Annotated in this window: 102 protein-coding genes, 1 tRNA gene and 1 pseudogene (1 of these 104 cut by a window edge); 43 read left to right on the top strand and 61 right to left on the bottom strand. The window is 72.4% G+C overall.

What is annotated here, in order from left to right; all coding sequences use genetic code 11:
* The 7 genes from ACQP2P_RS06195 to ACQP2P_RS06165 form a co-directional block, all read right to left on the bottom strand.
* On the bottom strand, positions 1 to 340 hold the 5' end (the start) of the coding sequence (locus tag ACQP2P_RS06195; protein WP_433613970.1) for a F0F1 ATP synthase subunit gamma. Its footprint begins 587 nt before the window's first position; only the first 340 of its 927 coding nucleotides appear in the window; it begins with the start codon at positions 338 to 340; its stop codon lies off the left edge, out of view.
* A 3-nt stretch (positions 341 to 343) separates the two neighbouring features.
* Positions 344 to 1,981 (bottom strand): F0F1 ATP synthase subunit alpha, encoded by a 1,638-nt coding sequence (gene atpA, locus ACQP2P_RS06190; RefSeq protein WP_433613969.1) that lies wholly within the window; start codon positions 1,979 to 1,981, stop codon positions 344 to 346.
* Between the two features lie 38 nt (positions 1,982 to 2,019).
* Positions 2,020 to 2,853: a F0F1 ATP synthase subunit delta gene (locus ACQP2P_RS06185; RefSeq protein WP_433613968.1), complete on the bottom strand. Its 834-nt coding sequence runs from the start codon at positions 2,851 to 2,853 to the stop codon at positions 2,020 to 2,022.
* Positions 2,853 to 3,398 carry a F0F1 ATP synthase subunit B gene (locus ACQP2P_RS06180; protein ID WP_433619005.1) on the bottom strand — a complete coding sequence of 182 codons (546 nt, stop codon included), beginning with the start codon at positions 3,396 to 3,398 and terminating at the stop codon, positions 2,853 to 2,855. Before ACQP2P_RS06180 ends, ACQP2P_RS06185 begins: the two co-directional genes overlap by 1 nt.
* A gap of 35 nt (positions 3,399 to 3,433) precedes the next feature.
* Positions 3,434 to 3,658 carry an ATP synthase F0 subunit C gene (gene atpE, locus ACQP2P_RS06175; protein WP_223101581.1) on the bottom strand — a complete coding sequence of 75 codons (225 nt, stop codon included), beginning with the start codon at positions 3,656 to 3,658 and terminating at the stop codon, positions 3,434 to 3,436.
* 121 nt (positions 3,659 to 3,779) lie between these two features.
* Entirely contained in the window at positions 3,780 to 4,556 is a 777-nt protein-coding gene (atpB, locus tag ACQP2P_RS06170) for a F0F1 ATP synthase subunit A (protein WP_433613967.1), read from the bottom strand.
* Between the two features lie 36 nt (positions 4,557 to 4,592).
* Entirely contained in the window at positions 4,593 to 4,808 is a 216-nt protein-coding gene (locus tag ACQP2P_RS06165; RefSeq protein ID WP_433613966.1) for an AtpZ/AtpI family protein, read from the bottom strand.
* A gap of 234 nt (positions 4,809 to 5,042) precedes the next feature.
* Between ACQP2P_RS06165 and ACQP2P_RS06160 the strand changes: the two genes are divergently transcribed.
* Entirely contained in the window at positions 5,043 to 5,477 is a 435-nt protein-coding gene (locus ACQP2P_RS06160; protein WP_433613965.1) for a hypothetical protein, read from the top strand.
* A gap of 27 nt (positions 5,478 to 5,504) precedes the next feature.
* Here the strand turns inward: ACQP2P_RS06160 and ACQP2P_RS06155 are convergent, their stop codons facing one another.
* Both ACQP2P_RS06155 and ACQP2P_RS06150 read right to left on the bottom strand, forming a co-directional pair.
* On the bottom strand, positions 5,505 to 5,894 hold the full coding sequence (locus ACQP2P_RS06155) for a hypothetical protein (protein ID WP_433613964.1): 390 nt from the start codon (positions 5,892 to 5,894) through the stop codon (positions 5,505 to 5,507).
* Positions 5,891 to 6,600, bottom strand: a pseudogene (locus ACQP2P_RS06150) (hypothetical protein). Before ACQP2P_RS06150 ends, ACQP2P_RS06155 begins: the two are co-directional and overlap by 4 nt.
* Positions 6,601 to 6,643: 43 nt before the next feature.
* Between ACQP2P_RS06150 and ACQP2P_RS06145 the strand changes: the two are divergent.
* Positions 6,644 to 8,137 carry an SDR family oxidoreductase gene (locus tag ACQP2P_RS06145; protein WP_433613963.1) on the top strand — a complete coding sequence of 498 codons (1,494 nt, stop codon included), beginning with the start codon at positions 6,644 to 6,646 and terminating at the stop codon, positions 8,135 to 8,137.
* Here ACQP2P_RS06145 and ACQP2P_RS06140 read toward each other — a convergent pair.
* Together ACQP2P_RS06140 and ACQP2P_RS06135 are read right to left on the bottom strand one after the other, a co-directional pair.
* Positions 8,097 to 8,666: a phosphotyrosine protein phosphatase gene (locus ACQP2P_RS06140; protein WP_433613962.1), complete on the bottom strand. Its 570-nt coding sequence runs from the start codon at positions 8,664 to 8,666 to the stop codon at positions 8,097 to 8,099. The two genes, ACQP2P_RS06145 and ACQP2P_RS06140, sit on opposite strands and share 41 nt — an antisense overlap.
* Before the next feature lie 11 nt (positions 8,667 to 8,677).
* Complete coding sequence (locus ACQP2P_RS06135) at positions 8,678 to 9,316, bottom strand: L-threonylcarbamoyladenylate synthase (protein ID WP_433084006.1); 639 nt, start codon at positions 9,314 to 9,316, stop codon at positions 8,678 to 8,680.
* A 159-nt stretch (positions 9,317 to 9,475) separates the two neighbouring features.
* Between ACQP2P_RS06135 and ACQP2P_RS06130 the strand changes: the two genes are divergently transcribed.
* Entirely contained in the window at positions 9,476 to 10,552 is a 1,077-nt protein-coding gene (locus ACQP2P_RS06130; RefSeq protein ID WP_433613961.1) for a GNAT family N-acetyltransferase, read from the top strand.
* Complete coding sequence (locus ACQP2P_RS06125) at positions 10,549 to 11,520, top strand: glycosyltransferase family 2 protein (protein WP_433613960.1); 972 nt, start codon at positions 10,549 to 10,551, stop codon at positions 11,518 to 11,520. Before ACQP2P_RS06130 ends, ACQP2P_RS06125 begins: the two co-directional genes overlap by 4 nt.
* A 3-nt stretch (positions 11,521 to 11,523) precedes the next feature.
* Here ACQP2P_RS06125 and ACQP2P_RS06120 read toward each other — a convergent pair whose 3' ends face one another.
* Both ACQP2P_RS06120 and ACQP2P_RS06115 read right to left on the bottom strand, forming a co-directional pair.
* Positions 11,524 to 12,216, bottom strand: a complete 693-nt coding sequence (locus ACQP2P_RS06120) for a polysaccharide deacetylase family protein (RefSeq protein WP_433613959.1) — start codon at positions 12,214 to 12,216, stop codon at positions 11,524 to 11,526.
* Positions 12,213 to 13,424, bottom strand: coding sequence for a glycosyltransferase family 4 protein (locus tag ACQP2P_RS06115; RefSeq protein ID WP_433613958.1), 1,212 nt, complete (start codon positions 13,422 to 13,424; stop codon positions 12,213 to 12,215). Before ACQP2P_RS06115 ends, ACQP2P_RS06120 begins: the two co-directional genes overlap by 4 nt.
* Before the next feature lie 151 nt (positions 13,425 to 13,575).
* Between ACQP2P_RS06115 and ACQP2P_RS06110 the strand changes: the two genes are divergently transcribed.
* Positions 13,576 to 14,190 carry an acyltransferase gene (locus tag ACQP2P_RS06110; RefSeq protein ID WP_433613957.1) on the top strand — a complete coding sequence of 205 codons (615 nt, stop codon included), beginning with the start codon at positions 13,576 to 13,578 and terminating at the stop codon, positions 14,188 to 14,190.
* Positions 14,191 to 14,197: 7 nt separating this feature from the next.
* On the opposite strand, the gene ACQP2P_RS06105 is transcribed toward ACQP2P_RS06110, so the two are convergent.
* Positions 14,198 to 14,872, bottom strand: a complete 675-nt coding sequence (locus ACQP2P_RS06105) for a hypothetical protein (protein ID WP_433613956.1) — start codon at positions 14,870 to 14,872, stop codon at positions 14,198 to 14,200.
* Positions 14,873 to 15,113: 241 nt separating this feature from the next.
* Between ACQP2P_RS06105 and ACQP2P_RS06100 the strand changes: the two genes are divergently transcribed.
* The 4 genes from ACQP2P_RS06100 to ACQP2P_RS06085 are packed head-to-tail and all read left to right on the top strand — an operon-like array spanning position 15,114 to position 19,780.
* A complete protein-coding gene (locus ACQP2P_RS06100) occupies positions 15,114 to 16,064 on the top strand; it encodes a Wzz/FepE/Etk N-terminal domain-containing protein (protein ID WP_433613955.1) in 951 nt (316 codons plus the stop codon).
* 58 nt (positions 16,065 to 16,122) lie between these two features.
* Complete coding sequence (locus ACQP2P_RS06095) at positions 16,123 to 17,484, top strand: O-antigen ligase family protein (protein WP_433613954.1); 1,362 nt, start codon at positions 16,123 to 16,125, stop codon at positions 17,482 to 17,484.
* Entirely contained in the window at positions 17,481 to 18,962 is a 1,482-nt protein-coding gene (locus ACQP2P_RS06090; RefSeq protein WP_433613953.1) for a lipopolysaccharide biosynthesis protein, read from the top strand. The genes ACQP2P_RS06095 and ACQP2P_RS06090 overlap by 4 nt, the downstream gene beginning before the upstream one ends.
* 8 nt (positions 18,963 to 18,970) lie before the next feature.
* Positions 18,971 to 19,780: a glycosyltransferase family 2 protein gene (locus ACQP2P_RS06085; RefSeq protein WP_433613952.1), complete on the top strand. Its 810-nt coding sequence runs from the start codon at positions 18,971 to 18,973 to the stop codon at positions 19,778 to 19,780.
* Positions 19,781 to 19,831: 51 nt separating this feature from the next.
* Here ACQP2P_RS06085 and ACQP2P_RS06080 read toward each other — a convergent pair whose 3' ends face one another.
* From ACQP2P_RS06080 to ACQP2P_RS06055, 6 genes are all read right to left on the bottom strand, one after another.
* The gene (locus ACQP2P_RS06080; protein WP_433083984.1) at positions 19,832 to 20,875 is read right to left on the bottom strand and encodes a glycosyltransferase family 2 protein; all 1,044 of its coding nucleotides are present in this window, start codon (positions 20,873 to 20,875) and stop codon (positions 19,832 to 19,834) included.
* A 133-nt stretch (positions 20,876 to 21,008) separates the two neighbouring features.
* Positions 21,009 to 24,170 (bottom strand): DUF4082 domain-containing protein, encoded by a 3,162-nt coding sequence (locus ACQP2P_RS06075; RefSeq protein WP_433613951.1) that lies wholly within the window; start codon positions 24,168 to 24,170, stop codon positions 21,009 to 21,011.
* 376 nt (positions 24,171 to 24,546) lie between these two features.
* Positions 24,547 to 25,680: a biotin/lipoyl-containing protein gene (locus ACQP2P_RS06070; RefSeq protein WP_433613950.1), complete on the bottom strand. Its 1,134-nt coding sequence runs from the start codon at positions 25,678 to 25,680 to the stop codon at positions 24,547 to 24,549.
* A gap of 31 nt (positions 25,681 to 25,711) precedes the next feature.
* Entirely contained in the window at positions 25,712 to 26,719 is a 1,008-nt protein-coding gene (locus tag ACQP2P_RS06065; RefSeq protein WP_433613949.1) for an alpha-ketoacid dehydrogenase subunit beta, read from the bottom strand.
* A complete protein-coding gene (locus ACQP2P_RS06060) occupies positions 26,716 to 27,678 on the bottom strand; it encodes a thiamine pyrophosphate-dependent dehydrogenase E1 component subunit alpha (protein ID WP_433613948.1) in 963 nt (320 codons plus the stop codon). The genes ACQP2P_RS06065 and ACQP2P_RS06060 overlap by 4 nt, the downstream gene beginning before the upstream one ends.
* 187 nt (positions 27,679 to 27,865) lie before the next feature.
* On the bottom strand, positions 27,866 to 29,143 hold the full coding sequence (locus ACQP2P_RS06055) for a hypothetical protein (protein WP_433613947.1): 1,278 nt from the start codon (positions 29,141 to 29,143) through the stop codon (positions 27,866 to 27,868).
* Positions 29,144 to 29,496: 353 nt separating this feature from the next.
* Between ACQP2P_RS06055 and ACQP2P_RS06050 the strand changes: the two genes are divergently transcribed.
* From ACQP2P_RS06050 to ACQP2P_RS06025, 6 genes are read left to right on the top strand one after another with little or no spacing between them, the layout of a single operon-like run.
* A complete protein-coding gene (locus ACQP2P_RS06050) occupies positions 29,497 to 30,567 on the top strand; it encodes a Gfo/Idh/MocA family protein (protein WP_433613946.1) in 1,071 nt (356 codons plus the stop codon).
* Positions 30,567 to 31,571, top strand: coding sequence for an NAD-dependent epimerase/dehydratase family protein (locus ACQP2P_RS06045; RefSeq protein ID WP_433613945.1), 1,005 nt, complete (start codon positions 30,567 to 30,569; stop codon positions 31,569 to 31,571). The genes ACQP2P_RS06050 and ACQP2P_RS06045 overlap by 1 nt, the downstream gene beginning before the upstream one ends.
* On the top strand, positions 31,568 to 32,716 hold the full coding sequence (locus tag ACQP2P_RS06040) for a DegT/DnrJ/EryC1/StrS family aminotransferase (protein WP_433613944.1): 1,149 nt from the start codon (positions 31,568 to 31,570) through the stop codon (positions 32,714 to 32,716). Before ACQP2P_RS06045 ends, ACQP2P_RS06040 begins: the two co-directional genes overlap by 4 nt.
* Entirely contained in the window at positions 32,713 to 33,828 is a 1,116-nt protein-coding gene (locus tag ACQP2P_RS06035) for a DegT/DnrJ/EryC1/StrS family aminotransferase (protein ID WP_433613943.1), read from the top strand. The genes ACQP2P_RS06040 and ACQP2P_RS06035 overlap by 4 nt, the downstream gene beginning before the upstream one ends.
* 10 nt (positions 33,829 to 33,838) lie before the next feature.
* Positions 33,839 to 35,098 carry an MFS transporter gene (locus ACQP2P_RS06030; RefSeq protein ID WP_433613942.1) on the top strand — a complete coding sequence of 420 codons (1,260 nt, stop codon included), beginning with the start codon at positions 33,839 to 33,841 and terminating at the stop codon, positions 35,096 to 35,098.
* Positions 35,095 to 36,111 carry a TolB family protein gene (locus tag ACQP2P_RS06025; RefSeq protein ID WP_433613941.1) on the top strand — a complete coding sequence of 339 codons (1,017 nt, stop codon included), beginning with the start codon at positions 35,095 to 35,097 and terminating at the stop codon, positions 36,109 to 36,111. Before ACQP2P_RS06030 ends, ACQP2P_RS06025 begins: the two co-directional genes overlap by 4 nt.
* On the opposite strand, the gene ACQP2P_RS06020 is transcribed toward ACQP2P_RS06025, so the two are convergent.
* A complete protein-coding gene (locus ACQP2P_RS06020; RefSeq protein WP_433613940.1) occupies positions 36,112 to 37,329 on the bottom strand; it encodes an acyltransferase family protein in 1,218 nt (405 codons plus the stop codon). It abuts the gene before it with no gap.
* 182 nt (positions 37,330 to 37,511) lie between these two features.
* Between ACQP2P_RS06020 and ACQP2P_RS06015 the strand changes: the two genes are divergently transcribed.
* Positions 37,512 to 39,275, top strand: coding sequence for a hypothetical protein (locus ACQP2P_RS06015; RefSeq protein ID WP_433613939.1), 1,764 nt, complete (start codon positions 37,512 to 37,514; stop codon positions 39,273 to 39,275).
* On the opposite strand, the gene prmC is transcribed toward ACQP2P_RS06015, so the two are convergent.
* Positions 39,272 to 40,153, bottom strand: a complete 882-nt coding sequence (gene prmC, locus ACQP2P_RS06010) for a peptide chain release factor N(5)-glutamine methyltransferase (protein ID WP_433613938.1) — start codon at positions 40,151 to 40,153, stop codon at positions 39,272 to 39,274. The genes ACQP2P_RS06015 and prmC overlap by 4 nt on opposite strands.
* A gap of 34 nt (positions 40,154 to 40,187) precedes the next feature.
* On the opposite strand from prmC, the gene ACQP2P_RS06005 reads away from it, so the two are divergent.
* On the top strand, positions 40,188 to 41,720 hold the full coding sequence (locus tag ACQP2P_RS06005) for a diguanylate cyclase domain-containing protein (protein WP_433613937.1): 1,533 nt from the start codon (positions 40,188 to 40,190) through the stop codon (positions 41,718 to 41,720).
* Between the two features lie 56 nt (positions 41,721 to 41,776).
* On the opposite strand, the gene ACQP2P_RS06000 is transcribed toward ACQP2P_RS06005, so the two are convergent.
* From ACQP2P_RS06000 to rpmE, 3 genes are all read right to left on the bottom strand, one after another.
* Positions 41,777 to 41,986, bottom strand: coding sequence for a hypothetical protein (locus tag ACQP2P_RS06000; RefSeq protein WP_433613936.1), 210 nt, complete (start codon positions 41,984 to 41,986; stop codon positions 41,777 to 41,779).
* Positions 41,987 to 42,107: 121 nt separating this feature from the next.
* A complete protein-coding gene (gene prfA / locus ACQP2P_RS05995) occupies positions 42,108 to 43,202 on the bottom strand; it encodes a peptide chain release factor 1 (RefSeq protein ID WP_433613935.1) in 1,095 nt (364 codons plus the stop codon).
* Between the two features lie 98 nt (positions 43,203 to 43,300).
* The gene (rpmE, locus tag ACQP2P_RS05990; RefSeq protein WP_433083948.1) at positions 43,301 to 43,528 is read right to left on the bottom strand and encodes a 50S ribosomal protein L31; all 228 of its coding nucleotides are present in this window, start codon (positions 43,526 to 43,528) and stop codon (positions 43,301 to 43,303) included.
* 186 nt (positions 43,529 to 43,714) lie between these two features.
* Here rpmE and ACQP2P_RS05985 point away from each other — a divergent pair, with 186 nt between their 5' ends.
* From ACQP2P_RS05985 to ACQP2P_RS05970, 4 genes are all read left to right on the top strand, one after another.
* A complete protein-coding gene (locus ACQP2P_RS05985) occupies positions 43,715 to 44,788 on the top strand; it encodes an RNA ligase (protein ID WP_433613934.1) in 1,074 nt (357 codons plus the stop codon).
* Positions 44,789 to 45,691: an AAA family ATPase gene (locus ACQP2P_RS05980; RefSeq protein WP_433613933.1), complete on the top strand. Its 903-nt coding sequence runs from the start codon at positions 44,789 to 44,791 to the stop codon at positions 45,689 to 45,691.
* 216 nt (positions 45,692 to 45,907) lie between these two features.
* The gene (gene fxsA / locus ACQP2P_RS05975) at positions 45,908 to 46,183 is read left to right on the top strand and encodes an FxSxx-COOH cyclophane-containing RiPP peptide (protein ID WP_433613932.1); all 276 of its coding nucleotides are present in this window, start codon (positions 45,908 to 45,910) and stop codon (positions 46,181 to 46,183) included.
* 447 nt (positions 46,184 to 46,630) lie between these two features.
* Complete coding sequence (locus ACQP2P_RS05970; protein ID WP_433613931.1) at positions 46,631 to 47,404, top strand: aKG-HExxH-type peptide beta-hydroxylase; 774 nt, start codon at positions 46,631 to 46,633, stop codon at positions 47,402 to 47,404.
* 476 nt (positions 47,405 to 47,880) lie between these two features.
* Here the strand turns inward: ACQP2P_RS05970 and fxsT are convergent, their stop codons facing one another.
* Positions 47,881 to 51,567 carry an FxSxx-COOH system tetratricopeptide repeat protein gene (fxsT, locus tag ACQP2P_RS05965; protein WP_433613930.1) on the bottom strand — a complete coding sequence of 1,229 codons (3,687 nt, stop codon included), beginning with the start codon at positions 51,565 to 51,567 and terminating at the stop codon, positions 47,881 to 47,883.
* A complete protein-coding gene (locus ACQP2P_RS05960) occupies positions 51,564 to 52,952 on the bottom strand; it encodes a hypothetical protein (protein ID WP_433613929.1) in 1,389 nt (462 codons plus the stop codon). The genes fxsT and ACQP2P_RS05960 overlap by 4 nt, the downstream gene beginning before the upstream one ends.
* A 222-nt stretch (positions 52,953 to 53,174) precedes the next feature.
* Between ACQP2P_RS05960 and ACQP2P_RS05955 the strand changes: the two genes are divergently transcribed.
* Positions 53,175 to 53,522 carry an STAS domain-containing protein gene (locus tag ACQP2P_RS05955; RefSeq protein ID WP_433613928.1) on the top strand — a complete coding sequence of 116 codons (348 nt, stop codon included), beginning with the start codon at positions 53,175 to 53,177 and terminating at the stop codon, positions 53,520 to 53,522.
* 141 nt (positions 53,523 to 53,663) lie between these two features.
* On the opposite strand, the gene rho is transcribed toward ACQP2P_RS05955, so the two are convergent.
* The 9 genes from rho to argS form a co-directional block, all read right to left on the bottom strand.
* Positions 53,664 to 55,826 (bottom strand): transcription termination factor Rho, encoded by a 2,163-nt coding sequence (rho, locus tag ACQP2P_RS05950; protein WP_433613927.1) that lies wholly within the window; start codon positions 55,824 to 55,826, stop codon positions 53,664 to 53,666.
* Positions 55,827 to 56,623: 797 nt separating this feature from the next.
* Complete coding sequence (gene thrB, locus ACQP2P_RS05945; protein ID WP_433619003.1) at positions 56,624 to 57,520, bottom strand: homoserine kinase; 897 nt, start codon at positions 57,518 to 57,520, stop codon at positions 56,624 to 56,626.
* A 338-nt stretch (positions 57,521 to 57,858) separates the two neighbouring features.
* Positions 57,859 to 58,089 carry a hypothetical protein gene (locus ACQP2P_RS05940; protein WP_433613926.1) on the bottom strand — a complete coding sequence of 77 codons (231 nt, stop codon included), beginning with the start codon at positions 58,087 to 58,089 and terminating at the stop codon, positions 57,859 to 57,861.
* A 9-nt stretch (positions 58,090 to 58,098) separates the two neighbouring features.
* Positions 58,099 to 58,950, bottom strand: a complete 852-nt coding sequence (locus ACQP2P_RS05935; RefSeq protein ID WP_433613925.1) for an SPFH domain-containing protein — start codon at positions 58,948 to 58,950, stop codon at positions 58,099 to 58,101.
* Positions 58,951 to 59,177: 227 nt separating this feature from the next.
* Positions 59,178 to 60,389 carry an MFS transporter gene (locus tag ACQP2P_RS05930; protein ID WP_433613924.1) on the bottom strand — a complete coding sequence of 404 codons (1,212 nt, stop codon included), beginning with the start codon at positions 60,387 to 60,389 and terminating at the stop codon, positions 59,178 to 59,180.
* A 95-nt stretch (positions 60,390 to 60,484) separates the two neighbouring features.
* Positions 60,485 to 61,534: a threonine synthase gene (thrC, locus tag ACQP2P_RS05925; RefSeq protein WP_350616250.1), complete on the bottom strand. Its 1,050-nt coding sequence runs from the start codon at positions 61,532 to 61,534 to the stop codon at positions 60,485 to 60,487.
* A gap of 6 nt (positions 61,535 to 61,540) precedes the next feature.
* Entirely contained in the window at positions 61,541 to 62,812 is a 1,272-nt protein-coding gene (locus ACQP2P_RS05920; RefSeq protein ID WP_433619002.1) for a homoserine dehydrogenase, read from the bottom strand.
* Between the two features lie 15 nt (positions 62,813 to 62,827).
* Positions 62,828 to 64,213 carry a diaminopimelate decarboxylase gene (gene lysA, locus ACQP2P_RS05915; protein WP_433613923.1) on the bottom strand — a complete coding sequence of 462 codons (1,386 nt, stop codon included), beginning with the start codon at positions 64,211 to 64,213 and terminating at the stop codon, positions 62,828 to 62,830.
* 8 nt (positions 64,214 to 64,221) lie between these two features.
* Complete coding sequence (gene argS / locus ACQP2P_RS05910) at positions 64,222 to 65,880, bottom strand: arginine--tRNA ligase (RefSeq protein ID WP_433613922.1); 1,659 nt, start codon at positions 65,878 to 65,880, stop codon at positions 64,222 to 64,224.
* A 194-nt stretch (positions 65,881 to 66,074) separates the two neighbouring features.
* Here argS and ACQP2P_RS05905 point away from each other — a divergent pair, with 194 nt between their 5' ends.
* The 4 genes from ACQP2P_RS05905 (at position 66,075) to ACQP2P_RS05890 (ending at position 69,400) form a co-directional block, all read left to right on the top strand.
* Positions 66,075 to 66,995: a DUF3105 domain-containing protein gene (locus ACQP2P_RS05905; RefSeq protein ID WP_433613921.1), complete on the top strand. Its 921-nt coding sequence runs from the start codon at positions 66,075 to 66,077 to the stop codon at positions 66,993 to 66,995.
* Between the two features lie 3 nt (positions 66,996 to 66,998).
* Entirely contained in the window at positions 66,999 to 67,628 is a 630-nt protein-coding gene (locus ACQP2P_RS05900; protein WP_433613920.1) for a DUF305 domain-containing protein, read from the top strand.
* 89 nt (positions 67,629 to 67,717) lie between these two features.
* A tRNA-Arg gene (locus ACQP2P_RS05895) sits at positions 67,718 to 67,789 on the top strand.
* A gap of 276 nt (positions 67,790 to 68,065) precedes the next feature.
* On the top strand, positions 68,066 to 69,400 hold the full coding sequence (locus ACQP2P_RS05890; RefSeq protein WP_433613919.1) for an aminotransferase class I/II-fold pyridoxal phosphate-dependent enzyme: 1,335 nt from the start codon (positions 68,066 to 68,068) through the stop codon (positions 69,398 to 69,400).
* Here ACQP2P_RS05890 and ACQP2P_RS05885 read toward each other — a convergent pair.
* The 3 genes from ACQP2P_RS05885 to ACQP2P_RS05875 form a co-directional block, all read right to left on the bottom strand.
* Positions 69,397 to 69,804, bottom strand: coding sequence for an ASCH domain-containing protein (locus ACQP2P_RS05885; RefSeq protein WP_433613918.1), 408 nt, complete (start codon positions 69,802 to 69,804; stop codon positions 69,397 to 69,399). The two genes, ACQP2P_RS05890 and ACQP2P_RS05885, sit on opposite strands and share 4 nt — an antisense overlap.
* A gap of 64 nt (positions 69,805 to 69,868) precedes the next feature.
* The gene (locus tag ACQP2P_RS05880) at positions 69,869 to 70,534 is read right to left on the bottom strand and encodes a response regulator (protein WP_433613917.1); all 666 of its coding nucleotides are present in this window, start codon (positions 70,532 to 70,534) and stop codon (positions 69,869 to 69,871) included.
* Positions 70,531 to 71,340 (bottom strand): sensor histidine kinase, encoded by an 810-nt coding sequence (locus ACQP2P_RS05875; protein ID WP_433613916.1) that lies wholly within the window; start codon positions 71,338 to 71,340, stop codon positions 70,531 to 70,533. The genes ACQP2P_RS05880 and ACQP2P_RS05875 overlap by 4 nt, the downstream gene beginning before the upstream one ends.
* 140 nt (positions 71,341 to 71,480) lie before the next feature.
* Between ACQP2P_RS05875 and ACQP2P_RS05870 the strand changes: the two genes are divergently transcribed.
* A complete protein-coding gene (locus tag ACQP2P_RS05870; protein ID WP_433613915.1) occupies positions 71,481 to 72,143 on the top strand; it encodes an ABC transporter ATP-binding protein in 663 nt (220 codons plus the stop codon).
* Positions 72,140 to 74,470, top strand: a complete 2,331-nt coding sequence (locus ACQP2P_RS05865; protein ID WP_433613914.1) for an FtsX-like permease family protein — start codon at positions 72,140 to 72,142, stop codon at positions 74,468 to 74,470. Before ACQP2P_RS05870 ends, ACQP2P_RS05865 begins: the two co-directional genes overlap by 4 nt.
* Here ACQP2P_RS05865 and surE read toward each other — a convergent pair.
* Positions 74,420 to 75,241, bottom strand: coding sequence for a 5'/3'-nucleotidase SurE (gene surE / locus ACQP2P_RS05860; protein WP_433613913.1), 822 nt, complete (start codon positions 75,239 to 75,241; stop codon positions 74,420 to 74,422). The genes ACQP2P_RS05865 and surE overlap by 51 nt on opposite strands.
* Positions 75,242 to 75,266: 25 nt before the next feature.
* Here surE and ACQP2P_RS05855 point away from each other — a divergent pair, with 25 nt between their 5' ends.
* Entirely contained in the window at positions 75,267 to 75,572 is a 306-nt protein-coding gene (locus ACQP2P_RS05855; protein ID WP_433613912.1) for a thiamine-binding protein, read from the top strand.
* Positions 75,573 to 75,617: 45 nt separating this feature from the next.
* Here the strand turns inward: ACQP2P_RS05855 and ACQP2P_RS05850 are convergent, their stop codons facing one another.
* Positions 75,618 to 76,013, bottom strand: a complete 396-nt coding sequence (locus ACQP2P_RS05850; RefSeq protein ID WP_433613911.1) for a cupin domain-containing protein — start codon at positions 76,011 to 76,013, stop codon at positions 75,618 to 75,620.
* A 50-nt stretch (positions 76,014 to 76,063) separates the two neighbouring features.
* Between ACQP2P_RS05850 and ACQP2P_RS05845 the strand changes: the two genes are divergently transcribed.
* The gene (locus ACQP2P_RS05845; protein ID WP_433613910.1) at positions 76,064 to 76,867 is read left to right on the top strand and encodes an alpha/beta hydrolase family protein; all 804 of its coding nucleotides are present in this window, start codon (positions 76,064 to 76,066) and stop codon (positions 76,865 to 76,867) included.
* Here the strand turns inward: ACQP2P_RS05845 and ACQP2P_RS05840 are convergent.
* From ACQP2P_RS05840 to ACQP2P_RS05830, 3 genes are read right to left on the bottom strand one after another with little or no spacing between them, the layout of a single operon-like run.
* The gene (locus ACQP2P_RS05840; protein WP_433613909.1) at positions 76,842 to 78,719 is read right to left on the bottom strand and encodes a helicase-associated domain-containing protein; all 1,878 of its coding nucleotides are present in this window, start codon (positions 78,717 to 78,719) and stop codon (positions 76,842 to 76,844) included. The genes ACQP2P_RS05845 and ACQP2P_RS05840 overlap by 26 nt on opposite strands.
* A gap of 40 nt (positions 78,720 to 78,759) precedes the next feature.
* Positions 78,760 to 79,362: a TetR/AcrR family transcriptional regulator gene (locus ACQP2P_RS05835; RefSeq protein ID WP_433613908.1), complete on the bottom strand. Its 603-nt coding sequence runs from the start codon at positions 79,360 to 79,362 to the stop codon at positions 78,760 to 78,762.
* 57 nt (positions 79,363 to 79,419) lie between these two features.
* Positions 79,420 to 80,838 carry an MFS transporter gene (locus ACQP2P_RS05830; protein WP_433613907.1) on the bottom strand — a complete coding sequence of 473 codons (1,419 nt, stop codon included), beginning with the start codon at positions 80,836 to 80,838 and terminating at the stop codon, positions 79,420 to 79,422.
* Positions 80,839 to 81,413: 575 nt separating this feature from the next.
* Here ACQP2P_RS05830 and ACQP2P_RS05825 point away from each other — a divergent pair.
* Entirely contained in the window at positions 81,414 to 82,058 is a 645-nt protein-coding gene (locus ACQP2P_RS05825) for an LPXTG cell wall anchor domain-containing protein (RefSeq protein ID WP_433613906.1), read from the top strand.
* A 228-nt stretch (positions 82,059 to 82,286) separates the two neighbouring features.
* A complete protein-coding gene (locus tag ACQP2P_RS05820) occupies positions 82,287 to 83,108 on the top strand; it encodes a DUF72 domain-containing protein (protein ID WP_433619001.1) in 822 nt (273 codons plus the stop codon).
* On the opposite strand, the gene ACQP2P_RS05815 is transcribed toward ACQP2P_RS05820, so the two are convergent.
* The 7 genes from ACQP2P_RS05815 to ACQP2P_RS05785 all read right to left on the bottom strand — a co-directional run bounded on the left by ACQP2P_RS05815 (position 83,079) and on the right by ACQP2P_RS05785 (position 90,514).
* The gene (locus ACQP2P_RS05815; protein WP_433613905.1) at positions 83,079 to 84,179 is read right to left on the bottom strand and encodes a winged helix DNA-binding domain-containing protein; all 1,101 of its coding nucleotides are present in this window, start codon (positions 84,177 to 84,179) and stop codon (positions 83,079 to 83,081) included. The two genes, ACQP2P_RS05820 and ACQP2P_RS05815, sit on opposite strands and share 30 nt — an antisense overlap.
* Before the next feature lie 172 nt (positions 84,180 to 84,351).
* On the bottom strand, positions 84,352 to 85,581 hold the full coding sequence (locus ACQP2P_RS05810; protein ID WP_433613904.1) for a glycosyl hydrolase: 1,230 nt from the start codon (positions 85,579 to 85,581) through the stop codon (positions 84,352 to 84,354).
* Between the two features lie 34 nt (positions 85,582 to 85,615).
* Positions 85,616 to 86,404: a carbohydrate ABC transporter permease gene (locus ACQP2P_RS05805; protein ID WP_433619000.1), complete on the bottom strand. Its 789-nt coding sequence runs from the start codon at positions 86,402 to 86,404 to the stop codon at positions 85,616 to 85,618.
* 95 nt (positions 86,405 to 86,499) lie between these two features.
* On the bottom strand, positions 86,500 to 87,408 hold the full coding sequence (locus ACQP2P_RS05800; RefSeq protein ID WP_433613903.1) for a carbohydrate ABC transporter permease: 909 nt from the start codon (positions 87,406 to 87,408) through the stop codon (positions 86,500 to 86,502).
* The gene (ngcE, locus tag ACQP2P_RS05795) at positions 87,408 to 88,781 is read right to left on the bottom strand and encodes an N-acetylglucosamine/diacetylchitobiose ABC transporter substrate-binding protein (RefSeq protein ID WP_433613902.1); all 1,374 of its coding nucleotides are present in this window, start codon (positions 88,779 to 88,781) and stop codon (positions 87,408 to 87,410) included. The genes ACQP2P_RS05800 and ngcE overlap by 1 nt, the downstream gene beginning before the upstream one ends.
* A gap of 66 nt (positions 88,782 to 88,847) precedes the next feature.
* Positions 88,848 to 89,570 carry a sugar isomerase domain-containing protein gene (locus tag ACQP2P_RS05790; protein WP_433618999.1) on the bottom strand — a complete coding sequence of 241 codons (723 nt, stop codon included), beginning with the start codon at positions 89,568 to 89,570 and terminating at the stop codon, positions 88,848 to 88,850.
* A gap of 26 nt (positions 89,571 to 89,596) precedes the next feature.
* On the bottom strand, positions 89,597 to 90,514 hold the full coding sequence (locus tag ACQP2P_RS05785; protein WP_433613901.1) for a MurR/RpiR family transcriptional regulator: 918 nt from the start codon (positions 90,512 to 90,514) through the stop codon (positions 89,597 to 89,599).
* A 93-nt stretch (positions 90,515 to 90,607) separates the two neighbouring features.
* Between ACQP2P_RS05785 and ACQP2P_RS05780 the strand changes: the two genes are divergently transcribed.
* Positions 90,608 to 91,561: an N-acetylglucosamine kinase gene (locus tag ACQP2P_RS05780; protein WP_433613900.1), complete on the top strand. Its 954-nt coding sequence runs from the start codon at positions 90,608 to 90,610 to the stop codon at positions 91,559 to 91,561.
* A gap of 61 nt (positions 91,562 to 91,622) precedes the next feature.
* Positions 91,623 to 94,058 carry an aminopeptidase N gene (gene pepN, locus ACQP2P_RS05775; RefSeq protein ID WP_433613899.1) on the top strand — a complete coding sequence of 812 codons (2,436 nt, stop codon included), beginning with the start codon at positions 91,623 to 91,625 and terminating at the stop codon, positions 94,056 to 94,058.
* Here the strand turns inward: pepN and ACQP2P_RS05770 are convergent.
* On the bottom strand, positions 94,048 to 95,142 hold the full coding sequence (locus ACQP2P_RS05770) for a glycosyltransferase (RefSeq protein ID WP_433613898.1): 1,095 nt from the start codon (positions 95,140 to 95,142) through the stop codon (positions 94,048 to 94,050). The genes pepN and ACQP2P_RS05770 overlap by 11 nt on opposite strands.
* Positions 95,143 to 95,240: 98 nt before the next feature.
* Here ACQP2P_RS05770 and ACQP2P_RS05765 point away from each other — a divergent pair, with 98 nt between their 5' ends.
* Entirely contained in the window at positions 95,241 to 95,597 is a 357-nt protein-coding gene (locus ACQP2P_RS05765) for a YciI family protein (RefSeq protein ID WP_433613897.1), read from the top strand.
* A 13-nt stretch (positions 95,598 to 95,610) separates the two neighbouring features.
* Complete coding sequence (locus tag ACQP2P_RS05760) at positions 95,611 to 96,861, top strand: RNA polymerase sigma factor (RefSeq protein ID WP_433613896.1); 1,251 nt, start codon at positions 95,611 to 95,613, stop codon at positions 96,859 to 96,861.
* A gap of 42 nt (positions 96,862 to 96,903) precedes the next feature.
* On the opposite strand, the gene ACQP2P_RS05755 is transcribed toward ACQP2P_RS05760, so the two are convergent.
* The 3 genes from ACQP2P_RS05755 to ACQP2P_RS05745 all read right to left on the bottom strand — a co-directional run bounded on the left by ACQP2P_RS05755 (position 96,904) and on the right by ACQP2P_RS05745 (position 99,624).
* The gene (locus ACQP2P_RS05755; RefSeq protein ID WP_433613895.1) at positions 96,904 to 97,563 is read right to left on the bottom strand and encodes a DUF2306 domain-containing protein; all 660 of its coding nucleotides are present in this window, start codon (positions 97,561 to 97,563) and stop codon (positions 96,904 to 96,906) included.
* A gap of 71 nt (positions 97,564 to 97,634) precedes the next feature.
* Positions 97,635 to 98,297: a response regulator gene (locus ACQP2P_RS05750; RefSeq protein WP_433613894.1), complete on the bottom strand. Its 663-nt coding sequence runs from the start codon at positions 98,295 to 98,297 to the stop codon at positions 97,635 to 97,637.
* A complete protein-coding gene (locus tag ACQP2P_RS05745; RefSeq protein WP_433613893.1) occupies positions 98,269 to 99,624 on the bottom strand; it encodes an MFS transporter in 1,356 nt (451 codons plus the stop codon). Before ACQP2P_RS05745 ends, ACQP2P_RS05750 begins: the two co-directional genes overlap by 29 nt.
* A gap of 137 nt (positions 99,625 to 99,761) precedes the next feature.
* On the opposite strand from ACQP2P_RS05745, the gene ACQP2P_RS05740 reads away from it, so the two are divergent.
* Positions 99,762 to 101,123, top strand: a complete 1,362-nt coding sequence (locus tag ACQP2P_RS05740) for an FAD-dependent monooxygenase (RefSeq protein WP_433613892.1) — start codon at positions 99,762 to 99,764, stop codon at positions 101,121 to 101,123.
* 303 nt (positions 101,124 to 101,426) lie between these two features.
* On the top strand, positions 101,427 to 102,092 hold the full coding sequence (locus ACQP2P_RS05735; RefSeq protein ID WP_433613891.1) for a permease prefix domain 1-containing protein: 666 nt from the start codon (positions 101,427 to 101,429) through the stop codon (positions 102,090 to 102,092).
* 27 nt (positions 102,093 to 102,119) lie between these two features.
* Here the strand turns inward: ACQP2P_RS05735 and yidD are convergent, their stop codons facing one another.
* The 3 genes from yidD to ACQP2P_RS05720 form a co-directional block, all read right to left on the bottom strand.
* Entirely contained in the window at positions 102,120 to 102,563 is a 444-nt protein-coding gene (gene yidD / locus ACQP2P_RS05730; protein ID WP_433613890.1) for a membrane protein insertion efficiency factor YidD, read from the bottom strand.
* Between the two features lie 243 nt (positions 102,564 to 102,806).
* Positions 102,807 to 103,238: a hypothetical protein gene (locus tag ACQP2P_RS05725; RefSeq protein ID WP_433613889.1), complete on the bottom strand. Its 432-nt coding sequence runs from the start codon at positions 103,236 to 103,238 to the stop codon at positions 102,807 to 102,809.
* Between the two features lie 122 nt (positions 103,239 to 103,360).
* Entirely contained in the window at positions 103,361 to 104,119 is a 759-nt protein-coding gene (locus ACQP2P_RS05720) for a helix-turn-helix domain-containing protein (protein ID WP_433613888.1), read from the bottom strand.
* A 67-nt stretch (positions 104,120 to 104,186) separates the two neighbouring features.
* On the opposite strand from ACQP2P_RS05720, the gene ACQP2P_RS05715 reads away from it, so the two are divergent.
* Both ACQP2P_RS05715 and ACQP2P_RS05710 read left to right on the top strand, forming a co-directional pair.
* Positions 104,187 to 104,723, top strand: a complete 537-nt coding sequence (locus tag ACQP2P_RS05715) for a DUF4240 domain-containing protein (RefSeq protein ID WP_433613887.1) — start codon at positions 104,187 to 104,189, stop codon at positions 104,721 to 104,723.
* Positions 104,724 to 104,937: 214 nt separating this feature from the next.
* A complete protein-coding gene (locus tag ACQP2P_RS05710) occupies positions 104,938 to 105,888 on the top strand; it encodes an AAA family ATPase (protein ID WP_433613886.1) in 951 nt (316 codons plus the stop codon).
* Positions 105,889 to 106,675: 787 nt separating this feature from the next.
* Here the strand turns inward: ACQP2P_RS05710 and ACQP2P_RS05705 are convergent.
* Genes ACQP2P_RS05705 through ACQP2P_RS05695 form a run of 3 tightly spaced genes read right to left on the bottom strand, consistent with a single transcriptional unit; the run spans position 106,676 to position 109,904 of the window.
* Positions 106,676 to 107,128, bottom strand: a complete 453-nt coding sequence (locus ACQP2P_RS05705) for a response regulator (protein WP_433613885.1) — start codon at positions 107,126 to 107,128, stop codon at positions 106,676 to 106,678.
* Entirely contained in the window at positions 107,125 to 108,687 is a 1,563-nt protein-coding gene (locus ACQP2P_RS05700) for a sensor histidine kinase (RefSeq protein WP_433613884.1), read from the bottom strand. The genes ACQP2P_RS05705 and ACQP2P_RS05700 overlap by 4 nt, the downstream gene beginning before the upstream one ends.
* A complete protein-coding gene (locus tag ACQP2P_RS05695) occupies positions 108,684 to 109,904 on the bottom strand; it encodes a PP2C family protein-serine/threonine phosphatase (RefSeq protein WP_433613883.1) in 1,221 nt (406 codons plus the stop codon). The genes ACQP2P_RS05700 and ACQP2P_RS05695 overlap by 4 nt, the downstream gene beginning before the upstream one ends.
* Before the next feature lie 212 nt (positions 109,905 to 110,116).
* Between ACQP2P_RS05695 and ACQP2P_RS05690 the strand changes: the two genes are divergently transcribed.
* The 3 genes from ACQP2P_RS05690 to ACQP2P_RS05680 all read left to right on the top strand — a co-directional run bounded on the left by ACQP2P_RS05690 (position 110,117) and on the right by ACQP2P_RS05680 (position 113,242).
* Positions 110,117 to 111,688 (top strand): Na+/H+ antiporter, encoded by a 1,572-nt coding sequence (locus tag ACQP2P_RS05690; RefSeq protein ID WP_433613882.1) that lies wholly within the window; start codon positions 110,117 to 110,119, stop codon positions 111,686 to 111,688.
* Entirely contained in the window at positions 111,685 to 111,942 is a 258-nt protein-coding gene (locus tag ACQP2P_RS05685) for a UBP-type zinc finger domain-containing protein (RefSeq protein WP_433613881.1), read from the top strand. Before ACQP2P_RS05690 ends, ACQP2P_RS05685 begins: the two co-directional genes overlap by 4 nt.
* A 205-nt stretch (positions 111,943 to 112,147) precedes the next feature.
* Complete coding sequence (locus ACQP2P_RS05680; RefSeq protein ID WP_433613880.1) at positions 112,148 to 113,242, top strand: DedA family protein; 1,095 nt, start codon at positions 112,148 to 112,150, stop codon at positions 113,240 to 113,242.
* Positions 113,243 to 113,346: the final 104 nt, after the last annotated feature.

Here is a 113,346-nt window from a genome sequence, read left to right as displayed (position 1 = left end):
TCTGCTTGCCCTCGCCGCGCAGCTTGGCGATCAGCTGCTCCGCGGTGCGCAGTGCGTTGGCGTTGTAGCCGCCGCACAGCCCCCGGTCGCTGGTGACGACGAGCACGCCGGCCCGGTGGACCGGGGTGCGCGGCGCCAGCAGCGGGTGGTCGAGGTTCGCGTTGCTGGCCAGCGCCGTCAGCACGTCCGTGATCGCATCGGCGTAGGGGCGGGAAGCGGCAACCCGCTCCTGCGCCTTGCCGATGCGGCTCGTGGCGACGAGCTCCTGCGCCTTGGTGATCTTCTTGGTCGACTTGACCGTGCGGATCCTCCGGCGCAGCGCCTGTACCTGACCGGCCATGCGTCAGCCCGACTTCCGGACCTGGCGGGTGACGGTCTCGCGGGACTGCTCGCCCTCCAGCGCCTTGGCCGGCGCCTCGTTGACCGTGGCCCCGCCGTCCTTCGACGCGAACACCTGCTTGAACGCGTTGATCGCCTTGGTCAGGCCTTCGACCGTGCTCGGCTCGAGCTTCTTGGTCGTGGCGATCGCGTCGAGCAGGTCCTTGTGGCTGGTGCGCAGGTGCTGCAGGAACTCGGTCTCGAAGCGGCGGATGTCACTGACCGCGATCGAGTCGAGCTGGCCCGTGGTGCCGGCCCAGATCGAGACGACCTCCTCCTCGACCGAGAAGGGCGAGTACTGCGGCTGCTTGAGCAGCTCGACCAGGCGGGCACCCTTGTCCAGCTGGGCGCGGGAGGCCTTGTCCAGGTCGGAGGCGAACGCGGAGAACGCCTCGAGCTCGCGGTACTGCGCCAGGTCGAGGCGAAGCCGGCCGGCGACGTCCTTCATGGCCTTGACCTGGGCCGAGCCGCCGACCCGCGACACCGAGGTGCCGACGTTGATGGCCGGGCGGACGCCCTGGTTGAACAGGTCGGACTCCAGGAAGACCTGGCCGTCGGTGATGGAGATGACGTTCGTCGGGATGTAGGCCGAGATGTCGTTGGCCTTGGTCTCGATGATCGGCAGGCCGGTCATCGAGCCGCCGCCGAGCTCCTCCGACAGCTTCGCGCAGCGCTCGAGCAGCCGCGAGTGCAGGTAGAAGACGTCGCCCGGGTAGGCCTCGCGGCCCGGCGGGCGGCGCAGCAGCAGCGACACGGCGCGGTAGGCCTCGGCCTGCTTGGTCAGGTCGTCGAACACGATCAGGACGTGCTTGCCGCCGTACATCCAGTGCTGGCCGATGGCCGAGCCGGTGTAGGGGGCGAGGTACTTGAAGCCGGCCGGGTCGTCCGCCGGGGAGGCCACGATGGTGGTGTACTCCATCGCGCCCTGCTCTTCGAGGGTGCCCTTGATCGCGGCGATCGTGGTCGCCTTCTGGCCGATGGCGACGTAGATGCAGCGGACCTGCTTCTTCGGGTCGCCGGACTTCCAGTTGTCCCGCTGGTTGATGATCGTGTCCAGCGCGACCGTGGTCTTGCCGGTCTTGCGGTCACCGATGATGAGCTGGCGCTGGCCGCGGCCGATGGCGGTCATGGCGTCGATCGCCTTGATGCCCGTCTGCAGCGGCTCCTTGACCGGCTGGCGCGCCATGACGTTCGGCGCCTGCAGCTCGAGCTCGCGGTAGCCCTCGTTGGTGATGTCGCCGCGGTCGTCGATGGGCTCACCCAGCGGGTTGACCACGCGGCCGAGGAAGGCGTCGCCGATCGGCACCGAGAGCACGCGGCCGGTCCGCTTGACCTGCTGGCCCTCCTCGATGCCCTCGAACTTGCCGAGGACGACGACGCCGATCTCGCGGACGTCGAGGTTGAGCGAGACGCCGAGCGTGCCGTCCTCGAACTCGAGCAGTTCGTTGGCCATGGTCGAGGGCAGGCCTTCGACCTGGGCGATACCGTCGCCGGCGTACGAGACGACGCCGACCTCCTCGCGGGAGATCTTTGAGTCAACGGACGAGACGTAGCGCTCGAGCGCGCCCCGAATGTCGTCCGAGGAGATGGTCAGCTCGGCCATCCTCAACCTTCTATCTGGAGTATCAAGCTTCGGGGTAATTACTTCGAGAGCGCAGTCTTGGCCTCGGCGAGGCGCCGGGCGACCGTGCCGTCGTAGAGGTCCGCGCCGACCTTGACCCGCACGCCACCGATGATGCGCGGATCGACGTCGACCTTCAGGGAGACGTTCCGACCGTACAACTCGGCGAGGCGACCGGCCAGGCGCTGCTCCTCGGCGTCGCTCAGCGCGACGGCGGTGGTCACGTAGGCCACTGACCGGTCCCGCTTCGCGGCGGCCAGCTCGACCAGGCGGCTGATCGAGCTTTCGAAGCCCCGGCCGCCGAAACCGGCGACCGCGAGCTGCGCGAGGCCGAGCGTGGCCGGCTTGACCTTGCCCTTCAGCAGGCCCGACACGAGCTCCGAGCGCACCGCGACGGGCACGGTGGTGTCGCCCAGGACAGCGGCGAGCCGCGGGTCGCCCGCGACGATCTGGCTGAAGCGGAAGAGCTCGTCCTCCACGTCGGCCAGGTCCCCGGCCCGGTCGGCCGCCGACAGCAGCGCGTCGGCACCGAGCCGCTCGACGCCGTCGAGCAGCGCGCCCGGCCCGGACCAGCGTCCGGAGACCAGCACGCGGAGCAGGTCGACGGTCTCGGAGCCGACCTTGCCCGACAGGATCGAGCCGATCAGCTCCGCGCGGTCGGCACCCGAGCGGCCCGGGTCGGCCAGCGCCCGGCGCAGCCGCGGCTCGCGCCGCAGCAGGTCCGCGACCGCGAGGATCTCTTCGGCGGTCTTGGAGATCGCAGCGACGTCAGCGCTCGCCGAGAGCTCGGCGAGCTTGTCAGCAGCGGCCCCGTAGGCGTCGCGGTTGGCGGTGTTCGTGAACGCCGGCTCCATCAACGCCGCCCGGCGGCACCGGCCGCGTCGCCGTCGCCGATCTCCTGGAGGAACCGCTCGACCGTGCCGCGGCGGCGGGCCTCCTCCTCGAGCGACTCACCGACGATCCGGCCGGCCAGCTCGACCGCGAGCGAGCCGATCTCGGCGCGCAGCTGGCGGACGATGGTCTGCCGCTCGGTCTGCAGGGCCTCACGCCCCGCGGCGATGATGCGGTCGCTCTCCTCGCGGGCCTTGGCGAGGATGTCCTCGCGGATGCCCGCCGCGTCGGCGCGCGCCTCGTCACGAATGCGAGCCGCCTCGGTGCGGGCCTCGGCAAGCTGCTCCTTGTACTGCTGGAGCAGCCGGTTCGCCTCAGCCTGCGCCTCCTCGGCGCGCTTGATCCCGCCCTCGATCGCGTCGACACGCGCCCGGAAGGTCTCCTCCATGCGCGGGAAGACAAACTTCATGAGCACGAAGCACAGGATCGCGAAGGCGATGCCGCCGACGACGATCTCCTGCCAGATCGGGATGATCGGGTTGTGCTCAGCTTCTTCAGCGAGGAACAGCATGGGAAACCTCCCGGCTCATTCGAAGGGGGAGGCTACTTGCCGAACACGAAGCCGAAGGCGATACCCAGCAGGGCGAGCGCCTCGACCACGGCGAAGCCGAGGAACATGTACGTACGGGTGAGGCCGGCCGACTCGGGCTGACGCGCGGTCGACTGGATGTACGAGGCGAAGACGATACCGACGCCGATGCCGGGGCCGATCGCGGCGAGGCCGTAACCGACCGCGGCCATGCTTCCGGTGATCTCTGCCAGAGCCATCTGTGAATCCTCCTGGGATCTCGCGTGAACGGTTCACGCGGGACAACTGAAAAAGGTGGAGCGGCAACGCTTTCGAAGTTCGAGAAGCGGGGGTGGGTGGTGCGAGGACGCCGGGTGCGGCTCAGTGCTCTTCGGCCAGGGTGCCGGCGAGGTAGTTGGCCGTCAGCAGCGTGAAGACGTAGGCCTGCAGGGCGGCGATCAGCAGCTCGAAGAACGTCAGCAGGATCGTCATCCCCCAGGAGACCAGGGCGATCGGCTTGAGGAAGAGGCTCTGCGCGTTGAGCAGCGCGAACCCGCCGAGCGTGAACACCAGCAGCAGCATGTGGCCGGCGAACATGTTGGCGAAGAGCCGCAGCGCCAGGGTGAGCGGCTGCAGGATGAACGCCTGCAGGGCCTCGATCGGCAGCAGCAGCGGCTGCATGAACCACGGGGCCGGCAGCACCGTCGCGTGCTTGAGGTAGCCGAGGAAGCCGTGCTTCTTGAAGCCCTGGTAGAGGTAGAGCCCGTAGGTGCACAGCGCCAGCATCAGCGGGAAGGAGATGTGGGCCATCGGCGACACCTGGATGAACGGCACGATCGAGAAGACGTTGCCGACCAGGATGAAGGTGAACAGGCTGGCCAGATAGGGCGCGAAGCGCAGCCCCTCGTGGCCGACGACGTCCTTGGCCACGCCCTCGCGCACGAAGCCGTAGAGGCTCTCGGCGAGCCACTGGCCCTTGGTGGGCACGACCTTCGGGCTGCGGTAGGCGACCAGGAAGAAGACGATCACGATCGCGGCGGCCAGCCACAGGAACAGGCTGAACTTGGTAAGCCACTCCACACCGCCGAACAGGGCGGGCGGGTAGATGTCGTCCACGCTGGGCGGGAAGGGCACCTCCGCCAGAACCTGACCGCTCACCACGTTCCTCTCGACATGTATTGAATTGCCACCGGCTCAGGCGCCGAGCTTCTTGACCACGAGGTAGATGCCGCCGGCCGCACCGAGCACGCATCCGATCCCGGTGGCGATCCCGTCCGTCCCGAGCCAACGGTCGATGAGCCAGCCGACGAAACCCCACACGGCAATGCCCGAGATGAGGTATCCGACGGCGGCCCAACCTGTATTGGCGCCACTCGCACCGGATTTCTTTGGTGACTGGTTATCCGCCATGACGCGGTGACCATATCAGCCTGCCGGGAGCACCCGTGCATCGACCCCCGCGTGCTCATCGCGCGGGGGTTCCTCATCGGGCCGGGGCCATCAACCGGCGGTCGACAACGCTACTCCTCCGAATGCTCGCGGAGGGTCAACTACACGACTTACGCATGAGTGAATGTTGCGCACGGTCACCCCCAGGGGTTTAGCTCAGCGTGCATCCTAACAATTGGTACCCGGGTGGTGACCATGCGCAACGCCGTCATCGCTTTCTTGTTGATCCTCGCGGCCGTCGTCGTGACGAAGACCGGCCGCGACCAGACACCTCGGCCCGTGGGCGGGATCACGGGCACACTGTGTTCCATTTCACCACAGCGTGTCACACAGCGTGATGGAAAACTCATCGGCGAGGCCCGGTTCCACTGCGACTCCCCCGGCCCGGACCGGCTCGCGCTGACCGTCCGGCTGCAGCGCAGCACCGATGCGGGCTGGACGACGGTGGCGCAGCAGACGTTCACGGCGGCCAAGGGCGAGACATTGCGCTCCGTACCGGCCGCTCAACGCGCTCGCCAGGTCACCGCGGCCTGCTCGGCCGGCACGTATCGAACAGCGGCGGAATGGTCGGTGAACGGCGGCCGAACCGGCACGGCGCTCGGCTCCGAACGCCGCAGCCCCTGTCGTTGAGGCCTGCCGCACAACTGGGGCGGGGCCTCAGACCTCGACGTAGGGGATCTTGGCGCGCCACACCCACACAGCGTGCGCGGTCATCCAGGCGATCACCGACACGATCACCGAGACGCCCATCCACGGCAGCCCGGCCCAGTTCGTGTTCAGGGCGCCCCACATGGCGAACCCGATGATCGTGAACTTGATGATGTAGGTCGCCAGCGCCACCGGCAGCAGCATGTGGTGCGCCTTCAGGTCGGTCCAGGCGATGACCAGGCTGGAGACCACGTAGCTCAGGGTGACCACCGCGACCCCGGCCGCGTCCCCGCCGACGCCGGTCCAGCCGTCGCGCCACAGCGCGATGGGCACGGTGACGACCAGCACGATCGCCATCGCGAGCAACTGGGCGGGAAGGTGGTGCAGCCGCTTCTTCATCGCGTCGAAGGATACGCGGGGAACGCGGATGTGAGCTCCCGCACCCGCTGCGTCACCGGCTCGCCGCGGACGGCCGCGGCGATGAGCGCCGCGATCCGCTGCATCTCGGGCTCCTTCATGCCCTGGGTCGTGACCGAGGGCGTCCCGACGCGGATGCCGGAGGCGGTCATCGGCTTCTCGGGGTCGTACGGGATGGCGTTCTTGTTGAGCGTGATCCCGCCGGCGTCGCAGCGCTCCTCCGCCTCGCGGCCGGTGATGCGCAGCGCGCGCAGGTCGATGAGCGCCAGGTGCGTGTCGGTGCCGCCGGACACGGGCCGCATGCCCTCGCCCTCCAGCGCCGCGGCCAGCGCCTTCGCGTTCGCGACGACCTGGCGGGCGTAGTCGGCGTAGGCGGGCTGGGACGCCTCCCGCAGCGCCACCGCCTTCGCCGCCACCGCGTGCATGAGCGGCCCGCGATGCCCAGCGCCTCGGCCCGGTCCACCTCGCCGCAGCCGCCGTAGTAGCGGCGGCCCGGGTAGCCCTCGGCGTACTTGTTGGTGAGCGTGGAGCCGAGCACCGCGAGCACGGCCGGCGAGGTCGGGTTCTCGCTCGCGATGAGCTGGAGCCCGCCGCGCAGGCGCGCGAGCTCGTCGAGGACGACGTCGGCGATCTCGGGATCGGTCGCCCGCAGCGCGTCGAAGTCGGGCCCCCAGTAGGTGTCGCCCATGAAATGAGTCTAGGGGCCGATTGCGCAGGGTAAGCATGAAGTCATGCGATGTCTGGTGACCGGCGCGACCGGGTACGTCGGCGGCCGCCTGGTCCCCCGCCTGCTGGCGGCCGGGCACGAGGTGCGCTGCCTGACCCGCGACCCGCGCCGCCTGCGCGACGTGCCCTGGGCGGATCGCGTCGAGATCGTCCCCGGCGACGTGGCCGAGGACGAGGGCCTGGCCGAGGCGATGCGGGGCGTCGAGGTGGCGTACTACCTGGTGCACGCCCTGGGCCAGGAGTCCTTCGAGGACGTCGACCGCCTCAGCGCGCTCAACTTCGCCATCGCGTGCGAGCGGGCCGGGGTGGAGCGGATCGTGTACCTCGGCGGCCCCGTCCCGCCCGGCAGTGCCATCAGGGCCTCCGCGCACCTGCGCTCCCGCGGCGAGGTCGGCGACATCTTCCTGCGCTGTGCCGTGCCGGCCACGGTGTTGCGCGCCGCGGTCATCATCGGCTCGGGCTCGGCGTCGTTCGAGATGCTGCGGTACCTGACCGAGCGGCTGCCGGTCATGGTCACCCCCGCCTGGGTGCGCAACCGCATCCAGCCCATTGCGATCCGCGACGTGCTGCGGTACCTCGTCGCCGCCGCCACGGTCTTCCCGCCCCCGGTGAACCGCGCGTTCGACATCGGCGGCCCGGACGTGCTCACCTACGCCGGGCTGATGCAGCGCTACGCCCGCATCGCCGGCCTCCGGCGCCGCGTGCTGCTGCCCGTGCGCGTGCTGACCCCGCGGCTGTCGTCGTACTGGGTGGGCCTCGTCACCCCGGTGCCGAACCGGATCGCCCGTCCGCTCGTGGGCAGCCTCATCCACGAGGCGGTCTGCACCGAGCACGACATCGCCGCCTACGTGCCCGACCCGCACGACGGCCTCACCGGCTTCGACACCGCGGTCTCGCTCGCCCTGCGCCGCATCCGCGACGCCGACGTGGAGACCCGCTGGTCCGGCGCCATGCTGCACAGCGCGCCGAGCGACCCGCTGCCGAGCGACCCGGCCTGGTCGGGCGGCAGCGCCTACCGCGACGAGCGCGCCCACTACACGCGGGCGTCGCCCGAGCAGCTCTGGCACGTGATCGAGTCGATCGGGGGCGAGCACGGCTGGTACTCCTCCCGCCTCGCCTGGTCCCTGCGCGGCGGCGTCGACCGGCTCTTCGGCGGCGTGGGCCTGCGCCGGGGCCGCCGCGACCCGCAGCGGATCTACGCCGGGGAGGCGGTGGACTTCTGGCGGGTGGAGGAGATCGTCCCCGGCGAGCTGCTGCGGCTGCGGGCCGAGATGAAGATGCCCGGGCGCGCGTGGCTGGAGCTGCGCGCCGCCGTCGACGAGCAGGACCGCACCGTCTACGAGCAGGTGCTCGTGTTCGTCCCGCGGGGGCTGGCCGGGCACGTGTACTGGCGCTCGGTCGCCCCGCTGCACGGGCTCGTCTTCGGGCGCATGGCGCGCAACATCGCCAGGGCCGCGCTCAGCGTGCGAACAGCGCCTCAGCCAACGGCGCGGTCGTAGCGCGGATCTCGTCGGCGACCCGGCTGAAGTACGAGTCGGCGCGGCCCCACGGGTCGTCCACCTCGTCGGACTCCAGGGCCGGCCGCCCCGCCCGCGCGCGATCGGCCGCCTCGACCAGGGCCACCCCGCGCTCGTACGCGCTCGCCCCGGCGGGTGGCTCCAGGCCGCGGATCAGCCGGCCGAACTCGCCGAGGACGAACGTGCGCGCGGCCGCGTCCGGGCGCAGCTCGGCCACGAACTCGACCTGCTCGATCGTCGCGGTGAGCACGAGGTCGGAGGCGTCGACGTGCTCGGCGAGCAGCTTGCGCGCCCTGAACCCCTCGACGCTGCCGCCGCGGGCCAGCACCTGCCGGGCCGCCTGCGGGTCCATCGGCTCCCCCGCGTGCCAGCCACCGGTGCCGGCGCCGTGCACGTAGAGCTCGTCCGCCGAGCCACCCAGCGCGAGCGCGTCGGCCACGAGGAGCCGCTCGGCCATCGGCGATCGGCAGATGTTGCCCATGCAGACGCACAGCACACTGAACGGCGCCATCAGCCGGCCTGTCAGGACTCGAGCGCGATGAGGTCGGGCACGACCTCCCGCAGCTTCTCCAGCGGGATCGCGCCGGCCCGCAGCACCCGGTGCTCGCCGCCGACGACCGAGATGATCGTGGACGCGACGGGCTCGGGGCAGGGCCCGCCCTCGAGGTACACGCTCACGGAGTAGCCCAGCTGGTCCCGCGCCTCGGCGGCGGTCTCGGCCGGCGGCTGCCCGTGCTTGTTGGCCGACGACACCGCCATCGGGCCGGTCTCGCGCAGCACCTCGAGCGCGATGGGGTGCAGGGGCATGCGCACCGCGACCGTGCCGTCGGTGCTGCCCAGGTCCCACTGCAGGCTCGGCGCGTGCTCCACCACGATGGTCAGCGCACCGGGCCAGAACGCGTCGACCAGGTCACGGGCGGCCTGGGGCAGGCCGAACACGAGCCCGTCGAGCGTGTGCCGCGAACCCACCAGCACCGGCACCGGCGTGGTGCGGCCCTTGGCGTTGTTGAGCGCGGTGACGGACCAGGACTTGAACGCGTCGGCGCCGATGCCGTACACCGTGTCGGTCGGCATGACGATGAGGTCTCCGCGGCCAACGGCCTCGATGGCGGCGGCGATCCCGCGCTCGCGCTCGGCGAGCACGCTGCAGTCGTAGAGCATCACGAGACGCTAGTCTGCCACCCGTCGAACCGCGCCCAACGGTGGCCGTCCGGTGCGCATAGCCGACACTCGAAGATGTTTCGGCACCACCCGCCGGACCGGCAGGATGGACGCGCCCGGACGACGCTCGCGCGAAGCGATTTGGGGAGAAGACACTAGGTGAAGATCTCGGTTGTCCGTGCGACTGATCTCGGCCCGGCGGAGCTGGACCGCTGGCGCGCCCTGCAGCAGGCGGACCCGGCCCTGGCCAGTCCGTTCCTGTCACCCGAGTTCACCCTCGCGGTCGCCCGGGTGAGGCCCGCCGCACGGGTCGCCGTGCTCGAGGACGACGGCCAGGTGGCCGGCTTCTTCCCCTACGAGGTCCGCCGGCGGGTCATCGGCGTGCCGATCGGCTTCGGCATCTCCGACTGCCAGGGGCTCGTGCACGCGAAGGGGTTCGAGTGGGACCCGATCGCGCTGCTGCGCGCGTGCAACCTCCCCGTCTGGGAGTTCGATCACCTGATGGGCGATCAGGCCCCGTTCGCGCCCTATCACCAGGAGCGCGCGGGTTCGCCCATCATGGACGTCTCCAAGGGCTATGAGGAGTACATCGCCGACCGGATGCGCGAGGGCGACGTGGTCCGCCAGGCCAACCGCAAGCAGCGGGGCATGGTGCGCGACCTCGGCGAGGAGCGCTTCGTCTGGGAGGACCGCAGCGACACCGCGTTCGACGCCCTGCGGGCCTGGAAGTCGGCGCAGTACCAGCGCACGCAGCAGTACGACCGGTTCGACACGCCCTGGATCCGCCAGGTCATCGACGACCTGATGACCTCCGACGCGCCCGGGTGCCGCGCCGTCGTCTCCACGATCTACGCCGGCGACCGGCCGGTCGCGGCCCACCTCGGGCTGCGCAGCGAGTCGGTGCTCGCCTACTGGTTCCCGTCCTACGACACCGAGCTGCACAAGTACTCGGCCGGCATCCTGCTCTGCCTGCGCATGGCCGAGGCCGGGGCGGCGGACGGCATCGGCCACATCGACCTGGGCAAGTCCAAGGCGCTGTACAAGGACCGGCTGCGCAACGACGAGCTGCCGGTGGCCGCGGGGCGGGTCGGGCGGTCGTGGTCGGTCACCTCCGCGCGGCGGGCGCAGGACGCGATGATGCGGTCGGTGAAGACCGGCAAGGTGGGCGACGCCCTGCGCAGCGGGCGCACCGGCAAGCTGCTGCGCATGGTCAAGTCGCGGCTGGCGGGCAAGTGAACAACCCGGAGGCGAACGTGCAGGACGAGGCCGTCGCGGTCGTCGTGGTCACCTACAACAGCGAGCAGCTGCTGCCGGCCCTGATGGAGTCGCTCGGCACCGGCCTGGACGGCGTGCGCTGGCACCTGACGGTGGCGGACAACGCCTCGGCCGACGGCACCGTCGACGCGCTGCGCCGGCTCGCGCCCGAGGCCACCATCGTCGAGATGGGCCGCAACGCCGGCTACGCCGCGGGCATCAACGCCGCCGTAGCCGTGGCCGGTCCGCACACGGCCGTGCTCGTGCTCAACCCGGACGTGCGGCTCGGCCCCGGCTGCGTCCGCACGCTGCTGGACACCCTGCGCACGCCCGGGGTCGGGCTCGCCGTGCCGCGCATCGAGGACGGCACCGGGCGGCTCATCCCCACCCTGCGCCGCGAGCCCTCGATCCCGCGCATCCTCGGCGACGCGCTGCTCGGCGCCCGGCGGGCCGGGAAGTTCCGGGTCCTCGGCGAGGTGATCACCGATGACGCGTACTACGAGCAGGAGCACATGGCCGACTGGGCCGAGGGCTCGACCATGCTGGTGAGCAAGGAGTGCTGGGAGCGCTGCGCGCCCTGGGACGAGTCGTTCTTCCTGTACTCCGAGGAGACCGACTTCGCCCTGCGCGCCCGCGACGCCGGCCTCGGCACGCGGTACAACCCCGCCGCCCGCGCCGTGCACCTGGAGGGCGACTCGCGCGTCTCGCCCCGGCTGTGGGCGCTGCTCACCACCAACCGGGTCCGGCTCTACCGCCGCCGGCACTCCCTCGCGGCCACGTCGGTCTACTGGTCCGCGCTCCTGCTGCGCGAGTCCAGCCGGGCCGTCACCGGCAAGCCGCAGAGCCGCATGGCGGTGAAGTCGCTGCTGAGCCCCACCCGCATGCGCGAGACGCCGGGCCCGTGGACGGTCCACCCCTCGGTGCCCCGCCCGGCGCCCGCGCGCGGCTGAGCCTCAGCGAAGCCGCTTGACGGTCCCGGCCAGCGCGTTGCGGGTGCGCATGGCCGGGGTCCGGCTCGCGGCGATCTGGGCCCGGAAGCTCTGGGCGGTGTCGCCCCGGCGGACGCTGTACCGCGGCTGCAGCCACCGCCCCCGGCGCGCGTAACGCCGGTCGCTCGTGAACACCTCGGCGTAGCCCAACCGGCGCAGCTCGCTCAGCGTCTGGCGGTCGTAGCGGCCCAGCGGGCAGGCGGCCTGCGTGACGGGGGCCCCGATGACCTCGGCGATGGTCTCGCGCGCGGTCACGAACTCGTCCCGGCGCCGCTCGGCGTCCAGGCCGCGCCACGGGTGGTGGTGCATCCCGTGGGTGCCGATGTTCATGCCCTGCCGCCGCAGCTCCCGCACCGCGTCGGCGTCGAGGCTGCCGGGCGAGCGCAGCCGGCCCGCCAGCACGAAGAAGTCGGCGGTCAGCCCCCGCTCCAGCAGCGCCGGCAGGCCGACGGTGATGTCCGAGGTGTTGCTGTCGTCGAAGCTGAGCCGCAGCGCCGGCAGTTCGCCCGCGGCCGAGGCGGCCACCACGTCGTCGAGGATGCGGTGGAACGTGTCCGCGTCGATCCAGTACGTGTCCTCGCCCGGCTCGAGCTCGCGCTCGGGCGTGCCGATCCCGTGGAACAGGACGTTGAGGACCTCGCCGTCCGACGAGGTCATGAGGCCTGCGCCCGGCGCAGCCGCTTGGCCAGCAGACGGTTCCACACCTCGATGTAGCCGCGGCTCTGGTGCTCCCAGGACAGCTCGTGGGCGAAGCGGGCCAGCCCGACCTCGCGCATCCGCTGCCGCTCGGCCGGGTCGTCCAGCAGCGCGGCCAGGGCGGTGGCGTACTCGTGCGGCGTGCCGTGCTCGACGTACACCGCGGCCTCGCCGGCGCTGCGGCGGGTCTCGATCAGGTCCGCCGCGACGACGGGCACCCCGCGGCCGAGGTACTCCACCGTCTTGGCCATCGTCGAGAGGTTGTTCATGCGCGTGGGCAGGTCGGGCTGGATGGCCACGGTCGCCTTGCGCAGCAGCTCGTCGATGGCCGGGCCCTCGAGCCAGCCGGTGAACTCCACGACGTTGCCGAGGCCGCGATCCGCGACGAGCTTGGTCAGCGCGGGCAGGGTCTCACCGTCGCCCGCGATGACCATCCGCCAGTCGGGCCTGGGCCGCAGCCGGAGCAGCTCCTCGGCCGCCAGCACCGCGCCCTCGACGTTGTCCTGGGGGCCGAGCACGCCGAGGTAGACGATCGTGTGCTCGTCCGGCGCGCTCTGCTGCGGCGAGGCGGGCTTGATCTCGCCCGCGCTCGGGCCGTTGCGCACGACGGTGATCTTCTCGGGCTTGACGCCGCGGCCGAGCGCGTTGGTGCGGTAGGACTCGTTGGTGGCGAAGACCGCCGTCGCCGTGCGCAGGGTGAGCCACTCGAACGCGACCAGCGTGCCGAACACGAGGCTGTTCGGCGTGCCGGAGCGGGTGGCGTAGACCTCGGGGCACAGGTCGTGGTGGTCGAACACCCACGGGCGGCCCAGCGCGCGGAACAGGATCGCCAGGGGCCAGTACGCGTCCGGCGGATTGCACACCTGGACCGCGTGGGCCCGCCCGGCGAGGATCTCGCCCAGCAGCCGGAACGCGATGCAGATGAACGACCAGGCGAACTCGACCGCGAAGGTGACGACACCGCTGCCGTAGACCTTGACGGGGTACGGCTTGAGCCGGGTGTTCCGGCTGTTCGGCAGGGTCTTGAGCGACGGGTCACCACGCGGGGCGATGACGGTGACGTCGTACCCGTTCGCCTCGAGACTCAGGCACTCGCGGATGACGCGACGGTCTCGCTCCGCGGGCAGGTTGGCCACGAGGATTGCGACGTGCGGCCGCGTATTGGCCATGGTCCGGATCGCCCCGTTCCGCCGTTGAGACAGGAAAGTACGGATGTACGCTGCGCGACTCCTCCGGCGAAGGCAATGGGCCGGTCAGGTGCCAACCTGTCGCCTTTCTTACATGGGCGGCGGCGACGGCGGCGGGCGTTAGGATGCCGCGATGGACGAGCTGCATGAAGAGCCACGAGCGGCCCGGGTGATGGCCAGCGCGGATGTCGACGATCGGGCGGAGATCGGCGCGGGTACCACGGTATGGCATCTGGCCCAGGTACGCGAGGAGGCCCGGCTCGGACGCAACTGCGTCATCGGCCGCGGCGCCTACGTCGGCCCCGGCGTACGGCTCGGCGACAACGTCAAGATGCAGAACTACGCGCTGGCGTACGAGCCGGCGACGCTGGGCGACGGCGTCTTCCTCGGCCCGGCGGCGGTGCTGACCAACGACACCTATCCGCGGGCGGTCACGCCGGAGGGCCGGCTCAAGACCGGCGAGGACTGGGAGGCGGTCGGCGTGGTGATCCGCGACGGCGCCGCCATCGGGGCCCGGGCGGTCTGCGTCGCCCCGGTGACCGTCGGGCGCTGGGCGCTCGTCGCCGCCGGCGCCGTGGTCGTGTCCGACGTGCCGGACTTCGCCCTGGTGGCCGGGGTGCCGGCCCGGCGGATCGGGTGGGTCGGCCGGGCGGGCGTGCGGCTGGTGGCGAAGGGGGACGGGCGGTTCGTGTGCCCTTCGACCGGCGCGGAGTACGTCGAGTCGGACGGGCGGCTGACCGAGGCTTAGGCCCGTCTCAGACCGCGCCGGCGACCAGGCTCCCGCCGGCCGACTCGGCCGCCTTCCTGGCCTCGCGAAGCCGGCGGCGGCGCCGGACGTACTTGTCGACCCACAGCGGCACGGCCAGGGTGGCCAGGCCGCCCAGGAGCGCCGAGCCGAGCAGCGCCCGCACGGCCGAGTGCGACAGCATCGTCACGCTCGGCGCCACCAGGGTCGAGACCGTGAAGCGCAGGTCCTGCCGCACGTTCCAGCGGTCCTGCAGCTCCTTGAGCTTGTCGGTGTAGGCCTGCGTCAGGACGCGCAGCCCCAGGAGCCCCTGCTCCTCGCTGTCGGTGGTGTTGCTGACCGTCAGCGACGAGATGATGTAGCGGGGCTCCTGGTTGGTGCCCGTGTTGCGGGGGGCGAACTCGTAGGTGCCGGTCACGCCCGCCCGCCGGAACTGCTCCTCGTAGTCCGGCGTCCGCAGACTCGTCGCGACGGCGGCCGCCGTGATGGCGACGGGCGGGTACAGCCCGGTCAAGGGGTTGGGTGAGTCGGGTGAAACCGGATACTTCACCACGAGGACCTCGGAGGCGAGATACACCGGCTTCACCCGCGCGGCCTGGTAGCCGAGCCCTGCGGTCAGCACCACCCCGAGGATGACGACGATCCACTGCCGGCTCAGCGCGCGGACGACGTCGTTGAGATACATCCGCTGGCACCCCTCTCCGGCTGGGCCTGCGCTACCCAAGTCCGGGCAATGGTGACATGATGGCGTCCCGGTGCGCCACGCAGCATAGAACCCGACTCAACTTCCGCTAGCCGACGCACCCACGTGCCGTATAGCGTGGTGGCCGAGCGCGCTGGACGCGGCCGCATGTCCGAAATCGAGACGCTGTCGCGCTGACCATCACGCGTCTCATCACGCGTCTCGGCGGGACTTGGAGGGGGCCATGGACCTCGGCGAGATCCTTCGTGTCCTGCGAAAGCGCTGGCGCGTCGTCGTGCCGCTGTTCATCGTGGCGATCGGTCTGGGCGTCACCGCGTCGGTCGTGGTGCCCAACACCTACGAATCGTTCACGACGGTCAGTCTGCTCAGCTCGCCCATGGCCACGACGGTCGCCACCAAGGGCAACGACAACCCGTTCATGACCTTCGACGCGTCGCTGATCGCCACGGCCGACTTCCTCGGCCGCAGCATGCAGTCGACGGACGCGGTGGAGGAGCTCAAGAGCCGGGGCGTGACCGAGAAGTACGCGGTCTCCCTCGCCGACGGCGCGCAGGGGCCCTTCCTGACCTTCACGGTGACCGGCGACAACAAGGCCCACACGCTGCAGTCGACCAAGGCGCTGGCCGTGTTCGCGCAGGAGCGGCTGACCCAGATCCAGCAGGCCAATGGGGTCAAGGCGCAGGACCAGATCCGCATGACGGAAATCGTCCCGCCGCAGACGCCGACCACGAAGCTGAAGAAGAAGATCGAGGTCATCCTCGGCGTGGTCGGCGGCATGATCGCCCTGACGCTGCTGCTGACGTTCGTCCTGGAGAGCGTGAGCCGGAACAAGGCGCGCCGGCAGTCCGGGGACCAGAAGTCCACCTCGGACACGCAGCCGGTCCCGGCGCCGCCCGCGTCGGGGGCCGCGGTCGTGGTGAAGTCGCCGTCCCGCGCCACCCCGATCCCGGTCGTGTGGTCGGACGTGCCCCTCGACCAGACGGTCATTCTCGACGTGGACGCCAAGCAGGCCGTCAACGCCAACCAGTCCGGCCCCGACGCCGACCGGCCGGCGGCGGCCGACCAGACGGTCGTGCTCCAGATGCCCGGGAAGCCGGGCGCGTCCGACGGCCGGGGCGGCCGGCGCCGGGGCGACGGAGGCAAGCCCAACGGGCGCTGGGGCTCGGCCCGCTGAAGTGGTCGCTGTCGTCCCTCCGTCGAAGCAGCCGAGTCAGCCGAGCGAGGCCACGTTCGTGTCATCGACCGCCACCGCGCGTGGGTCCGCCTCACCCTCGGTGCTGCGGCGGCTCGGCGCGATCTACACGTCGCGCCGGTCGGCCGGCCAGGGCCCGGTCACCATCCTGGCCATCTACATCGTCCTGCTGCTGCTGATCCCGTCCCGGATCGTGCTGCCCGGGCTGGGCGCGACCGGCACCCTCGCCAACGTCTTCATCCTCGCCGCCCTCGTCTGGTACGGGGTGAGCTGGCTGATGCGCCGGATCACCCCGGCGCTGTTCACCCGGGCCCCCCGGCTCGCGATGTTCTTCTTCGCCGTGGCCGTGCTGCTGAGCTACATCGCCGCCGCCCGCCGCGACAGCTCGGCGCTGGAGTCCAGCGCCGCCGACCGGGCCCTCATCCAGCTGCTGGCGTGGTTCCCGGTGGTCCTCATCGCCACCTCCCTGCGTGACTACGCGGACCTGGACCGGCTGCTGCGGCTCTTCGTGCGATGCTCGGCGATCGTCGGCTTCGTCGCGATCCTCGAGTTCCTGTTCAAGACCAGCCTGACCGCCTGGATGAGCATTCCCGGCTTCTCGAACGGCGGCCCCGAGCTGATCAGCCGGGGCTCGTTCGTCCGGCCGACGTCGACCGCGGCCAACACCCTCGAGCTCGCCACGATCATGGCCATCGCCCTGCCATTCGCGCTGCAGCAGGGGTTCAACCCGGTGAAGCGGGGCGTGCTGCGGCAGTGGCTGCCGGTCGTCGTCATCGCGCTGTCGGCCGTGATGACGGTGTCGCGCACGTCGATCATCGGGCTCGCCATCGTGTTCCTGACCCTGCTGCCCACCTGGCCGGCGAAGCGGCTGCTGCCGACGATGGGCGCGCTCACGGTCGGCATCGGCGCCTCCCCGGTCGTGCTGCCGGGCCTCGCCGGCACCGTGATCGGGCTCTTCACCGCCATGTTCAACGGCGGCGACAACAGCACGAACTCGCGGACCGCGACGTCCGCCGTGATCTCGACCTACTTCAACGAGCGACCCTGGACCGGCCGGGGATACGGCACCTTCCTGCCGCTGATGTACCGGTACACGGACAACGAGTACCTGCTGGCGCTGGTCGAGATGGGCATCGTGGGCGTGGCCGCCGTCGTGGTCATCTACATCGTGTGCTTGCATTGCGGCGGCGCGGGACGCCGGCGATTCGCCGACCCGGCGCGCAAGGAGACGGGGCAGGGCTTCGCCGCGGTCGGATTCGTCATGTTGGTCGTCACCGCGACCTTCGACACGCTCAGCTTCCCCATGGTCGCGGGGTCGTCTTTCTTGATGATGGGGCTCGCCGGGGCCTACCTCGGCATGGCCCGTCAGGACCAGCTGCTGAGGGGAGAACCGTCGCTGTGACGGAGCTGAACCGCAAGGTCGCGTCGGCGACCCGCTGGAGCCTCATCAACACCGTCGTACGCCGCGTCGGCACGTTCGCCAGCGGTGTGGTGTTGGCCCGGCTCTTCTTCGGCCCGACCGAGTGGGGCCTCTACGCCGTCGGCCTGCTGGTGCTGGCGATGCTGCTGTCCCTCAACGAGATGGGCGTGAGCCTCGCCCTCGTGCGCTGGGAAGGCGACATCAGGCGGTTCGCGCCCACGGTGCTCACCCTCTCGACGGCCTCTAGCACGGCCTTCTACGTGCTGCTTTACTTCACCGCGCCCACGGTGGCCCGGCTGCTGGGCTCCCCCGACGCCACGCTGATGCTGCGCCTGCTGTGCCTGAGCGTGATCATCGACGGCATCGCCTGCGTGCCCCTCGCCAAGCTCAACCGCGACTTCCAGCAGTTCTGGCGCACCGTGGTCGACATCCTCAACTTCGTGGTCAACACCGCCGTGACGATCGTGCTCGCGGCCATGCACGTCGGCGCGCTCGCCTTCGCGTGGGGCTCGCTCGCCGGCAACCTGGTCGCGCTGGTCGGCTTCGCGCTTGCCGCCCCGGGCATGCTGCGCTTCGGCTGGAACCGCAAGCTCGCCGGCGAGCTGTACAAGTTCGGCCTCCCGCTCGCCGCCGCCAGCCTGCTCACGCTCGGCATCGTCAACCTCGACTCCGTGGTCGTCGGCTCGATCCTCGGCCCGGCCGCGCTGGGCCTCTACGCCATGGCCTTCAACATGTCGAGCTGGCCGGTGCGCATGGTCTCCGAGACGGCGCGGCGGGTGTCGTTCGCCGGCTTCTCCCGGCTCGCCGAGTCGCCGGCCGAGTTCGCGGCCGGCTTCACCCGGGCCCTGGGCCTGGTCGTCGCGGCCGCGGTGCCGATGTGCGTGGTGCTCGGCGTGCTGGCCGACCCGATCATCCGGTTCGTCTACGGCGACCAGTGGGACGGCGCCGCCGTGGCGCTGCAGTGGCTGGTCGTGCTCGGCCTGGTCCGGGTGACCGTCGAGCTGGCCTACGACGGCATCGCCGCGCGCAAGCGCAAGACGCTGATGGTCATGCAGGGCTGGTGGCTCTTCTCGCTGATCCCGGTCCTGATCTGGTTCGCGCACGTGTGGGGCATCAACGGCGTGGCCGCCGGCCAGGCGGTCGTCGCGGGCCTCCTCGTCGCTCCCGTGTTCCTGTTCGTACTGTCCCGCATGGGTATCCGCGTCGGCGACGTGGCGCGCGCGTGCCTCATGCCGGCCCTCGGCGGCATCGCCATGGGCCTGGCCGCGTGGGGTGTGCACCACGTGCTCGGCAACGGCTTCCTCGGGCTGGCGCTGGGCGGGCTGGCGGGCGTCGTCGCCTACCTGCCGTTCGTCTGGCCCCTGGTGCGCAGCCTGCGGGCCAAGCGGGAGCAGCCCACGGAACCGACCCCCGCCGACGACCCGCTGATCCTCGCGGCCGCCGCACCCGAAGTCTCCTAGGAGCCTCAGTGATCCGTTTGGTCAAACGACAGCTGCGCGCCCGGTACGGGTGGCTGCCGCTGGAGGAAATGCGCAACAAGGTGATGCTCGGCCACACCGCCATCGGGCTGCGCCGCTTCGAGGACAGCGAGGTGCGCCGCCTGCTGGCCACGCTGCCGGGCGGAGAGCGGCCCGCGGCGCGGGTGGCGACCGTGGTGCTGACCTACAAGCGCCCCGACGGGCTGCGGCGGGCCGTGGAGTCGGTGCTCGCCCAGACCGTGCGCGACCAGGTCGTCATCGTGGTCGACGACGGCGGCGGCGGGCTGCCCGAGCTGCCGGCCGACCCGCGCCTGCACGTCGTGAGCCTCCGGCACAACATCAACGTGCTCGGCGTGAGCCGCAACATCGGCATGCGGCTGACGGAGTCGCCGTTCGTCGCGTTCCTCGACGACGACAACGCCTGGCACCCGAACCACCTCGAGGTCGCGCTCGCGAAGCTCGAGGAGCCGGCCGAGTCGCGGCCCGACGCGGTCTACACGGCCATGCGGCGGCTGACGCCGGACGGCGAGGAGCGCGACGTCCTGTCGGTGCCGTTCGACCGCAAGCTCGCCTGGGAGCGGTGCTTCCTCGACTCCAACCCGTTCGTCGCCCGGCGCAGCCCGGACCTGCGCTTCAGCCGGCTGCGGCGCAACTCCTCGGTGGCGCCGAAGGAGGACTGGGAGCTGATCTACCGCTTCAGCAAGAAGCACCGGGTCGAGCACATCCCCAGCGCGACCGTCGACTACGTCGTGAACCCGAACAGCTACTGGACCAACTGGGAGGCTCCGGCCCAGCCGTAGCCGGCCCGTGACAAGAGCCCCCGTGCCAGGCACGGGGGCTCTTGTTCGTGCTCAGATGCCGCGTCGCTTCCAGGACTGCCACCACAGCCACTCGCGGCCCTTGTGCGCGACGGCGGACAGCACCAGCGGCTGCAGGTACGGCATCGCCGTCGGGCCGATCTGGCGGCGGACCCGCAGGCCCCGGTACTCCGGCAGGCTGCGGTACTCCGGCCAGCAGTCCGCCGCGAACGCCATGAGCTCGTCCAGCGGGACCTCGGCGGTGCGGCCGCGGTCGTAGGCGCGCACGACCCGGCGCAGCGCGAAGCGGGCCAGCCGGCGGTGCACCATGGCGTCGAGCTCCGCCGCGTTGGGCAGCAGGTCCCCGCAGCGGGCCAGCACCGCCTCGTAGGCGGCCTTGCGCTGCCGCAGGTCGTTGACCGCCCCGGCGTAGTCGGTCAGGGACATGTTGTCGCCATGGAGGCGGTAGTAGGCCTGGTCGGCCCGCACGTAGCCGACGTCGGCGTGGGCGGCCAGCCGCATCCACATCTCGATGTCGCCGGCGTGGGGCAGGTTGACGTCGTAGCCGCCGACCTTGTGCTGCAGCGAGGTGCGGACCACGACCTCGGGCGAGGTGATGCAGCCGGTGGCCTCGCGGAACCGCCGCTCCAGCCACCAGTGCCCCGGCCACACGCTGGTGCCGCGGTCCTCGGTCCGGGCCGGCGGGGGCGGGCCGGGGTGCTGGAAGTGCACCGGGTGCCCGTAGACGAAGCCGACGTTCGGGTTCGCGTCGAGCAGGGCCACGGCCCGGGTGAGCGCGCCCGGGGTCAGCAGGTCGTCGGCGGACAGCAGCACGCAGTAGTCACCGTCGGCCCACTCCATCAGGCCCTCGTTGTAGGTGGCCGTGTGCCGCTTGTTCTGCTCGTGGACCCGGACCTCGACCCGCGGGTCGGCCGCCGCGATCGCGTGCGCCTTCTCGGCCGAGTCGTCCGGCGAGGCGTCGTCGATGATCAGGACCCGGATGTCCAATCCGGGGTTGGTGTCGACGATGCTACTGACGCAATCGGCGAGGTAATGGCCGTATTTGTAGCACGGAATGACCACACTGACCGAACTCATCTGCCACCCTCCGGGCCCGGCCGGCCCAATGTCGCGCGGAACAGTATGCCGCGCGGCGTTTGACTGGTTGCAAGAGAACTGGTTGCAAGAGAATGGCCCGCACCCGAACCCGGGTGCGGGCCATTTCATCGTCTCACGGCGTCGTGAAGATCACATCGACCCAGTAATTGTTGGAGTTCCAGGTCGATGTCGGGAAGGCGACGCTGTTGCTGAGCAGGAACAGGCCGTTGTGGCCCGTCGCCGTGTCGGCGACCGCGGTCAGCGGGTAGGACACCAGCGGGTCGGTGAAGAACCCGGCGTTGTACGCGTAGTGCCCGACCGTCGTGTGGTACGAGACGACGTACGGCGTGTTGGCGGTGATCGACACCGGGGTGGCGAACGTCAGGGTCTGCCACCCGGACGCCGTCTCGCCGGTGAAGGTGCCCGTCGCCAGCTGCTGCCCGGTGTTCGACCAGAGCGTCCCGGTGTGGGTGCCGGTGTTGTCGACGCTCTTGTAGAACCGGACGCCGGTGACCTTGCCGTCCACCGCCGAGGTGAAGCGCATGCCCAGCTCCAGCGAGTTGGCCTCGCTGGCGCTCGGGTTGGCCGGCACCGCCGAGTTGGACCAGATCGAGCACGGGCAGGCGATCGCGGAGCTGGAGCCCGTGGTGAACGACCACACGGTGGGGCTGGCCATCGCGGTGCCCCAGGCGTCCGAGGCCTTCACCGAGGCCTGGTACGCGGTGGACGGGGCCAGGACGCTGTTCGGCTGCAACGTCGCCACGCGCGTGGTGTTGTTGTAGCTGACCGCGGCCGGGACCGTCGCGCCACCCGGAGCGCTGAGGGTGAACTGCAGCGAGGTCGGGTCGATGTCCTGGCTGAACGTCGCCGTCACCGCCGTGTTCAGCCCGACGTCGGTGCCGGAGGTGGCCGGCGTGTGCGCCGTCACCGTCGGCGGGTTCTGGCTGGCCCCGGCCGAGTCGACGATGACGTCGACCCAGTAGTTGGTGTCGTTCCAGCTGAGGTTCGGGAAGCCGCCGCCGGTGCCGTACTTGTAGACGCCGTTGGAGCCGTCCACGCCGGACTTGAGCAGCTGCACCGCGGTCGGGCCCGCGCCCTTGGTCGCGAAGTAGGCGCTGTCGTAGGAGTAGTGCCCGGTCGGCGTGTAGTACGACGCGATGTACGTGGTGTTGGCTGCGATCGGCACCGGGTTGGCGAACTGCAGCGTCTGCCAGCCCGAGGCGCTCTCGCCGGTGAAGGTGCCCGACGCCAGCAGCTGCCCGCTGGAGTTCCAGAGCTTGCCCACGTGCGTGCCGGTGTTGTTGGCGGCCTTGTAGAACTTGACGCCCTTCACCGAGCTCGCGGTCGGCACCCGGAACTTGACGCCGAGCTCGTTCGGCGAGCCGTCCTGGGAGTCGGCGTTCGTCGGCACGGTCGAGGCCGTGAACGCGGTGCACGGGCACTGCTGGGAGCCGACGGTCACCGACTGGGTCGCGACGGCCCCGATGTTCAGGCTGTCGTCGGAGGCCCGCACCTTGATGCTGGCCGCGCCCTGCGCCGCCGGGGTCCAGGTGTAGCTCCAGGTGCCCAGACCGTTGGCCGGCTTCCAGGTGGTGCCGCCGTCGACGGAGATCTCGACGCGGCCGACCTTGCCGCCGCCGACGTCGACGGCCGTGCCGGTGACGGTGACCGGGCTCAGCAGCGGCACCGAGCTACCGGCGGTGGGCGACGTGATGGTCACCGTCGGGCCGGTCGTGTCGGAGGACTTGGCGGCCTGGGTGAGCCCCGCCATCAGGGTCAGCGGCTGCGCGCTCATGTCGGCGAGGATGTTGATCGTCGCCTGCTGCATCCGCGGGTCCTCGGTGCTGGCCTGGCCCGAGTGGAAGGAGCTCAGGCCCCACGACCACTGCACCGTGCCGGCCCCGAACACCAGGGCCTTGGAGGTCTGGTCGCGGTAGGCGATCAGGCTGTGCGTCGCCACGCCGTTGCCGTAGTTGTTGCCGTGGTCCGGGTCGAGCAGCAGCGTGCTGTCGCTGATGTTCACGGTCGTCGAGGAGAAGGCGACGGCGCCCGCCGGGCGGGTGGCGTTCTCGACGTCGACGTCCCACTCGTAGCCGAGGGAACCGGCCGTGAGCGTGGCGGACTGGCCGGGCTGCAGGTTGTTGATCGAGCTGATGCCGCGCCACAGCCGCATGTCCTTGTAGGCGGCCGGGACCGTGATCGCGTCGTGCCGGTAGCCGTTGACCATGAACTGCGTGCCGGTGAGCTGGTTCGGGTTGGTGTTGCCGCCCTTGCCCGCGCCGTCGGTGTCGACCCAGGTGCCGGTCCACTGGCCGCTCGGGTCGGCGGTGCCGTTCGGCGGGTTCTGGCTCAGCTTGGTCGACTTGTAGCAGACCAGCGTCCGGTCCGGGGCCGTGCCGGTGGAGATGGACGGCTCGAAGCGGGTGCGCCAGAACACCTCGTTACCGCTGAAGAACGCGAGGTTGACGCCGGCCGAGCGGGCCGCGGTCACGTGGTCCCACTGGCCCTGGTTCCAGTACTCGTCGTGCCCGGAGGACATGAAGACCTTGTGGTTGAGCAGCAGCGAGGCGCTGTTGGTCACGTCCACCGAGGCGGCGTAGCTCACGTCGTACCCGTTGCGCTCCAGGAACTGGATCATCGGGAACTCGGAGGAGAAGACGCCGTTGTCACCGGCGATGCGCATCGGCCGGTTGTAGCTGACCTTGTAGGCGCGGCCGTCGAGGGCCGGGCCGCCGCCCTGGTAGAGGTTCTGGCCGCCCCAGTCGTTGTAGGCCTGCCAGGTCTGGTCCGAGGTCTGGACCAGGATGTCGGAGTGGCTGGACGCGTTGCCCACGACGAACGGGTAGGGCATGAACCCGTTGTTGTCGAGCTGGTCCATCATCACGAGATAGACGCCGGAGACGGCGTCCGAGGGGATCTGCCAGGTGACGTTCGTGGTCCAGTTGCCGCAGTCGACCAGGCCGGTGGCGTCGTGGTTGCACTCGTCCTGGGCCTTGATCGGATACGTCGCCGTCGGCGACGTCGGCATCTTGCGGGCGCCGAGGCCGCCGTAGTAGCCGAGGCGGTAGAACGAGATCCGGAACGCGGAGCTCGGCGAGTCCACCTTCACCGAGACCGTCTCGCCCGGCTGGTAGCTCGACTTGGTCGTGAAGCCCTGAATGTCACCCCAGGAGTTCTCGGAATACCAGTCGTTGACCGGCGTGCCCGTCTTGGAGTTCTCGCAGACGATCGGATTGGACCCCGCTCCGCACGGGTCCGAAACGGCCGCGCTGGATGCGGACGGTACGCATGCCACTACAGCAACGACCGCAACCGCGGCTAAGCCGGTTATGAACCGAGACTTCATGTCTTCGCCCTATTCCTGAAACCCCGAAACGACGTCAGCTCCGCAGCGCCCCAAACTCGTTCGGCAGCGTACGTTCCCCTAGCTGACAGGCAAGAATTTATCGCATTAGAGCATGTAACTTGCTGTCAAGTTTTCTGACAACAAGGTCACACGGAAGCAGCCGGACGGCCTGGTGTCCTCCGACGTTCGGGCCGAATCGGGCCTTTCCGCGCGGATGTTGCACCGAACGGCCGCTCGGGCGCGTTCGGCGTGGTCGGCCCGGCACCGCGGGCGGCGGCCGGGCCGGGCCCGGCTGCGCACGGTGCCGAACCGACGCCGTTTCCGATCAGGAACGGCGCGGGACGACGGTGGTGGTGACGACCTTGGTCTTGACCGCGTGATTCGCCGGCACCGAGGTCACGATCACCGCACCGGACGCTACCTGGACGCCGTCACCGAGCACCACCCCGGGCTCCAGGAAAATGCCGGTGCCGAGCCGGACCCGGTCACGCACGGTCACCTTGCCCGACGACACGCAGCTCGGACCGGTCGCGTTGTCGGAGCCGATGACGCTGTGGTGGTCGAAGGAGTTGTACGCGGACAGGAAGTTGTTGTCCCCCATCCGCACGCCGGTGCCGAGGTGGCAGAACGCGCAGATGATGTTGCCCTGGCCGATGACGACGTCGGTGGCGATCTTCGCGGTCGGGTCGATCGCGTTCGCCAGCGGAATCCCCGCCTCGGCGCAGATGTTGCGGAACCGGGCGCGGGTGTCCACCGACGAGCCGATCGCGATCACGGCCGCCTCGAAGACGCCCTCGGCGAACAGCGCGGCCAGCCGGTCGCTGCCCCCGACGATCGGCACCCCGTGCACGTCGGTGCCCCAGCGGCCGGGGTCGTCGTCCACGATCGCCACCGCCTGCTGGGTCGGCACCTGGCTGAAGATGTCGATGACCTGCGTCGCGCCCAGCGCGCCGCCGATGAGCAGAATCCGGGCGACGCCCGGCTCCGTCGCCAGCGCCGCCGGCATCGCCGAGTAGTCGACGGTGGCCGGCTCGGCCTGTGACGCGCCCGCGGCCGCCTCGACGTCCTTCACCGTGATCAGGCGCGAACCGTCGAATGTGGACAGGTCGACGCCGAGCTCCTGCGCCCGCTGGACCGCCTTGACGGTGGCCCGGGCCGCCCCGGGCGCCGCCGCGCGGGCCTCGGCCTCGGCGGCGAGCCGGTCGGAGTAGGCCGTGAGGTCGGACAGGCTGTCGAAGAGCATCGCCACCGGCTCCGTCAGCGGCACCTCGGTGCCCTGGCGCACGAGGTGCAGCACGACGCCCGGCTCGGGGGCGTACACCTCCAGCACCGCCTTGCTGGTCTCGACCTCCACGAGCAGGGCGCCGGCCTCCACCTTGCCGCGGTCGTCGACGAACCAGTTCACGACGATGCCGTGCTCGCTGTTGACGTCGTTGGTCGGAACCAGGACCGGCTTCACGCGCTGTCTCCTCAAAAGCACAAAAAAGGCGTCATGCGGCGGCGCGGATGGCCGCTTCGATCTGGTGTTCGCCGACGAGCATCCGGCTTTCCTGCGACTTCGACGACGGAATGATCGTCGGATCGCTGGCGACGACCCGGACCGGGCGGCGCAGCTCGCCGAAGAGCCGCTCGGAGACGACGGCGGCGGCCTCGGTCCCCCAGGACCAGCCGCTCACCCCCTCCTCGACGGTGATGAGCTGCCCGGTGGCGCGCACCGACCGCTCCACCGGCGCCCAGTCCATCGGGGCGATCTGGGCCGGCACCAGCAGCTCGGCGAAGATCTCCTCCTCGACGGCCAGGCGCTCGATCACGCGGGCGGCGAGCAGCGCCTGGTAGCCGTAGGCGAGCACGGTCATCGTGCAGTCCTCGCGCGGCACCGCGGAGAGCCGGACGGTCGGCAGGGCGCCGGGGCCGGCGTCGTGGGAGGCGATCAGGTCACCCACCGCGCCGCCGCTGGGCAGCGCGAGGTGCTGCGGGTAGAGCAGCTTGTGCTCGATGTAGAGCACCGGGCTGTCCTGACCCAGGAAGTCCGCGAAGACGGCCTTCGGGTCGTGGTACAGCGAGGCCGCGACGACGCGCAGATGCGGCACGCCGAGGAAGTGCTTCTCGAGGCTCTGGCTGTGCGTGGGCCCGTAGCCGCGGTGCCCGCCCGAGGGCGCCCGGATGACGACGGGGCACGTCGCCTGCTCGGCGTACATGGCCTGGTACTTCACGATGTGGTTGACCACCTGGTCGAAGACCAGCGTCAGGAAGTCGCCGAACATGATCTCGGCGATCGGCCGGTAGCCCGCCAGCGCGAGCCCGGCCGAGATCCCGGCGACGGCCCCCTCGCTGATCGGGGTGGTCCGGACCCGGGCCGGGAAGTCCGTCGACAGGCCGCGGGTCACCTTGAACGCCCCGCCGTACGGGTCGGCGATGTCCTCGCCGAGCACGACCACGCGCGGGTCGTCGGTCAGGCACCCGCGCAGCGCGTCGCCCAGTTCCTTCGCGAAGATCACGGCAGGTTCCTCGCCGTCGCGACCACCTCGGCCAGGGCCAGCTCCACCTCGTCGTCGATCGCGCGCCGGTCGGCGTCGGCGAGCCGGCGGCCGTGCACGACCAGCGGCTCCACCAGCCAGTGCGCGGCGATCTCCTCGGCGGGGCGCTCGTCGTCGCTCTTCGAGTGGTGGCACAGCCGGTAGGTGTGGATGAGCAGCACACGGGGGCCGCCGCCGGCCCGGACCGCGTCGAGCTCGGCGCGGGCGGCCTCGCTGAGCTCGAGCACGTCCGTGCTGTCGATCTCGCGGACCGGCACGTCGAACGCCTCGAACCGGGCGGCCATGCCGCCGGCGAGGTTGGCCTCGACCGGGGTGCTCTGGGCCCACCGGTTGTCCTCGCACACCACCAGCAGCGGCAGGCGCCACAGCGAGGCCATGTTCATGGTCTCGTACACGGCGCCCTCACCGAGGGTGCCGTCGCCGATGAACACCACGCTCACCATGCCGGAGCCGTCGAGCTGGCCGGCCATCGCGATGCCCGCGGCCGCGGGGACGATGCCGCCCTGCACGCCGTTGGACTTGAACCCGGGCGCGCAGATGTGCTGGCTGCCGCCCTTGCCGCGGCACACGCCCGCCTCCTTGCCCATGATCTCCGCGAGCAGGCCGAGCGCGTCGCCGGTGCGGGCGAGGTAGTGGCCGTGGCAGCGGTGGTTGCTGAACACGTGGTCCACGTCGCCGAGGTGCTCCATCACGGCGACCGCGTCGGCCTCCTGGCCGATGCAGGCGTGCGTGGTGCCGTTGAGCACGCCCTCCTCGAACAGGGCCAGCAGGGTCTCCTCGAACCGGCGGATGAAGCGCATCCGGCGGTAGAGCCGGTGGTCCTCGGGCTCGCCGAGCCGTCCGGTCAGCCGTTCGTCGCCGGCGGCCGGCGCGGTCGGGCGCAGTGCCGTCCGGGCCGGCGGGGATGCCGTCGACACCATAGGGCGTTCCTCCCCAGCTTTATATGCAAATGCGTGGAAATCGCGAGGCTTCACCGGCCGATGACCAGCGACCGGTGCGCAACAATACCGGGCCACCGGCCTGGAAAGCGTCGGACCGAAGAGCAGAAAATCACGCGAGGCAGTCTCAAATCCGACTCGCGACCAGGTGTTGTGGTGATCACACGGATCAGGACGGCTTCTGCACCTGCTCGCCCGTCGGCGTTCCGTCGATGGAGCCGGCCACATTGTCGGCCCACTCCGAGTAGGTCACCCGGCAGCCACCGGAGCAGGGGCCGGTGCGGCCCCAGTGCGTCGGGCCGAAGACGTTGCCGCGGACGCGCAGGTTCTGGCCGTCCTGGGCGTAGAACCCGTAGGCGCCGAGCGAGATGAAGCTGTCGGTGACGCTGTAGTTGGTCAGTGTCGAGCCGCCGGAGCTCTGGGTGAACAGCACCGCGGTGATGGCCTGCCAGTAGTTCGGGATCTCCTGGCCGGTGTAGGCGTTGACGCCCGGCTCCAGCCGGCTGTTCTTGATCGTCAGCGGGCCGGTGCCGCCGTAGGGGAACACGCCCCCGGTGTGCGCCGCCGACGGGTCGGTCAGGTTGGCGATGTAGTTGTCGTGCAACCAGCTGTTCTCGATCGTGACATTCTGGCCGCACAGGCACATACCACCGGTATTGGCCACGTCGACCCGGTTCAGGTGGATGGTGCACGTCCCGCAGTCATTGATCGCGTGGTCGTTGAGCGACCCGCTCTTCTGTCCCAGACCGACCGGCTCCGGGCGGATGGTGGTGTTGGATATGTTCAGCGTCAGTTTGCCCGAACCGTTGGCGTTCACGAGAATCGCGCGCTGATTCGAACCCGGCGGCGGCGCGATAATCGAGTTCGTGATGTTGACGGTGCCGTGACAGTCCGTGCCGATGTAAATGAATCCGTGGATGTATTTGTGATCGAGGGTGACGTTCCCGCAGGTGTACAGGTTGTACGCCTTGCTCTGGCTGTCACTCGCGGCCACTTCCTGGTAACCGGAGGGCACCGGGAGCTTCGCGTCGGACTGCTTGTACTTGCCGACGCCCGGCGCGCCGACCGAGTAGCGGGCCGGATACTTGCCGCTGCCGGTGCTGCCGCCGGCCCCGCTCCCGCCGGCCGAGGACGCGCCGGGGGCGGCGCTGCCGGACGGCTTGGCGCTGCCGATCCCCGCCTTGCCCGGGTCGGCCCCGTCTCCCAGCTGCTCCGACGAGTCCCCGCCGGCCGATCCCGAGCCGCCGGTGAGCGCCCGGCACTCGGCCGCGCTCTGGCCCGGTGCGCACTTCGGCACGGAGCTGGCCCGGCTGGTCACCGCCCACAGCCCGGCCCCCGCGAGGAGCAGCACCCCGGATGCAGCGATCAAAATCAATCCCTTGCGACCCAGTCGTCTGCCCTGATTCGAGTGCACCATTGGCCATGTCCCCCTAAGGATGGCAATCAAGCCGCGGCTACCCCAGTTCCAAGTTCGTCGCAGTGTATGCGACTTTCAATCCGTGTCCATTCACGGGCCGACATCCCGGCGGGGTGCCGGCCGGGCCCTTAGCGGCGCGCGCGACTCGGCCGACCGGCCGGAATCCATGACCATCACGGCCACGATCATCTCTATTTACGACGAGAGATGGCTGCTCAGGCTGTTGCCGGAATAAGGATCACTGTGCCAGATTTCCGTCAGTGCCGCGCCATTGCTTGACTGTAGCGGTAGCTTGCCCGTGCCGCGTGCGCGTCGTGCTCAACACGTTGTGCCGGAAATCGTCCACCTCTCGGCCTATGTCGGGTTGACCGAATCGAGTATGTGTGAATTCAACAAACGTCCAGGCCGACTCTGAGCCGATCGGCGTTGCCGTCGTGGGGGCCGGCTACTGGGGGCCGAATCTCGTGCGCAACTTCATGGCATCGCCGTCCTTCCGATTGCGAGCGCTGTGCGACCTGGACGTGACGCGCGCCCGGCGGGTGCTGGGCGGTTACTCCACGGTCGAGGCCACGAACGACCTGTCCACGGTGCTCGCCGACCCGGCCGTGCAGGCCGTCGCCATCGCCACCCCGGCGGGCACGCACGTGGACGTGGCGCTCGCCGCGCTGCGGGCGGGCAAGCACGTGCTCGTCGAGAAGCCGCTGGCGGCCACGGCCGCCCAGGGGCGCCGGCTGGTGGCCGAGGCCGACGACCGCGGCCTCGCCCTGATGTGCGACCACACCTACTGCTACACCCCGGCGGTGACCCGGATCCGCGAGGCCGTCCAGAGCGGTGAGCTGGGCGAGCTGCACTACCTGGATTCCGTACGGATCAACCTCGGCCTGGTGCAGCGCGACATCGACGTGCTGTGGGACCTCGCCCCGCACGACCTGTCGATCCTGGACTTCGTGCTGCCCGACGGCGTGCGCCCGGTCTCGGTCAGCGCGCACGGCGCGGACCCGATCGGCGCCGGACGCGCCTGCGTCGCCTACCTCACGCTGCAGCTCAACACCGGCGCCATCGCGCACGTGCACGTCAACTGGCTCTCGCCGATCAAGGTGCGCACGACCATCGTCGGCGGCTCGAAGCGGACGCTGGTGTGGGACGACCTCAGCCCGACCCAGCGCATCGCCATCTACGACCGGGGCGTCGAGGTCGCCGCGCCGGACGAGCTGGCCCCGGACCAGCGCCGGGAGATGCAGATCTCGTACCGCTCCGGCGACATGCTCGCCCCCGCGCTGACCGAGAAGGAGGCGCTCGGGCAGATGGTCACGGCGTTCGCGTCCGCCATCCGCACCGGTGTGCCGTCGCTCACCGACGGTCGTGCGGGGCTGCGGGTCCTGGAGATCCTGGAGGCCGCGTCGCGTAGCCTCGCCGACGGCGGAGTGGCTGTCCCCCTGGAGGGTGAAGACTGATGGGCAATGCGTCTGTGCCGATTCGCGGAGCGCGCGTCCTGGTGACCGGGGGCGCCGGCACCATCGGCTCCCACGTGGTCGACCTGCTCGTGCAGGGCGGGGCGGCCGAGATCGTGGTCCTGGACAACCTGGTGCGGGGCCGGATGGCCAACCTGGCCTGGGCGATCGCCAACGGCCCGGTCCGCGTGGTCGAGGGCGACATCCGCGACGCCGCGCTGGTGCACGAGCTCAGCCAGGGCATCGACCTCGTCTTCCACCTCGCGGCCATCCGGATCACCCAGTGCGCCAGCGAGCCCCGGCTGGCCAACGAGGTGCTCGTGGACGGCACCTTCAACGTGCTCGAGGCGGCCCAGGCGGCCGGCGTGCGCAAGGTCGTCGCGTCGTCGTCGGCGTCGGTGTACGGGCTCGCCGAGCAGTTCCCGACCACCGAGCGCCACCACCCGTACAACAACGACACGTTCTACGGCGCGGCCAAGGCCTTCAACGAGGGCATGCTGCGCAGCTTCCACGCGATGTACGGGCTGGACTACGTCGCACTGCGCTACTTCAACGTGTACGGCCCGCGCATGGACGTGCACGGGGTGTACACCGAGGTCCTCATCCGGTGGATGGAGCGCATCGAGTCGGGCACGCCCCCGCTGATCCTCGGCGACGGGCTGCAGACGATGGACTTCGTGCACGTCGCCGACATCGCGCGGGCGAACATTCTCGCCGCCGAGGCCGACGTGACCGACGACGTGTTCAACATCGCCAGCGGCGAGGAGACCAGCCTCAAGGAGCTGGCCGCCGCGCTGGGGGCCGTGATGAAGTCGGACCTGAGCCCCGAGCACGGGCCGGCCCGCACCGTCAACAGCGTCACGCGGCGCCTGGCCGACACCTCGCACGCCGAGCGGAAGCTCGGGTTCCGCACCGAGCTCACCATGCACGAGGGCCTGCAGGGCCTCGTCGAGTGGTGGCGGGCCGAGCGCATCGCCGGCCAGCCGGCGGCCGGGGCGAGCGCATGAGCGCCACCATCCCGGTGATGATCCCGATGCTGGGCGAGGAGGAGGCCCAGGCCGCCGCCGACGCCGTGCGCAGCGGATGGGTCGCGCAGGGCCCGCGCGTGGCCGAGTTCGAGCGGTCGTTCAGCGCGCTGGTCGGGGCCGGCCAGGGCGTCGCGGTCAGCTCCTGCACCACCGCCCTGCACCTGTCGCTCATCGCGCTCGGCGTCGGCCCGGGCGACGAGGTGATCGTGCCGTCGTTCTCCTTCATCGCCACCGCGAACGCGGTCCGCTACGTGGGGGCCACGCCGGTCTTCGCCGACGTGGACCTGCAGACCGGCAACGTGACCGTGGAGACGCTGGACCGGGTGCGCACCGGGCGTACGGCCGCCATCATCGCGGTGCACCAGGGCGGCGTCCCGTTCGACGTGCGCGCGGTGCGCCAGGCCGCGGCCGGGTGGGGCGTCCCGCTGGTCGAGGACGCGGCCTGCGCCGCGGGCTCGACCGCCTACGGGGCGCCGGTCGGGGCCGGCTCGCTGATCTCGGCGTGGTCGTTCCATCCGCGCAAGGTCATCACGACCGGCGAGGGCGGCATGCTCACCCTCGACGACGCCGACCGCGCGGTCCGGCTGCGGCGGCTGCGCGAGCACGGCATGAACGTCTCCGCCGCGGACCGGCACGCGAGCGCCCAGCCGATCCTCGAGGCCTACCTCGAGACCGGCTGGAACTTCCGGATGACCGACATCCAGGCCGCGGTGGGTCTGGTGCAGCTGGGCCGGCTCGCCGGGCTGGTGGCCCAGCGCCGCCGGCTCGCGGCGCGCTACCAGGAGCTGCTCGCGGACGTCGAGGGGCTGTGGACGGTGCGCGATCCGGCCTACGGCGAGACCAACTTCCAGTCGTTCTGGGTCCTGCTCTCGCCGGAGTTCGGCGTCGGCCGCGACCGGGTGCTGTCCGAGCTCGCGGCGGCGGGGGTCTCCGCGCGGCGCGGCATCATGGCCTCCCACCTGGAGCCGGCCTACCAGGACGCCCCGCCGGCCGACGGCCTGCCGAACACCGAGCGGTTGACCCGCGACTCGCTCATCCTGCCGCTGCACCACAAGCTCACCGAGGCCGACCAGGACCACATCGTCGGCATCCTCTCCAAGCTCGTTGGGAGTTCCGCTTCATGATCCCCCTTGTCGACCTGAAGGCGGCCCACGCCGAGGTCGCCGAAGACGTCGCCCTCGGCTTCAAGCGCATCCTGGAGAACACCGCGTTCATCGGGGGCGCCGAGGTCACGGCCTTCGAGCGCGAATACGCGGAGTTCAGCGGCGTCGCGCACTGCGTCGGGGTCGCCAACGGCACGGACGCCCTCGAGCTCGCGCTGCGGGCGGCCGGGGTCGGGCCCGGCGACGAGGTCATCCTGCCGGCGAACACCTTCATCGCCACGGCCGAGGCGGTGGCCCGGATCAACGCCCGCGTGGTGCTCGTGGACTGCGACCCGCGGACCTACCTCATCGACGTGGACGCGGCGCTGGCCGCGGTCGGGCCCAAGACCCGGGCGATCGTCCCCGTGCACCTCTACGGCCAGCTCGCCCCGGTCGAGCGGCTGCGGGCCGGCCTGGCCGGGACCGACGTCGTCATCGTCGAGGACGCGGCCCAGTGCCAGGGCGCGACCCGGTTCGGGGCCGGGGCCGGCGCCGAGGGCATCGCCGCGACGAGCTTCTACCCGGGCAAGAACCTCGGCGCCTACGGCGACGCCGGGGCGGTCGTCACCGCCGACGAGGCCCTGGCCGTCTCGGTGCGCACGATCAGCAGCCACGGCGGCCTGACCAAGTATGTCCACGACGTCGTCGGCTTCAACAGCCGCCTGGACGCGCTGCAGGCGGTGGTCCTGCGGGCCAAGCTGACCCGCCTCGCGGGCTGGAACGCCGCGCGCCGGGCCGCCGCCGCTCGCTACGACGAGCTGCTCGAGGGCCTCGACGTGACCCGTCCGGTCACGCTGGACGGCAACGAGCACGTGTGGCACCTTTACGTGGTCCGGGAGGCGAGCCCGGACGGCTCCTCCACCCGCCGCGACGAGGTCCTGGCCCGGCTCAACGCCGCCGGGATCGGCGCCGGCATCCACTACCCCTACCCGATCCACCTCACGCCGGCCTTCGCCGGCCTGGGCCATGCCAAGGGCAGTTTCCCGCACGCGGAGCAGGCGGCCGTGGAGATCCTGACCCTGCCGTTGTTCCCGCAGATCACGCCCGACCAGCAGGAGATCGTGGTAGAGGCGCTGCGGGCCGCACGAAGGTGAGACGCACCAGATGTACCTGACGCTGCGGGACCGTCCGGGTGGCAAGCCCGGCTCCAAGTCGCCGTCCCGGGCGGCCCCGCGGATCGCCACGACGGTGGTGCTGCTCGGCATCGTGAGCCTGCTGACCGACGTCTCCTCCGAGATGGTGTCGGCGGTGCTGCCCCTGTACCTCACCGCCGAGCTCGGCCTCGGCGTGCTCGCGTACGGCTTCGTCGACGGCCTCTACCAGGGCGTCAGCGCACTGCTGCGCATCGGCGGCGGCTACGTCAGCGACCGGTCCAACCGGCCCAAGTGGGTCGCGACCACCGGCTACGCCCTGTCCGCCCTGAGCCGCGTCGGCATGCTGGTCGCGCACAGCCTCGGCCCGATCAGCGCCGTGGTGACCGCCGACCGGCTCGGCAAGGGCCTGCGGACCGCGCCGCGGGACGCCATCATCGCCGACTCGTCGGACCCGAAGGCGCTCGGCCGGGCCTTCGGGGTGCACCGCACGCTCGACACCATCGGCGCGGCCATCGGCCCGCTGGTGGCCTTCTCGATGCTGCTGCTCGTGCCCGGCGACTACAACTCGGTCTGGATCGTCTCGGCCGGGTTCGCCGCGGTGGGCGTGGCCGTCATCGTGCTCTTCGTGCCCAACCACCGGGCGAAGACCGCGCGCGCGGCCCAGAACGTGCGGCACCTGCTGCGCGAGGTCACCGGGCCGCGGCTGCGCCGCCCGCTGGTCGCGGCCGGGCTGCTGGCGCTGTTCACGGTCGGCGACGGCTTCCTCTACCTCTCGCTGCAGGAGCGCGACCACTTCGCCGCGAAGTACTTCCCGCTGCTCTACGTCGGCACCAACATCGCGTACCTGCTGCTGGCCATCCCGTTCGGGCGCCTCGCCGACCGCATCGGGCGGACCCGCGTCTTCCTCGGCGGCCACGTCGCGCTGCTGCTGGTCTACCTGTTCGCGGCCGGCCCCCTCACCGGCCTCCCGGCGACGATCGTCGTGCTGGCCCTCATCGGCACGTACTACGCCGCCACCGACGGCGTGCTGCCGGCGCTGGTGACCCCGCTGGTCGACCCGCAGGCGCGCGGCAGCGGCATCGCGGCCGCCCAGACCGTGGTCGTGCTCGCCCGCTTCGCGTCCTCGCTGGCGTTCGGCAGCCTGTGGCTGCTGCTCGGCAGCGCCCACGCGCTCTACCTCGTGGCGGGGCTGCTCACCGTCACCCTCGCCGTCGCCGTCTGGCTGCTGCGGGGCGCTGCGGCAGCGCCGACGACGGAGGCCGCCGCGTGAGCAACCGGGCCAAACTGATCGCCCTCGGCGTCGTCATCGCCGTCGCTCTGCTCAGCTCCGTGGGCTACGTCGTGTTCGCGCGGCGGGCCCAGACCAGGGCGGCGCAGGACGCGCCGCCGGTGCCGACCATCCAGGACCTCACCGCGGTGCAGAGCGCGCCGCGCATCGTCTTTCGCAGCACGGCGCTGGGCGAGCGGTACGGCAAGGTCGCCGAGGTGCCGCTCACCGCGCCGTCCGGCCCCCGCGCGTTCACGTCGGTGAGCTGTGACCGCGTCTACGCCCGCGAGGGGCAGGCGGTGTGCCTGGCCGCGAAGCCGGGCGTCGTCACCACCTACACCGCCCGGGTGCTCGGCGCGGACTGGTCCCCCGTCCTGGACCTGCCGCTGTCGGGCGTGCCGAGCCGGACCCGGCTGTCCCGCGACGGCGCGATGGTCGCGACCACGACCTTCGTCTCGGGCCACGACTACTCCTCGCCGGGCCAGTTCTCCACCGAGACGCTGGTCACGAACATCGCCAGCCGCAAGACCACGAACATCGAGCAGTTCACGCTCACCGTCGACGGCAAGGCGATCGACGCCAAGGACCGCAACATGTGGGGCGTCACGTTCGCCGACGACGAGCACTTCTACGCCACCGCGGCCTCCGGCAAGAAGACGTGGCTGGTGCGCGGCACCATGTCGGCGGGGCGGCTGGAGGCGCTGCGGGAGGACGCCGAGTGCCCGTCGCTGTCGCCGGACGGCAAGCGGATCGCGTTCAAGGAGCGGGCCGGGCGGCCCGCCGGCGAGTGGGGCGTGACCGTCTACGACATCGCCACCGGCAAGGCCACCCGCCTGGCCGAGCCGCGCAGCGTGGACGACCAGATCGAGTGGCTGGACGACTCGCAGGTGGTGTACGGCCTGCCGCGCGCCGGCGAGGGGCCGGCCGCCAGCGACGTCTGGGTCGTGCCGGCCGACGGGTCGGGCGCCTCGCGCGTGCTCATCCCCGACGCATGGTCCCCCGCCGTCGTGCGCTGATCAGGCGCCGTCCTTCGCCAGCTCGCGGTGCGGCCCCGCCGGGTCTGCGGCCGGGTCTGCGGCGGGCGTCCGCTCCGGCCGGCGGCGCCGCGGGGTCCAGTCCTTGAAGCCCATCGCGGGCCGCTCGACGAGGTGCCAGGACGGCACGGCCAGGGCGAACGTGCCGACCGTGGAGAGCGCGATGTAGGCGAGCATGCCCCGGTCCGGCACGCCCAGCAGCGCCAGCAGCTGCTGGACCGGGAAGGCGTAGATGTAGAAGCCGTACGAGTAGTCCTGCTTGCGCCCGATGCCGCGCAGCCATCGGGGCAGCCGGATCGCCAGCCACAGGATGAGGTAGGCGAAGGCCGGGTAGCCCAGCACCGCGACGCCGCCGAACTGGATGGTGCCCAGCAGGACGACGACGGCCACGAGCGCGCCCGCGTCGTTCATGACGATGCGGTTCTTGTACAGCTCGAACAACGCCCCGAGCAGGAACAGATACGTCAGGTAAATCAACGAGTACCGGTCCAGGCCGTTGAAACCGAGGACCGGGCCGTGGATTCCCTGCGGGCCCGGCACCCTGGGGGCCTGGACGAGGTCGTAGATCATGATGCCGAAGCCGGCCGCGGCCATGATGAGCACCACGAATTTGGCGCGCCGCAGCACCCCGGCGAGCGCCAGGGCGCCGACCATGAAATAGCAGCCCACCTCGTACATCAGGCTCCACAGCGAACCGTCGAAGACGCTGTCGCCGGTGCGGTGCGCATACGGGGTGTCCAGCAGGAGATCGGAGATCCCGTATTGCTGCATGGCCACGAACAGGTTCTTGGCGACGTATTGCGCCGGGCCGTCGGGATGCGACCAGAATCCGCCGAGGTTGCCCCGCTCCAGCAGCGCGACCAGCGGCGCGAGCACGAACGCGGTCACCACCAGGCAGACCCAGAACCCGGGCAGGATGCGCAGGGCCCGGTGCCAGAGAAAGCGGCCGAGCCCGAAGCGCAGCCCGCTTCGGGTGATCAGGAACCCAGATATGACGAAGAAGCCGATGATGCCGATTTCGCCCAATTCGGTCTGGCCGTTGGTGATGCCGGCACCGGGATCGTCGCGCGCGTAACCCAGCGGAAAGGTGTGCGACAGCAGGACCAGGAAGGCGAACAGGAGCCGCAGGAAGCCGAAGCTGTTCTCCCGTGACGAGAAAGCCTCGGCCAGCGTTCGCCTCGCCCAGATTCGACGCAACACCCGCAGAGTTAACCACAGACCCGCGGCGCGAAAACCTGGCAATTCCCGGCGAAGGTCGCAGCCCGCGCGATGTCAGGTTTGCGTCATGGGTGAGACATCCGGCGGATCGGGGTGAGGTCTACGATGACGACCATGTTTTCGCGTCCTGCGCAGCCATTCTTCTCTGCCGCGCGGTGGTCGCGGTGAGGTCCTTCCTCGCGGTCTCGTTCGCCCCGGGGGCAGCGCCGGGCACCCCGGCACCCGCGGCGGTCGCGGCCCTCGGCGAGGCCACCGTCCACCCGGGCGCCGACGGTTGGGTCGCGCTGGGCGCGCAGGACCCGGGCGACCGCGTCGAGGAGCAGGCCCGCGCCTTCACGGTCCGGCTCGGCCGCGCGGCGCGCACCCGCTCCGGCGACGTCTCCACCGACGCCCTGGCGGGGCTGCTCAAGGACGGCTCCGGGGTGGACGGCACGGCCCTGGCCGCGCTCGTGCCGCCGTTCGCGGCCGCGCACCGCTCCTCCCCCGCCGCGCCGACCGTGGTCGCGACCGACTGGCTGGGCTTCCGGCAGGTCTTCTTCTGGCAGGGCGACGGCGTCGCTGCGGTGTCGACGAGCGCCCTCGCGCTCAAGGCGCTGGCCGGCTCGACGCTGAACACCGCCGCGCTGGGGCTGCAGAGCCTCGTGGGCTGGCAGGTCGGGCTGGGCACCGTGTTCGGCGACGTGTTCAAGCTCGAGGCCGGATCGCTCGCCGTGCTCTCGGGCGGCCGGGTGCGGGCCCAGCGGTACATCGAGCCGTCCCTGCAGCTCGACGGGGCGACGCCCACCGTGGAGACGGCCGTCGAGGAGATGGCCGGGCTGCTCGAGGACTTCCAGACCGCCTATCTCGGCGACCACCCGGCCACGGTGCTGCAGCTGACCGGCGGCCAGGACACCCGGGTGCTGCTGTGCGCGGTGCCGGCCAAGCTGCGGCCCGGGCTGCGCGCGCTCACCGTCGACGTGCACGGCGGCTCCGACGCCCGGCACGCGGCCAAGCTGAGCGAGCTGTGCGGACTGGACCACCAGATCTACTGGCTCGACGACCAGCCGCCGGTGACGCCCGCGGACGCGTGGCGGCTGGCGCTCGAGGCCTCGGCCGCGCTCGACTGCATGGCCAGCCCGCTCGCGCTGGCCCCGCTCCTGCTGGCCGAGAGCAACCTGGAGCAGGGCCACCGGCTCTCCGGCCTCGGCGGCGAGACCTGCCGCGGCTTCTACTACTTCGGCCAGCCGCGCGGCGCGACGACCTCGCAGGCGCTGGTCGCGAAGCTGGCCAACTGGCGGTTGTACGCCAACGAGGCCGTCCTGCCCCAGGCGCTGGAGCCGGACTTCGCCGCCCGCGCGCAGACCGACGCGCTGGAGCTGATCTGGGCCGGCTTCGAGGGCACCTCCTCCGAGTGGCTCCGCGCGATCGACCAGTTCTACCTCTTCCAGCGGATGCAGCGGTGGGCCGGCGCGCACGGCTCGGTGGCGGCCACCAACCGCTTCTTCGTCAACCCGATGTTCGACCGCCGGTTCGTCCAGCTCGCGCACGCGGTGTCGCCCGACGACAAGCGCGGCGGCCGGCTCACCGGGCAGCTCATCGAGCGGCTCGACCCGAAGCTCGCCGCGGTGCCGCTCGACTCCGGGCTCATCCCGGCCAAGCTGGGGCAGGGCGGCATCGGCACCCGGGCCGCGGCCGCGCGCGTCACCGCCGGCCGGCTGGCCCGCAAGATCCGCCAGCGGGTGCGGGGCGGCAGCAAGGCCCAGCTCGGGGCCGGCGAGTGGGCGGCGCTCGTGGTGGACCACTGGCGCGCGGACCCCGGCGCGGTGGCCCCGCTGCGGGGCAACGGCATCGTCCGGGAGTCCTGGCTCGACGAGACGCTCTCCGGCACCGCCGCGGTCCCGGCCGCCACGGTGGCGTTCCTGACCAACCTGATCGTGGCGGCGCGTTAGTCGCGGTGCCGGTCGCCCCGGTTCGCGGTGACGAACCGAGGGCGGCCGGCCAGGTCCCGGTGGTCCTCGACGGCGGTGAACAGGCCGGTGCCGCGCAGCAGCTGCGGCAGCGACTCGCCCTGGGTGTCGTCGTGCTCGATGGCCAGCCGGCCGCCGGGGCGCAGGAGCCGGGCGGCCGCGCGGGCGATCGCCGGCATGAGGGCCAGGCCGTCGTCGCCGGCGAAGACCGCGTCGTGCGGGTCGTGCTCGGCCACCTCGACGTCGACCGGGGTCGCCTCGGGGACGTAGGGCGGGTTGCACAGCAGCAGGTCGACGGTACCGGATAAATCGGAAAGCATCGATCCGTCGGACACATCGGCCTCGACCACCCGGACCGCCGGAGCCAGCCGGGCGACGTTCTCCCGCAGCCAGGGCAGCGCCCGCTCCGAGCGTTCGACGCAGTGCACCTCCGCCTCGGGGCGCCGGGTGGCGAAGGCCACGGCGATCGCCCCCGACCCGGAGCACAGGTCGACGACGCGCCGGGCCGGCTGCTTGAGCGCCCACTCCACCAGCAGCTCGGTCTCGAACCGCGGGATGAACACGCCCGGTCCGACGGCGAGCTCGAGCCCGTAGAAGGGCGCGGTGCCGGTCAGGTGCTGCAGCGGCTCGCGCGCGGCCCGGCGGGCCACCAGCCGCTTCAGCTCCCCGGCCTGCGGGCCGGTGACGGCGGCGGTCAGCAGGCGGGAGCGGGGCACGCCGAGCACGTGGGCGGCCAGCAGCTCCGCGTCGACGCGGGGGGAGGCCACGCCGGCCCGGGCCAGGGTCGCGGTCGCCGCCGTGATCAGCTGCGAAAGCGTGGGCAACTCTCGTTCCGGCGTGTCATCTTCGAGTCGGTGCACCCCATAATCATGAGGCGCGCTGGAGGGGGTTCGGATGGCGGTGGGCGACCGCACGGCTGAGCTGACGCGCGCGCGCCGGCTCATCTTCCACGATCGCCTCGGCGAGGCGCTCACGGTCGTGGAGCGGGTGCTGGAGGGCGACCAGGCCCCGGCCGAGCGGGTCGAGGCGCTCAAGCTGCGGCTCATCACGCTGATCAACCTGGGGCGGTCGGAGGAGTACGCCGCGGCGCTGGACGCCGGGTTGTCCGCCGCCCGGCACTTGCAGGACCCGGGGCAGTACGGCGAACTGCAGGCCCTGGCCGCGATCGTGGCCCTGCGCGCGGGCTCGCTCGACCACTGCGTGCGCGCCCTCGTGCACGGCTCCCGGGCGCTCGGCGCGGTCGAGCTGCTGGACGAGACGACGGCCTGGGGCTGGCACAACCTCGCGATGGCGTACTCCTACACCGGCTTCCACGGTCACGCGCTCTCCGCCATGGACCGGGCCCGCGCGGTCGCGGTCGAGGTCGGCGTGCCGACGGCGAGCACCGACTTCGCCGCGCCGCAGATCCGCCTGCGCCTCGCCGTGGACCTCGACCACCGCGGCGACAGCGAGGGCTGCCTGCGCATCCTGCGCGACATCGCCGCGGACCTCGAGCGCCGCGTCCACGACGACGAGGTGGGCCGGCTGCGTCCGGTGGCCCGGGGGGCGATGGGTTATGCGGCCGTACGGCTGTGCACCCTCGGCGCCTCCGCCCCCGCGATCGACCCGTGGCCGCTGCTCGACTCGGCCGGCCTGTCCACGCGCGCGCGGGACTTCCGCACGCTCGGCGCCGTGTGCCGGGCGATCGCCGAGCGCCGCCCGATCGAGGCCGTGGCCCGGCTGGAGACGGCTCAGGTCAGCGACGACTCGCTCGGCTCGGCCGAGCTGCTGCGGCTGCGCGCCCTGGCGCACCTCGGGGCGGGCGACTACCGCTCGGCCTATCACGCGGACCGCATCGCCTACCGGGCCGCCAACACCCAGCTCGACCTGCTGCGCGACCTGTTCGTCGACGGGGTCGCGGCGCTGCTGGACCACGAGGACCTGGTCCGCAAGGTCGACTTCCACCGGGGCGAGGCGCAGACCGACCCGCTGACCGGCCTGCCGAACCGCCGCTACCTGGAGGAGCACATCACCAAGCTCGTGGCGGCGGGCGGCCATGCGGCCCTCGGCGTCTGCGACCTGGACGGCTTCAAGCAGGTGAACACGGTGCACGGTCACCTGTCGGGCGACCTGGTGCTGCAGCGGGTGGCCGGGGTGCTCAACCGCGTCATGCGCAAGGGCGACTTCGTGGCCCGCTACGGCGGCGACGAGTTCGTGGTGGTGCTGCCGACCACCTCGCCGGGCGAGGCGCGGGAGATCTCACGGCGGATCGAGAGCGCGATCGCCGGCGAGGACTGGCAGTCGCTGGTCCCGGGCACGCCGGTGGGCGTCACGATCGGCTGGGCCGGGCTCTCCGGCGAGGACTTCCAGAGCGTGTCGGAGGCCTTCGAGGCGGCCGACCACGCGATGCTGCGCGCAAAGACGCCGCGCCCACGCGCGGCGTCTTGAGCGTGCTGTTCTTGAAGCGTGCTGTTCTTGAGCGTGCTGTGCTGGGCGACTCGGGTTCAGCGGGCGAGCAGGATGCGGGCGTTCTCTTCCCGGATGCGGGCGCGCTCCTGGTCGGCGCACACGGCCGCCCACGCGTTCGCCTTCGCTGTCGGGACCTTGTCGGCGCCCAGCACCGAGCGTCCGACCCGGAAGATGAGGTCGGCGGCGGTGCTCACCACGGCCCGCGGAGCCGCAGAGATGTCGACTGGCGTCGATGGCGACGGCATGGCAGCCCTCCGGATGTATCGGCGATCACGCTGGGTGCGGCTCGGTTTCGCGTGGAACGCTACCCGAGACCAGGGTGACCCAGCACCGTTTCCGGAATGTGACGTCGGCGTTAGACCCCCGTCACCCTCGGCTGAGCTGGTCCTCTCCCGCGAGCCGCGCCTTGCGGTCGGCCTCGGCCAGGGCATCCAGCACGCTGTCGAGGTCCCCGCCGAGCGCCAGGTCGAGGTTGTACGCCGTGTAACCGATCCGGTGGTCGGAAATCCGATTCTGCGGGAAGTTGTACGTCCGGATGCGCTCCGACCGGTCGACCGTGCGGACCTGGGAGCGCCGCGCGTCCCCGGCCGCGGCCGCCGCCTGCTCCTCGGCCAGGGCCACGAGCTTGGCGTGCAGCATCCGCATCGCGCGGTCCTTGTTCTGCAGCTGGGAGCGCTCGTTCTGGCAGGAGACCACGATCCCGGTCGGCAGGTGGGTGATCCGCACCGCCGAGTCGGTCGTGTTGACGCTCTGGCCGCCCGGCCCGGAGGAGCGGAACACGTCGACGCGCAGGTCGTTCTGGTCGATCTCGATCTCGCCGGTCTCCTCCGCCTCGGGGGTGACCAGCACGCCGGCCGCCGAGGTGTGGATGCGGCCCTGTGACTCGGTGGCCGGCACGCGCTGGACGCGGTGCACGCCACCCTCCCACTTGAGCCGGGACCAGACGCCGTTGCCGCCGTCGGGGATGCCGCGGGTCTTGATCGCGATGGCGACGTCCTTGAAGCCGCCGAGGTCGGACTCCTGGGAGTCGAGCACCTCGGTGACCCAGCCGTGCCGCTCGGCGTAGCGCTGATACATCCGCAGCAGGTCGCCCGCGAACAGCGCCGACTCCTCGCCGCCCTCGCCGGCCTTGACCTCGAGGATCACGTCCTTGGCGTCGTTGGGGTCGCGCGGGGCGAGCAGCTCGGCGAGGCGCTCCTCGATGAGCGGGATGCGCTCCTGCAGCTCCTCGGCCTCGGCCGCGAACGCCGCGTCCTCGCTCGCGAGCTCGCGCGCGGCCGCCAGGTCCCCCCGGGCCTGGTCGAGCTCGCCGGCCGTCTTCGCGATCGGCGACAGCTCGGCGAACCGGCGGCCGGCCTTGCGGGCCAGCGCCTGGTCGGCGTGGATGCTCGGGTCGGCGAGCTTCTGCTCGATCTCCTGGTACTCCGCCAACAGCGTGGCGAGCCGGGTGTCGGCGGTCATGTCCTTCCAGTCCTCTCCAGCGTGGTCCGGTTCCTCAACACGAAGACGGCGCCCGTCCACAACCCTTGCGGGGTCGTGGACGGGCGCCGGAAGCGCAGCTACTTGCCGGCCTTCTTGGCCTGGACCTTCGCGTACTTCTGCTGGAACTTCGCGACCCGCCCAGCGGTGTCGAGCACGCGCTGCTTGCCCGTGTAGAACGGGTGGCAGACGGAGCACGTCTCCACGTGGATCTGCCCGCCCTTGGCGGTGCTGCGGGTGGTGAAGGAGTTGCCGCAGGAGCAGGTGACCTCGGTGGTCACGTACTCCGGGTGAATGTCCGGCTTCATGGCCGCGGTCCTTTCGATCAGTCGGTCGCCGGGTCGCCACGTGGACGTGAACCGGAACCTGAGTTGGCCGTCGGTCAAGTCTGCCATGTCGTCCGCACGGCTCTTTGACCGCCCCGCACAACGCACCGCACCCTGCCCGTATTCCCGTCGCGACCGGTGGCGGGCGCGCCTACGCTGTACCGCGCCATGAGCCTCCACATCGATGCACTCTGCGACCCGAAGCTGCTGGCCGAGATGGTCGGCGGCGGGTACATCCGCACCCAGAACCACCCCTCGCTGCCGCTGCTGATCCACAACTACACGGAGAAGGCGCAGTACGAGAACGTGTGGAACGCGGCCACCCTCGCCTGCCGCGGCCTCGTCGTGGCCCGCGACGGGCAGGTCCTGGCGCGGCCGTTCGCGAAGTTCTTCAACCACGGCCAGCCGGGCGCCCCGGAGCTCGACCTCGAGGGCCCCGTCGCGGTGACGGACAAGGCCGACGGCTCGCTGGGCGTGCTCTTCCCGACGCCGGACGGCTGGGCCCTGGCGACCCGCGGCTCGTTCGACTCGGAGCAGGCGCGGCACGCGACGGCCGTGTTCCGGGCACGGTACGCCGGCCGCTTCGAGCCGCCCGCGGGCCTGACGGTGCTGTTCGAGATCATCTACCCGGCCAACCGGATCGTGCTCGACTACGGCGGCCTGGACGACCTGGTGCTGCTCGGCGCCGTGGACATCGCGACCGGCCGCAGCCACGGCCCGGACGCGGTGCCGGGGTGGCCCGGGCCCGTGGTGGAGTCGTTCTCGTACCGCACCCTGGCCGAGGCCCTCGCGGCCCCGCCCCGCGACAATCGGGAGGGGCTCGTGGTGCACTTCACAGGCTCCGACACGCGGGTGAAGATCAAGTACACCGAGTACGTGCGGCTGCACCGGATCGTCACCGGCCTCAACCCGAGGGTCGTGTGGGAGGCGATGCTCGCCGACCGGCTCGACGAGCTGCTCGAGCCGCTGCCCGACGAGTTCCACGCGTGGGCGAGCGACGTCGCGGCCGGGCTCACGGCCGCGGTGGCGGAGCTGGCCGAGGCCGTCGAGCGGGAGTACGCGCAGGTCGTGGCGGGCCTGCCCGAGGGCTGGACGCGCAAGGACTTCGCGTTCGCCGTGGCGCGCAGCCCCCGGCGCGGGTGCCTGTTCCTGCGCCTGGACGGCAAGGACTACGGGGCGCTGCTGTGGCAGCAGGTACGCCCGGCCGTCAGCGCCACCGAGGACGACGGGAAGGCCGAGTAGATGGCGACGCTCACGATCACCCGAGGGCTGCCCGCCTCGGGCAAGACGACCTGGGCCAAGCAGCAGGCGCACCTCGTGCGGGTCAACCGCGACGATCTGCGCCGCATGATGCACGGCGGCCGCGTGGCCGACGACGACCGGCGCGGCCGGGCCGAGCGCCAGGTCACGCAGGCGCACCACGCGGCGGTCGAGGCGCTGCTGCGCGGGGGCGCCGACGTGGTCTGCGACGACACGAACCTGCGCGGCCGCGTGGTGCGCGAGTTCGCCGAGCTGGCCGCGAAGTGCAAGGCGCACTTCGCCGTGCGCGACTTCACCGACGTGCCCGTGGAGGAGTGCATCCGCCGCGACGCCCTGCGCACGGGCGAGGGGCACGTCGGGGAGTCGGTGATCCGGTCGATGCATCAGCGGTACCTCGCCGGTCGGTCGCTGCCGCTGCCCCTGCCGGTGCTCGACGAGACCGTCGGCGTCGTCTACGAGCCGCCGCCGGACGCGCCGCGCGCGGTGCTCGTGGACATCGACGGGACCGTGGCGCTGTTCAACGGCCGCAGCCCGTACGACATGTCCCGCGTCGGCGAGGACCTGCCCAACGAGCCCGTGATCGCCGCCGTCCGGGCCATGCACGCCGCCGGCTACGAGATCGTGTTCTGCTCGGGCCGCAGCGACGACGGCCGCGCCGACACCGAGACGTGGCTCGCCGAGCACGTGGGCGTGCCCTACCGCGGGCTGTTCATGCGCCGGTTCGGCGACCAGCGCCGCGACTCGATCGTGAAGGCGGAGATCTTCGAGCAGGAGATCCGCAGCCGGTACCACGTGATCGGCGTGTTCGACGACCGCCAGCAGGTCGTGCGGATGTGGCGCGCCCTGGGCCTGACGGTCTTCCAGGTGGCCGAGGGCGACTTCTGACGCGGGGGCCCCAGGGCCCCCGCAGTGCCTCCGCCGGGCGAATTCCGGTGGTCGGCTGCGAAACCTTTCCGGGCACCAACTATTTTTTGCACGTGCCGTCCGCGGCGACGCACGTCGATTGCCGCGTACGGCCCGTTCATACAGAATTCCCGGGCCGCGACGCCAACCGCGGGCGGGCGGAAGGGCGTCGTGAATGGTAGACATAGGTGACGCCCAGTGAAGGCAGGCCTTGTGGGGGATGGTAGCAAAACGGATACTCCGGACCGGCTGTACGCGACATTGACCGATCTTTCGGGCAATGCGGACAGCGGGCTCGAGCCCGGCTCACCCGACCTGAATGCGCTGCGTGACGGACCGATCCTGAATGCGTTTCGTGATCCGGCCCGGCTGGCCGCCCTCGGCAACGGTGTGCTGGCTCACACCATCCGCCGCGTGCTGGGCGAGGTCGACGAGCCCCACGAAACCGTCGCCGGCTTCAACTCGAGCATCTGACCGGGCCGCGCCCTGAACACCCCCGCACCACGACCGCGCGCCCTGGTCATCGGCCCCGAGGACCTGGACGAACTCGCCACCGGCCGCGGCGGCGAACGGGTCCTGGACACCCTGCGCGCGGGCCAGATCACCAAGCACGTCCTGCTGGTCCGCGCGGTCGCCCACGCCGCGCGCGACCGCGCCCCCGAGGCCGCGCGCGTCCTGGCCGCCGCCGACGCCGACAACCCCGCGGCGACGAGGGCGGTCCTGGGCCACCCCCAGGTCGGCGCCTGGGCCATCCACTGCCTGACCGGCCCCGCGACCCCGGCCGACCTCGACCACCTGCACGGCGTCGCGGCGGCCGCGGCCCTGGCCGCGGGCCTGGCCGCGACCTGGCCCGCCCCCGCCCCGAACGGCCGCCTGGCGATCCCGGGGCAGGGCACGGCCCTGGTCGACGGCCCGGCCACGGTGACCGTCTCGCCGTCCGGCCTGTCGATCGCCGGGGCGTCGGCCTGGTTGCCGCTGCTGCGCCTGGAGGCCGGCCCCCTGCGGCTGTTCCTGGACGACCTGGACCCGTACCGCGGCGTCTACGACCTGCCGCTCACCGACCGCCTCCCACCCGACGAGGCCGAGCGCTGGCGAGCGGACACGGCCGCGGCGGGCGCGCTGCTGGCCGCCCACCACCCCTGGCACGTCCGGTCGATGTCGCGCTGCCTGACCTCGGTGGTCCCGCTGTCCGCGGCCGGGCGCAGCGCCACGTCCCGCGACGCGTTCGGCGCCGCGGCGCTGGCCCGCCCGGCGGACCCGCGCCGCCTGGCGGCGGGCCTGGTGCACGAGCAGCAGCACGGCAAGCTCAACGCGCTCCTGCTCTTCCACGACATGCTGCGACCGGACCCGCCGCCCCGCCGCTACTACGCCCCGTGGCGCACCGACCCACGCCCACCGGGCGCGCTGCTGCACGGCTGTTACGCGCACCTCGCGATCGCGGACTTCTGGCGCACCGAGTACTGCCGCACCGCCGACGACACCGCCGCCTTCGAGTTCACCCGGTGGCGGGTCGCCGTGGCCGAGACCCTGGAGACCTTGCACACGTCGGACGCCCTGGGGCCGGCGGGCCGCCGCTTGGTCGACGGCATGCGGGCGCGGCTCGACTCGTGGCTGCCGGACCGTGTGCCGGCGATCCCGCGGCAACGCGCTCTGGCCGCTCTGGCCGCCCATCGGGCCGCGCACGCGGTCGCCTGACCCGGCTGGGCCCCGCGGCCGCACCCGCCTTGCCGCACGGGCTGGCTAATGCGTTGACCGCCAACGTTGACCGGGTTGGGGGCCGCCGTGAGCGCTCGTTCGGCTGTGTCGCGGACCCGGCAAGGTTGGTGGACACCGCACTAGTCTCTTTCGCCGAGGTGGCGGCCCGTTCCGGGCTGAAACTGTGTCGGTGTCTTGCGGTCCGGCGGGCGGCAGTGGTGCGGTGTGAGGGTCGCCCGCAGACGTCGTCCCTGCTTGGTCCGTGACAGGCCGTGCACTAGCCGCTGGCCCGCCTTGCCGCACCATGCTCGGACCAGCCTCCACTCCGCCGCGCGACGGTCGCCGAATTACGCGCCGGACGCCAGACCAGAAAATGCTGTGAAACAGATTTATCGCCCTACAGGCGAAAAATCCGAAATATCCGGTGAGGAACGAGCCGGATATTTCGCGACCAGGCCAAACGAACACCGAGAACCTCAGGTAGCCGGCAGCTCGATGTCAAACTCGAGCCGCCGCCCGGCAAACGCCGTCTGCGTCGCCGGATGCGTATCGCCGAGCCGCCGCCGCAGCGCCTCGGCCGCCGCCGCCACAGTCCCCCGATCCTCCCCGGCGGGATGCGCCGCCCGCAGGTCGAGCGCGTGGTTGAAGCCCGCGACGAGCAACGCCGGATGCTGGGCCCCGAAGGCGGACTGCGCCACGCGGACCGTGTCCTTCGAGGCGATCACGGCCCCGGCCGTCTGCCCGGACTGGGCGAGGTCGGAGGCGTAGCCGATGGCGCAGGCGACGGAGAACGGATGCTCGGCCCCGACGGAGTGCGCGAGGCCCACGAGGGCGTGCCGGTCCAGCTCCGCGGCCGCGGCCGGGTCGCCCTCGGCGCGCAGGGCGGCCGCGAGCGCGGCCTGGGCCGCGTGGGTGAAGGGGTGCTTCTCGCCGAGGATCGCCGCGAAGCCGTCGGCCGCCTGCTGCGCCGCGCTCCGCGCGCCCCCGAACTCCCCGCTCGCGCGCACGCAGTTGGCGTAGGTGAGCACGGCGGAGAGGGAGTCGGCGCTGTGGTCGCCGTACTTCTCGAGCCACAGCGCCATCGTCGCCTCGGCCTCCTTGCGCGCCCGGGGATAGGCGCCCGCGCGGCGCAGGGCCATCGCGAGGTACCGCCTCCCGGTGAGCACGCCCGGGTGGTCATCCCCGAACGCATCGGCGTGCACCGGCAGGGCCTCGGTGAGGATCTCGATCGCGACCTCGTGCTCGCCCAGGCCGAAGCGGTTGTGCGCCAGGCTGACGAGCGACCACAGCGTCTCCGGGTGCGGGTTGGGCAGCACGCGGCGGCGGTGCATGAGGGTCTGCTCGTCGATGATGCGCGCCTGGCGGAAGTCGCCCAGCAGGCGCATGTCCACCGCGAGGTTGTTGGCGCAGCGCAGGGTGCGCGGGTAGGCCTCGCCGAAGAGCCGGCGGTAGCGGTCGAGGTTGTCGAGGTCGACGTTGCGCGCCGCCACGAACTCGCCGCGCAGGCGCAGGTCCGCCCCGACGCTGTTGGCGGTCATCAGCGTGCTCTCGTCGTCGTCGCCGAAGACGCTGCGCAGGGTGGCCAGGGTCTGCTGGTTGAGCTTGGCCGCCTCGGCCGCGTCGCCGCCCGCGCGCATGGCGTTGGCGAGGTGGTACGCGGCCGCGAGGGTGTCCTCGTGCTCGTCGCTCAGGGCGAGACGCCAGCGGTCGTACGCGTGCTGGGCCACGGTACGGCTGCTGTCATGGTCGCCGCGCACGAACAGGAAGCGCACGTAGTGCAGCATGAGCTGGCGGGACTCGTCGGTCGCGCCGGCGAGCAGGTCCGAGTAGAGCAGGTGCGCGCTGAGCTCCTCGTAGCGCGGCCAGCTCGACGGATCGTCCGGGATCGCCGGGTCGGCCGCGGTGAGCACGTCGTGCGCGGCCTGCTGGTAGATCGGGTACTCCTTGACCCCCAGCCGCTCCAGCAGCAGCAGCTGCCCGAGCCGGTGCACCTGCACCGACTGCAGCGCCGGGTCGACCTGCGCCAGCCCGAACTGCGCGAGCTCCCGCAGCGCCGTGCGCAGGGCCTTCTCCACGCGCACGAGGGCGCCCAGCGGGGCGGGCAGCCCGGCGCCGCGGCTCTCCCACAGCACGTTCCACGACACCGGCTCGCCGGCCAGGAACGCGCACACGTCCAGCAGCCGGGCGGCGCCGGGGTTGCGCTCGGCGAGCTCGGCGTAGGCGAGGTTCCACGTGACCACGATCGGGCTGGGGTACTCCGGCCGCTCCGTCGTGCCGCCCATGTCCCGGCGCAGCTCGTCGTACCGGTCGAGGTACTCCGTCGCCGCCCAGCCGGTCGCGTGCTGGGTCGCCGCGGCCTGCTCCATCGCCATGGGCACGTCGCCGAGGCGCGCGGCGAGCGTGTGCGCCTGCGAGCCGCTGATCGCCGGTGTGCGGCGCCGCAGCAGCAGCACGCTCTCCGCCCGCGTGAACGCGCCGATCTCGATCGCGTGGCCCATCTCGGCCCAGCGCGGGTTGCGGGAGGTCACGAGCACGTGGCCGGTGCCGCGGGGCAGATAGGGCTCGATGTCCTCCGGACGGCTCGCGTTGTCGAAGATCAAGAGCCAGCGACGGTACTGCGAGTCGCGCTCGAGCGTCTCCCGCAGCAGTTGCAGCGTCCGGTTGAGGTCGCCGCTCTCCCGGATCCTCAGGGCCCGCGCGAGCCCGGCCAGGGCCACCCGCATCGGCGCGACCTGCTCGGCCGGCACCCACCACACGAGGTCGTACTCCCCCGCGTACCGATGCGTGTACTCCAGCGCCAGCTGGGTCTTGCCCGTGCCGCCGAGGGAGTGCCGGGCGTCGGGCAGCAGCGCGACGAGGCCGGTCTCGAGCTTGTGCCCGATCTCGTCGAGCACCGCGTCGCGGCCGACGAAGCCGGAGTTGCGCGGCGGCACCGCGTTGCGCACCTGCTGCGGCGTCTTCACGTGCACGTTCCGCTCCCCCGCCGCCGTCGCCGCACCCGTCGCACCGTCCCACCGCTCGGCCGCCGCATCGGCGAACTGCGCCACCACATCGATCTCGGTCACCCTGCCGTCACCGTCGGCGCCGCCACCTCCGGCCAGAAGGCCAGAACTCGCCGCCCCCGTGTCCGCCGCGGCCGCATCGGCCGCGACCGGGCGCCGCAGCCGCTCGGCCAGCTCCGCGTGGGCGCCGCCGAGCGCGCGCAGCACCGGGGCGGCCGCCTCGGCGAACGCCGGGCCCAGGGCCGCCAGGGGCCCGGGGTCGCCGGCGATGACGGCCGCGTCCAGGTCGGCCGGGCCGAGGTGATCGGCCACAAGCCGTACCACCGCCAACGCCTCGGCGGCGTCCAGCGCCGGCAGCAGGGCCTCCCGCACGCCGGGCCGGAAGTCGTAGCCGTCCCGGGCCACGAGCAGGCCGCTCAGGAAGACCTCGGCCAGGTGCTCCGGCCCCGCCTCGGCCAGCCGCTCCCACGCCACCAGGCGCATGACGGGCACGGTGAGCGGGGCGGCGGCGAGGAGGGCGGCGAGGCGGTACGCGGTCGGCGAGGCCGCGGCGCGGAAGGCCCGGACCCGCCGCTCGGGGTCGCGCGCCGGCTCGGCGTCGGCGGGCTCCCCGCCGAACCGCCCGGTGAACAGCGCGACGCCCGGGATCGTCTGCGGTGCCCCGGCGACGAGCGCGGCCCAGGGCCCGAGCCAGCGCGGGGCGAGCTTCAGCACCGGGATCGCGACGCCGGCGGCGGCCGGCTCGAACCGGCCGTCGGACACCTCGACCCGCAGGTCGGCGTTGGCGGCGGCCGGGCCGGGCGCGCTCAGCCGGACGCGGTGCGGCTCGGCGCCGCCGCGGGGCCACATGCGGGCGGGCAGGAGCTGCAGGACCGCGGTCGGGCCGGACCGGCCGAGGCGCTCCAGCAGCGGGGCCAGCGCGCCGTCCCAGGCCGGGCCGACGCCGTCGGTGACGACGAGCGTGACGCGCCGGGCGGGCGGCAGCTGCAGGCCGGGTTCCAGCGGCCACTCGGCGACGGGCGGCCCGCCGAGGCCGGCCAGCGCGGCGCGCAGCTCGGCCAGGACCGGCTCCCACAGCGTCAGGGACGCTCCGGTGTCGACCAGCAGCGCGAGCTCGTCGAGGCCGAGCGCGGCCAGCGGGCGCAGCGCGTCGAGGTTCATCGCCGCTCCCCCGCCTGGCCGGGCGGCCGCCAGCGCGGCGCCGGCTCCTCGGGGCGGCGGCCGGACTCGTCCCACAGCAGCGCGAGATGGGTGCCCGGACGGGATTCGCCGCCGGGGGCGCGGGCGGCCTCGCGGCGCAGGCGCAGGACCAGACCGGGAAGCTCGGCGACGCTGGACACCTCGAGGATCTCGTCCAGTCGCCCGGCCGCCCGCGGGTCGTAGCCCGGGCGGCACCAGACCGCGACCGGCAGGCCCATGCTCAGCGCCACGCCGAGCTCGTCGGCGGCCAGGCTCGGCTCCTCGCGCGGCGGGAACTCCTGCATGAAGCAGATCCGCGGCTCCTCGGCGAGCTGCGCGCCCAGCGCCGCGAGGGCGGGCTCGGGCCGGTCGAGGAAGAAGACGGCCTTCGGGTCGCTGAGGTGGCCGTGCGCGCGCAGCCGCTTGGACTTGCGGCTCCAGTTCGCCCGCAGCGCCGGGTCGGCGGCCCGCTCCCACGAGCGCAGCACGACCGAGTGCCGCGCGCCGAGCGGCAGCGGCTCGGCGCCGAACGCGGGCCCGACGGGCCACTGGTCGACCGGGAGGTTGGCCAGCGCCTTGGGCAGGATGCACTCGACGGCCACGTCGTTGGGGTCGCAGGCGTGCGCGGCCAGGACGGTGGCGAGCCGGCGGTCGACCTCGGCCGGCAGGTCCGCCTCGGCGATGACGGTCTCCGCCGCCGCGAGCGCGATGCCCGGCGCGCCGTCCTCGCCCTGGACCCAGGCCCAGAGCAGGAAGCCCTCGTCGAGCCGATCGCGCTCGATGCGCAGCACGAGGATGGTGCGGGACCCGCGCCCGGCGCCCGGGGTGAGCGCGGCCAGCCAGTCGGCCGGGGCGCCGGTGCGCGCGAGGTGCCCCTCCAGCCAGGCCCGCAGCTCGCCGCGCAGCTGCGCGCCGGCCTCGGCGGCGAGCGCGGCGACGAACGCGAGCAGCGGCGGCGGCTGTTCGGGCGGGCGCAGCAGACCCTCGAGGTGCGGCAGGAGTTCGGAGGGGGTGCCGCCGGCGGGCCGATCGGGTCCGGCCGGGCCGACGGCCGCGCGATAGGGGCCCGCGACGGGCAGGTGGGCGGCCTGGGCGGTCAGCGCCAGCAGGCGCCGCCGTTCCGCGGGCAGCAGCAGCGGTACCGGTACGGCGCGCAGCTGCTCGCGGAAGTCCTCGTCGAGCCGATCGCCCAGCGCGTGCAGGGCACCCGGGATCCGGGAACATCGGTCCAGGAACGTCTCGGCCTCGTCCGCGCCGCCGATGGGCAGGCCCAGCTCGGTCTCCAGGGCGGTGCGCAGCGACGGCAGATCCCGGCCCCGCAGGCCTTCGGCCATCGCCGTGAGGACGGACCCGCCCAGGATGCTCAAGGCCGCGCCTACCCTTCGTCCGCGGCGCCGAGGCTGACCCGCACGCCAGGGGGCCGCCCACTCCGATCTGCGTCACCGTACGCCAGAGAAGCGTCACTGAAAACCCGGGTATGCGTTGGGGTTTGTACGCCTGTCTATGAGGCTGACGGTCTATGCGTGCGGAAGGGTCGGATTGTGCAGCCCCCGATGGCCGGCCCGGGCCGGACGCCCGATACTGCTCGTGTGGCGGAAATCCCCATCCGCGCCCGGCGCGAGCCCGACGGCGGCACGGTGCTCGCCGTGCGCGGCGAGGTCGACGTGGCCACGGCGCCCGCGCTGCGCGAGGCGATCGTGCGCGCGGTCGACGGCCGCCCGGCTCGCGTGGTGATCGACCTGGCCGCGGTGTCCTTCATGGACTCCAGCGCGCTGGGGGTGCTGATCAGCGGGTACAAGTACGCGCAGGGCGCCGGCGTCGCGGTGGTGCTCGCGAGCCCGGGGCCTGGGGTGTACCGGCTGCTGCGCACGAGCGGCATGGTGGAGATCTTCGAGGTCGTCGACCCGCCCGACCCGTCCACCGAGATCCGCGGCTGACGCGCCCGCCGCCTCGATCCCGGCCTCCCGCCCGTCCGTGGCTGACGCGCCCGCCGCCTCGATCCCGGCCTCCCGCCCGTCCGTGGCTGAACATGCGGATGCCCCCGGAGCGGCTCGCTCCGGGGGCATCCGCGTTGACGCCTACTCGCCCGGTGTCGTCTGGGCGATCTGCATGAGGAACTCGACGTTGGTCCGGGTCTTCTTGAGCCGGTCCAGCAGGAGGTTCAGCGCCTCCTGCGAGTCGAGCGCGTGCAGCACCTTGCGCAGCTTGATGATGATCGCGAGCTCGTCCGGCGCGAGGAGGATCTCCTCCTTGCGCGTGCTGGACGGGTCGATGTCGATCGCCGGGAAGATGCGCCGGTCGGCGATCTTCCGGTCGAGCTTGAGCTCGGCGTTGCCGGTGCCCTTGAACTCCTCGAAGATGACCGTGTCACCGGTGGAGCCGGTCTCGACCAGCGCCGTGGCGATGATGGTCAGCGAGCCGCCGTTCTCGATGTTGCGCGCGGCGCCGAGGAAGCGCTTCGGCGGGTACAGCGCCGTCGAGTCGATACCGCCGGACAGGATGCGGCCGGAGGCGGGCGACGCGTTGTTGTAGGCGCGGCCGAGCCGGGTGATGGAGTCGAGCAGCACGACGACGTCGTGGCCGAGCTCCACCAGGCGCTTGGCCCGCTCGATGGACAGCTCCGCGACGGTGGTGTGGTCCGTCGGCGGCCGGTCGAAGGTCGAGGCGATGACCTCGCCCTTCACCGAGCGCTGCATGTCGGTGACCTCTTCGGGCCGCTCGTCGACCAGCACGACCATGAGGTGGCACTCGGGGTTGTTGCGGGTGATCGCGTTGGCGATCGCCTGCAGCACCATGGTCTTGCCGGCCTTCGGGGGCGACACGATGAGCGCGCGCTGGCCCTTGCCGATCGGCATCACCAGGTCGATGACGCGCGTGGTCAGGATGTGCGGCTCGGTCTCCAGCCGGAGGCGGTCCTGCGGGTAGAGCGGAGTGAGCTTGTAGAACTCGGGGCGGCGCTTGGCCTCCTCCGGGTCCATGCCGTTGACGGTGTCGAGGCGCACCAGCGGGTTGTACTTGTCCCGCCGCTGCTCGCCGTCGCGCGGCTGGCGCACGGCCCCGGTGACCGCGTCGCCGCGGCGCAGGCCGTAGCGCTTGACCTGCGACATGGCGACGTAGACGTCGTTGGAGCCCGACAGGTAGCCGGTCGTGCGCACGAACGCGTAGTTGTCCAGCACGTCGAGGATGCCCGCGACCGGCACGAGGACGTCGTCCTCGCTGACCTGCGGCTCGTTGCCGCCGCGCCCGCCGGTGGTCTCGGCGCCGTCGCGGTCGCGGCCCCGGCGGCGGTCACGGAACCGGCTGCGCCGCCCGCGACGGCCGGTGCCGTCGTCGTCGCCCTCGTCGTCGGCGAAGCCGCCACGCTGGTTGCGGTCCCCGCGATCGCCGCGCTCGGCCCGCTCGCCACGGTCGGCGCCGTTGCGCTCGGCCCGCTCGGCGCGGTCGCCGCGCTCGGCCCGGTCACCGCGGTCGTTGCGGTCGGCCCGCTCGCCGCGCTCGGCCCGGTCACCACGCTCGGCGCGCTCGGTGCGCTCCCCGCGCTCGCCCCGGTCACCGCGCTCGGCCCGCTCGGCCCGCTCGCCGCGCTCCGCGCGCTCGGTGGTGCCCCGCTCGGCCCGCTCGGTGGTGCCGCGCTCCGCCCGCTCGGTGGTGCCGCGCTCGGCCCGCTCGGTGGTGCCCCGCTCGGCCCGCTCGGTGGTGCCCCGCTCGGCCCGCTCCGCGCGCTCGGCGCGGCTGGGGCGCTCGGCCCGCCCGGCGACCGGCGCCTCGGCGGCGGCCGGCTCGGCCGTGGCGGTCTCCTCGCGCGCGGCCCGCGGCTCCGGCGGACCCGCGGCGCGGGTGGCCCGACGAGGGGAACGGGCCGGCGGCTCGGTGACCTCGGTGGCCGAGGGCCACTCCGCCTCGGGGGCCTCGGTGCGGGCCTCGGCGGCCGTGCTGCGCGACCGGGTGCGAGTGGGGGCCGCGGTGGCGCTGGCCTTCGCCTCGGTGGCCTTCGCTTCGGCGGCGGGGCGCGCGTCGCCCGCCTGGCGCTCCTGGATGGCGGTGACGAGCTCGCCCTTACGCATGCGAGCCGTGCCGGAGATGCCCAACGAGGCGGCCAGGCTCTGCAGCTCGGGAAGCAGCATGCCGGCCAACCCCGTGCCAGAGCGCCGCCGACGCGTCGCGCCGGCCTCGGCGCCGTCGGCCTCAACCGCGGTGCGGTCGGTGGAGACATCCGACGTGACGTCGGTGGTGTCGCTCAATGGATTCCTTCCCTCGTTAGGTTCCGGGGCCGGCCCGTATTCGACTTTGGTGGCCGGGCGGCCCGCGGGTGCTCCTCGCCGCCGTCTTGCGTATGTGCGGTGTGGAGGTCGTGCGTTGCCCCGGTTGTCCGGGGGTGGTGCGTGTTCCCGCATCGACGGTGTGCCGGGGGTCTTGCGTGCTCCCATCTTGACCGTGCGATGCGGAGTTGTTCCTGCTGCTCTCCCGGATTCGACGTGCGGCCGGGAGGGTTTGCAGCGCTTTTGGCGGTGGACCCTGACGCCACCCTGTGCGTCATCGGCCCAGCCGAGTGCGCGCGACCACAGGAAACGCGGGTTGGCGGCCGGGCGTGCGCAAGGGGTGCCACGGAATTCGGAGCACGCCGACCCGCATGAGATCGCCGCACTGAGCGGCTGCTTAAGACTAGAGAGTAATCAACTCCGCCAGCCAGCGGCAACAGGGCCCCGCTCGGCGTGTTCCAGGGTACCTCATACCGGCTCACCACCGGGCCCGACGTCCACGACATCGACAAGGGCGCATCGCGCGCGTCACCTGCCATCTTCGGCCGGCGACACACCGCACGGCCCACCGCTGACGGCCGCTGACGGCCGCGCGTGCACACGGCACGGCCCGCAGACGAGAGCCCCGGCTGAGCCCGGCTGCGGCGGCACACGGCCCACAGCCGTGCACGGCCCACGCGGCCAAGGTTCCGCACGGCCCACGGTTGCACACGGCTCGCGGCGACCGGGGTTTTCAGACTCTGCGGATCAGGTCAGTTCGCCACCGGGCCCGGCACGGGTCAGTCGACCTCGAGCCGGGCGCCGGTCAGGTCGACGTCGAGCGGGAGGACGCGCCAGCCCGCGACCGGCCGCGGGGTCCACCCGCCCACCCCGAACGCGAGCACGCTCGGGCCCGCGCCCGAGACCACGGCGGCCACGCCCTCGGCGCGCAGGCTCGCGACCAGGTCGGCGGTGCCCGCCATCCCCTCGGCGCGGTAGTCCTGGTGGAGCCGGTCCGCGGTCGCCGCGAAGAGCGCGCCCGGGTCGCCGTCGAGGGCGTGCACGAGCAGCGCGGCGCGCCCGGCGTTGAACGCGGCGTCGCCGTGCGGGACGGTCTTGGGCAGCGCTGCGCGCGCGACCTCGGTCAGGCCGCGCTCCTCGGGCACGAAGAGCACGGGGCGGATGTCCGGGGAGGGCTCCCGGCGTACGGCCACGGCCCCCCCGTCCCCCGTCCACGCGATCGTGAAGCCGCCGAGCAGGCACGGCGCCACGTTGTCGGGGTGACCCTCGATCTCGTCGGCCAGCACCAGCGCGGCCGCGTCGTCCATGCGCTCGGCGCCGCCCACGGTCAGGGCCCGGGCCAGCACGATCCCGGCGACGATGGCGGCCGAGGAGGAGCCGAGGCCGCGGGCCTGGGGAATGCGGTTGCGGCACCGCAGCGCGAGGCCGGGGGGCTGCCCGCCGAGCACGGCGAAGGCGCGGCGCATCGCGCGCACGACCAGGTGGGTCTCGTCGGCGGGCAGGTCGCCCTCACCCTCGCCGCTCACCTCGACCGTGACGCCGCCGGCGGTAACCTGGGCCTCGACCTCGTCGTACAGCGTCAGCGCCAGGCCGAGCGCGTCGAATCCGGGGCCGAGGTTGGCGCTCGTCGCGGGGACGAGCACGACGACGGGTCGGGACAGGAAGGCCATGCCCATCATCTCACCATGAGGACGGCGCGCCCATTTCCCGGGATCGCCACCACATCCCGGAACCCGCCCGGCGCGGGCCGGCGGAGCGCGCGTGGTGAGCGCATCGGCCACCCCGCACCAGCCGCGAGCACGCCCAAACACGCCTGCGCCCCGCACGAGCCGGTGAGCACGCCACCGCCCCCCACGAGCCGCGAGCACCTCGACGACCCGCACGTGCTGTGCGCGCGGGCGGTGCGCACCCCACCGCCCGGCGCGTGCCGGCAACACGAGCCGCGAGCGCCTCACCCGCCCCGGCCGCAGGCTCGGAGCCCGGCAGCGGGGGCGGTGAGGTCCGCGGCATCGCCTCAGTCGCCGGCTTCCCCCTCGTCGCCGTCGTCACCCTCGGCAGCGGAGTCGGGCTCCGAGCCCGACGAGGGCTGGCCGCGTTTCGGGTCGCGGCCCGCCTGGCGCAACGCCTGGCGCAGGGCGAACTCGATCTGCGCGTTCACGCTGCGCAGGTCGTCGCCGGCCCACCGCGCGATCGCGTCGTAGACCTGGGGGTCCAGCCGCAGCAGCAGCTTCTTGCGCTCGGGCACGACGACCGGTCAGGCGTAGAGCGTGCCGGTGTTGACCACGGGCTGGACGTTGCGGTCGCCGCAGAGCACGACGAGCAGGTTGGCCACCATCTGGGCCTTGCGCTCCTCGTCCAGCTCGACGACGTCGAGCTCGCTGAGCCGCTCCAGCGCGCTCTGGACCATCCCGACGGCGCCTTCCACAATTTTGTACCGCGCCCCCACGATCGCGCTGGCCTGCTGGCGGGCGAGCATGGCCTGGGCGATCTCGGGCGCGTAGGCGAGGTGGGTGATCCGCGACTCGAGCACCTCGACCCCGGCCAGCGCCACGCGCTCGCCCAGCTCGACGGTGAGCTCCTCGCTGACCACGTTGCCCTCGCGCAGGCTGGAGCGGCCGTCGTCGTGGGACTCGTACGGGTAGCTCGTGGCGAGGTGCCGCACGGCCGCCTCGGACTGCACCGCGACGTACGAGATGTGGTCGTCCACGCCGAAGGACGCCTTGAACGTGTCCACGACGCGCCAGACGACCACGGCCGCGATCTCCACCGGGTTGCCGTCGGCGTCGGAGACCTTGAGCCGGTCGGTCTCGAAGTTGCGCACCCGGCGGGACAGGCGGCGCTTGGCGGTGAGCGGCACGGTCCAGTGGAAGCCGGCGTCGCCGATGGTGCCCACGTAGCGCCCGAAGAACTGCATCACCCGGGCCTCGTTCGGGTTGACCACGGTGAACCCGCTCAGGATCAGGGCGGCGACCAGTGAGAGCAGGACGACGACCGCGGCCCCGGCGTCCTCGGGCAGCCGGGCGACGGCGGCGACGGCCCCGCCGGCCACGATGAGCAGCACGCCGAGCATCACGAACCCGGCTACTCGAAACGCCCGTCGCTCCATGACTCCTCCAGGGGGGTGGCTATCGAAGTGATATCACCACGATAGCTCACCCGCGCAAGACGCCGAAACTTTCACGATCTTCGGCCGAATCGGAGAAGTGACCCGTCGGGGTATAAAAGGGATATGTCCGATCGCGAAGCGTCGGACATATCGGGAACTCCTCGGCGGCGGGGCGAGGCCGCGGCAGTCCGAGTCGCACCGGCTGCGGCCGGCCCGCGCGAACGGGACTACTCCGTGGCGGGAGCCGGGCGCCGCAGCGACACCAGGGACCAGCCCGCCGCGTACAGCAGCGTCACCGCCCCGCACGCCGCCACCAGCACCCGCGGGTCGGTGTGGTCCACGAAGACGCCCACCGCCAGCTGGCTGGCCGCGACCGAAAGGGTCGCCAGCATGAAGTCCGTCGCGAAGACCCGTCCCCGCAGGGCGTCGGGAACCTCCGCCTGCAGGACGTAGTTCGACATCATCCAGTTGCCGCCCGCGGCCAGATGCGCCACCACGACGCCGGCCAGGGCCAGCGGAAACAGCGTCGTCAGGCTGACGCCGATGTAGGCCAGGCCGTACAGCGACATCGACAGCGCCAGCCCCGGCAGCAGCCAGGAGCGGTGGGACAGCACCCTGCGCAGCACCATCGGGCCGACCAGCGCGCCCAGGCCCCGGGCGGCGAAGAGCAGGCCGGTGCCCAGCGGGCCGGCACCCAGCGCGAGCGCCAGCAGCGGGAAGACCGTCAGGACGCCGTTGCCGAAGCCGACCGCGGACTTCACGGTCACCAGGGAGGCGATCCTCGGGCGGGCACGGATGTAGCGCAGGGACTCGGCGATCGCGGCGAACGCCGGGGCCGGGGGCTCGGTGCGCTCCGCCTGCAGGGGGCGGCGCACGCGCCAGACCTGGAAGGCCGAGAAGAGCAGCAGGGCCGAGGCGATGACGAAGCACGGGTAGGCGCCGAAGGCCTCCGACGCGATGCCGCCCAGCGACGCGCCGATCACGAGCATGGTGCCCCAGGCCGAGCCCGCGAGCGCGTTGGCCGCCGGCAGGTCCCCGGGGTCGACCACGTTGGGCAGGGCGGCCTGGGCGGCGGGGGTGAAGAAGGCCTTGGCGACCGCGATCGCGCCGACGGTCACCAGGGCCACCCAGGCCGTCGCCGGGGTGCGCACCAGCAGCAGGAACAGGGCGCACACCGCCATGGCGAGGTCGGCGGCGATGACGATGCGGCGGCGGTCGACGCGGTCGGCGATCGTTCCCGTGAAGGGCAGCAGCAGCGCCGTCACCCCCGTGTCGGCGGCCAGCACGAGCCCGCCCCACAGCCCCGAGCCGGTAAGGTGGGGCAGCAGGGTGAGCAGGGGGATCATCACGAACCAGTCGGCGCCCAGGCCGATCAGGTCAGCGGTGAACAGGTTGCGGAAGTCCTTGTTGCGCGTAAGGACCGAGAGCGCTGGCGGCACGTTGCACACGGTACGGCCTTGCCCTCGGCCCCACGGACGCCGGGATTCCTGGCGGGAGCAACGGTCCGCAGGTGACGCGGACCCGAGCCATGAAGCTAGGCCAGATCGAGTGCCTTCGCGGCGGCGAGTGGCTCGGCGGGGATCGTCGTCGGCGCCGGGGCCGTGGAGATCGCCCACTCCGGGTCCTTCAGCCCGTGGCCCGTCACCGTGCACACGATCGTCTGGCCGGGCTCGATGCGGCCCTGCGCGGTCGCCTGCAGCAGGCCGGCCACGCTCGCCGCGCTGCCCAGCTCCACGAAGACGCCGACCGAGCGGGCCAGCAGCCGGTACGCCTGCAGGATGTCGCGGTCGGTCACGGCGTCGATGAGGCCGCCGGACTCGTCGCGGGCGTCGACCGCCTTCGTCCAGCTCGCCGGGTTGCCGATGCGGATGGCGGTGGCGATCGTGCTCGGCTCGCGCACCACCTCGCCCCGGACGATCGGCGCGGCGCCGGAGGCCTGGAAGCCGAACATGCGCGGGCGCCGGGTGGCGTTGCCGGCCTCGACCTCCTCCTTGTAGCCCATCCAGTACGCGGTGATGTTGCCCGCGTTGCCGACCGGCAGGCAGTGGATGTGCGGCGCGTCGCCGAGGGTGCGCACGATCTCGAAGGACGCGGTCTTCTGGCCCTGCAGCCGGTCCGGGTTCACCGAGTTGACCAGCGAGACCGGGTAGTCCAGCGACAGCTTGCTGGCCAGCGCCAGGCAGTCGTCGAAGTTGCCCGTCACCTGCAGCAGGCGGGCGCCGTGCACGAGGGCCTGGGCGAGCTTGCCGAGGGCGATCTTGCCCGTCGGCACGAGCACGGCGCAGGTGATGCCGGCCCGGGCGGCGTACGCGGCGGCCGAGGCCGACGTGTTGCCGGTGGAGGCGCAGATGATCGCCTTCGCGCCGTCCTCGACCGCCTTGGAGACCGCCACCGTCATGCCGCGGTCCTTGAACGAGCCGGTCGGGTTGGCCCCCTCGACCTTGAGGTACACGTCGCAGCCCGTGCGCGCGGAGAGCTCCGGCGCCGGCAGCAGCGGCGTGTTGCCCTCCTGCAGCGTGATCACCGGAGTCTGCGGCCCGACCGGGAGACGGTCCCGGAATTCCTCGATCAATCCACGCCACATGGCGCCTTACTCCCCTTCGACCCGCAGGACGCTCGCCACGGCGCGAACGATGTCCAGTGCCCGCAGCTCGGCGACGGTCGCGGCGAGGGCGCGATCCGGCGCGGCGTGCGTGACGATGACGAGCACGGCCTGGTTGCCGCGGCCGGACTGGTTCACGGTCGCGATGCTGACGCCGTGCTTGGCGAAGACGCCCGCGACCGCGGCGAGCACGCCGGCCTTGTCGGAGACGTCCAGGCTGATGTGGTACCGCGTGGACACGTCCCCGATCGGCGAGACCGGAAGGTCCGCGTAGGCGGACTCGGACGCGTTGCGCACGCCGGCGAGGCGGTTGCGGGCCACGGCGACGACGTCGCCGAGCACCGCGGAGGCGGTCGGGGCGCCGCCCGCGCCGCGGCCGTAGAACATCAGCTGCCCGGCCGCCTCGGCCTCGACGAACACGGCGTTGAACGCGTCGCCGACGCCCGCGAGCGGGTGCGTGCGCGGGATCATCGCCGGGTGCACGCGCACCGAGACGGCCCCGTTGGCCTTCGACGCGATGCACAGCAGCTTGATCGTGCAGCCCATGGCCTTCGCGCTGGCCATGTCGGCCGCGGTGACCTCGGTGATGCCCTCGCGGTGGACGTCGGCCGAGGTGACCCGGCTGTGGAAGGCCATCGAGGCGAGGATCGCGGCCTTGGCGGCGGCGTCGAAGCCCTCGACGTCGGCGGTCGGGTCGGCCTCGGCGTAGCCCAGCGCGGTCGCCTCCTCGAGCGCCTCGGCGAAGCCGGCGCCGGTGGCGTCCATCGAGGAGAGGATGAAGTTCGTGGTGCCGTTGACGATGCCGGTCACCCGGGTGATCCGGTCGCCGTGCAGCGAGTCGCGCAGGGGGCGCAGGAGCGGGATGGCGCCGGCGACGGAGGCCTCGTAGTACAGGTCCGCGCCGCAGTCCGCGGCCGCCTTGTGCAGGGTGGCGCCGTCCTCGCCGAGCAGCGCCTTGTTGGCCGTGACCACGCTCTTGCCGGCGTGCAGGGCCTCCAGCAGCCAGGTCCGGGCCGGCTCGATGCCGCCGACGACCTCGACCACCACGTCGACGTCGTCACGCGTGACGAGCCCGAGCGCGTCGGTGGTGAACAGGGCGGGGTCGACCGGCAGCTCACGCGCCTTGTTGAGGCGGCGGACGGCGACGCCCACCAGCTCCAGCGGCGCGCCGATGCGGGCCGTGAGGTCGTGCTCCTGCTCGTGCAGCAGGCGGACCACCTCGGAACCGACGGTCCCGCAGCCCAGCAGCGCTACCTTCACCGATTGCGGCATCTGTCACCCCACGTCCAGTCTCAGCAGATCGTCCACGGTCTCCCGGCGGACGATGACGCGCGACGCACCGTCGGCCACCGCCACGACCGGCGGGCGGGGCACGTGGTTGTAGTTGCTCGCCATGCTGCGGCAATAGGCGCCGGTGCCCGGGACCGCAAGAAGATCTCCGGCCTTGACGTCGGCCGGCAGGAATTCATCTTTCACGACGATGTCCCCGGACTCGCAATGTTTTCCCACCACGCGGGCGAGAATCGGCGGTTCGCAGGACGCCCGTCCGGCCACGGTGGCGGAGTAGGCCGCGTCGTACAGCGCGGTGCGGATGTTGTCGCTCATGCCGCCGTCGACGGAGACGTACGTGCGGATGCCGTCGACGTCCTTGACCGTGCCGACCTCGTAGAGGGTGAACATCGCCGGCCCGACGATGGCGCGGCCCGGCTCGACGGAGAGGTGCGGCACGCTCAGGTGCAGCGCGGCACACTCCTGCTTGACGATCCGCAGCAGGTCCCCGGCCAGGTCGTGCGGGTCGGCGGGCTCGTCCTGGGTGGTGTACGCGATGCCGAACCCGCCCCCGAGGTCGAGCTCGGGCAGCTCGCGGCCGTGCACCTCGTTGATGCGGGCCTGCAGCGACAGCAGCCGCCGCGCGGCGACCTCGAAGCCGGAGGCGTCGAAGATCTGCGAGCCGATGTGCGAGTGCAGGCCGCGCAGCTCCAGCACGTCGTCGGCGAGGATCTTGTCGACCGCCTCGGCCGCGGCGCCGCCGGCCAGCGAGAAGCCGAACTTCTGGTCCTCGTGCGCGGTGGCGATGAACTCGTGCGTGTGCGCCTCCACGCCGACGGTCACCCGGACCATCACGTTCGGGCGCTTGCCGGACTCGATCGCGATCCGGGTGAGCCGCTCGATCTCGTCGAAGGAGTCGACGATGATCCGGCCGACGCCGGCCTCGACGGCGGCGGTGAGCTCCTCGACCGACTTGTTGTTGCCGTGCAGGCCGATGCGCTGCGGCGGCATGCCGCCCTTCAGGGCGACCGCGAGCTCGCCGCCGGTGCACACGTCCAGGCTGAGGCCCTCCTCCACGAGGATCCTGACCACGGCCGTGGCGAGGAACGCCTTGCCCGCGTAGTAGACCTCAGCCCCGCCGAAGGCGTTCCGGAAATTCCGGCATCTGTCGCGAAAGTCCGCTTCGTCCAAAACGTAGGCCGGCGTGCCGTGGTCCCGGGCGATCTGCCCGACCTCGACGCCACCGACGGTGATCTGCCCGTTTTCTGCGCGCGTGACGGTTTTGGGCCACAGAATCGGGACCAATGCGTTCACGTCCGCGGGCGTACGCAGCCAGGACGGTCCGTTGGAGCCGAGGTCCGCGTGGAGCGCCCCAGCCTCGTGTGCGCGCATGTCTTCCTCTACATCTGTTCCGGCGCGGAGACGCCGAGCAGGTCCAGGCCGTTGACGATGACCTGCCGGGTGGCGGCGTTGAGCCAGAGCCGGGCCCGGTGCGTCTCCGTGAACGGGTCGTCGCCCCGGGGCAGCACGAGGCAGTTGTCGTAGAACCGGTGGTACTGCCCGGCCAGATCCTCCAGATAGCGTGCCACGCGATGCGGCTCACGCAGCTCCGCCGCGGTGGCGACGACGCCGGGGAAGTCCCCGAGCGCCTTCAGAAGATCCAGTTCCTTCTCGTGTACCAGCAGAGCCGCGTCGTACGTCTCGGAGCGCTCGTAGCCGTACTCCGCCGCGTTGCGCGCGATCGACGAGATGCGCGCCCCGACGTACTGCACGTAGAAGACCGGGTTGTCGTTCTTCTGCCGCGTGATGACCTCGATGTCCAGCGTCAGCGGCGAGTCGGTGGAGGAGCGGGCCAGCGAGTACCGGGCCGCGTCCACGCCGACGGCGTCGATGAGCTCGTCGAGGGTGATCAGCGTGCCGGCGCGCTTGCTCAGCCGGACCGGCTCGCCGCCGCGCAGCAGGCTCACCAGCTGGCCGATGAGCACCTCGATGTTGCGCCGCGGGTCGTCACCGGCGCAGGCCGCGATGGCCTTGAGGCGGCCGATGTAGCCGTGGTGGTCCGCGCCGAGCATGTAGATGCAGCGCTCGAAGCCGCGCTCGCGCTTGTTGATGTAGTACGCGGCGTCGGCGGCGAAGTAGGTCTTCTCGCCGTTGGAGCGGATCAGCACCCGGTCCTTGTCGTCGCCGAAGTCGGTCGTGCGCAGCCAGACGGCGCCGTCGGACTCGAAGACGTGGCCCTGCTTGCGCAGCTCGTCGAGGGCGTGCTCGACCGCGCCGCCCTCGTGCAGCGTCTTCTCGGAGAACCACACGTCGAAGTGCACGCCGAACCGCTCGAGGCTCTCGCGCATCTCCTGGAGCATCTTCTCGTACGCCTTCTGCAGGAACGCCGCCTGCTGCTCCTCCTCCGGCAGCTGCAGAATGTCCGGATCGGCGGCCTTGATGGCGTTGGCGATGTCCTGCACGTATTCGCCGGGGTAGCCGTCCGGCGGCGTGGGCTGCCCGTGCGCGGCGGCCATGACGGACTCGCCGAACCGGTTCATCTGCACGCCCGCGTCGTTGATGTAGTGCTCGCGGGTCACGTCGGCACCGGCCGCGGTCAGGATGCGGCCCAGGGCGTCGCCGACGGCGGCCCAGCGGGTGTGGCCGAGGTGGACGGGGCCGGTGGGGTTCGCCGAGACGAACTCCAGGTTGACCTTCTCCTTGGCCAGGGTCTCGCTGCGGCCGTAGCCGCGCCCGGCGCGCACGATGAGCCCGGCAAGCTCGCCCACGGCCCCGGCCGCGAGCCGGATGTTGAGGAATCCAGGCCCGGCGATCTCCACACTCGCGATCCCGGGAGTTTCCTGCAAGTTTTTCGCGACCGCCGCGGCCAGTTCGCGCGGGTTCAGCCCGACCCGCTTGCCCAGCTGCATGGCGATATTGGACGCATAGTCACCATGCTCCGGGTTTCGGGGTCGCTCCACGCTGGTCGTCGCCGGGAGCACGGACGCGTCGAGGTCACGCTCGGTGATGGCCGCACGGGCGGCGGCGAGGACTGCTACGGCGAGTTCAGCGGGAGTCACCGACAAATGTTATCGGGGGTAGACTCCGGTACTTGGCGGCGGCCCGTTGTGCTGGTCACAATGCGGGACGGCTGGAACCGGATTCCCCCCGCGGGGGAGGGAGCCACCGGAGCAGTTCCCCGCCGCGACCCCCGACCGTTGACCAGACGAGGCCCGATGAGCGAGCACCACGCTGAGCGTTGCGAGGCGACGAGATGAGCATGAGCACCCAGCACGGTGGCGGCAACCGTAAGCCGTCCACCAAGGCCGTCTCCGGCGCGAAGCCGAAGCAGGGCGGCGACGAGGACGCCGACCTGGAGAACGTGGACGCCGTCGAGGACTCCGAGGTTTCGGATTCCGCGGAGACCGCCACCCCGGCCAAGCCCAAGGCGAACCCGCGCAAGTCGGCTCCGGCCCGCAAGACCGCCCCGGCCGGGAAGCGGCCCGCCACCGCCCGGCCCGCGGCCAAGAAGATCGCGCCGGTCAAGGTCAAGCAGGGCATGAGCTGGGGCCCGATCGCGCTGTTCACCACGGTCGGCGTGCTGGCCCTGGGCATCGTGGGCTTCGCCGGCTACCAGGTGTACGAGAACGGCCTGGGCTGGCACGACCGCGCGGACCAGATCAGCGGTCTCAAGGACTACTACAAGCTCGACAAGGCCATGGTCGGCCAGCGCGAGCACGTGTGGGGCCCGCAGACCTACAAGCTCAACCCGCCCGTCGCCGGCAACCACAACCCGAACTGGCAGCGCTGCCTGGGCGACGTCTACACGTCCCAGATCGCCAGCGAGCACGCGCTGCACAGCATGGAGCACGGCGCCGTCTGGATCACGTACAACCCGAGCCTCCCCGCCGACCAGGTCGAGGCGCTGGCCAAGCGTGTGCGCGGCAACGACTACATGCTCATGAGCCCGTACCCGAACCTGGACTCCCCGATCTCGCTGCAGGCGTGGGGCTTCCAGCTCAAGGTCGACAACGCGAGCGACAAGCGCATCGACGAGTTCATCAAGGCGCTGCGCCAGAACGCGACGCTCGAGGCCGGCACCCCGTGCTCCAGCGGTGACATCATCACCGAGACCGGCAGCACGCCGCGCGACCTCGGCAAGGACGGCGGCTCGACGCAGATGGGCAGCAACTAGCCCGTGTTCGCGCAACTTTCACGGCGGGCGCGCCTGAGCCTGGGCGCGCTCGCCGCCGTGCTCCTCCTGGTGACGGGCATCGCGGTCGGGTACCTCATCCCGATCATGAACCGCCCCGGCGAGAACTCCATCGACGCCGGCTTCGCCCGCGACATGAGCGTGCACCACGCGCAGGCGGTCGAGATGGGGATGTTCGCGTACCGCCTCGGCACCACCGACGACATCCGCAACCTGGGGTACGACATCGCCGCGAGCCAGCAGTGGCAGATCGGCCAGATGCAAACCTGGCTGACGGAGTGGCACCTCTCCCCCACGTCCTCCAACCACCCCATGGCATGGATGCCGTCGGGGATGAACACCCTGCAGCCGGACGGCCGCATGCCCGGCATGGCCTCGGACGCCGAGCTGAAGAAGCTCAAGTCCTCCCAGGGCAAGGACTTCGACACCCTCTGGTGCCAGCTCATGCTGCGCCACCACCTCGGCGGCATCCACATGGCGGAGATCGCCGCGAAGGACGCCGCAGACCCCGAGGTCCGCGACGCCGCGGAGAAGATCCGCGTGTCCCAGTCGTACGACATCTCGCAGCTGACGGAGAAGCTCAAGGACCTCGGCGCGCAGCCGCTGTCCTCGTAGTTCCGCCCGTTGTCACCCGTCCCACGCATCGCAGGGGAACCAGTTCGTGGGGCGGGTGGGGGCTCTGCTAGTCTGTTCGAGGTCGTAAGGCCCCCGTAGCTCAGGGGATAGAGCACCGCCCTCCGGAGGCGGGAGCGCAGGTTCGAATCCTGCCGGGGGCACAGTATTTCCGCGCTTACGCGCGGGCGGGGGCCCAACCTGCCCCCCGTTACCCCCATGGCTGCTGCGCAGCTACTGGCCGAGCTTCGCTGGCCAGTTCACAGACCCCATTCGCTCGTAGTGGTCCTCGAGTTCGAGTCGGACGCGGCCATGCCACAGTCCGAGCGCACCGGCGGATCGCTTGCTGCCACCGAGCAGTGGCTGATCAGCACGGCAGCGAGACGGCGTCGTGCGGCGGACGGGTCGGCGGGCGTCTGGTGGGCTATAGGGTCAAGGGCGTGACCGTGGGCTTTGCGCTGGCCGGGCGTACGGCGAGCGAAATCTCCGCCGCCGTCGAGGCAGGTGTGCGCTCCGGCAGCCTGCAAGCCGGCGACCCCCTCCCGCCGATTCGCGCCGCGGCCACGCAGCTCGGGGTCAGTCCCGCGACCGTCGCCGCCGCGTATCAGGCGTTGCGCCAGCGTGGGATCGCCGAGTCGGCGGGGCGGCACGGTACTCGGGTGCGGCCCCGGCCCGCCGTTGCGCCCGCGCGGGGGCAGTTTCGGCTCGAAGTGCCCGAGGGCGTGCTCGATCTGGCCACCGGGGCGCCCGATCCCCGGCTGCTGCCGGATCTCGGGCCGGCCCTCGCGCGCGCCGCTGCGGCGGGGACGTCCACCGGGTACGCCGCCGGGACCGTGCATCCGCCGTTGCGCGCCGCGGCCAGGGAGAGGCTCGAGCGCGACGGGGTCGACGGGAGTGAGCTCGCCGTTGTCGGGGGTGCGCTCGACGGGATCGAGCGGCTGCTCAACGCGCACCTGCTGCCCGGTGACCGCGTCGCCGTCGAGGATCCCGGGTGGGCGAATCTGCTCGATCTCGTCGCCGCGCTCGGGTTGCGGGCGGTGCCGGTGCCCGTCGACGAGGACGGGCCGGACCCTCGGCGGCTCGCGGACGCGCTGCGCGCCGGGGCTCGCGCGTTCGTGGTGACCAGCCGCGCCCACAATCCTACCGGAGCCGGCGTGACCGCGGCCCGGGCCGTCGATCTTCGCGCCGTGCTCGCCGAGCACCCCGACGTGCTCGTGATCGAGGACGACCACGCCGGGGAGCTCTCCGTCGACGCGCTGCATCCGCTGGCCGGGGCTACGGGGGCGTGGGGATTCGTACGGTCGGTCAGCAAGTCCTACGGGCCCGACCTCCGCCTCGCCGTGGTCGCCGGCGACGCCACCAGCATCGGGCGGCTCGTCGGGCGGCAGCGCGTCGGCACCGGGTGGGTGTCGCTGCTCCTCCAGCGGCTCGTCGCCGATCTGTGGTCCGACCCGGCCGTGGCGGTGACGGTGGCGACGGCGAAGGAGGAGTACGAAATCCGCCGAACCGCCCTCGTGGAAGCGCTGCGGGCCAGGAACCAGCCGGTCACCGGCCGCACGGGGCTCAACGTCTGGGTGTCGGTGCCCGACGAGACGACCGCGGTGGCGCGGCTGCGGGAGGCCGGGTTCGCGGTGGCGCCCGGCGCGCTGTACCGCATCGCCACGCCCCCCGCGATCCGCATCTCGGTCGGCGGCCTGGAGACGGACGCGGTCCCCGCCTTGGCCGACGCGACCGTCCGGGCCGTGACCGGGACGAGCGAGACGCCGGGGGTCTAGCGCACGAGCCGGAAGCGCTGCAGCACCGCGAGCGTGTCGTCGTCGACGGTGAACGCGGGATCGCCCAGCCAGCTCCGGTACTCCGGCCCGTGCCAGAAGCGCTCGTGCGTCTCCCGCCACTGCGCGACGGAGGCGTCCCCTTCCCCCTCGTCGACGGCGTGCGCGAGGTCGACGTCGCCGAGCCGGACCACGCGAACCCCGACGACCTCGATGACCCCGACGCGCCGCCCGCCGGAGTCGAGGACCGCGGCCCGCTGCCCGACTTCCGGCAGCGGCTCCTGATCGAGCGCATAGTCCTGCAGCAGCGCGGTCGTGGTCGTCTTGTCGCCGCCGAGCACGGCCGCGACCAGCTTGTCGCGCAACTCCCCGGGAAACCCGAACTCAACGACCGGCAACTCGTCCACGGCTCGTCACTCTAGCCGCGCGCCTCCTCAGAGTCCGCGGCCGGCGGGATCGGCGATGATCCGGTCAGGGCCCGTCTGAGGCGGGGCGGACGAGCCCGGTCTCGTACGCCAGCACGACCGCCTGCGCCCGGTCGCGCAGGCTCAGCTTGGTGAAGATCCGCGCCACGTGGGTCTTGACGGTCGCCTCGCTCAGGGTCAGGGCCGCGGCCAGCTCCGCGTTGGACAGGCCCTGGCCCATGAGGGTCAGGACCTCGAGCTCGCGGGGCGTGAGGGGCGTCAGGTCGCGGTGCAGGGGCGGCGGCTGCGACGCGGCGGCGAAGCGCTCGACCAGGCGGCGGGTGATCGACGGGGCCAGCAGGGCGTCGCCGGTGTCCACGAGCCGGACCGCGTTCGCCAGGTGCTCCGGCGTCACGTCCTTGAGCAGGAAGCCGCTCGCGCCGGCGGCCAGGGCCGCGTACACGTACCGGTCCAGGTCGAACGTCGTGAGCATGATGATCCGGCACCTCGGCTGCCGCTCGACGATCTGGCGGGTCGCGGCCAGGCCGTCGAGGTTGGGCATGCGGATGTCCATGAGGATCACGTCGGGGCGCAGGCGCTCGGCCGCGGAGACCGCCTCGACGCCGTCGGCCGCCTCGCCCACCACGTCCACGCCGCGCGCGTTGAGGATCATGCGGAAGCCGGTGCGGACCAGCGCCTGGTCGTCAGCGATCAGGACCCGCGGACCGCTCATGCCGCGTCCAGGGGGATGCGGGCGCGGACCCGGAAGCCGCCGCCGAAGCGCCGGCGGGCGTCGAAGTCGCCGCCGTACACCGCGATCCGCTCCCGCAGGCCGAGCAGGCCCCGGCCGGTGCCGACGGGCGCGGTGCGGCGCGCGGGGCGGGCGGGGCCGGTGTTGAGGACCTCGATGCGCAGGGAACGCTCGGCGTACCGCACGGAGACCTCCGCCCGATCCGCCTCCCCGTGCTTGAGCGCGTTGGTGAGCGCCTCCTGGATGATCCGGTACGCCGTGGTGTCGATCCCGGCCGGCAGCGGCCGCGGCTCCCCGTTGATGAACACGTCGACCGGCAGCCCGGCGAACGCGATGCGGTCCACGAGCCGGCTCAGCCCGTCGAGGCCGGGCTGCGGCTCGAAGTGCTCCTCGGCCCCGTCGGCCGCGGGGGCGAGCAGGCCCAGCAGGTGCCGCAGCTCCTTGAGCGCGTCGCGGCCCGCCCCCTCCACCGCGGCCAGCGCGCCGGCCACGTCGGGCGGGACGTCGGCGGCCGAGGCGGCGAGGACCTCGCGCGCGGCCCCGGCCTGCACGACCATCACGCTCACGTTGTGGCTCACGATGTCGTGCAGCTCGCGGGCGATCCGGGCCCGTTCGGCCGCGACGGCCCCGCTCGCCGCCGCCTGCCGCTCGCGCTCGAGCAGCCAGCCCCGCTCGTCCAGCGCCCGCCGGTGCCGCCGCCGGGCGCGCGCGGCCGCGAGCCCCGCCGCGACCGCCGCCGCGGCGGCGACCACGAACGCCGCGAGCAGCACGGCGGCGAGGAGGGTCACCCTCGTCACGATGCCAGACGCGCGCCCGGGCGCGCATCGGACCACGGCAGCACCGGCATACATCCGCAGGATGACCCCGGGCGGCGGGTTGCATCCGGCAGCGGACGTCACGGGCGGTACACCCGAAATAGCGTCGTGGCATGACGACGGTGGTGCGCCTGGACGGGGTGCGCAAGGAGTTCGGCGGCACGACCGCCCTCGACGGGGTCTCGCTCAGCGTCGAGGCCGGCGAGGCGGTCGCGGTCATGGGCCCCTCGGGCTGCGGCAAGTCGACGCTGCTGAACATGATCGCGGGGCTCGACCGGCCGACGGCGGGGCGGGTCGAGGTGCACGACGAGGACCTCGGGGCGCTGAGCGAGACGGGGCTGGCGCTGTTCCGGCGGCGCCGCATCGGCATGGTGTTCCAGTTCTTCAACCTGCTCGACGACCTCTCGGCGCTGGACAACGTGGCCCTGGCGGCGCAGCTCATGGGCATCCGCGCCGCGCAGGCCCGGCGGCGCGCGCTGGAGCTGTTCGACGAGCTCGGGATCGCCGACCGGCGCAACGCCTACCCGGCCTCGCTCAGCGGCGGCGAGCGGCAGCGGGTCGCGGTCGCCCGGGCGCTCATGAACCGCCCGGCGCTGCTGCTGGCCGACGAGCCGACGGGGGCGCTCGACAGCCGGGCCGGCGAGCAGGTGATGGACCTGCTGCTGGACCTCAACCAGATCGGGCAGACGCTGCTGCTGGTCACGCACGACACGGCGATGGCCGAGCGCTGCGCGAGCCGGGTCGTCGAGCTCGCCGACGGCAAGGTGACGGCATGAGCGCCGTGTGGCGGGCCGCGCGGGCGGCGGTGCGGCGCAGGAGGCTGCAGACCTTCGTGATCGGGCTCGTGGTGCTGTGCTCGACGGCCACGATCGTGGTCGCGCTCGGGCTGCTCGACGCGTCCACGGGCCCGTTCGACCGGGCGTTCGCGCAGCAGCGGGGGGCGCACGTCATCGCGACGTACGACACCCCGAACCCGGCGACGGGCGCCCCCGGCGTCGAGGCGGTCGCCGGCCCCTTCCCCGAGGTGGTGCTCGACGTGCCGGCCGACGGCGGCCCGATCTGGGCGAACGGGCCGCTGACCGTCGTCGGGCGCGCCGACCCGGCCGGGCCCGTGGACCGCGTCGACGTGTGGGTCGGGCGCTGGGCCACCGCCGCGAACGAGATCGTCGTCACCGCGCAGCCGCCGCCGGACCGGGCCGACGCCGAGCGCTTCGGCGGCGACATCCTCGGCAAGACCGTCTCCGTGCCCGGCCGGCCCGTCCTGACGATCGTCGGGGTGGCGTACAGCCTCGGCAACACCGCCGACGCCTGGGTCTCCCCCGCGACGATGGCCGCGCTCGGCCCGTCCGGATCGCAGGTCCTCTACCGCTTCCGGCACGCGGCCGACCGGGCCGAGGTCGACGCGGCGATCGCGTCCGTGCCGCGCGACGGGCTCACCGGGACGCAGTCGTACCTCACCCGCAAGGCCGAGGTCGCGGCCGGCCCGGGCACGATGCTGCCCTTCCTGGTCGTCTTCGGCGTGCTCGGTCTCGTGGTCGCCGTGCTGATCGTGGCCAACGTGGTCAGCGGCGCGGTCGTCTCGGGGTTCCGGCACGTCGGCGTGCTCAAGGCCATCGGCTTCACCCCGCGCCAGGTGGTGTTCGTCTACCTCGTCATGGTGTCGGTACCGTCCGTCGCCGGCGCCCTCCTCGGCACCGCGCTCGGCACCGTCGCCGCCCGGCCGCTGCTGGCCGGCGCGTTCCAGGGCCTCGGCTTCGGCGCGCGGGTCGACACCGGCCTGTGGGTGCCCCTCACCGGCGCCCTCGGCGTGCCCGTCCTGGTCGCGCTCGTCGCGCTGGTGCCGGCCCGCCGCGCCCACCGGCTCTCCGCCGCCGAGGCCATCAGCGCCGGCTCCGCCCCGAAGGCGGGCCGCGGCCTGCGGGTGCAGCGGGCGCTGTCCGGCACCCGCCTGCCCCGCGCGGTCAGCCTCGGCCTCGGCCTGCCCTTCGCCCGGCCCGGCCGCACCGCGCTCACCATGGCCGCGCTGCTGCTCGGGGTCACCACGGTCACGTTCGCCGGCGGCCTCGCCACGTCGGTGATCCGCTTCGGCGACGCCGTGGATCGCGCGGACGCGGTGCAGGCCCAGGTCCGCCCGAGCAACCCCGAGTTCGGCGGCGTCTCCACGGACAGGACCGACCCGCAGGTGGAGGCGCTGCTGCGCGGGCTGCCCGGCACCGTCTTCGTCACCGCCGACCTCACCCTGCAGCTCGCCGTCGCCGGCCACCGCGACCCCGTGAACGTGGACTTCCTGCGCGGCGACGCGAGCACGCTCGGCTACCAGGCCGAGCTCACCGAGGGCCGCTGGATGGCCGCCCCGGGCGAGGTGGTCGCCGCGTCGAAGGCCCTGCAGAACCTCGGCCTGCGCGTCGGCGACACGATCCGGCTCACCTACGACGGCCGCGAGGCCCCCGTCACGATCGTGGGCCGCACCATGGAGGCCGGCATCGCCGGCGGGGACCTCTTCGCCGACTGGTCCGTCCTCACCGCCCTCGCGCCGTCGTACCACCTCGTGAACCACGAGGTCATGTACTCCGTACGCGTGCAGCCCGGGACGAGCGTGGAGTCGTACCTCGCCGCCGTGCGCGCCGCCGACCCCGGCCTCGACGCCTGGTCCGCCGTCAGCGGTCTCGGCAACACCTACACGGTCTCGGTGGTCACCATCTCGGTCGTGTTCTCACTGATGATCGGTACCGTGGCCGCGCTGAGCGTCTTCAACACGGTGCTGCTCAACGTCCGCGAACGCCGCCGGGACCTCGGCACGCTCAAGTCGATCGGCATGACGCCCCGGCAGGTGGTGGCCATGATGGTCACGTCGATGGCGGTGCTGGGCCTGCTCGTCGCGGTCGCGGGCATCCCGGTCGGCATCGCCGCGCACCGCCTGATCCTGCCGATGGTGGGCCGGACGGCGAAGATCGACCTCCCGGCGGCCATGTTCCACGTCTGGAACCCGGGGGCGCTGGCCCTCATGGCCCTGGCCGGCGTGGCGATCGCGGTCCTCGGCGCGCTGCTGCCGTCACGCACCGCCGCGCGGCTGCCCATCGCCGAGGTCCTGCGCAACGAGTAGACCGTCGCCCACCAGGAGCGGATCGGGGTCCTCCGAGGGCGGCCGCAGGGCGGTCACGGTCGCGTACCCCTCGGCCAGCAGCGCCAGATCGCTGCCGGGCGGCGCCGGCTCCTCGCGGACCTCGACGATGATCCGCGCGAAGTCCTGCGCCGCTTCCGCCACCGCCATCCGGACCTGCCCGAACGGCGCCGGGGCCGCGCGCCGCAGCCCCTTCATCGCCGGCAGCGGCAGGTTCGGCGCGTTGAGGTTCAGCACCGTGGCGGCGGGGGCGGCCGCCAGCCGTGGCAGCAGCCGCGCGGCGAGCGCCCCGGCCGTCGGCCAGTGCTGCTCGACCACCGGCACCGCCCTCTGCTCGTGGGGCAGCGCCGTGGGCACGTCGAGGGAGACCGCGAGCGCGCGGATGCCCTCGTTCGCGGCCGTGAGCGCGGCGCCGACGGTGCCGGAGTGCAGGATCGCGTGGCCGACGTTGGCGCCCTGGTTGATGCCGCTGAGCAGGATGTCGGGGGCCGGGCCGAAGACGCCGAGGGCCGCGAGCACCGCGATGTACGCGGGCGAGGCGGCCACCGCGAACGCCGCGATCCCGCCGAACTCGACCGGCTCGAGGACGAGCCGCCCCTGCTCGGTGACGGCGGTGAGCGCCGCCCCGGCCCCGCTGAACTCGGTCTGCGGCGCCGCGACGGTGACGTGGTGCCCGTCGCGCGCGACGGCCTCGGCCAGCACCCTGATCCCGGGCGCCCCGATGCCGTCGTCGTTGGTGATCAGCAGTCGCACGGTTGCCCAGGTTAGCGTCGAGGGCATGTCTGTGCTTGTCGCGTTCAGTGTCACGCCGCTCGGGCTCGGGGAGGACGTGGGTGCGCTCGTCGCCGAGGCGGTGCGGGTGGTCCGGGCCTCGGGGCTGCCGAACCGGACGGATGCCATGTTCACCACGGTCGAGGGCTCGACGTGGGAGGAGGTGATGGCGGTCGTGCAGGCGGCGGTGGCGGTCGTGCAGGCCGCGGCCCCACGCACCAGCACCGTGATCAAGGTCGACTGGCGCGACGGCCCGGTGGGCCGCCTCGAGTCGAAGGTCGCCACGGTGGAGCAGCACCTGGCCGCGGGCTAGACGCCGGGGAGGCGCCCAGCCCCGCGGTGGTGCCGGGCCGGCGGATCAGCCCAATTCGTGCCCGGCGGTGCTGTCGACGTGCGCGGGGATCTCGCCCACGGCGGCGTCGCCGGTCGTGAGGGTGCCGGTCGGCTCGAACATGAGGATGGAGCCGCCCGGCGACGAGGGCTTGTGCTCGGTACCGCGCGGCACGACATACGTGTCGCCCGGATGCAGCACGACGGTGTGCTCGTGGCCGTCCGCCTCGCGGATGGCGATGTCGAACCGCCCGTCGAGCACGAGGAAGAACTCGTCGGTGTCGGTGTGGGTGTGCCACACGTGCTCGCCGCGCGTGTGGGCGACCCGGACGTCGTAGTCGTTCGTCCGCGCGACGATCCGCGGGCTGTAGACCTCGGTGAACGACTGGAGCGCCTCGGTCAGGTTCACTGGCTTCGCGGTCATGCTTGGCATTCTCCTCCCCTGCACCCCCGGGCGCCTTGTACAACTTGCACGTGGATGATCGCTGGCTGACCGACCCCGACCCGGCCCTGCTCCCCCGCGCCCGCACGCCCGAGGTGCGCTTCGACAGCGCCGGAGTGCCGCTGCTGGGGGTGCTGCACCTCCCCGCCGGCCCCGGGCCGCACCCGGTCGTCGTGGTGCTGCACGGCTTCCCCGGCAACGAGCGCAACTTCGACCTCGCCCAGGCGCTGCGGCGGGCCGGCTACGCCGCGCTGGTCGTGCACTACCGCGGCTCGTGGGGCGTCGGCGGCGCGTACTGCTGGTCCAACGTGCTCGCCGACGCCGCCCGCACGGCCGCCGCCGCGCCCGGGCTCGACCCGTCGCTGGACCCCGGTCGCGTCGCGGTGGTCGGGCACAGCGTCGGCGGCTTCGCGGCCCTGCACACGGCGGCCGGCGACCCGTCGGTGCGCGCGGTCGCCGCCCTGGCCGCCTACGACCTCGGGGCCGTCTCCCAGGCGCCCGAAGGTGTACTGGAGCAGGCCCGCGCCATGTTCGCCGAGGACCCGCTGCCGTTGCGGGGCACCAGCGGCGACGCGTTGTTCGAGGAGATGCGCGCCAACGGCCCGTCGTGGCGCCTGGCGAGCCTCGCGCCCCGGCTCGCGGGCCGCCCGGTGCTGCTCGTCGCGGCCGAGCACGACACGGTCGCGCCCCCCGCCCTGCACCACGACCCGCTGGTGCGCGCCTACACCGGCCTCGAGCGCTGCGAGACGGTGCTGCTGCCCTCCGACCACGCCTTCTCGGACCGGCGCGTCGCCCTGACCCGGGCGGTGATCAGCTTTCTGGATCGGTCCCTCTAGCGCGGTGCCGGGCCGGGCGCTCGAAGGCGATGGTGCCGTCGGCGTGCTCGGCCGCCGGCACGTAGCCGGCCTGGCGCAGGGCGGCCAGGGTCTCCGCGGGGCCCAGGGCGCTCGACAGCACGGTCGGGGCCAGCTCGGCCAGCTCCAGCCGCGCCAGGCTGCGCACGCGCATGATCTCGCCCAGCAGCGCGGTGTCGTCGCTGCGCAGCACGCAGCCGACCGTGCGCACCCGCACGTTGCCGTGCCGGCGGCCGAGGTCGGCGACCAGGTACTCCAGCGGCTGCGGCACCCGCCCGCCGGCCGCCGCCGCGCGGATGCGCGCGATGAGCTCGTCGGCGCCGGTGCCGGCGTCGAACGCGCGGCGCACCGAGGCCTCCGTGAACCGCCAGGTGGAGCCGCCGCCGCGGGACTCGCGCTCGGCGGCCAGGTCGAGCAGGGCGCTCAGCGACGCCGACGGGGTGCCGGTGGCGATCGCGGTCAGGTCGCTCTGCAGCAGTACCGTCTCCTCGGCCGCCGGCAGGAAGTCGCGCAGGACCGCGGCCAGCCGCTCGCCGTCGCCGGACGCGAGCGCGTGCCCGAGCGACGTCGGGGCGTAGTGCGCGCCCACGCCCATGAGCTCGCATTCGCGCCAGAGGGCGGCGGCCAGCGGTACGACCTCATCGGCATCGCCGGCGACCAGCGGCCGCAGGTAGGCCAGCATCGCGGCCAGCCCGTCCAGCCCGGCCGCCCCGCGCCCGGGCGGCAGGGAGGCGAGGACGGCGGCGAGGGTCACCCGCAGCACGGCGCTGCTCTCGTCGTGCTCGCTGCCGACCAGCGCGGGGCGCCCGTCGAGCAGCAGCGGCGCGGCCCGCATCGGCATCCAGCCCTCCAGCAGCCAGGCGAAGCGCTCGGCCGGGTCGAGCTTGAGCCAGGCGTCGAACTCGGCCGACGGCGCGACCCGGTCGCCGGCGACGCCGATCAGCCCGTTCATGCCGGCGACGGTGAGCCAGAACCGCACGCCCTCCTCGTCGGAGTCGATGAGCCGGGCGAGCTTGCGTACCTCGCGCAGCCCGATCCCGCCCGCCTTGAGGATCGGCACCGGGGTCCGGCCGCACTCCTCCAGCAGCGTGACGACGGACGCGAGCGCCGCCCCGGCCGCGGCCGCCCCGGACCGGTCGACGGCCTCGGGGCTGACCGCGACCGACGCCGGCGCGGGCGGGGTGGTGTCGAAGTCCGCCCGGAACCCGGGGCGCAGCGCGGCCCCGACCTCGCTGGGCATGGACAGGGCGGCGCCGTAGTACCCGTTGAGGACGAGCAGTCCCCGGTCGACCGCGAAGCGCAGCGGGGTGCCCCGGCGGTTGGTGCGCAGCGCGAGCAGGGCGTGCGGGTCGGCGTAGAACGGCTCCCCGGTCGCGAGGTCGCGCAGGATCTCCTGGGCCGCCTTCGGGGCGAGCCGGAACTGCTCGCGCACGAAGTCCGGGTCGGCGAGCGCGGCGCCGACGGCCCGGACGAGCCGCGCGTGGTCGCGGTCGCCGAGGCCGCCCGGCACGCCGAGCTCGTGGGCGATGCGCTGCAGGTGTTCCAGGGGGAGGTACGTCATCTCGTGCGCGGCGGCCCGCCCGAACCCGTAGCTGTTGGCGAGCACCTTGTGCAGCTCGACGGTGCGGATCCACTCGCCGTCCGGCCACGCGAGCCCGCTGTCGCGCAGGGCGTGCAGCGCGGCCTCGAGCCGCGGGTCGTCGGGCTCGACGCCCAGCGCCCGCGCCAGATCGCGGCGCCGCGTGCCCTCGGCCCGCAGGGACAGGACCTCGGCCACCTGGAGCTGCGGGAGGGTGAGCAGCGACGCGTGCTGCAGGATCTGCGCCGTCTCCACCGGCGCGATCCTATTCCGGCCCGCCCGGCCTGCATCCATCTCAATGCTTGTCGCGAGCGTCCAGCATGTCCCTGATCTGTCTGGCGTCCGGAGCTGGATTGACGCTGGGGAACGGAGATGCGCGTAGTCCCGCCAGGTGGATGTCGAGGAAGCGCTCCCAGGCGTCGGGGGCAACCGAGCCGCTCACGGCGACGACACCGCGCACTCCCCAGATCAGCATCTGGAGGTCGGCCTTCGTGGTGCTGTCGTTGATCAGGCGATGCGTCTTCGCCTGGGTCAGGAGTTGGTCGAACAGGCTGTCGAGCTGCTCGCCCACGCCCGGGCCTCGGGCACTGATGAACCTGTCGGAGTAGCCGAGGTGTTCGATCAGAGATCTGCTGAGCCGGCGGAGGAAGTCCTCCAGACCTGTTCCGTCTCCACGTGCGAGGGCCTGCTGCGCGGCGGCGACGAGGCCCTCGTACATCGTGTTCACGAGGTGGTCGAGCAGGAGGTCCTTGTTCGGGAAGTGGCGGTACACGGTGCCGACGCCGACGCCGGCGCGGCTGGCGACAGCGTCCATGCCCACATCGGTGCCCAGCTCCGAAAACACCTCATGGGCGCTTCTGAGGATCAGCTCCTGGTTTCGGGCCGCGTCTCGGCGCACCAGAACTCCTCTCCCGGCGCGCCCGTTCCGCCGGCACGCGTTGCCAGTTCGCCCTGCTCAGCCGGCGACGCGAGCGGAGCCACCCGGTGCGTGGCGGGGGGTGGCTTCAGGGATGAGCAGCGCAGCCACGGCGGCCAGCACCAGGACGACCGCCATCGCGGCGAAGCCGAGTGTATAGCCGGACTTCTCGGGCAGGCCGTCCGGCATCAGCTGCGAGGTCACGACGCTCGCCATCAGCGCCGCGCCGATCGAGCCGCCGATCGTTCGGATGTTGGCGTTCATGCCGCTGGCGACGCCGGTCTGCGACGGTGGGACGGCAGCGACGACGAGACCGGATATCGCCGCGAAGACGAGTCCGAGTCCGACGCCGATGAGGGCTGAGGACAGGTAGATCTGCCAGGTGTGCTCGTGTGCGACGGCGAGCAGTGCCATGGAGGCGCCACCGATGAGGCAGCCGAGGACGACGATGCGCTTGGCGCCGATGATCGAAGCAAGGCGACCGGCGAACGCGCCGGACGCGAACATGGTGATCGACGCCGGCAGGAGCAGCAGACCGGATTCGGCGATGCTGGCGCCGAAGCCGTAGCCGGTGGAGGGAGGGGTCTGGACGAATTGCGGCAGGAAGGCAAAGACCGCGTACATCGCGGCACCGGTGAGCAGGGCGACCAGATTGCCGGTCCATACCGAATGCAGGCGCAACATCTGCAGGTCGATCAGGGGGGTCGCGGCGCGTCGCTCGGCGGCGATCCACGCCCCGCCCACCGCGAGCGCCCCGACCAGCAGGCCGATGACAGATGGTGAGGCCCAGCCCCACGCGGGCGCTTGGTTCATCGCCAGCAGCAGGCACACCAGCCAGGCCGAAAGCAGCACCGCGGGCAGCCAGCTCACCGTTGCGCCACTTCGTGCCGGCGACGGCGGCACCAGGAAGTGAGCCGCAGCGGCGGCCGCGATCGTCGCGATCATGGGCAGCCAGAAGAGCCAGCGGTAGCCCAGGTAGTCGACGATGGGGCCGGCCAGGACGATGCCGAGGCCCCCGCCGACCGCGCTCAGTGAGGCGATCAGCCCGACGGCACCGGCCACCCTGTCCTCGGGGAACTCGTCACGGACGATGCCGAAGGCCAGCGGAAGAGCGCCCCCGCCGACACCTTGGATGACCCGAGCAATGATCATCACCGTGATGTTCGTGGCCGTCGCTGCCAGCAGCGACCCCACGGACAGCGCCAGGAGCGTGCAGACCAGAACGCCTCTCTTGCCCACCAGGTCACCGACACGGCCCATGATCGGCGTGAAGACCGAGGCCGACAGCAGGTACGCGGTCAGGACCCAGGTGACGTTGCCCTGGGTGGTGTGCAGGACCGTCACCATCGTCGCGAGGACGGGGGTCAGCAGGGACTGCATCAGGGTGAAGACGACGACCGATGCCGCCAGGACGGCGTAGGTCGCGTTGAGCGGGATACGACGGGTCCGGGGGTCCAAGGGAGTCTCGACCTTCTAGGGGCACGTTCGGTTTGCGCCATCGACTCTACAGGAACCGGAAGAAGAATTCCGCTTCCGTTTTTCGCCTGCGGCTACCCCACGGGTATGGAACCGATCCCGGCGGCGGGCCGCGGCCGCCGGTCGCGGGGCCAGGCGGACCTCCTCCCGCAGTTCGGTGAGGATCCGCTCGGTGACACTCCGCCGGCTCCACCGCTGGAAGTGGGAGCCCACAGTCCGCCCCGGACGTGACCCCGCGCGCACCCGACGGCATCGAAGCCGCCGCATACCCCGAACCGCGACTCGGTGGCGAGCGCATCGAGATCCGTCGCGGGATACACCTAGCGTTCAGCCACCATTACGCAGTGACACTGCGGTCGCCAGCTGGGCGTTTGCCCTTATGTTGTAACGGGTGCACCGCATCGAGTGATTAAGAGGGTCATAGATCTTCATTATTTTTTTGCAGAATCCGGACAAACCCGGACCACTCGCAGATTTCTATGTCCTTACGACTGTCGCCGACGGGCCGCGTCGCACTATGTTGTGTCGTCGCTAAGTTCTGCCCCGTAGGAGACGACGTGAAAAACTCGCTGTTCAGGAAGGCTGCCGTCGGCACTTTCGCCGCGGCCGCCGCCGTCGGCCTATCGACCCTCTTCGCTACCCCGGCCAGCGCCCACAGCGCGGGTCCGGTTGGCAAGGCGGAGTGCGGTGTCAACGGCACGTATACGGTGACCTGGACGGTCAGCAACGACTACAACAAGACCGTTGATCTGACCAACATCAAGATCAACGAGACGGGTGAGACCCACACCGCCATCAGCCTGACGGAGAAGGGCAAGCCCGGCAGCAGCAGCTCGTTCACCACCACGTACGCCGGCACCACCAGCAAGAGCCTCACCCTGAGCGTCGACGCCCGCTGGTCGGACGGTTACACCAAGTCCTTCACGAGCCGGCCCGTGCAGCTCAAGGGCGACTGCAAGACGACGGAGCACACGCCGTCGCCGTCGCCCTCGAAGTCGCCGTCGAAGTCCCCGTCGCCGACGCCCGAGACGTCGAAGTCCGTCACCCCGCCGCCGTCGGTGTCGCCGAGCCCGAGCCTGCCGGTCACCGGCTCCTCGAGCACGCTGCCGATGGTCGGCACGGGTGCGGCCCTGATCGCGGGCGGTGCGGGCCTGGTCTTCGCCATCCGCCGCCGTCGCAACGTGACGTTCACGGCCGAGTAGGACAGCTCGTCGCGAGGCGCCCGCCGGGTTTTTCCGGCGGGCGCCTCGTCATGTGCCGCGGGCCTGCTCCAGCAGCGTCTCGCCGACCAGCTCCAGGGGTTCGAGGCTGCGGCCGGCCCGGGTTCGCCGCCCTGCTGACCTGAGGTTTCCGCGCGACCGGCCGGATCGCTTACCGTGTTCGGCGTGACCGTGCCCATGTTGCCGCCCGCGTTGCACGTCGGCTGCGCCATGTGGAGCCTCAAGTCGTGGCAGGGGCGGTTCGTCGAGCACCCGCTGCCGGCCGCCGAGCGGCTGCGGGCCTATGCGGGCTGGTGCAACGCCGTCGAGGGCAACACCACGTTCTACGCGACCCCGACCCGCGAGACGGTGCGGACCTGGGCCGGGCAGACCGGCCCCGAGTTCCGCATGGTGCTCAAGCTGCCCCGCCCCGTCACGCACGAGCACCGCCTGACGGGCGCGGACGAGCAGCTGCGCGGCTTCCTCGACGCGATCGAGCCGCTCGGGGCGCGGGTGCACGCACTGTGGGTACAACTTCCGGCGTCCTTCGGCCCGTCGGACGTGCCGCTGCTGGCGGCGTTCCTGCGCCGGCTCCCGTCCGGGTATCGCTGCGCCGTCGAGGTCCGGCATCCCGCGTTCTTCGCCGGGGCGGCGACTCAGCTCGAGGACGTGCTCGTCGCGGCCGGGGCCGAGTGGGTGCCGTTCGACACCACGGCGTTCTTCGCCGCGGCGCCGACGAGCGACGCCGAGCGCGACGCCTGGCTGAAGAAGCCGCGGCTGCCCCGGCGGACGGCGGCGCTCACGTCGTGGCCGATCGTGCGGTACCTGGGCCGCGACGATCGGCAGCAGACCGTCGACGGCTGGCGGGGCTGGGCCCGCCAGGCGGCCGCGTGGCTGCGCGAGGGCCGCTCCCCGACGTTCTTCATCCACACGCCGGACAACGCGGACGCGCCGCAGCTGGCCCGCGACTTCCACGCCGCCGTCGCGGCACTGCTTCCGGGCCTGCCCCCGCTGCCGGAGCCGCTACCGGTCGGCCCTCTGACCCTCTTCTAACGTCACGGTCGTACCGTCCGGAAGCATGAGAAACTCGAGCAGCCTCGCCGCCTCGGCGCGGACCGCCGCGGGGTCGAGCAGTGGCCGGAACGGTTGCACGGCCAGGGTTTCGCCGCGGACCTCCCACGTGCCGGCGACGAACCCGTCCTCGAGGAACGTGGGGCGCACGACGGAGTACCCCGGGCAGATCACGGCCCGGTCGGCGGCGCTCGCGACGATCCGGCCCCGGTCCTCGTGACTGAGCACGAGGTTGTCGAACTCGGGCAGGAACCGCACGGGCGCCGGCTCGTCGGCGTCGGCGAGCTCGGCGTCGGGCAGGTCGAACAGCTCCCGCCCGTCGTCGGCGAGGTACACGCGCAGCGAGCGGCGCATCCCCTCGATGTCGTCGCGGACCCGCCGGAGCCCGGACCAGTTCTGGAAGTCGGCCACGGTGGCGGGCCCGCACCCCTTGAGGTACCGCCGGAACAGCTCCCGCACCCGCCCGTCCCGCGCGTCCTGCAGCGGCGCGCCGATCCACTCCTCGGCGAGCGCGACGTGCACGTGCCCGCGCCGCCGCCACATGCCGGTGGGCGGCGGGTGGACGATCGCGAGCTGGTGCTGCGCGGCCCAGGCGAGCGCCATGGTCTCCCGCCCCGGGTACCGTTCCACGAGCGCCTTGGCGAGCTGCGGCCGGGTCATGCTCCGCCCGCCGAGCACCTCCCGCGCGGCGGCGGCGAGCTCGGCGAGCTCGATCCCGTCGAGCTGCCGCCGGAACGCCGAGAGCCCGGTGTTGCCCATGCCGCGCGAGATCAACGGCCGGAGCCAGAGGTAGTCGGCGGCGGCGACGATGTGCTGCGTGCCGCGGAGCAGCCCACCCCGCACGACGCTCTTGCCGGACAACGCGTCCTGCAGGTCGGCGTGCGCGAAGCCCCTCGTACGCGCCCACATCCCCACATAAGGCGCGTCAATGTCCTGGGCCTGCACCGCGACGAGATGCGCGACGACTTCGGCGACGGTTCGTGGCCCGTCGTCCTCGGTCAGCAGCTGCCGCCGCAGGTAGGTCCGGTTGAGCGCCCGCAATGAGATCCGCACACGCAGGAGGCTAGGGCGCGATGCGGCCGGCTTCTGACCGCATCGCGCGCGAGATGCAGCCGCCGGCCCCGTCGCGGCGGGCAGCCTCGCCCAGCGACAGCGGTGTGACCGGACGGAAGAGGGCCGGCGCCCCAGGAAAGGGGCGCCGGCCCGGGAAGCACGAAGAGCCTGCTCAGCAGTGGCCGAGGTCTTCCCAGTTGGCGGTCCAGCCGGGCTCCGAGCCCTGCGTCCACCACTTCGCGCGCCACAGGTGCTTGCCCTGGCCCGAAGCCGGGCCGTTCGGGTCGCCGTTGGCGCTCTTCTCGTGCTTGACCGTCTGGCCGGCCGTGTACGTCCCGCTGATCGTCCACTCAGGAGCGGACGCGCAGTTGGTGGCCGGCGGGGTGGAGGTCGACGGCGACGGTGACGCCGACGGGGACTTCGACGGCGAGGCCGACGAAGACGGAGTCGCGGAGCCGGTCGGCGTCACGCACGGGCCGGACGAGTCCACCGTGTCGGTGAACGCGTTGCCCGCGCCGCGGTAGGCGGCCGCCTGTGCCGTCGCCTGGCTCGGGGTGAGGACCTGGTTCTTCGCGTAGAGCACCCAGTCGACCTGCTGGATGTAGGTCGAGAGGCCGCCGGAGTGGGCCGCGGTGTCGATGAACCACAGGTTCCAGTTGATGGTCATCGTCTGGCGCGGGTAGAACTTGCCGGAGTGGTCGCCGACCTGCTGGCCGTCGATGTAATAGATGACGTGCCCGCCGGAGACGGTGATCACGAGGTCGTGCCAGCCGTCGAAGCTCTTGCGCTCCTCCGAGTGCACGTTGTCGGCGTACCACGGGTCGTTGCGGTACGTGTACCAGGTGGTCTGGTAGTTGATCGGGCCGGTCTCGCCCCAGCCGCCGTTGGGCAGGTACTCCGAGAAGTCCAGCTCGCTGTAGGTGGGGTCGAGGTCGCCGTTGAGCGGGCTGATGGTGAAGAACGTCTCGTTGATGTGGTCGCCGTCGTTGCCGCTCGCCGGCGTGTCGGTGAAGCGGATGCGCGAGGCATAGGTGCCCTCGAGGTAGCGCTTCTGGCTGGTGTAGAGCTCGGCCTGGTTGGTGCCCCCGCCGGTGCCGTCCGTCGACGCGGTGAGCTGCATGACCTTCTGGCCGCCGTTGGTCGGGAAGGTGATGCTGCTGGCCGACCAGGTCGCGCCGGGCACGCCGGGGCCACCGGAGTAGGTGCGCGGCACCCACCCGTGGGCGGTCAGCGACGCGTCCGAGGACGAGCTGTAGTTGAAGTCGTCGAACAGGTAGCCGCAGTTGTTCGCGGCGGCACTGGCGGTGCCGACGGTCGCCGCGGTGATCGCGAACGCTCCGACGGCGCCGGCCAACGCGATGCCGGACGCGATCGCGATAGATCGACGTTTACCGATGGACATGGATAGGGTCCTCCCCACACACAGTCACGGGTGCTTACTTGACCGCGCCGGCGGTCATTCCGGCGCGGATGTGCCGTTGGAACGCGACGTAGGCGATGAGCACCGGCAGCATGGCGATCGTCAGGCCGGCGAACAGTCCGCTCCAGTCGCTGCGGTAGCCCTGGCTGACCGACAGGGAGGCCAATCCCTGCGCCAGGACGTACCGGTCCGGGTCGGGGTTGAGAACCAGCGGCAGCAGGTACTGGTTCCAGAGCCCGAGGAAATTGAAGATGCCGACGGCGACCAGGCCCGGCCGGGCCATCGGCAGCATCACGCGGAAGAACACCCCCGCGTGCGAGCAGCCGTCCATGAACGCGGCCTCGGCGACCTCGCCCGGCAGCGTGCGGAAGAACGCGTGCAGGAAGAAGACGGTGAACGGCACCGCGTAGGCCGCGTAGACCAGGATCAGCCCCTGGTAGGTGCCGAGCAGGTGCAGCTGCTGCACGACGAAGAACAGCGGCACGAGCGCGAGGAACACGGGGAAGAACATGGCCGCGACGAACGTGTAGTAGACGAGGCGGTTGCCCCGGAACTCGTACCGCGCCAGGGCGTAGGCCACCAGCGCGCCCAGCAGCATCGTCAGCAGCAGCGCGCCGCCCACGACGATGACGCTGTTGAGGAAGTACCGCCCGATGTCGGCCTGGTTCCAGGCGCGCGACCAGTTCTCGAAGTGCGGACGCGACGGCACCGACCACGGGTCGTTCAGGATGTCGTTGTCCGTCTTGAAGGAGCTCATCACCGCCCACAGCAGCGGCAGCGCGGTCACCACGCCCCAGCACAGCATCGCGATGTGCGCCAGCACGGCCCCGGCCCCGGCTCGGGGACGAGCGGGGCGCGGCGGCGCGGAGACCGCGGCCGTGCGCTCCAACGTTGCCAGGCTCATGCCAGCTCGACCCTTTCCTTGCGGCCCGCGCGCAGGGCGAGCACCGCCAGCGTCAGCGTCGCGAAGAACAGCGCGACCCCCATCGCCGAGGCGTAGCCGAACTTGCCGTACGTGAAGGCGTTGCGGTACAGCGACAGCCCGATCACCTCCGTGGCCCCGTCCGGCCCGCCCGGCCCCACCGTCATGACCTGCACGACGGCGAACCCGTCGAGGGCCGCGATGCCGAGATAGACGAACGCGACCTGCACGGTGTCGCGCACGAGGGGCAGCGTCACCTTGCGAAACGTCGCCCAACCACTCGCCCCGTCGAGCAGGGCGGCCTCGAAGAGCTCCTTCGGGATCGAGTCGATCGCCGCGCTGAACAGCACCATGTAGAACCCGGCCGACGACCAGACCAGCACGGCCATCACGGCCGGCAGCGCCAGGTTCGGCTCGGCCAGCCAGCTGCGCGCCGCCGAGCCGAGTCCGGCCGCCCGCAGCGCCCCGTTGAGCAGGCCGTTGTTCGGGTTGTAGATGAACTGCCACAGCACGGCGACGATGACCAGCGACAGCAGCTGGGGGAAGAAGTACACGATCTGGTAGACGCGGGTGCCCGCGATCCCCCGGCGCCCGTCGCGCCCGCCGAGGTGCAGCATGCTCGCCAGGAACAGCCCGAGCCCGATGGTCACGACGGGCACCACGACGAGCATGATCGCGTTGTTGCGCACCGCGTCGAGAAACAGGGAGTCGCCGCCGAGGCGGGCGTAGTTGCCCGCCCCGACGAAGTGCGCCTCGCCGGCCACGCCGGTCCAGTCGGTGAGCGAGAGGTAGAACGCCTGCGCGTACGGGGACAGCACGAACAGCACGTGCAGCACCAGCGCGGGCCCGAGCGCACCGAGGAGGAACCGGAGCCGACCGTGTTTCATCAGCGGGTGTACTTCTTGACGCCGGAGTCCTTCGCGAGCGCGTCGGCGGCCTTCTGGACCCGCTGCGCCCACTCGGCGGCGGTGGCGCGCTTGTTGACCAGCTCGCCGGTCGCGTCGTCGACGGCCTTGGCCAGCGGGGCGTACCAGGTGCGGAACCGGAAGCTGAACGCCTCCTTGCCCGCCGCCGTGATCGCGTCCCGCGTCGAGCCGAGCCCGCTGCTCAGGGTCAGCCCGTCGGTCGCCCCGGCCACGGCCGGCAGCGTGCCCGCCGACTGCGCGAAGCTCTTGGCCGACTGCTTGGAGAACAGGATTCGCAGGTACTCCAGCCCGCCGGCGACGTTCTTGGCCTTCGACGGCACGATGTAGGACTCGGAGCTCGCCGCCTGCACCGCGGCCCCGCCCATCTTGTCGCTGCCCGTGCGGGACGGCACCGGGCCCATCACCATGTCGAAACCGTTGGGGGCGACGCCCTTCTGCTCGCTCTCCAGCCAGGAGCCGCAGGGGATGAACGCGGCCTTGCCCTGGCACCAGGCGGCCTGCGCCTCGGTGTGGGACAGGGCCTCGGAGCCGCTCATGATGTACCCCTTGGCGGCCAGCTCCGCGAACGCCTCCGCGGCGGCCTTGAGCCCGTCGGCCTTCCACGCGTTCGGCTCGAGGTTGTCGACGCTGGAGAGCAGCGCCTCCCCGCCGATCTTGGCCGCCATGGTGAGCAGCGGGTCGTTGATGTACTCCGGGTACTTGCCCTGGTAGGTCCAGGGCGCGATGCCGGCCGCCTTGATCGTGGCGCACAGGGCGAGCATCTCGTCCCACGTCTTCGGATACGCCCAGCCCTTGCTCGCGAAGAGCGGCTTGGAGTACCACAGGCCCCACACGGTGTAGGTGAAGTTCAGCGTGAGGACCTGCTTGTCGAAGGTGCCGTCGTCGACGACGCCGGGCAGCAGCGTGTCGCGCACCTTGGTGTTCGGGTCGTCGAACGACGGGGCGTCGAGCAGCTCGGTGAGCTCCGACAGCTGCTTGGCCGAGACGAGCGTGGCCAGGTCGAGCCGGCCGGCGCCGGTGTTGTCGACGACGTCCGGCGGGGTGTTGGCCACGAACCGGGGCTGCAGCGCCTCGCCGACCTTCTGGATGCCCTTGTGGTCGATGGTCGCCTTGGCGTGCTTGCCCTTGTAGAGGTCCTCGGCGTGCTTGGCGTAGTCGTCGCCGTAGCCGCCCTTGAAGATGACGACCTCGAGCGGGGCGTCGTCCTTGACCCCGAGCGGGTTGTCGGCGCTCTTGTCGCCCGCGCCGGCCGCGGGCTTGTCGTCGTTGCTCCCGCTGGTGACACAGGCGCTGAGCAGGGGCGCGGCGATGGCGACGCCGGCGGCGCCCTTCAAGATCGAACGACGACTGGGATACGGTGGGGTGGAAGGTGAGGGGTTCATGGAAGGCTCGCTCTCCTTTTATGCGGTACGCCGGATGCGCCCGGCGTACCGCGCCTCAAGTGCTGCGTTGTGCTCCCGCCCGCCCGGCACGTTGTCGGACAGGTAGACCGGCGGCGTGACGCCGGCGGCCAGCAGGCGCGCCACCACTTCGATGACGATCTGCTGGGCCAGCAGGGCCGCCGTGATCGAGGAGACCGCGCCGACGGCACCGCCGCCGGGCAGCGGCAGCGACGCGTCGCCGTAGGGGGCCCCGTTGTCGAGGACCACGTCGGCGAGGTCGCCGAGCTTCAGGCCGCTCTCGTGCCGCGAGTCCACCCGGGCGGAGTGTTCGAGCGACGTGATCGCGATGAGCGCGTGCCCCCGCTGCTTGACCAGCTGCGCCATCTCCACGACGGCGCCGTTGACGCCGGAGTTGGAGGCGATGACGAACGTGTCGTCGGGCTTGACGGGGGCGAGGTCGTAGAGGCGGTGGGCGACGGCGGGGGTGCGCTCGAGCTGGGGGTCGGCCAGCGCGCTGAGCGGGTCGCCGCCGTAGAGCACGATGTCGCGCAGGGCGATGCGGCTGGTGGGCACGAGGCCGCCGGCCCGGCCCGCGATCTCCATGGCGAGCGCCTCGGAGTGCCCGCAGCCGAACGCCTGGATCACCCCGCCGGCCCGGACCGTCGCGGTCATCAGGTCGGCGGCGTGCGCCACCTTGTCGCCCTGGGTTGTCCCGACGCGGTCGATCGCGGCGCGGATCACCTCGACGTAGTCGGCACTTCTGATGGTCACAGCGGCTTGTCCCTCCGTGGTCGCTTGCGGGTGGTGGTCGTGTCGGGCAGCCGGTGCGCGTCGACGGCGCGCACGGTGAGCTCGAGGGCCTCGGCGGTGCGCTCGTAGGTGCGCTGCGCCACCGCGACGTAGATGAGGTCCAGGACCAGCAGCTGCGAGTGCAGCGCGGAGAGGGCCGCGACCCGGAAGGTGGTCTCGTGGACCGAGGTGGTGAACACGACGTCGGCCACCTCGGCCAGCGGGGAGCGCCCGAAGGACGTCACCGCGACCGTCGTCGCCCCGTGGTCGGCGGCCTCGGCGAGGGTCTCGATGACCTCGCGGGTGCGGCCGGAGTGCGACAGCCCGATCGCGACGTCGCCCGGCCCGAGCAGCGCCGCGTTCGTGAGCGCGGTGTGGCTGTCGGAGCGGTACCAGACCGGGATCCGGATGCGTTCGAGCCGGAAGGCCATCTCCCGGCCGGCGGTACCGCTGGAGCCGAACCCGATGATCTCGACGCGCCCGGCCCCGGCGATGGCCTCCGCGACCCGCTCGACCGCGGCGACGTCCAGCCCGGCGGCGGTCGCCTGGATCGCCCGGGTGTCCGCGGCGGTGATCACCCCGAGAACGTCGCCGAGCGGGTCGTCCGGCGCGATGTCGCCGCTGATGTCGGTCTCCCAGCGCGCCTGCTCCGCCCGCCCGGTCTCGGTCGCGATCGCCACCCGCAGGTTCGCGTAGCCCTTGAAGCCGAGCGTCCGGCTGAACCGCGTGACGGTCGCCGTCGAGGTGCCCGAGCGCTCGGCGAGGTCGACGATGCTCGCGTGGGCCGCCGTCTCGGGATCGCCGAGGATCGTCTCGGCGATCTTCGCCAGGGCCTCCGGCATCGTCGGCCCCTCGATACGCAGCCGCCCGAGCAGCCCGCCACTCTCACCCGTCACCGGTCATCCTTTTCATCGTTCCGCCTTGGCGATGAAAATTACGACCACTTCAACTTCTAGTCAACAAGCATTTTCTATGTTTCCATCGATGCCATGGCAGTCGTGGCCCGGTCCGTGGTGGTCGGCGTGGACGCGGGCGGGACGGCGTCGAAGGCGGTGGTCGTCGACGAGACGGGCGCCGTGCTCGGGCGCGGGTCCGCCGGTCCCGGCAACCCGGCCGCCGGCGGCCCGGCGGCCGCGCGCGCCATCGGGTCGGCGCTGCGGGCCGCGCTCGGGCCGGCCCCGGCGACGGTGACCTCTGGGGTGGTCGGCGTCGCCGGGGCCAGCGCCCTGGCCGATCCCGCGATCGCGGCCGCCTTCGCGGCGGAGTGGGAGGCGCTGGGCCTGCGCTGCCCGATGAGGATCGCGGGCGACGCGGTCACGGCCTTCGCCGCGGGCGGGGACTGGGCCTCGGGCGCGGTGCTCATCGCCGGGACGGGCGCGGTCGCCGCGCTGGTCGAGGGGTTCGAGATCACGCGCGTCGCCGACGGGCTGGGCTGGCTGCTCGGCGACGAGGGCTCGGGGATGTGGCTGGGGCTGCGGGCGGTACGGCTGGCGGCGCGTCGATGGCGGGCACCGCTCGCGCGCCGGGTGGCCGCGCACGCCGGGGCCGCGACCGCGGACGACCTCGTGTACTGGGCCCAGGCGCTGCCCCCGTTCGGCGCTCTCGCGCCGGTGGTGTGCGAGCTCGCCGACGCCGGCGACCCGGACGCCTCCGCGATCACGACCGAGGCCGCGCGGCGGCTGGTCGCCACCCTCGACGAGCTGGAGGCGCCGGGCGCCCCGGTGGTGCTGGCCGGCGGCCTGCTCGTCGCCGACACCCCGGTGCGCCGCGGCGTGCTGGCGCGGCTGGCCGCGCGCGGCGCCACGGTGGGCACCGCGCACGACCCCGCGCTCGGCGCGGCCCGGCTCGCGCTCAGGAGCACGGCGCAGGCGACGACGAACGCCGCGTTCGACACCGCCTTCAGGGGCTCGGCCCACAGGCCCGGGCCGAGGCGCTCGCAGTAGTCCACGCGGCCGACGCCAACCGCCCGAGTTGCCGGGCGGGCGAGCGGGTAGCGTCGGGATCATGACGAGCCTGACCCGCGGCGAGGCGATCGAGCGAGGCCGGCTCATCGCCGTGCGCTCCTACGCGATCGAGCTGGACCTCACCGAGCCGGACACGTTCACCTCGCGCACGGTCGTCGAGTTCGTCTGCTCCCGCCCCGGGGCCGCCAGCTTCGCGGAGGTCAAGGGGGCGCAGGCCGTGCGCGTGACGCTGAACGGCCGCGAGGCACCGGTCGCGGACGGGCGGGTGGCGCTGGCGGACCTGGCCGCCGAGAACCGGCTCGAGGCCGAGTTCACCGCGCGGTACTCCCCCAGCGGCGAGGGCATCCTGCGCTTCACCGACCCCGAGGACGGCGAGACGTATCTCTACGGCCAGGCCCCGCTCGACGACGCCCAGCGCATGTTCGTCTGCTTCGACCAGCCCGACCTCAAGGCGCCGATGACCCTGACGGTCCTCGCTCCCGCACAGTGGACGGTCCGGGCGAACGCGCCGGTGGCGGCGCGCACCGGCGGCCGCTGGGCGTTCGAGCCGACGCCGCCCCTGTCCACCTACCTGTTCAGCTTCGTCGCCGGCCCCTGGCACGTGCTGGAGCGCGAGCACGACGGCATCCCCCTGGCCCTGCTGTGCCGCCGCAGCCTCGCCGCCGGCCTCGACGCCGACGCCGACGAGCTGTTCGCCGCGACGGCCGCGGCCTTCGACCGCTACCACGAGCTGTTCGGGGTGCGGTACCCGTTCGCCAAGTACGACCAGGCCTTCGTGCCCGAGTTCAGCGGCGGCGCGGTCGAGAACCCGGCCCTGGTCAACTACCGCGAGGAGTTCCTGTTCCGCGCGGGCGCGACCGACAGCGACCGGCACCGGCGCTTCGTGGTGATGGCGCACGAGATGGCCCACATGTGGTTCGGCAACCTGGTGACGCTGCGCTGGTGGGACGACGTGTGGCTGAACGAGGCGTTCGCGGAGATCATGGGCTGGCGGGTCGCGGCCGAGACCGGGCGGCACCCGTCCGCGGCGGCGGACTTCGCGATCTGGCGGGAGCGGTGGGGCCTGCTGGCCGACGAGCGCCCGTCGACGCACCCGGTCGCCCCGGAAGGGGTCTCGGACACGGCGGTGGCCTTCCAGAACTTCGACGGCATCTCCTACGCCAAGGGCGCCGCGGCCCTGCGCCAGCTCTCGATCGCGCTGGGCGACGAGGTCTTCCTCGACGGCCTGCGCAAGTACTTCTCGGCGTACCGGTTCGCCAACGCCGATCTGTCGGACTTCCTGGCCGTGATCGGCTCGGCGGCCGGCCGCGACCTCACGGGCTGGGCCGAGCTGTGGCTGCGCAGCACCGGCGCGAACACGCTGCGCGCGGTGCCGTCCCGCGGCGAGCCCGGCCTGCGGATCGAGCAGTCCGGCCGCCCGCTGCGCCCGCACCACCTGACCGTGGCGGCGTTCGCCTCGGACGGCTCGGTGACCCGCGAGCCCTGCGTGATCGACGGCCCCGGCGCGCTCGTGCCGGGCGTCACCGCGGCCGCCGGCACGGTGGTGCTGCTCAACGCCGGCGACGAGACCTACGCGAAGGTCCGCTTCGACCCGTTCAGCCGCGCGGCCCTGGCCGCGGTCCTGCCCGACCTGGACGACTCCCTGGCCCGCGCGGTGATCTGGGCCGCGATGACCGACGCCGTGCGCGACGGCGAGATCCCGCCGTCGCAGCTGCTGAGCCTCCTCGTGGCGGCCCTGCCCGCGGAGCGCCAGGAGGGCGTCTTCGACGAGGTCCTGGCCTTCGCCCGCGACGCCCTGGCCCGCCGCGGCCTGATCCCGTTCGCGCCGCTGGCCGAGGCGTGCGCGGCGGCGCTGTCGGCGGCGGCGCCGGGCTCGGGCCGCCAGCTGGCCACCGCGCGGGCGCTGGCCACCGTGGCCGGCGCGCCGGTGCTGCGCGCGTGGCTCACCGGCGGCCCGGGCATCCCGGACGGCCTGGTGATCGACGCCGACCTGCGCTGGTCGCTGCTGCTGCGCCTGGCCGCCCTGGGTGACGCCACCCCCGAGGAGATCGCCGCCGAGGAGCGCCGCGACCCCAGCGCCAAGGGGGCCGAGCGCGCCGCCGCCTGCCGGGCCGCCCGCCCCGCCGCCGAGGCCAAGGCCGCGGCCTGGGACGCGCTCGTGCACGACCCGAACCCCCGCCTCGCCGTCGCCAACGCCGAGGCGTTCTGGCAGCCGGGCCAGGAGGTGCTCACCGACCCGTACGCCGAACGCTACTTCGCCGACGTGCCCGCCATGCTCGAGGGCCGCTACCCGCTCGCGGCGCTGAAGGTGGTCCGGTTGGCGTTCCCCCGGTTCTCTCCGCGCGCGCTGGCGCCGGCCGAGGCGATGCTGCGCCGCACCGACCTCGACCCGCTGCTGCGCCGCGAGATCGCCGACGGCGCCGACGAGCTGCGCCGCTGGGACCGTGACCCTGACCGGGACCCCGTCACGCGGTGAGGGCCTCCAGGCGCTCGACCGCGGCGGCCGGGTCCGGCATCGCGGCCACCTCGGCGCGCAGGGCCTGCGCCGCGGCCGCGTACGACGGGCCGGTGAGCACCGTGCGCAGGGCCGCGGCCGCGTCGGCCCCGGTCGCGGCCACGGCGTCGAGGACCACGCCCACGCCCAGCTCCGCGCACCGGTCGGCGTTCGCGGGCTGGTCCGCGCCCATCGGCACCAGCACCATGGGCAGGCCGTGGGCGAGGGCGCCGACGACGGTGCCGGAGCCGGCGTGGGTCACCACCGCCGAGCAGCGGGGCAGCAGCGATGCCTGCGGGATGTACCGCTCCACCCGCACGTGCGCGGGCTGCGGGCCGAGCTCGGCGGGATCGATGCCCGCGCCCACCGTGACGACGAGCTGGATCGGCAGCGAGCGGAAGCCGGACAGCAACCGCGTGAAGAGGTCGCCCGACTCGGTGTTGAAGATCGTGCCGAGCGTGCAGTACACGGTCGGCGGGTCGGTCGGAGCCGGGGCCACGAGCTCGAACGGGCGCATCGCGAACGGGCGCCCGGGGATGGCGGCCGGGCGGAACGTCGGCGGCACCGGCGAGATCACCAGGTGCCGGTCCAGCATCGCCAGCGACGGGTCGGCGGGCAGGCCGTGCGCGGCGCGCGCCTCGTCGAGCAGGGCGGACAGGCCCGCGGGGCGGCCGAAGCCGCCGGCCGCCAGGACCACCACCGACGCGTGCGGCAGGCCCAGCGCTTCCGCCGCGATCATGCTGCCGAAGTCGGCCTCGTCGCACACGATCAGGTCCGCGCGCCACTGCCGCGCCACCGCGCCCGTCGTCGCCGCGCGCTCCCGGGCGATCCAGCCGCCGAAGCCCCCGACGAACTCGCGCTCCTCGCGGTCGCGGTCGACGGGCCGCAGGGGGCGGCGCTCGTCCGGCTCGTCCGCGCCGGCGGGGAAGCCCTCGAACTCCTTGGGCAGGACGCCGGGTCTGCCGGTGAAGGCGACGGCGTGGCCGCGGGCGGCGGCGGCCCGGGCCAGCGGGAGGAGCGGCTGGACGTGGCCGTTGCCGCCGGCGAAGCCGAACAGGATGCGCATGAAGATCTCCTGGAATATTCGTGGGGGCGTTGTCGAAATCCGCGGACCGAGCTCGACGCGGTGGTGAAGGCTACAGAAACCACGGAAGGGAACCCGAAATGCGCTACATGATGATGCACAAGCTGGACGACTCGAACCCGGCGCTGTGGCAGCCGACCCCCGCCTTCATCGAGCGGTTCGCAAAGTACATGGACGAGGTCAGCAAGGCCGGGGTGCTGCTCGCCGCCGAGGGCCTGCTGCCCAGCTCGGCCGGGGCGGCGACGATCTCCAAGCGCGACGGCGAGACCACGGTCGTCGACGGGCCGTTCGCGGAGGCGAAGGAGGTCATCGGGGGCTTCGGCATCGTGCAGGTGCGCGACCAGGCCGAGGCCGTCGAGTGGGCGCGGCGTTTCGCGGACCTGTTCGACCACGACATCGAGATCGAGGTGCGGCGGGTCTCCGAGTACGAGGGCTAGCTATGTTGGCCGGGTGAGCTCTTCCGGTACCGATGCCAGATCCGCGATCGAAGCGGTCTGGCGGATCGAGGCGGCGCGCGTCGTCGCGGGCGTCGCCCGGCTCGTCGGCGACGTCGGCCTCGCGGAGGAGCTTGCGCAGGACGCCCTGGTCGCGGCGCTGGAGCAGTGGCCGGCCGAGGGCGTCCCGCGCAATCCCGGGGCGTGGCTGATGACGACGGCGAAGCGGCGCGGGATCGACACCATCCGGCGGCAGCAGGTGCTGCACAAGCACCTGCCCGCCCTGGCCGGTGAGGAGCGGCTCGACGATCCGGCGCTGGAGGCGGTGCTCGAGCAGGAGCCCATCGAGGACGACCTGCTCCGCCTGATCTTCACCGCGTGCCACCCGGTGCTCAAGCCGGAGGCGCGCACGGCCCTGACCCTGCGCCTGCTCGGCGGGCTGTCCACGGACGAGATCGCGCGGGCGTTCCTGGTCCCGGACGCGACGATGGGCCAGCGCATCAGCCGCGCCAAGAAGGCCCTCACCGAGGCGAAGGTGCCCTTCGAGCTGCCCACGGGCGCGGCCCGCGCCGAGCGGCTGGCCTCGGTGCTGGAGGTCATCTACCTCATTTTCAACGAGGGGTACTCCGCGACGGCCGGCGACGACTGGATGCGCCCGGCTCTGTGCGGGGAGGCGATGCGCCTCGGCCGCGTGCTGGCGGGGCTGATGCCGGGCGAGGCGGAGGTGCACGGCCTCGTCGCGCTGCTGGAGATCCAGGCGTCCCGCGCGGCCGCCCGCACCGGCCCCGGCGGCGAGCCCATCATGCTGCTGGACCAGGACCGGCGCCGCTGGGACCGGCTGCTCGTGACCCGCGGCCTGCGGGCGCTCGAACGCGCCGAGGAGCTGGGCGGGGGCACCTACACGCTGCAGGCCGCGATCGCCGCCTGCCACGCCCGCGCCCGCACCGCGCAGGAGACCGACTGGGCCGAGATCGCGCGGTTGTACGCCCGGCTCGCCGCCCTCGCCCCGTCGCCGATCGTCGAGCTCAACCGCGCCGTGGCCGTCTCGATGGCGCACGGGCCGGCCGCGGGGCTGACGGTGCTGGAGCCGCTCCTGGAGGACAAGGCGCTGCGGGGGTACCACCTGCTGCCCTCGGTCCGCGCCGACTTCCTCTTCCGCCTGGGCCGCCGCGCCGAGGCCCGCGCCGAGTTCGAGCGCGCCGCGTCGATGACCCGCAACGAGCGCGAGCGCACCCTGCTGCGGGCCCGGGCCGAGGCCTGCGGATGACGTGACCGCGGACCTGCGCGTGCCCGGGCCGGCCCGGGATGGTCAGGTGCGGGGGCGGGGGCGGGCCGAGCGGCGGATGACGATCTCGGCGACGGCCAGGTTGAGCACCCAGGCCGAGATCAGCGCCACGCTGCGCCAGGCCGGGTAGTCCGGGCCCTGCGGGTCCAGCGGGATCAGGGGCAGGCTCGTGAAGACCTGGGTGCCGGCGCCCATGGCGAGGGCGTAGGCGCGGATCATCCAGGCCTTGTGCGCGTGGAAGTCGCGGCGGCGGATGGCGGCGAAGCCAAGGACGATCGAGACCAGCATGCCGATGCCCACGACGTAGCGGGCCGCGTTGGTCGCGGCGTTGTCGCCCCTCGGCAGGTCGTAGAAGGTGGTCATCCACAGGCCGGACAGGGCCACGGCCAGGCCGCAGAGCACCAGGACGCGGCCGGTGACGCGGTGCCACCGGCGGTGCCGGCGACGGAAGTGCGGGGCGAACTGCAGGGCGCCGAGGAACGCGTAGAGGACCGCGCCGACGATGTGGACGAGGACCGGGGCCGGCATGTCGACGAAGCGGGCGTTGGCCGCGGTGCGCTCGACGCCGCCGGTCAGCTGGGCGACCCGCACGCCGCCGGCCAGGGAGGGAACGAGGGCGAGCACGAACAGGCCGGCGATGATGGGCCAGTCGCGGGTGCGGGTGCGGTCGGCAACGGTCGTCATGAGCACCGATGGTGGGCTCCGCGCGGGCCGGAAACATCGATCCATGGGCCGGGGCCGGGCCCGACCAAAGTTCAGCTGCCGGGCCGGACCCGGTTCGTCTCGTAGGCCCACATCGCGATCTCCACGCGGTTGCGCACGCCCAGCTTCAGCATGAGGGCGGTCACGTGGGACTTGACGGTGCTGAGGGTGATGAACAGCTCGTCGGCGATCTCGTTGTTCGTGCGGCCGCGCGCCACCCGGGCCAGGACCTGCTCCTCGCGCTCGGTCAGCGGCTCGATCGGCCGGCGGGGCGGGGCCGCGGGGCCGTTGTCGGCGAAGGCGCGCAGCAGGCGGGTCGTGACGCTGGGGGCGATGAGCGCGTCGCCGTTCGCGGCCGCGTGCACGGCCTGGGCGAGCAGCGCCGGGCCCGCGTCCTTGAGCAGGAAGCCACGGGCGCCGGCGCGCAGGGCCGCGTAGACGTATTCGTCGAGGTCGAAGGTGGTGATGACGACGACGGCGAGGGGGTCCTCGACGCCCGGGCCGGCCAGCTGGCGGGTCGCCTCCAGCCCGTCCATGGCGGGCATCCGCACGTCGAGGAGGCAGACGTCGGGGCGCAGCCGGCGGGCCAGCTCGACGGCGCGGCGGCCGTCGGCGGCCTCGGCCACCACCTCGATGTCCGGCTGGGCGTTGAGGATCATCGTCAACCCGGTGCGGACGATCTCCTGATCATCCGCGACCAGCACCCGCACGCTCACCGGCCAATGCTACGGGCGGTGTCGAACCGTCAGATCCGCCGAAAGTACGACCGGCCACGGCGAGCGCGGCGAGGGCGGGGACGAGCGCGACCGCGAACGCGGCCAGGTAGGCGGCGGGGCCGGCGTCGACGAGCGCGGCGAACAGGGAGCCGCCGGCGGCGAGCGCGATGGTGGTCAGCAGCGCGTCGGCGACGGCGAGGGCGGAGCTGCCCGCGCCCTGCCGGCCCGGCTCGGACAGGCGCAGCACGAGCGCCGCCGAGACCGGCGACACCAGGCCCATGCCGAAGCCGGCGAGGCACCAGCCGGCGACGACGACGGCCACCGGTACAGCCGCCGAGACGACCGCCACCGCGGACAGCACGCCGGCCGCGATGCCCGCGGCGCCGAGCCGCAGCCGGGCCGTGTCGCCGAGGCGCCGGCCCGTCCGGGCCTGCAGCCACGAGCCGGCGGACCAGAAGAGCGCGCCGACGGTGACGCTCAGGCCGGCCAGCGCCGGGCTGAGGCCGCGCTCGCGGGTGAGGATGAGCGGGATGAACACGTCGGCCTGCATGAACGCGGCCCCGGCGAGGCCGCGCAGGAGCACGACGCTGGGCAGGCCCCGGGCGGCGGCGAGGGTGCCGCGCGGCAGCAGCCGCACCCCGCACACGGCGGCGACCACGAACCCGGCCGCGAGCAGGGGCAGCGACTCCTGCCCGCCGACGTAGAGCACGAGGGCCCCCACCGCCGCGCCGATCGACCACGGCACCCGCGAGGGACCCGCCGCGCCCGAGCCGCCGGCGATGCCGCGGATCCGCGGCCACACCACCGCCATCGCCGGGGCGGCCGCCAGCACCACCAGCAGGAACACCCAGCGCCAGCCGACGAACTGCACGATCAGCCCGGCCACCGCGGGCCCGGCGACGGCGGGCAGGACCCACGCCGCCGACATCAGCGAGAACACGCGTGGATGCTCGGCGGTGGGGTAGGCGCGCCCCACGACGACGAACAGCGCCACGTTCACCAGCCCGCCGCCGAACCCCTGCACCAGGCGCCCCAGCACGAGCACCCACATGTGCGGGGCCAGGCCGGCCAGCAGCAGCCCGGCGCAGAACAGCGCCACGCCCGCGGCGGCCGGGCGGGCCGGGCCCGCGCGGTCGCACCACGCGCCGGCCAGCACCATCCCGACCACGCTGGTCGCGAGGGCGCCGCCGAAGGCGAAGCCGTAGAGCGGGAGCCCGTCGAGGGCGCGGGCGACCGAGGGCATGGCGGCGGTGACCGCCACCGCCTCGAACGCGACCAGCGTGACCAGGGTCACGAGGCCGGCCGTGAGCGTGCGTCTGTTCTCCACGCGGCCCAACGTCGCACCTCAACAGGGCTTCAGGTCAAGCGAGATCATGATTTCACCACTCGTTGACATCGGTGTGCGGTTATGCCAACAATCGTTTGCCAACATGTGTTGGCAAACGTGATCCAGAAGGAGACGCCATGAGGACCGTCATCGCCGGGGCCGGCCCCACCGGCCTGCTGCTCGCCGGGGACCTGGCCGCCGCCGGCGCCGACGTGACCGTGCTGGAGCGCCGCGCCGGGGAGTCGAACCTGACCCGCGCCTTCGCCGTCCACGCGCGCACGCTGGAGCAGTTCGACGCCCGGGGCATCGCCGAGGACGTCATCGCCACCGGCACGAAACTGGCCCGGCTGCGGCTGTTCGGGCGCGTCTCGGTGGACCTGGGCGGGCTGCCGTCGCGGTACCCGTTCGTGCTCATCACCCCGCAGTACAACGTCGAACGCATCCTCGAGGAGCGCGCGCTCAAGGCCGGGGCGCGGATCGTGCGCGGCACCACGGTCACCGGCCTGCGCCAGGACGAGCACGGCGTCGAGGTGCGCACCGACGGCGGCACGTTCGCGGCGGACTGGCTCGTCGGGGCCGACGGCGCGCACAGCGGGGTGCGGGAGGCGCTCGGCCTGCCGTTCCCGGGCCGGGCCGCGGTCCGCTCGCTCATGCTCGCCGACGTCCGGCTCGCCGACCCGCCGGCCGACGTGATCACCGTCAGCGCGGTCGGCTCCGCGTTCGCGTTCGTGGCGCCGTTCGGCGACGGGTGGCATCGCGTCTTCGCCTGGAACCGCGGGCACCAGGTCGGCGACGAGGTGCCGCTGGAGATCGAGGAGGTCCGGGCCACGGTCCGGGAGGCGTTCGGCACCGACTTCGGGATGGGCGAGTGCCGCTGGCTCTCACGGTTCCACAGCGACGAGCGGCAGGTCGAGCGGTACCGCACCGGCCGCGTCTTCCTCGCCGGCGACGCCGCGCACGTGCACTCCCCCGCCGGCGGCCAGGGCATGAACACCGGCCTGCAGGACGCGGCCAACCTCGGCTGGAAGCTCGCCGCGGCGGGGGCGGGCTGGGCACCGGCCGGGCTGCTCGACACCTACCAGTCGGAGCGGCACGCCGTCGGCCGGACGGTGCTGCGCTCCAGCGGCGGCCTCATCCGCCTCGCGCTGCTGAGCTCGCGCGGCGCCCGGCTCGGCCGCGACGTGCTCGGCGGGCTGGCGCTGCACGTCCCGGCGGTGCAGCGGGGGCTGACCGGCACCGTGTCCGGGATCGGCATCGACTACCCGCACGCGCCCCGCCAGGCCGACGTGGACCTCGGCGGGGCGCGCCTCTACGAGCTGCTGCGCCAGGGCCGGCACGTGCTGCTCGCGCCGGAGGCTCCGCAGGGGTACGAGGACCGGCTCCTCCATGCCCCGCACGAGCGCCGCGTGCTGGTCCGCCCCGACGGGTACACGGCCTGGGCGGGCACCCAGGGAGATCTCGCGGTCGCGCTCCGCGCGCATCTCGGAGAGCCTCGGTGACGAATGACACCTAGCTCGGATGATCTCTTGACACGGGAGTGTTGATCGATGTGTCATGCCGGTCACAGAAGCGGTTCTCGTTGGGTTGCTGCCGCCGCATGGACGACACACACGGGGACGACGGAACGCTTGCGAGACGTGCCGGGCCCCGCGCCGCCACGGGGGGCCCGGCACCCTCTCACCCATGCAGCCCGCCCTCGCCCTCGCGCTCGAGGACGCCGCGCCGGACCTGAGGCCAGCACCCGGGGAAAGTCAGGGACAACCCGGACTGCCCGCCGCGCGCCCGGGCGGCATGCTGGGGAGGTGCTGACTGCCGGCCCCATCGACGCCTACGTCGCCTCGCTGCGCGGCGCCCTGCGCGGCCCCCGCGCGGCCAAGGCGGACCTGGTCACCGAGGCTCGCGACGGGCTCGCCGACGCCGCGCAGCGTTACGAGGCCGACGGCCTGGACCGCCTCGACGCCGAGCGGGCCGCGGTCGAGGAGTTCGGCCCCGTCGCCGCCCTCGCCCCCGAGTATCAGCGCGAGCTGGCACTGGCCCAGGGCCGGCGCACCGCGATCATCGTGGGCGCCGCGGTGGCGCTCCAGGCGCTGGTCTCCGAGGTGGCGTGGCGGCGCGCGGCGGTGGCGTGGAGCTGGGAGCCGGGCCGCGCGTACCTGATCCTGGCGCGCACCGTCGACTACGCCACCTACGCCGTGGTCGTGGGGGCGCTGCTGGCCGCGCTGGCGTGCGGGATCGGCAGCCGCTACGTCGACGTCGGCCGCCGGTTCGTGCGCGCGACCGGGATCGCCGCGATCGCCACGGTCGCCTTCTTCGTCGCCGGCGGCGTGCTGCTCTCGGTGTTCAGCCCCACCTGGGGTCACGGGAACACCGGCGGGGCGACCGATCTTTCGCTGGCCGCCTCCGCGATCACGTTCACGCTGCCGGCGGTGATGACCTTCTCCGGCCTGCGCTGCGTCCGTGCGTCCTAGAGCGTCTTGGAGCGTTCTCGAGACGCTCTAGGGCACCTGGTCGACGGTGCCGCGCGGCGTCGAGGGGTTGCAGCGCTTGATCCGCGCCGCGGTGAGCCGCGAGCCCTCCACGAGCCCGTAACGCTGGACCGCCTGCAGGCCGTAGTTGCTGCACGAGGGCACCTGGCGGCACTTGATCCCCAGATGCGGGGAGACGAAGCGCTGGTACCCGCGGATCGCTGCCATCCCCGCCCGCCCGGGCCCGCCCGGGTCCCGCCGCGGGGCGCGCGAGGGCGCCGAGATCGCCATGAGCGACAGCAGCGAGCCGAGCATGATGGGGCTGCAGTCGCAGACGTCGCAGTGCCAGTCCGGCCCGCAGTCGCCGTCGTCGCGCCGCTTCCGGTTCTGCTTCCGGTTGCGGTTCTGCTGCTGCTGCGCCCCCCGGTGCCGCCGCTTCGCCCGCCAGATCCCCACGTAATCCCCCAAACCCATGCCGGCGATTGTGACCACCGCCGCCGAGACGATCAAGGATCGGTCGCGGCTCCGACACGAAAACGCACCCGGATGGCCGACTTCGCGCGGGCGGCCGGGAATGTCCGGACAGTCCCGGACACCCGGACGAAGTCGAACAACCAAGTGCGTTTGTGCCGTAGCCGCGGGGTGTGGTTGGGTGCCCGGCCGGCGGGGCTGATCCGCCGGCCGGGCCGAAGCCACACCATGAGGTTCCGCGGTGCCTTACTTGGACGCGATCTCGGCGTCGCCACCGTCGGCGTGGAACTGGGTGCCCTCGGCGAACGCGGCGTCGAAGCGCTCCTGCAGCGCGCTGAGCTCGCTGAACTGGGCCTCGTGCGACGACTGGCTGCCCTCGGCCGCGAAGACGTGGTCGTCGGAGGTCGCGTCGTGCGAGTAGTTGGTGTAGTCGTCCGACTCGTAGTGCACGGCCGCCGGCGCGTCGTACTCGACGTGGTGCCCCTGCGAGAAGTCCGTCGAGTCCGTGTCGTGGTGGCCCTCCTCGTACACGCCGAACTGGCTGCTGGCGTCGGCCTCCGAGCCCGCGGCGTGGTGCATCTGGTCCAGCGAGCCGTGCTCCTGGCCGGCGTCGTACTGGCCGTAGTCGACCTCCTGGCCGCCGTCGTAGCCCGTGTCGCCGGTGTCGTAGTCGCTCATGGTGCGCTCCCCTTGGAAGGTGTTGGTGTGTGGCCTTGCATGAAGAACGGTACGGTCGCGGCCACCGCCGCGAATCCCGGAAACGTGCCACCACGTCGCCGCCCTGGTTCGACCCCCGCCGATCAGCGCCGCAGGGCCTGCGCGGTCGCCGGGTCGGCCGGGAAGAAGGACTCGATCGCCAGCTCCGCGACCGTCACGTCGTGCGGGGCGCCGATGACCGCGGTGATGCCGAAGAGGCGCAGCTCCTCCTCGCCGAGCCGGATGCGCAGCGGGACCACGACGTCGTGCGAGGCGGCGGGGGCCTCTCCCCCGGGGTACCCCTGCAGCTCCTGGAGCAGGTCGCGCAGTGCGGGATCGCCCGTCGCCGCGATCTGCCGGCGCAGGCGCGCGAACAGGTGCCCGCGCCACTGGTCCAGATTGACGATCCGCGGCGCGAGCCCCTGCGGGTGCAGCGACAGGCGCAGCACGTTGACCGGGCCGCGCAGCAGGTGCTCGGCCGCCCCCTCGGTGATGCGCAGCAGCGGCCCGTTGGCCTCGAGCAGGTTCCAGCCGCGGTCGACCACGACGGCCGGGTAGGGCTCGTGCCCGGCCAGCACCTGCCGCAGCGAGGCCCGGACCTGCCGCAGCGCCGGCCCGTCGAGGCCGTGCTCGGGGTAGGCGGGCGCATAGCCGCCGGCCAGCAGCAGGGTGTTGCGCTCGCGCAGCGGCACGTCGAGGTGCTCGGTCAGGCGCAGGATCATCGCGCTGGTCGGCCGCGCCTTGCCGGTCTCCACGCAGCTCAGGTGCCGAGTGGAGACCTCGGCCTGGTTGGCCAGCTCGAGCTGGCTGAGCCGCCGCCGCTCGCGCCACTGCCGCAGCAGCACCCCCACCTGCTCGCTCATGGGCGCAGCCTAAGCCGGGCCGCGCGCCGTTTCCAGGAGCTGCGGGGTCGTGCAAGACTTGCCTGCCGTGGACAGCGATACTTTCTGGTCGATCATCGACGGTGCTCGGTCCGCCGCCGGGGACCGCGTCACCCCGGGCTTCGCCGAGCGGTTCACGGCCGCGCTGCGGATGCGCCTGGCCACCCTCGACAAGAGCGAGCTGCTGGACTTCGACGCCCACCGCACCCAGCTGCAGGCCCGGGCCAACTCCTCGGCCATGTGGGCGACCGGCCGGGTGGTGGCCCGCTACGCCGACGCGTTCGTGGACGGGCTGATCGCGCGCGGCCGCGACACCTACGAGCGCGCGGTCGCCGACCCGGACGCGCTCGCCGACGACCCGGTGGTGCGGGCCGTGGCCGCGGGCGACCTCGCGGCGCACGAGCTGGCCCCGCGGGAGGTCGAGGACCTCGCCGAGGAGCTGTACGGCGAGACCGACGACTACCCGATGCTGCTGCGCGCCCGGACCGGGCAGGTCGCCCCGCTCGTCGAGGACGACTGGGACGACGATGACGACAACGAGGTACGCAAGCACCTGCCGAAGATCGCCGCGCTCTTCCTCAGGTGATCCCGAGCGGGCCGGTGCCCGCTCGGCCGTCGCGCCGGCTGCGACCAGCCAGCTCCATGGCCGCCACATGGCGCGTCCGAGGTTTCCTCCGGTTTCCCGATCAGGGCGGCCCGTTCGGGCGAATCCCTTCGGTACCGCCTGGGTAGCACGACGAAAAGGCCTGCACCAGGAGCGTGTTAGGCTCGCGACGCCTCACTACCTGGAGAGTTTGCGCATGAGCAATCACCGGTCGGTCGTCATCAACGGAGACCTCGGCAGCGGCAAGTCCACCGTCTCCGTCGCGCTCGCGAGCCGGCTCGGCCTGCGCCGCATCAGCGTCGGCGACATGTACCGGGAGATGGCCCAGCGCCGCGGCATGACCGCGCTGCAGCTCAACCTCCACGCCGAGCTGGACGACGCGATCGACAGCGCCGTGGACAGCCTGCAGACCGAGATCGCCCAGTCGGGCGAGCAGCTCATCGTCGACAGCCGGCTGGCCTGGTTCTTCTTCCACGAGGCGTTCAAGGTCCACCTCATCACCGAGCCGAACGAGGCCGCCCGGCGCGTGCTGGCCCGCCCGCACTCCGAGGTGGAGAACTACGCGTCGCTGGACGAGGCCAAGCGCAACCTGCACAGCCGCAGCGAGAGCGAGCGGATGCGGTTCCTGACGCGGTACGGCGCGGACAAGTACCGCCTGCGCAACTACGACCTCGTCGCCGACTCCACCCGCGCCAACCCCGACCAGGTCGTCTCGGCCGTGCAGGCCGCCTTCGAGGGCCGCCTGGGCACCGACATCCTGCGCGAGCGCCCGCCGCTGCTGCTGCTCGACCCGATGCGCATCTACCCCACGCGCGAGATCGACTTCGCGGACGAGACCCTCGCGCAGGAGCTGGCCGGCGCCGCCCCCGAGGACCTGGAGCCGCTGACGATCGGCCACAGCGGCCAGGACTACTACGTGATCGACGGCCACCGCCGCCTGAGCGCCGCCGTGCAGAACGGCGTGCACCTGGTGACGGGCAGCCTGCTCGCCGAGAGCGAGGAGGCGGTGACGAACCGCCTCAGCGCGAACGACTACTTCCGCACGCACGTGACGTCCGCGGTGATCGAGGCTTGGGAGCGGGCGCACGGCATCGAGCTGCCGGTGCCGGCGCACAACCCGGCCGAGGTGCACGCGGCCAACCAGTAACGCTTCCGCCTACCGCGACGGCCCGGTCCCTTCGAGGGACGCGGGCCGTTCGTCATTCCCGTCGACGACACACCGGCACCTTCGGACACGGCGGGCTCTTGCGCCGCACCCGCTCGGTCGGTCCTCCCGATTTCCGCGGCGCCCTCTCCCAATTCCGCGGCGCCCTCTCACACGGCACCTGCCGGAGCGGCCCGCCCCTGCCGCACGGCCGGCTCCTCCGCCGCACCCGCTCGCGCGGCCAACCCTCCCGCAGGGCACCCTTCCGAGCGGCTCGCCTTCCGCAGCGCTCTCCCGCACGGCCGGCTCCTCCGCCACACCCGCTCGCGCGGCCAACCCTCCCGCAGGGCACCCTTCCGAGCGGCCCGCCTTCCGCAGCGCTCTCCCGCACGGCCGGCTCCCCCGCCACACCCGCTCGCGCGGCCCGCCTTCCGCAGCGCCCTCCCGCACGGCCAGCTCCCCCGCCACACCCGCTCGCGCGGCCAACCCTCCGCACCTTCCCGAGCGGCCCGCCTTCCGCAGCAGCTACTCGTGCGGAGCCGAGCCTCCCGCCGCGACTGTCCCGCGAGCCTGTCGCTCTCCGCGGCCGGATCTCCCACTTGCTCTCGGAGCCGTTGCCGTTCCGCGTTACCGCGCCGCAGGCCAACAGCGAGGAGACCGACAGCAGCCGACATTTCCGATAAGTCCGACACTGCGTGATCGGACTTATCGCATTTTTACCCCGACAGGCGAAAAATCCGAAATGTCGTGGCGCGCAGCGCCCGACATTTCGCGCTGAAACCCGACGAACTCAGCCCCGCGGCGGCAGCTTGACCACGCTGACGAAGAACTCGTCGATCTGCCGGACCACCGCGATGAAACTGTCGAAGTCCACGGGCTTGGTGACGTACGCATTGGCGTGCAGCGAATAACTGCGCAGAATGTCCTCATCCGCCTGCGAGGTCGTCAGCACCACGACCGGAATACGCCGCAGGTCATGGTCCTCCTTGATGACCTGCAGCACCTCTCGCCCGTCCACGCGCGGCAGGTTCAGGTCCAGCAGGATGAGATCGGGCCGGGTCGCGTCGGCGAACTTGCCCTCGCGGCGGAGGTACGCCAGCGCCTCCTCCCCGTCCTGCACCACATTGAGCTTGTTGCGGACCTTGTGCTCCTCGAACGCCTCCTGCGTCATGAGCACGTCGCCCGGGTCGTCCTCGACCAGCAGCACCTCGATCGGCAGGGACGATTCCACTGGCGCGGTCATGCGGGAGACTCCTCTAGAGCGGGAACGGCTGCGGGCAGCGTGAACCGGAACAGCGTACCTTCGCGCGGCGAGGGATCGATCCAGATCCGCCCGCCGTGATATTCGACGATCTTCTTGGCGATCGCGAGGCCGATGCCGGTGCCGGGGTACGTCTCCTTGGCGTGCAGCCGCTGGAAGATGACGAAGACCTTGTCGGCGAACTCGGGCTCGATGCCGATGCCGTTGTCCTCGACGCTGATCTCGAACTCCCCGTCGCCGGCCGTGCTGTCGATCACGATCCGCGGCGGCACGTCGGGGCGGCGGAACTTGATCGCGTTGCCGATGAGGTTGCTGAACAGCGCGCCGAGCAGCGGCTCCTCGCCGCGCACGACGGGCAGGTCGGTGAAGATGATCTCGGCGCCGGTCGCCTCGCGCTGCGCGTCGAACTGCGCGGACGCGTCGAGCACCACCTTGTTCAGGTCGACGTCGGTGAACCCGCTGGTCAGACGGCCGATGCGGGAGAACGCGAGCAGGTCGTTGATGAGCCGCTGCATGCGCTGCGCCCCGTCGACGGCGAACCCGATGTACTGGTCGGCGCGATCGTCGAGCTGCCCGGAGTACCGTCGCTGCAGCAATTGGCAGAAGCTCGCCACCTTGCGGAGGGGCTCCTGGAGGTCGTGGCTGGCCACGTACGCGAACTGCTCGAGGTCCCGGTTGGACCGGGTGAGCTCGGCCGCCTGCTGCTCCAGCATGCGGTTGGCCTCCTCGACGAGCCGCCGCGCCTCCTGCACGTCCGTGAGGTCGGCGTTGATCCGCCGCCGCATGGTGTCGACGTCGTCGGCCAGCGCCGTCAGTTCCGGAGGACCAGAACTGCGGATCTGGTACTCGTAGTCGCCGCCCGCCACCCGCCGCACCTCGCCGGCCAGGTCGGTGACGGGGCGCGTGACCAGCCGGCGCAGGAGCAGCGCCAGCGCCACGCCGGCCAGGACGACCACGACGGCGGCGAAGATGAGCAGCAGCACGAGCACGTTGCCGGTGGTGCGCACCTGCCCGGCGACCTCGTCACGCCGCGTGACGATCTGCCCCGAGAGCGCGTTCATGCGCCCGGCGGCGTCGTTGTAGACGGCCCGCGCCTGGTCGGTCGGGGCGGCCGTCTCCGGCTTCACCCCATCCGCCCGCGTCTGGGCGATCAGCGGCTCCGCGACCTCGCGGCGGTACCGCGCCGTCGCCGCCGCGATCCCGTCCACGGTGCTCAGCAGCTTGGGCTCGTCCGCCAGCAGGTGCCGGGTGTCGGCGAGGATCGCGGCCTCCTGGCCCTGCGCGTCGCGGTAGTTGTCGAGGTCGGAGTCCTTGCCGGTGAGCAGGAACGTGCGGACGCTGGACTGCTGGCGCAGCAGCTGGGAGTACAACCGCTCGGCATTGACGAGCGCGGGCGTGAGGCGGTCCAGCACCTGCCCGGTCTCGCTGCGGTTGGCCGTGGCCGTCGCGGTGGCGCTGACCGCGATCACGACGAGGAGGCCGGCGACGACGGCGCACAGTGCGGTGATGCGCCGCCACAGCGACCAGTTGGAGGGGGTCATGAAGTCCTCGATGGAGTCAGCACGAGCACGGCGATGTCATCCTGCACCGGCCCGCCGTTGTGGGCCTCCGCCTGCAGCGTGAGCCAGCCGGGCAGGTCCCGGGGCTCGGCGCGGACCGGGCTGGTCAGCACGCGGCACAGCCCGTCGACGCCGAGACGGTCGCCGGGCGCCGCGTCCGGGCCGGCCGAGCCTTCGATCAGCCCGTCGGTGTACAGCAGCAGCGACCACTGCCCCGGCGGGCCCAGCGGAATCTCGGCGGGCGGCCGGGGCATCCCGGGAATGACGCCCAGGACCAGGCCCGGGTCGACGTCGCACGGGACCGCACGGTCCCCGGAGATCAGGATCGGCGGCGGGTGGCCGGCCAGGCGGATGCGGGCGATCCCGGCGCGCAGGTCGACGGTCGCGACCGCCACGGTCGCGAACAGCTCGTCGGTGCGGCGCTCGGCGACGAGGACCTGCTCCAGCGAGTCGAGGACCTGCTCCTCCGGCACCCCGGCCAGCACCAGGGCCCGCCAGGCGACCCGCAGCGCCACGCCGAGCGGCGCCTCGTCGACCCCGTGGCCGCAGACGTCGCCGATGAGCAGGTGCAGGCGGCTGCCGTCGTCGACCCCGATCGCGTCGAAGAAGTCGCCGCCGAGCAGCGCCCGGTCACGGCCGGGGCGGTAGATGCTGAAGAGGTCGGCGGGCACATTGCGCATCAGTGGCTGCGGGAGCAGGCCGCGCTCGAGCCGGGCCGACTCGGCCTGGCGCAGCTCGGACTCGCGCAGGAGCCGGGCCTGCTCGTCGGCGCGCTTGCGCTCGACCGCGTAGCGCACCGCGCGGGCCAGGCCGGCGCCGTCGACCGTCCCCTTGACCAGATAGTCCTGGGCGCCCTCGGCCACGGCCGCGGTGCCGAGGTGCTCGTCCTCCAGCCCGGTGAGCACGCAGACCGCGGCGCCCGACACGTGCTGCAGCACCTGGCGCAGCCCGTCCAGGCCGCTCGCGTCGGGCAGCCCGAGGTCGAGCAGGATGCAGTGCACGTCGCGGAAGCGGGGCCGCGCCTCGCGCATGGTCTGCGCGATCTCGACGTCGAACGGCGCGTCGGCCTCGGCGAGCAGCTCGCGGACCAGGAACGCGTCGCCGGGGTCGTCCTCGACCAGCAGCACGCGGATCCGCTCGCCGGCGATCGGTCCGATGCGCCGGTGGCGAAGATCCACGGTCGTGCTGACGTCGGCCATGCTCACACCGGCCCGGAGGGCAGGAGTATTTGCCGCGCGGCACACATGAGGACGATCCTCCCCTAGGTCACGGCTTACTGCATGTGCGGGAGCAGTCTCTCAGGCCCGCACGGGCTCGCGCACGCGCCGGTCACCCGTGCCGTTCGGCGACCCGCCCTGTGGCGCCTGTCACTCGTAACGGTGGCGAGCGGCGGCGTGGATAAGCTTCGCCCGTGCACGGGCTCGGGAACGTCGTCGGACTCATCGCGGTCGTGGTCGCGACCTCTGTCCTCGCGCGCCGCATCGGCGTACTGTCGCCGATTCTGCTGGTCGTCGTCGGCATCGTGATCTCGTTCGTCCCGGGGCTGCTCGAGATCGAGCTCGACCCCGAGGTCGTGCTGATCGGCATCCTGCCGCCGATCCTCTACGTGGCGGCGCTGGAGACCTCGGTGCCGGCGTTCAAGTTCAACCTGCGGCCGATCCTGCTGCTCGCGGTCGGGCTCGTGCTGTTCACCACGGCCGCCGTGGGGTTCACGCTCAAGATGCTGCTGCCGGCCGTACCGCTGGCCGCCTGCTTCGCTCTGGGCGCCGTCGTCGCGCCGCCCGACGCGGTCGCGGCCACGGCCGTGGCGAGGCGCATCGGGCTGCCCCGGCGCGTGGTCACCGTCCTGGAGGGCGAGAGCCTCATCAACGACGCGAGCGCCCTGGTCACGCTCCGGGTCGCGGTGGCCGCGGCGGTCGGCGAGGCGGTCGACGGCTGGTCGATCACCGAGCAGGCCTCCATCGCGGTCATCGGCGGCGTCGCGTTCGGCGTGGCCGGCGGGCTGCTCATCGGATTCGTGCACAAGCGGGTCAGCAACCCGCTCATCGACAACGCGGTCTCGCTGCTCACGCCCTGGGTGGTGTTCCTGCCGGCCGAGGCCGTGCACGCCTCCGGGGTCGTCGCGGTCGTGGTCTGCGGCCTGTCGCTGGGCCACCGCATGCCGACCCTGATGTCGGCGGCCTCCCGCCTGCAGATGGACGCCTTCTGGCGGATGGTGAAGTTCCTGCTCGAGGGGGCCGTGTTCCTCCTCGTGGGCCTGCAACTGCGCGCCCTCATCGCCGACGTGGAGCGCTCGTTCGCGTTCACCGCGGGCGCCCTGGCCGCCGTGGTCGGCGTGGTGATCGTGGCGCGGATCGTGTGGCTCTTTCCGACGACGTACCTCGCCCGTCTCATCCCCAGCGTCCGCCGCCGCGACCCGTCGCCCTCCCTGGCCACCCCGGCCGTCATCTCCTGGGCGGGCATGCGCGGGGCGGTCACCCTCGCCGCGGCGCTCTCGCTGCCGGCGACGCTCGCGGACGGGATGCCGTACCCTCGCGGCCTCTTCGTCATCCTGGCCTTCGGCGTCATCGTGGCCACACTGGTCCTGCAGGGCGCAACCCTGCCGACGGTCGCGCGCTGGCTCAAGGTGCCCGGCGACGATCGGACCGAGGATGCCCTGGCGGAGGCTTCGGTACAGCACGAGGCCACCCGAGCCGGCAAGAACCGCCTCGAGGAGATCGCCGGCGACGCGCCCGAGGGTGTCGTGGAGCGGCTGCGCCAGATGGCCCTGTCCCGCTCCAACATGGCCTGGGAGCGCCTGGGCCGCTCGGACCGGGAGACGCCGTCCGCCGCCTACGCCCGCCTGCGCCGCGAGATGCTGCGCGCCGAGCGCGAGGTTTTCCGCAAAGCGCGCGACTCGGGGAGAATCCCGGAGGAGACGTTGCGCCAGGCGCAGCGCGACATGGACCTGGAAGAGTCACTGCTTGAGCGGGGGGACCTGTGACCTGCGTGCATCTGGAAGCGGCCGAGAAGGTTGAGCCGCCGGCGGTGGACGGCTGTCCGGAGTGCAAGGAGGGCGGGTTCACCGACTGGGTGCATCTGCGCCAATGCCTCGCATGCGGCCATGTGGCCTGCTGCGACTCGTCGCCGCGCCGCCACGCGACCCAGCACTTCCTGGTCACCCACCACCCGGTGATGCAGTCGATCGAGCCCGGCGAGTACTGGCGCTGGTGCTTCGTCCACGAATCCCTCGGCTAGGGGATTCCCCCGGTCGGCCGACGGCTTTCGTGCACACCTTCCCACCTGCGGGTATGCGTGTTCTCAGCCATTTCAAAGGAGATGCGGGACACAATCGTGGTCAGTTGGGCATGCAGTGGGGTGCAGCCGTGTTGCCATGGTCAACGGGGGATCTTTCACGCGGGGTAAAGGGGCGGGCCATGGCGAGTCCGGAATGGTGAGCGCGGTGCTGGACCTGGTGTCCGCACCGGGCGTGCTCTACGCCACGGTTCTCGTCCTGCTGACCATCGACGCCTTCATTCCCGTCGTGCCCGCCCAGGCCCTCATGATCGGCGGCGGCATCCTCTCCGCCTCCGGCCACGTGCAGCTGCTGCTCCTGGTCCTCTCCGGCGCCGCCGGCGTCATCGCGGGCGACCTGCTGGCCTTCGCGGTCGGCCGCCGCCTCGCCCGCCGGGGCGAACGCCGCCGCCGCGAACTGCCCCGCCGCGCCGCCAAGGTCACCGCAAGGCTGAACGAGGCGATGCAGCGCCACGTCTTCCTCGCGGTCCTCTTCTGCCGCTTCGTGCCCGCGGGCCGCATGGTGACCGCCCTCTACGCGGGCCGCAACGGCGTCTCGACCCGCCGCTTCGCCACGTACGACGTGGTGGCGGGCACGCTCTGGGCCACCTACGGCGCCCTGCTCGGCCACTTCGGCGGCGAGGCCATGGCCGACTCGTCCTGGCTGCCACTGCTGCTGATCGCCGCCGCGACCCTGCTCTTCGTGGCCGGCGCACCGCTGCTGGGCCTGGCCGGCCGCCTGAACAAGGGCAAGGTCATCACCGAGCCGGCCCTCCTTCCCCAGCCCGCGACCGCCGCTCCGGCCGCGGTCACCACTCTGGGCGAGCCCGCCGCTCTCATCGCCCTCGGCCGACCCGCCGCCGGAGCCGCGCTCCACGAGCCCGGCGCTCTCCTCGCCCTCGGCCAAACCGCCGCCGGAGCCGCGCTCGACGAGCCCGCCGTTCTCCTCGCCCTCGGCCAAACCGCCGCTGGAGCCGCGCCCGACGAGCCCGCCGCCGAGGTGCCCGCCCAGGTCACGCGGGGCACACAGCGCCCGGCCGCTCAGCCGCTGGGCCTGGTGAACCGCCTCCGCCGCCGCAACGCTTCCCCCGGGCCCGAGGCCGCAGCTCCTCGCCGCCAGCGCATCTGCCGCCGCTCGGCGATGGAGACCCTGGCCGCGGTCGAGCCCTTGGCCGCCATCGAGGTCATGGCAGCCGCCGAGGCCGTGGCCGCCGCCGAGTCGGTGGTCGTCCAGGTGAACGGCCTGGAGTCAGCGGCCCAGTAGCACGTCACGCCGGCGCATCACCACCGACCAGCCGCACCCCGCCGCCGCTGGAGGGAAGCGCCGGATGCTCACGTGGCGGCGCGGGGATGCATCGCCACCGGCCA

It is taken from the genome of Dactylosporangium sp. CA-139114 (assembly GCF_050955725.1).
In the GTDB taxonomy this organism is placed as follows: Bacteria; Actinomycetota; Actinomycetes; order Mycobacteriales; family Micromonosporaceae; genus Dactylosporangium.
Note: the sequence above shows the minus strand (reverse complement) of the source record. Positions and strands in the feature narration are given on the sequence as shown.

Coding starts and splice junctions, on each gene's coding strand:
- atpA (WP_433613969.1), bottom strand. CDS start 1,981: ATGGCCGAGCTGACCATCTCCTCGGACGACATTCGGGGCGCGCTCGAG.
- ACQP2P_RS06185 (WP_433613968.1), bottom strand. CDS start 2,853: ATGGAGCCGGCGTTCACGAACACCGCCAACCGCGACGCCTACGGGGCC.
- atpE (WP_223101581.1), bottom strand. CDS start 3,658: ATGGCTCTGGCAGAGATCACCGGAAGCATGGCCGCGGTCGGTTACGGC.
- ACQP2P_RS06165 (WP_433613966.1), bottom strand. CDS start 4,808: ATGGCGGATAACCAGTCACCAAAGAAATCCGGTGCGAGTGGCGCCAAT.
- ACQP2P_RS06160 (WP_433613965.1), top strand. CDS start 5,043: ATGCGCAACGCCGTCATCGCTTTCTTGTTGATCCTCGCGGCCGTCGTC.
- ACQP2P_RS06155 (WP_433613964.1), bottom strand. CDS start 5,894: ATGAAGAAGCGGCTGCACCACCTTCCCGCCCAGTTGCTCGCGATGGCG.
- ACQP2P_RS06145 (WP_433613963.1), top strand. CDS start 6,644: ATGCGATGTCTGGTGACCGGCGCGACCGGGTACGTCGGCGGCCGCCTG.
- ACQP2P_RS06140 (WP_433613962.1), bottom strand. CDS start 8,666: ATGGCGCCGTTCAGTGTGCTGTGCGTCTGCATGGGCAACATCTGCCGA.
- ACQP2P_RS06135 (WP_433084006.1), bottom strand. CDS start 9,316: ATGCTCTACGACTGCAGCGTGCTCGCCGAGCGCGAGCGCGGGATCGCC.
- ACQP2P_RS06120 (WP_433613959.1), bottom strand. CDS start 12,216: ATGACCTCGTCGGACGGCGAGGTCCTCAACGTCCTGTTCCACGGGATC.
- ACQP2P_RS06115 (WP_433613958.1), bottom strand. CDS start 13,424: ATGGCCAATACGCGGCCGCACGTCGCAATCCTCGTGGCCAACCTGCCC.
- ACQP2P_RS06110 (WP_433613957.1), top strand. CDS start 13,576: ATGGACGAGCTGCATGAAGAGCCACGAGCGGCCCGGGTGATGGCCAGC.
- ACQP2P_RS06105 (WP_433613956.1), bottom strand. CDS start 14,872: ATGTATCTCAACGACGTCGTCCGCGCGCTGAGCCGGCAGTGGATCGTC.
- ACQP2P_RS06100 (WP_433613955.1), top strand. CDS start 15,114: ATGGACCTCGGCGAGATCCTTCGTGTCCTGCGAAAGCGCTGGCGCGTC.
- ACQP2P_RS06080 (WP_433083984.1), bottom strand. CDS start 20,875: ATGAGTTCGGTCAGTGTGGTCATTCCGTGCTACAAATACGGCCATTAC.
- ACQP2P_RS06060 (WP_433613948.1), bottom strand. CDS start 27,678: ATGGTGTCGACGGCATCCCCGCCGGCCCGGACGGCACTGCGCCCGACC.
- ACQP2P_RS06045 (WP_433613945.1), top strand. CDS start 30,567: ATGGGCAATGCGTCTGTGCCGATTCGCGGAGCGCGCGTCCTGGTGACC.
- ACQP2P_RS06040 (WP_433613944.1), top strand. CDS start 31,568: ATGAGCGCCACCATCCCGGTGATGATCCCGATGCTGGGCGAGGAGGAG.
- ACQP2P_RS06035 (WP_433613943.1), top strand. CDS start 32,713: ATGATCCCCCTTGTCGACCTGAAGGCGGCCCACGCCGAGGTCGCCGAA.
- ACQP2P_RS06030 (WP_433613942.1), top strand. CDS start 33,839: ATGTACCTGACGCTGCGGGACCGTCCGGGTGGCAAGCCCGGCTCCAAG.
- ACQP2P_RS06005 (WP_433613937.1), top strand. CDS start 40,188: ATGGCGGTGGGCGACCGCACGGCTGAGCTGACGCGCGCGCGCCGGCTC.
- ACQP2P_RS06000 (WP_433613936.1), bottom strand. CDS start 41,986: ATGCCGTCGCCATCGACGCCAGTCGACATCTCTGCGGCTCCGCGGGCC.
- prfA (WP_433613935.1), bottom strand. CDS start 43,202: ATGACCGCCGACACCCGGCTCGCCACGCTGTTGGCGGAGTACCAGGAG.
- rpmE (WP_433083948.1), bottom strand. CDS start 43,528: ATGAAGCCGGACATTCACCCGGAGTACGTGACCACCGAGGTCACCTGC.
- ACQP2P_RS05985 (WP_433613934.1), top strand. CDS start 43,715: ATGAGCCTCCACATCGATGCACTCTGCGACCCGAAGCTGCTGGCCGAG.
- ACQP2P_RS05980 (WP_433613933.1), top strand. CDS start 44,789: ATGGCGACGCTCACGATCACCCGAGGGCTGCCCGCCTCGGGCAAGACG.
- fxsT (WP_433613930.1), bottom strand. CDS start 51,567: ATGAACCTCGACGCGCTGCGCCCGCTGGCCGCGCTCGGCCTCGACGAG.
- thrB (WP_433619003.1), bottom strand. CDS start 57,520: ATGGGCATGGCCTTCCTGTCCCGACCCGTCGTCGTGCTCGTCCCCGCG.
- ACQP2P_RS05935 (WP_433613925.1), bottom strand. CDS start 58,950: ATGGAGCGACGGGCGTTTCGAGTAGCCGGGTTCGTGATGCTCGGCGTG.
- thrC (WP_350616250.1), bottom strand. CDS start 61,534: ATGTGGCGTGGATTGATCGAGGAATTCCGGGACCGTCTCCCGGTCGGG.
- lysA (WP_433613923.1), bottom strand. CDS start 64,213: ATGCGCGCACACGAGGCTGGGGCGCTCCACGCGGACCTCGGCTCCAAC.
- ACQP2P_RS05905 (WP_433613921.1), top strand. CDS start 66,075: ATGAGCATGAGCACCCAGCACGGTGGCGGCAACCGTAAGCCGTCCACC.
- ACQP2P_RS05880 (WP_433613917.1), bottom strand. CDS start 70,534: ATGAGCGGTCCGCGGGTCCTGATCGCTGACGACCAGGCGCTGGTCCGC.
- ACQP2P_RS05870 (WP_433613915.1), top strand. CDS start 71,481: ATGACGACGGTGGTGCGCCTGGACGGGGTGCGCAAGGAGTTCGGCGGC.
- ACQP2P_RS05865 (WP_433613914.1), top strand. CDS start 72,140: ATGAGCGCCGTGTGGCGGGCCGCGCGGGCGGCGGTGCGGCGCAGGAGG.
- ACQP2P_RS05855 (WP_433613912.1), top strand. CDS start 75,267: ATGTCTGTGCTTGTCGCGTTCAGTGTCACGCCGCTCGGGCTCGGGGAG.
- ACQP2P_RS05850 (WP_433613911.1), bottom strand. CDS start 76,013: ATGACCGCGAAGCCAGTGAACCTGACCGAGGCGCTCCAGTCGTTCACC.
- ACQP2P_RS05820 (WP_433619001.1), top strand. CDS start 82,287: ATGTGGAGCCTCAAGTCGTGGCAGGGGCGGTTCGTCGAGCACCCGCTG.
- ACQP2P_RS05810 (WP_433613904.1), bottom strand. CDS start 85,581: ATGTCCATCGGTAAACGTCGATCTATCGCGATCGCGTCCGGCATCGCG.
- ACQP2P_RS05805 (WP_433619000.1), bottom strand. CDS start 86,404: ATGCTGTGCTGGGGCGTGGTGACCGCGCTGCCGCTGCTGTGGGCGGTG.
- ACQP2P_RS05800 (WP_433613903.1), bottom strand. CDS start 87,408: ATGAAACACGGTCGGCTCCGGTTCCTCCTCGGTGCGCTCGGGCCCGCG.
- ACQP2P_RS05780 (WP_433613900.1), top strand. CDS start 90,608: ATGGCAGTCGTGGCCCGGTCCGTGGTGGTCGGCGTGGACGCGGGCGGG.
- pepN (WP_433613899.1), top strand. CDS start 91,623: ATGACGAGCCTGACCCGCGGCGAGGCGATCGAGCGAGGCCGGCTCATC.
- ACQP2P_RS05770 (WP_433613898.1), bottom strand. CDS start 95,142: ATGCGCATCCTGTTCGGCTTCGCCGGCGGCAACGGCCACGTCCAGCCG.
- ACQP2P_RS05765 (WP_433613897.1), top strand. CDS start 95,241: ATGCGCTACATGATGATGCACAAGCTGGACGACTCGAACCCGGCGCTG.
- ACQP2P_RS05755 (WP_433613895.1), bottom strand. CDS start 97,563: ATGACGACCGTTGCCGACCGCACCCGCACCCGCGACTGGCCCATCATC.
- ACQP2P_RS05740 (WP_433613892.1), top strand. CDS start 99,762: ATGAGGACCGTCATCGCCGGGGCCGGCCCCACCGGCCTGCTGCTCGCC.
- yidD (WP_433613890.1), bottom strand. CDS start 102,563: ATGGGTTTGGGGGATTACGTGGGGATCTGGCGGGCGAAGCGGCGGCAC.
- ACQP2P_RS05725 (WP_433613889.1), bottom strand. CDS start 103,238: ATGAGCGACTACGACACCGGCGACACGGGCTACGACGGCGGCCAGGAG.
- ACQP2P_RS05720 (WP_433613888.1), bottom strand. CDS start 104,119: ATGAGCGAGCAGGTGGGGGTGCTGCTGCGGCAGTGGCGCGAGCGGCGG.
- ACQP2P_RS05710 (WP_433613886.1), top strand. CDS start 104,938: ATGAGCAATCACCGGTCGGTCGTCATCAACGGAGACCTCGGCAGCGGC.
- ACQP2P_RS05705 (WP_433613885.1), bottom strand. CDS start 107,128: ATGACCGCGCCAGTGGAATCGTCCCTGCCGATCGAGGTGCTGCTGGTC.
- ACQP2P_RS05700 (WP_433613884.1), bottom strand. CDS start 108,687: ATGACCCCCTCCAACTGGTCGCTGTGGCGGCGCATCACCGCACTGTGC.
- ACQP2P_RS05695 (WP_433613883.1), bottom strand. CDS start 109,904: ATGGCCGACGTCAGCACGACCGTGGATCTTCGCCACCGGCGCATCGGA.